The 103,981-nt window shown below is 74.0% G+C and carries 65 protein-coding genes and 4 pseudogenes (1 of these 69 cut by a window edge); 35 read left to right on the forward strand and 34 right to left on the reverse strand.

What is annotated here, in order from left to right:
• The 3 genes in view from ACZ4SV_RS29420 to ACZ4SV_RS29430 are tightly spaced (at most 60 nt apart) and all read left to right on the forward strand, a layout consistent with a single transcriptional unit that may run on beyond the window.
• Window positions 1–295, forward strand: partial view of a carbohydrate ABC transporter permease gene (locus ACZ4SV_RS29420; RefSeq protein WP_365882459.1) — the 3' portion only. It extends 530 nt beyond the left edge of the window; only the last 295 of its 825 coding nucleotides appear in the window; its start codon lies off the left edge, out of view; the stop codon is at window positions 293–295.
• Window positions 292–1,281 carry a zinc-dependent alcohol dehydrogenase family protein gene (locus ACZ4SV_RS29425; protein WP_365882461.1) on the forward strand — a complete coding sequence of 330 codons (990 nt, stop codon included), beginning with the start codon at window positions 292–294 and terminating at the stop codon, window positions 1,279–1,281. The genes ACZ4SV_RS29420 and ACZ4SV_RS29425 overlap by 4 nt, the downstream gene beginning before the upstream one ends.
• Before the next feature lie 60 nt (window positions 1,282–1,341).
• Complete coding sequence (locus ACZ4SV_RS29430; protein WP_468007795.1) at window positions 1,342–2,547, forward strand: TerD family protein; 1,206 nt, start codon at window positions 1,342–1,344, stop codon at window positions 2,545–2,547.
• Window positions 2,548–2,664: 117 nt separating this feature from the next.
• On the opposite strand, the gene ACZ4SV_RS29435 is transcribed toward ACZ4SV_RS29430, so the two are convergent.
• Together ACZ4SV_RS29435 and ACZ4SV_RS29440 are read right to left on the reverse strand one after the other, a co-directional pair.
• On the reverse strand, window positions 2,665–4,122 hold the full coding sequence (locus tag ACZ4SV_RS29435) for an alkaline phosphatase PhoX (protein ID WP_468007797.1): 1,458 nt from the start codon (window positions 4,120–4,122) through the stop codon (window positions 2,665–2,667).
• 236 nt (window positions 4,123–4,358) lie between these two features.
• Window positions 4,359–5,783, reverse strand: coding sequence for a hypothetical protein (locus ACZ4SV_RS29440; RefSeq protein WP_468007799.1), 1,425 nt, complete (start codon window positions 5,781–5,783; stop codon window positions 4,359–4,361).
• Window positions 5,784–6,050: 267 nt separating this feature from the next.
• Here ACZ4SV_RS29440 and ACZ4SV_RS29445 point away from each other — a divergent pair, with 267 nt between their 5' ends.
• Window positions 6,051–7,877 carry an endonuclease/exonuclease/phosphatase family protein gene (locus ACZ4SV_RS29445; protein WP_468007800.1) on the forward strand — a complete coding sequence of 609 codons (1,827 nt, stop codon included), beginning with the start codon at window positions 6,051–6,053 and terminating at the stop codon, window positions 7,875–7,877.
• A 107-nt stretch (window positions 7,878–7,984) separates the two neighbouring features.
• Here the strand turns inward: ACZ4SV_RS29445 and ACZ4SV_RS29450 are convergent, their stop codons facing one another.
• The 9 genes from ACZ4SV_RS29450 to ACZ4SV_RS29490 are packed head-to-tail and all read right to left on the reverse strand — an operon-like array spanning window position 7,985 to window position 19,311.
• Window positions 7,985–9,418, reverse strand: coding sequence for an FAD-dependent monooxygenase (locus ACZ4SV_RS29450; protein WP_468007802.1), 1,434 nt, complete (start codon window positions 9,416–9,418; stop codon window positions 7,985–7,987).
• A 28-nt stretch (window positions 9,419–9,446) separates the two neighbouring features.
• A complete protein-coding gene (locus ACZ4SV_RS29455; protein ID WP_468007804.1) occupies window positions 9,447–10,529 on the reverse strand; it encodes a methyltransferase in 1,083 nt (360 codons plus the stop codon).
• Window positions 10,526–11,503, reverse strand: coding sequence for an NAD-dependent epimerase/dehydratase family protein (locus ACZ4SV_RS29460; protein WP_397941738.1), 978 nt, complete (start codon window positions 11,501–11,503; stop codon window positions 10,526–10,528). Before ACZ4SV_RS29460 ends, ACZ4SV_RS29455 begins: the two co-directional genes overlap by 4 nt.
• A gap of 4 nt (window positions 11,504–11,507) precedes the next feature.
• Window positions 11,508–14,288 (reverse strand): alpha/beta fold hydrolase, encoded by a 2,781-nt coding sequence (locus tag ACZ4SV_RS29465; protein ID WP_468007878.1) that lies wholly within the window; start codon window positions 14,286–14,288, stop codon window positions 11,508–11,510.
• A 57-nt stretch (window positions 14,289–14,345) separates the two neighbouring features.
• Entirely contained in the window at window positions 14,346–15,596 is a 1,251-nt protein-coding gene (locus ACZ4SV_RS29470; RefSeq protein ID WP_468007806.1) for an NAD(P)/FAD-dependent oxidoreductase, read from the reverse strand.
• Window positions 15,593–15,787 carry a ferredoxin gene (locus tag ACZ4SV_RS29475; RefSeq protein WP_365879325.1) on the reverse strand — a complete coding sequence of 65 codons (195 nt, stop codon included), beginning with the start codon at window positions 15,785–15,787 and terminating at the stop codon, window positions 15,593–15,595. Before ACZ4SV_RS29475 ends, ACZ4SV_RS29470 begins: the two co-directional genes overlap by 4 nt.
• Before the next feature lie 28 nt (window positions 15,788–15,815).
• Entirely contained in the window at window positions 15,816–16,634 is an 819-nt protein-coding gene (locus tag ACZ4SV_RS29480; protein ID WP_365879327.1) for an AfsR/SARP family transcriptional regulator, read from the reverse strand.
• 38 nt (window positions 16,635–16,672) lie between these two features.
• Window positions 16,673–18,271 carry an FAD-dependent monooxygenase gene (locus ACZ4SV_RS29485; RefSeq protein WP_468007809.1) on the reverse strand — a complete coding sequence of 533 codons (1,599 nt, stop codon included), beginning with the start codon at window positions 18,269–18,271 and terminating at the stop codon, window positions 16,673–16,675.
• A 59-nt stretch (window positions 18,272–18,330) separates the two neighbouring features.
• A complete protein-coding gene (locus tag ACZ4SV_RS29490; RefSeq protein WP_468007811.1) occupies window positions 18,331–19,311 on the reverse strand; it encodes a quinone oxidoreductase family protein in 981 nt (326 codons plus the stop codon).
• Between the two features lie 275 nt (window positions 19,312–19,586).
• Between ACZ4SV_RS29490 and ACZ4SV_RS29495 the strand changes: the two genes are divergently transcribed.
• From ACZ4SV_RS29495 to ACZ4SV_RS29540, 10 genes and pseudogenes are all read left to right on the forward strand, one after another.
• Window positions 19,587–20,261 carry a DUF2306 domain-containing protein gene (locus ACZ4SV_RS29495; RefSeq protein ID WP_397948261.1) on the forward strand — a complete coding sequence of 225 codons (675 nt, stop codon included), beginning with the start codon at window positions 19,587–19,589 and terminating at the stop codon, window positions 20,259–20,261.
• Window positions 20,262–20,332: 71 nt separating this feature from the next.
• Window positions 20,333–28,264, forward strand: coding sequence for a type I polyketide synthase (locus ACZ4SV_RS29500; protein ID WP_468007814.1), 7,932 nt, complete (start codon window positions 20,333–20,335; stop codon window positions 28,262–28,264).
• 51 nt (window positions 28,265–28,315) lie between these two features.
• Window positions 28,316–40,153, forward strand: coding sequence for an SDR family NAD(P)-dependent oxidoreductase (locus ACZ4SV_RS29505; RefSeq protein ID WP_468007816.1), 11,838 nt, complete (start codon window positions 28,316–28,318; stop codon window positions 40,151–40,153).
• Between the two features lie 58 nt (window positions 40,154–40,211).
• Window positions 40,212–44,105, forward strand: a pseudogene (locus tag ACZ4SV_RS29510) (type I polyketide synthase); the annotation flags it as partial.
• A gap of 435 nt (window positions 44,106–44,540) precedes the next feature.
• Window positions 44,541–44,924: pseudogene (locus tag ACZ4SV_RS29515) on the forward strand (phosphopantetheine-binding protein); the annotation flags it as partial.
• Window positions 44,921–50,611 (forward strand): type I polyketide synthase, encoded by a 5,691-nt coding sequence (locus ACZ4SV_RS29520; RefSeq protein WP_468007818.1) that lies wholly within the window; start codon window positions 44,921–44,923, stop codon window positions 50,609–50,611. The pseudogene ACZ4SV_RS29515 and the gene ACZ4SV_RS29520, both read left to right, overlap by 4 nt.
• A 52-nt stretch (window positions 50,612–50,663) precedes the next feature.
• Window positions 50,664–56,834 (forward strand): annotated as a pseudogene (locus tag ACZ4SV_RS29525) (type I polyketide synthase); the annotation flags it as partial.
• Window positions 56,835–56,896: 62 nt separating this feature from the next.
• On the forward strand, window positions 56,897–58,108 hold the full coding sequence (locus ACZ4SV_RS29530) for a cytochrome P450 (protein WP_397943876.1): 1,212 nt from the start codon (window positions 56,897–56,899) through the stop codon (window positions 58,106–58,108).
• Between the two features lie 86 nt (window positions 58,109–58,194).
• Entirely contained in the window at window positions 58,195–58,665 is a 471-nt protein-coding gene (locus ACZ4SV_RS29535; protein WP_365873501.1) for a nuclear transport factor 2 family protein, read from the forward strand.
• 92 nt (window positions 58,666–58,757) lie between these two features.
• A complete protein-coding gene (locus tag ACZ4SV_RS29540; RefSeq protein ID WP_365873499.1) occupies window positions 58,758–59,558 on the forward strand; it encodes an oxidoreductase in 801 nt (266 codons plus the stop codon).
• Between the two features lie 58 nt (window positions 59,559–59,616).
• Here the strand turns inward: ACZ4SV_RS29540 and ACZ4SV_RS29545 are convergent, their stop codons facing one another.
• The gene (locus ACZ4SV_RS29545; protein ID WP_468007821.1) at window positions 59,617–61,026 is read right to left on the reverse strand and encodes a helix-turn-helix transcriptional regulator; all 1,410 of its coding nucleotides are present in this window, start codon (window positions 61,024–61,026) and stop codon (window positions 59,617–59,619) included.
• Between the two features lie 605 nt (window positions 61,027–61,631).
• On the opposite strand from ACZ4SV_RS29545, the gene ACZ4SV_RS29550 reads away from it, so the two are divergent.
• Both ACZ4SV_RS29550 and ACZ4SV_RS29555 read left to right on the forward strand, forming a co-directional pair.
• Complete coding sequence (locus tag ACZ4SV_RS29550) at window positions 61,632–62,828, forward strand: IS701 family transposase (protein WP_397943881.1); 1,197 nt, start codon at window positions 61,632–61,634, stop codon at window positions 62,826–62,828.
• Window positions 62,829–62,921: 93 nt separating this feature from the next.
• On the forward strand, window positions 62,922–63,704 hold the full coding sequence (locus ACZ4SV_RS29555; RefSeq protein WP_365878617.1) for an oxidoreductase: 783 nt from the start codon (window positions 62,922–62,924) through the stop codon (window positions 63,702–63,704).
• Window positions 63,705–63,782: 78 nt separating this feature from the next.
• On the opposite strand, the gene ACZ4SV_RS29560 is transcribed toward ACZ4SV_RS29555, so the two are convergent.
• Genes ACZ4SV_RS29560 through ACZ4SV_RS29570 form a run of 3 tightly spaced genes read right to left on the reverse strand, consistent with a single transcriptional unit; the run spans window position 63,783 to window position 67,218 of the window.
• Entirely contained in the window at window positions 63,783–65,558 is a 1,776-nt protein-coding gene (locus tag ACZ4SV_RS29560; protein WP_468007823.1) for an acetyl/propionyl/methylcrotonyl-CoA carboxylase subunit alpha, read from the reverse strand.
• Window positions 65,559–65,563: 5 nt separating this feature from the next.
• Complete coding sequence (locus tag ACZ4SV_RS29565) at window positions 65,564–66,256, reverse strand: 4'-phosphopantetheinyl transferase family protein (protein ID WP_468007825.1); 693 nt, start codon at window positions 66,254–66,256, stop codon at window positions 65,564–65,566.
• Window positions 66,257–66,291: 35 nt separating this feature from the next.
• On the reverse strand, window positions 66,292–67,218 hold the full coding sequence (locus tag ACZ4SV_RS29570) for a ketoacyl-ACP synthase III family protein (protein ID WP_468007827.1): 927 nt from the start codon (window positions 67,216–67,218) through the stop codon (window positions 66,292–66,294).
• A 418-nt stretch (window positions 67,219–67,636) separates the two neighbouring features.
• Between ACZ4SV_RS29570 and ACZ4SV_RS29575 the strand changes: the two genes are divergently transcribed.
• The 4 genes from ACZ4SV_RS29575 to ACZ4SV_RS29590 all read left to right on the forward strand — a co-directional run bounded on the left by ACZ4SV_RS29575 (window position 67,637) and on the right by ACZ4SV_RS29590 (window position 71,177).
• Complete coding sequence (locus ACZ4SV_RS29575; RefSeq protein ID WP_365882253.1) at window positions 67,637–67,906, forward strand: acyl carrier protein; 270 nt, start codon at window positions 67,637–67,639, stop codon at window positions 67,904–67,906.
• 7 nt (window positions 67,907–67,913) lie between these two features.
• Window positions 67,914–69,125, forward strand: coding sequence for a beta-ketoacyl-[acyl-carrier-protein] synthase family protein (locus tag ACZ4SV_RS29580; RefSeq protein WP_468007830.1), 1,212 nt, complete (start codon window positions 67,914–67,916; stop codon window positions 69,123–69,125).
• Window positions 69,126–69,196: 71 nt separating this feature from the next.
• The gene (locus ACZ4SV_RS29585) at window positions 69,197–70,315 is read left to right on the forward strand and encodes a beta-ketoacyl synthase N-terminal-like domain-containing protein (RefSeq protein ID WP_468007832.1); all 1,119 of its coding nucleotides are present in this window, start codon (window positions 69,197–69,199) and stop codon (window positions 70,313–70,315) included.
• A 226-nt stretch (window positions 70,316–70,541) separates the two neighbouring features.
• A complete protein-coding gene (locus ACZ4SV_RS29590; RefSeq protein WP_397943890.1) occupies window positions 70,542–71,177 on the forward strand; it encodes a TetR family transcriptional regulator in 636 nt (211 codons plus the stop codon).
• A 21-nt stretch (window positions 71,178–71,198) separates the two neighbouring features.
• On the opposite strand, the gene ACZ4SV_RS29595 is transcribed toward ACZ4SV_RS29590, so the two are convergent.
• From ACZ4SV_RS29595 to ACZ4SV_RS29605, 3 genes are all read right to left on the reverse strand, one after another.
• Complete coding sequence (locus tag ACZ4SV_RS29595; RefSeq protein ID WP_468007835.1) at window positions 71,199–71,969, reverse strand: SDR family NAD(P)-dependent oxidoreductase; 771 nt, start codon at window positions 71,967–71,969, stop codon at window positions 71,199–71,201.
• 87 nt (window positions 71,970–72,056) lie between these two features.
• Window positions 72,057–72,929 carry an NAD(P)H-binding protein gene (locus tag ACZ4SV_RS29600; RefSeq protein ID WP_397981921.1) on the reverse strand — a complete coding sequence of 291 codons (873 nt, stop codon included), beginning with the start codon at window positions 72,927–72,929 and terminating at the stop codon, window positions 72,057–72,059.
• Complete coding sequence (locus tag ACZ4SV_RS29605; RefSeq protein WP_468007837.1) at window positions 72,926–73,555, reverse strand: ScbR family autoregulator-binding transcription factor; 630 nt, start codon at window positions 73,553–73,555, stop codon at window positions 72,926–72,928. Before ACZ4SV_RS29605 ends, ACZ4SV_RS29600 begins: the two co-directional genes overlap by 4 nt.
• A gap of 132 nt (window positions 73,556–73,687) precedes the next feature.
• On the opposite strand from ACZ4SV_RS29605, the gene ACZ4SV_RS29610 reads away from it, so the two are divergent.
• Window positions 73,688–74,620, forward strand: a complete 933-nt coding sequence (locus tag ACZ4SV_RS29610) for a ScbA/BarX family gamma-butyrolactone biosynthesis protein (protein ID WP_468007839.1) — start codon at window positions 73,688–73,690, stop codon at window positions 74,618–74,620.
• A 161-nt stretch (window positions 74,621–74,781) separates the two neighbouring features.
• Here the strand turns inward: ACZ4SV_RS29610 and ACZ4SV_RS29615 are convergent, their stop codons facing one another.
• Window positions 74,782–75,639: an SAM-dependent methyltransferase gene (locus ACZ4SV_RS29615; RefSeq protein WP_365875024.1), complete on the reverse strand. Its 858-nt coding sequence runs from the start codon at window positions 75,637–75,639 to the stop codon at window positions 74,782–74,784.
• A 266-nt stretch (window positions 75,640–75,905) separates the two neighbouring features.
• Entirely contained in the window at window positions 75,906–77,411 is a 1,506-nt protein-coding gene (locus ACZ4SV_RS29620) for an MFS transporter (protein WP_365875022.1), read from the reverse strand.
• Window positions 77,412–77,527: 116 nt separating this feature from the next.
• Here ACZ4SV_RS29620 and ACZ4SV_RS29625 point away from each other — a divergent pair, with 116 nt between their 5' ends.
• The 5 genes from ACZ4SV_RS29625 to ACZ4SV_RS29645 all read left to right on the forward strand — a co-directional run bounded on the left by ACZ4SV_RS29625 (window position 77,528) and on the right by ACZ4SV_RS29645 (window position 81,848).
• The gene (locus ACZ4SV_RS29625) at window positions 77,528–78,148 is read left to right on the forward strand and encodes a TetR/AcrR family transcriptional regulator (protein ID WP_365875020.1); all 621 of its coding nucleotides are present in this window, start codon (window positions 77,528–77,530) and stop codon (window positions 78,146–78,148) included.
• A 257-nt stretch (window positions 78,149–78,405) separates the two neighbouring features.
• Entirely contained in the window at window positions 78,406–79,428 is a 1,023-nt protein-coding gene (locus ACZ4SV_RS29630) for a ScbA/BarX family gamma-butyrolactone biosynthesis protein (protein ID WP_468007842.1), read from the forward strand.
• A 49-nt stretch (window positions 79,429–79,477) separates the two neighbouring features.
• Window positions 79,478–80,182 (forward strand): 3-oxoacyl-ACP reductase FabG, encoded by a 705-nt coding sequence (gene fabG / locus ACZ4SV_RS29635; protein ID WP_365875016.1) that lies wholly within the window; start codon window positions 79,478–79,480, stop codon window positions 80,180–80,182.
• A 35-nt stretch (window positions 80,183–80,217) separates the two neighbouring features.
• Window positions 80,218–80,883, forward strand: a complete 666-nt coding sequence (locus ACZ4SV_RS29640; RefSeq protein ID WP_468007844.1) for an HAD-IA family hydrolase — start codon at window positions 80,218–80,220, stop codon at window positions 80,881–80,883.
• Window positions 80,883–81,848, forward strand: a complete 966-nt coding sequence (locus ACZ4SV_RS29645; protein ID WP_468007846.1) for an alpha/beta fold hydrolase — start codon at window positions 80,883–80,885, stop codon at window positions 81,846–81,848. The genes ACZ4SV_RS29640 and ACZ4SV_RS29645 overlap by 1 nt, the downstream gene beginning before the upstream one ends.
• A gap of 175 nt (window positions 81,849–82,023) precedes the next feature.
• On the opposite strand, the gene dapD is transcribed toward ACZ4SV_RS29645, so the two are convergent.
• The 10 genes from dapD to ACZ4SV_RS29695 all read right to left on the reverse strand — a co-directional run bounded on the left by dapD (window position 82,024) and on the right by ACZ4SV_RS29695 (window position 90,264).
• Complete coding sequence (dapD, locus tag ACZ4SV_RS29650) at window positions 82,024–83,010, reverse strand: 2,3,4,5-tetrahydropyridine-2,6-dicarboxylate N-succinyltransferase (RefSeq protein ID WP_365875010.1); 987 nt, start codon at window positions 83,008–83,010, stop codon at window positions 82,024–82,026.
• A gap of 234 nt (window positions 83,011–83,244) precedes the next feature.
• Entirely contained in the window at window positions 83,245–83,568 is a 324-nt protein-coding gene (locus ACZ4SV_RS29655) for a DMT family transporter (protein ID WP_468007848.1), read from the reverse strand.
• Window positions 83,569–83,684: 116 nt separating this feature from the next.
• Window positions 83,685–84,017 carry a metal-sulfur cluster assembly factor gene (locus ACZ4SV_RS29660; protein WP_365875006.1) on the reverse strand — a complete coding sequence of 111 codons (333 nt, stop codon included), beginning with the start codon at window positions 84,015–84,017 and terminating at the stop codon, window positions 83,685–83,687.
• Window positions 84,014–84,478 (reverse strand): Fe-S cluster assembly sulfur transfer protein SufU, encoded by a 465-nt coding sequence (gene sufU / locus ACZ4SV_RS29665; RefSeq protein WP_365875004.1) that lies wholly within the window; start codon window positions 84,476–84,478, stop codon window positions 84,014–84,016. Before sufU ends, ACZ4SV_RS29660 begins: the two co-directional genes overlap by 4 nt.
• A 16-nt stretch (window positions 84,479–84,494) precedes the next feature.
• Window positions 84,495–85,751, reverse strand: coding sequence for a cysteine desulfurase (locus tag ACZ4SV_RS29670; protein ID WP_468007851.1), 1,257 nt, complete (start codon window positions 85,749–85,751; stop codon window positions 84,495–84,497).
• Entirely contained in the window at window positions 85,748–86,512 is a 765-nt protein-coding gene (gene sufC, locus ACZ4SV_RS29675) for a Fe-S cluster assembly ATPase SufC (RefSeq protein ID WP_468007853.1), read from the reverse strand. Before sufC ends, ACZ4SV_RS29670 begins: the two co-directional genes overlap by 4 nt.
• Before the next feature lie 7 nt (window positions 86,513–86,519).
• Complete coding sequence (locus ACZ4SV_RS29680; RefSeq protein ID WP_365874998.1) at window positions 86,520–86,840, reverse strand: non-heme iron oxygenase ferredoxin subunit; 321 nt, start codon at window positions 86,838–86,840, stop codon at window positions 86,520–86,522.
• Window positions 86,837–88,057 carry a Fe-S cluster assembly protein SufD gene (sufD, locus tag ACZ4SV_RS29685; protein ID WP_468007855.1) on the reverse strand — a complete coding sequence of 407 codons (1,221 nt, stop codon included), beginning with the start codon at window positions 88,055–88,057 and terminating at the stop codon, window positions 86,837–86,839. The genes ACZ4SV_RS29680 and sufD overlap by 4 nt, the downstream gene beginning before the upstream one ends.
• Before the next feature lie 54 nt (window positions 88,058–88,111).
• The gene (gene sufB / locus ACZ4SV_RS29690) at window positions 88,112–89,533 is read right to left on the reverse strand and encodes a Fe-S cluster assembly protein SufB (protein WP_365874994.1); all 1,422 of its coding nucleotides are present in this window, start codon (window positions 89,531–89,533) and stop codon (window positions 88,112–88,114) included.
• Window positions 89,530–90,264 (reverse strand): helix-turn-helix transcriptional regulator, encoded by a 735-nt coding sequence (locus tag ACZ4SV_RS29695; RefSeq protein WP_468007857.1) that lies wholly within the window; start codon window positions 90,262–90,264, stop codon window positions 89,530–89,532. Before ACZ4SV_RS29695 ends, sufB begins: the two co-directional genes overlap by 4 nt.
• Window positions 90,265–90,446: 182 nt before the next feature.
• On the opposite strand from ACZ4SV_RS29695, the gene ACZ4SV_RS29700 reads away from it, so the two are divergent.
• From ACZ4SV_RS29700 to ACZ4SV_RS29715, 4 genes are all read left to right on the forward strand, one after another.
• Entirely contained in the window at window positions 90,447–91,262 is an 816-nt protein-coding gene (locus tag ACZ4SV_RS29700; protein ID WP_468007859.1) for an AAC(3) family N-acetyltransferase, read from the forward strand.
• A gap of 114 nt (window positions 91,263–91,376) precedes the next feature.
• On the forward strand, window positions 91,377–92,300 hold the full coding sequence (locus tag ACZ4SV_RS29705; protein ID WP_468007861.1) for an ABC transporter ATP-binding protein: 924 nt from the start codon (window positions 91,377–91,379) through the stop codon (window positions 92,298–92,300).
• 50 nt (window positions 92,301–92,350) lie between these two features.
• Window positions 92,351–93,067: an ABC transporter permease gene (locus ACZ4SV_RS29710; RefSeq protein WP_468007881.1), complete on the forward strand. Its 717-nt coding sequence runs from the start codon at window positions 92,351–92,353 to the stop codon at window positions 93,065–93,067.
• 173 nt (window positions 93,068–93,240) lie between these two features.
• Window positions 93,241–94,251, forward strand: coding sequence for a COX15/CtaA family protein (locus ACZ4SV_RS29715; protein ID WP_397943922.1), 1,011 nt, complete (start codon window positions 93,241–93,243; stop codon window positions 94,249–94,251).
• 27 nt (window positions 94,252–94,278) lie between these two features.
• Here ACZ4SV_RS29715 and ACZ4SV_RS29720 read toward each other — a convergent pair whose 3' ends face one another.
• From ACZ4SV_RS29720 to ACZ4SV_RS29730, 3 genes are all read right to left on the reverse strand, one after another.
• Entirely contained in the window at window positions 94,279–95,022 is a 744-nt protein-coding gene (locus ACZ4SV_RS29720) for a nucleotidyltransferase (RefSeq protein WP_468007863.1), read from the reverse strand.
• Between the two features lie 179 nt (window positions 95,023–95,201).
• On the reverse strand, window positions 95,202–95,534 hold the full coding sequence (locus ACZ4SV_RS29725; protein WP_468007865.1) for a hypothetical protein: 333 nt from the start codon (window positions 95,532–95,534) through the stop codon (window positions 95,202–95,204).
• An 82-nt stretch (window positions 95,535–95,616) separates the two neighbouring features.
• On the reverse strand, window positions 95,617–96,618 hold the full coding sequence (locus tag ACZ4SV_RS29730) for a heme o synthase (protein WP_468007867.1): 1,002 nt from the start codon (window positions 96,616–96,618) through the stop codon (window positions 95,617–95,619).
• Window positions 96,619–96,983: 365 nt separating this feature from the next.
• On the opposite strand from ACZ4SV_RS29730, the gene tkt reads away from it, so the two are divergent.
• The 5 genes from tkt to pgl are packed head-to-tail and all read left to right on the forward strand — an operon-like array spanning window position 96,984 to window position 103,693.
• Window positions 96,984–99,071: a transketolase gene (gene tkt, locus ACZ4SV_RS29735; RefSeq protein WP_397943928.1), complete on the forward strand. Its 2,088-nt coding sequence runs from the start codon at window positions 96,984–96,986 to the stop codon at window positions 99,069–99,071.
• Between the two features lie 33 nt (window positions 99,072–99,104).
• Window positions 99,105–100,223, forward strand: coding sequence for a transaldolase (gene tal, locus ACZ4SV_RS29740; protein ID WP_397973302.1), 1,119 nt, complete (start codon window positions 99,105–99,107; stop codon window positions 100,221–100,223).
• Between the two features lies 1 nt (window position 100,224).
• Window positions 100,225–101,763, forward strand: a complete 1,539-nt coding sequence (gene zwf / locus ACZ4SV_RS29745; protein ID WP_365874976.1) for a glucose-6-phosphate dehydrogenase — start codon at window positions 100,225–100,227, stop codon at window positions 101,761–101,763.
• Window positions 101,760–102,914: a glucose-6-phosphate dehydrogenase assembly protein OpcA gene (opcA, locus tag ACZ4SV_RS29750; protein ID WP_468007870.1), complete on the forward strand. Its 1,155-nt coding sequence runs from the start codon at window positions 101,760–101,762 to the stop codon at window positions 102,912–102,914. Before zwf ends, opcA begins: the two co-directional genes overlap by 4 nt.
• Window positions 102,911–103,693 (forward strand): 6-phosphogluconolactonase, encoded by a 783-nt coding sequence (gene pgl, locus ACZ4SV_RS29755; protein WP_468007872.1) that lies wholly within the window; start codon window positions 102,911–102,913, stop codon window positions 103,691–103,693. Before opcA ends, pgl begins: the two co-directional genes overlap by 4 nt.
• A gap of 114 nt (window positions 103,694–103,807) precedes the next feature.
• Here the strand turns inward: pgl and ACZ4SV_RS29760 are convergent.
• Window positions 103,808–103,981, reverse strand: a pseudogene (locus ACZ4SV_RS29760) (glucose-6-phosphate isomerase); the annotation flags it as partial.

A 103,981-nucleotide genomic window follows, 5' to 3' on the forward strand; every position in this document is an offset into this window, starting at 1 on the left:
CCGGCTGCCCACGGTCCTCGCCCGCGTGGTGGCCCCGATCGCCCTGCCCGGCATCGCCGCCACCGCCCTGATCTGCTGCATCTTCAGCTGGAACGAACTGCTCTTCGCCCGGGTGCTGACGGGCGTGGTCGCCGAGACCGCCCCCGTCTTCCTGACCGGCTTCATCACCAGCCAGGGCCTGTTCCTGGCGAAGGTGTGCGCCGCGTCGCTCGTCATCTCCCTGCCGGTGCTCGCCGCGGGGTTCGCCGCCCAGGACAAACTGGTCCAGGGCCTGTCGTTGGGAGCCGTGAAATGAAGGCCGCCGTCATCGAGGCCGTGGGCCGCGCCGTCGTCACCGAGGTCCCCGACCCGACGCCCGGACCCCGCGAGGTCGTCGTCGAGGTCGCCGCCTGCGGCCTGTGCGGCACGGACCTGCACATCCTCCAGGGCGAGTTCGCGCCCCGGCTGCCGATCATCCCCGGGCACGAGTTCGCGGGCACGGTCGTCGGCACCGGCACCCGGGTCACCGAGCTGGCGGTCGGCGACCGGGTGGCCGTGGACCCCTCGCTCCACTGCCACGAGTGCCGCCACTGCCGTACCGGGCACGGCAACCTGTGCGAGCGGTGGGCCGCGATCGGTGTGACGGACCCGGGCGGCGCGGCCCGGTACGCCGTCGCCCCGGTGGCGAACTGCGTACGGCTGCCCGAGCACGTGCGCACCGAGGACGCGGCCCTGGTGGAGCCGCTGTCCTGCGCGGTGCGCGGCTACGACGTGCTGCGCTCCCGGCTGGGCGCGCACGTCCTGGTCTACGGCTCCGGGACCATGGGGCTGATGATGCTGGAGCTGGCCAAGCGGACCGGCGCGGCGAGCGTGGAGGTGGTCGACGTGAACCCGGACCGCCTGGAGACCGCCCGCCGGCTCGGCGTCTCGGGCGCCGCGGGCAGCGCGGACGAACTGGACCGGCCGCAGGGCTGGGATGTGGTCGTGGACGCGACCGGCAACGCGGCGGCGATCCAGGACGGCCTGGGCCGGGTGGCGAAGGCGGGCACGTTCCTCCAGTTCGGCGTGGCGGACTACGCGGCGCGCGTGACCATCGACCCGTACCGCATCTACAACCAGGAGATCACGATCACCGGTTCCATGGCCGTGCTGCACAGCTTCGAGCGGGCGGCGGAGCTGTTCGCGAGCGGCGTGCTGGACCCGGAGGTGTTCATCAGCGACCGGATCGAGCTGGCGCGCTATCCGCAGGCGCTGGAGCAGTTCGCGGCGGGCGTGGGGCGCAAGATCGTGGTGGTGCCGTAACCCGTTCGGCTGGTAAGGGAACGGTAAAGCGGTGTCGTTCGTTCTCCCGGCATGACAGCTATGACCCCTGGTTCGAACATCGCTCTCCCGGTCGCGCGCGTGACGGTGGACGTCTCCGCCCCGGTGCGGCTCGATGTGTCGGGCCTGCTGCTCACCGGCGACGGCAAGGTGCGGTCCGACGGCGATTTCATCTTCTACAACCAGCCGAACGGCCCCGGCGTGACCTACCGCTCGGGCGGCGGCACGGCTCCGGACGCGGTCACGGTGGACACCGCCGCCGTGCCGCCGGAGATCGAGAAGATCGTCGTCACGGCCAGCCCGGACGCGGCCGGCCAGACCTTCCAGGGCATCGAGCCGACGGCCACGGTCCGGGACGCGGACGGCGGCGCCGTGCTGGCGACGTTCACGCCGCCGCGGCTCGGCACGGAGACCGCGCTGGTGATCGTGGAGATCTACCGCCGCGGCGGCCAGTGGAAGGCGCGGGCCGTCGGTCAGGGGTACGCCGACGGTCTCGCGGGCATCGCGACCGACTTCGGCGTGACGGTGGAGGAGCCGGCCCCGGCCCCGGCCGTCTCCCCCACGGCCCCGGCCGCTCCCCCGGCCCCGCCGCAGCCGGCCGCCGTGCCGCAGCCGGCCGCCGTGCCGCCGCGGCCGGCGACCCCGCCGCCCGCCCCGGCGCCCGGGGCCGGGAAGATCAACCTGGACAAGGGCCGGGTGAGCCTCCAGAAGAACCAGACCGTGTCCCTGGTCAAGGGCGGCCGGCCGCTGCTGACGCAGGTCCGGATGGGCCTCGGCTGGGAACCGGCGTTCCGCGGCAAGGACATCGACCTGGACGCCTCGGTGATCGCCTACGGCCCGCGGCGCAACCACCTCGACAGTTGCTACTTCGGCAAGCTGGCGATCCTGAACGGCGCGGTGCAGCACTCCGGTGACAACCTGACCGGTGAGGGCGGAGGCGACGACGAGGCCATCATGGTCGACCTCGGCCGGCTGCCCCAGGAGGTCACCGGCCTGGTCTTCACGGTGAACTCCTTCTCCGGGCAGAAGTTCACCGAGGTCGCCAAGGCGTACTGCCGTCTGCTCGACGCGGCGACGGGCGAGGAACTGGTCCGCTTCGACCTCACCGGCGCGCAGCCCCAGACCGGCGTCCTGATGGCCAAGCTGGTCCGCCAGTTCTCCGGCGAGTGGGACATGACGGCCCTGGGCGACTTCGTGAAGGCCCGCACGGTACGGAACATGGTGGATCCGGGGGCGAAGGCGCTGTAGCCCGGCAGGCACGGCCGTCACACCGGCGCCGGGGACCCGCCGTCGGCGTGACGGCCGTCCCCGGCCGGGGCTTGGCCGGGCCGGGGACGAGGTGTGCTCAGCGCCGCGGGCGGGGGGTCACCGCTTGTGCCGCTTCCAGGGGCCGGTGATCGCCAGCATGATGCCGGGGGTCTGGATGTTCGCGAACAGGGTCCGGCCGTCGGGCGAGAAGGTGACGCCGGTGAACTCGCTGTACTCCGGCTCCGCGGCGGTGCCGATGTTCAGCTCGTTGCGGGCGATCGGGTAGGTCCGGCCGCTCTCGGTGGCGCCGAACAGGTGCTGGACGCCCTCGCCGTCCTCGGCGATGACCAGGCCGCCGTACGGCGAGACGGTGATGTTGTCGGGGCCGTCGAAGGCGCCGTCCACGGCCGGGTCCGGGTTGACGCCGAACAGCACCTTCAGGGTGAGGGTGCGGCGCTTGGGGTCGTAGAACCACACCTGGCCGTCGTGCTGGACCGGGCTCTCCTGGCGGGCGAAGGAGGAGACGACGTAGACACCGCCGTCGCCCCACCACATGCCTTCCAGCTTGCGGGCCCGGGTGATCTGGCCGTCCGTGAACTGCTTGCGGACGGAGACGGTCCGGGCGTCGCGGTCGGGGACGTCCACCCAGTCCACGCCGTACACCGTGCCGGTCTTCGTGGCGCGGGACAGGTCGTCCACGAACCGGCCGCCGGAGTCGAAGCACCTGAAGGCCTGGAGCACGCCCGCGTCGTCGGCGAGGGTGCGCAGCTTGCCGCGGCCGTGGCGGAAGTCCTCCGGCGGGGTCCAGCGGTAGAACAGGCCGTTGGGGCCGGAGGCGTCCTCGGTGAGGTAGGCGTGGCCGTGCCGGGGGTCGATGACGACGGCCTCGTGGGCGTAGCGGCCGAACGCCTTGACGGGCTTCGGCTCCCGGTTGGCCCGGCGGTCGGCCGGGTCGACCTCGAAGACATAGCCGTGGTCCTTGGTGAAGCCGTTCTTCCCGGCCTTGTCCTCGGTCTCCTCGCAGGTCAGCCAGGTGCCCCACGGGGTGCTGCCGCCCGCGCAGTTGGTGGCGGTGCCGGCGATGCCCACCCACTCGGCGACCTCGCCGCCGCGGCGGACCTCGACCACCGTGCAGCCGCCGGCCGCCGCCGGGTCGTAGACGAGGCCCTCGGCGAGCGGCACCGGGTGCGGCCACTGGGCGCGGGCGCCGGCCAGCTCGTGGTTGTTGACGAGCAGGGTGGTGCCGCGCGGGCCGGCGAAGGCGGCGGTGCCGTCGTGGTTGGACGGGGTGAACTCGCCGGACTCCAGCGTGGTGCGGCCGCTGTAGGTGACGATCTCGTAGCGGAAGCCGGCGGGCAGGGCGAGTATGCCGTCCGGGTCGGGGACCAGCGGGCCGTAGCCGACGCCGTGGTGGTGGTGGTCCCCGTGGTCCCCGTGCGCGGCCCCGGCGCTCTCGGTCTCCGTGGCGGCCAGGGCGTTCGGCGCGGTGGCGAGGGCGCCGACGCTGCCCGCCAGCGCGACCCCGGCGCCGGTGAGCGCGGATGTCCTGGCGAAGTCCCTGCGGCTGAGCGTCATGGTGTCTCCTGTGACGGCGTTGCGGTGTCGTGGAGGGTGGGGGGCCTCGGTTCGGCGCACACGCTCCCGTCCGGCCGTGAACGGGAGTTGAACACCGGGCCACCACGGCGGCGCCTGTTCCATGAATCCGTATACGGCTCACCATGCGGCCGTATACGGCGGACCCCCGGCCGTCCTGCGCCGGGAGTCCGACCGTCCTGCGCCGGGAGTCCGGCCGTCCCGCGTGGGCGGCCCGCTCAGCCGCCGTGCTGGGAGCGGGCCTTGAAGGCCGCCTTCCGGGCCTCCTTGGCCACCTTCTTGTCCGGGTGCAGCCGTCCCATCGCGTCCAGCACCTCGGCGGTCGCCGGGTGGTCCACCCGCCAGGCCGCCGCGAAGAACCCGCCGTGCTGGGCGGCCAGCCCCTCCACCAGGGCGCGCAGCTCCTCGGAGTTGCCCTCGGCCGCCAGTTGCGCGGCCAGCGTGTCGACGGTCAGCCAGAACACCATCTCCTGCGAGGGCGGCGGCACGTCCGCGGCCCCGTGCTCGCTCAGCCAGACCCGGGCGAGGCCGCCCAGCTCCGGGTCGTCCAGCACCTCGCGCAGCGCGGGTTCGGCCTCGGCGCCGACCAGGGTCAGCGCCTGCTGGCAGCGCAGCCTGCGCAGCGGGGCGCCGGCGTCCGCGCCGCGGGCGGCGGCCAGCAGCTCCCGGGCCGCGGCGAGCGGTTCGCGGCGGCCGAGCCACTGCTCGGTCTCGGCGCGGGCGGCGTCCCGGCCGAACCGGGCGGTGCCGTCGAGCAGCACGTCCGCGGCCTCGTCGGCCAGGTCGCCGGCGGCCGGCGCGGTGAACCCGGCCTCCAGCAGCCGCGCCCGCAGCCCGTACACACCGAGCGGGGTGAGCCGGACCATGCCGTAGCGGGAGACGTCGGTGTCGTCCACGGACGGCGCCGGCTCCTCGTCGGCGTCGGCCAGCAGGGCCTCGTCCACCGGCTGGTAGGCCACGAGCCCGGCCGGCTCCAGCGCGCGGAACTGCTCGTCCAGCCGGATCATCGCGTCGGAGACCCGCTCCAGGACGTCGTTGGTGGGCTCGCCCATGCCGTCGGGCACGAGCATCGACGCGGCCAGCGCGGGCAGCGGGACGGGGGCCTCGCCGGGGCCGTCCTCACCCACGGTCAGCAGATAGAGGTTGCCGAGGACGCCGTCGAGGAACTCCGCCTCGGCCTGCGGGTCCCAGTCGAGTGACGAGAAATCGACCCTGCCGTCGTCGTCCACCGCGTCCGCGAGATCGTCCAGGCCGGGGACGGCCGCGTCCGCGACGACGGTCTCCAGTACGGCCAGCCACACCCCGAGCACGTCCCGCGGGGAGCCGGTGAGCCGCGCGAGCCCCGCGCCGGGCCGGACGGTGCCGGCCGCCTCGTCCTCGATCTCGACCAGGCCGGCGTCCACGGCGATCCGCCACGCCTCGGCGGCGTACGCGGCGGCGTCGTCCCCGGTGAGTCCCAGCAGGCCGGCGGCGGCCGGCAGCTGCTCCTCGGCCAGGGCGCCGTCGGCGTCCACGCGGGTGCCGGGGCCGGCCCAGCGGGCGAGGCGGGCCGCCCGGGAGAGCAACGGCGTGGACAGTGCGGCACGCGCCAGCTCCGCTTCGGGGTGCAGCCGCGCGGGCGGCAGGGGGGAGCTGTCTGACATCGGGTGGTTCTCCTCGGACCGTGAACGGGCTCAGCCGCTCAGCCTAGACGGATATCCACCCATGCCGCCCGGTTCATCTCCCCGTCGGGGGCCGTACATGGCCGAAACCTTGACAACTCCCCCGGCCAGGCAGGAGATTGACGCGCGTAGAAGCCGGGGGGACAGGTGTTCACCCGACGCTGCGCGTGTCACACAGGGCCACCAGCACCCCACGTCTCCCACACCGCCCGCACCCCGGCGCCCATGCCCGTCCCCGGAGGGAATCCCTTGCCGAGCAGGTCTTCCGCGCGTCTCGGCGCGCTCACCGTCGCCGCCGTCTGCAGCGCGGTCTCCGCCGTCGTCCTCACCTCTCCCGCGCACGCCGACTCGGTGCGCGTGCACGACATCCAGGGCACCACCCGGATATCGCCGTTCGCCGGGCAGAAGGTGACGGACGTGTCCGGCATCGTCACGGCCACGCGCTCCTACGGCTCCTCCCGGGGCTTCTGGCTCCAGGACCCGGCCCCCGACGACGACCCGGCCACCAGCGAGGGCGTGTTCGTCTTCACCAGCTCCGCGCCGAAGGTGGCGGCCGGTGACGCGGTGACGGTGAGCGGCACGGTCACCGAGTTCGTCCCGGGCGGCGCCTCGTCCGGCAACCAGTCGCTGACCGAGATCACCAAGCCGCAGGTCACCACCGTCTCCACGGGCAACGCGGTGCCGGCGCCGGTCGTGATCGACGAGGACGCGGTGCCGGACGCGTACGCCCCGCAGGGCGACCCGGCCGCCGCCGGCTCCGTCAACGGCCTCGCCCTGGACCCGTCGGCGTACGCGCTGGACTACTACGAGTCCCTGGAGGGCATGAACGTCCAGGTCGCCGACGCCCGCGTGGTCACCGCGACCGACCCGTACAGCGAGCTGTGGGTCACGGTGAAGCCGTGGGAGCACCGCAGCCGCCGCGGCGGCACGGTGTACGGCTCCTACGACGCGCAGAACACCGGCCGGCTCCAGATCCAGTCGCTGGGCCCGGCCGCCGGCTTCCCGCAGGCGGACGTCGGCGACACCCTGGCGGGCGCCACCACCGGCCCGCTGGACTTCAACCAGTTCGGCGGCTACACCCTGGCCGCGAGCAGCCTCGGCACGCTGGACGGCGGCGGCCTGGAGCGCGAGACCACGCGCCGGCAGTCGGAGCGCGAACTGGCGGTGGCGACGTACAACGTCGAGAACCTCGACCCGTCGGACACCACCTTCGACCGGCACGCCGCCGCGATCGTGGACCGCCTGCAGTCGCCGGACATCGTGTCCCTGGAGGAGATCCAGGACGACAACGGCGCGGTGAACGACGGCACGGTCGACGCGAGCCGGACGGTGGCGAAGCTGATCGACGCGATCGTCGCGGCGGGCGGCCCGAGGTACGACTGGCGCTCGGTCGACCCGGTCGACGGCCAGGACGGCGGCGAGCCCGGCGGCAACATCCGCCAGGTGTTCCTGTTCAACCCGGACCGGGTGTCCTTCACGGACCGGCCGGGCGGCGGCTCCACCACCGCGGCCGGTGTCGTCAAGGCGCACGGCAAGGCGCGGCTGACGGTCTCGCCGGGCCGGATCGACCCGGCGAACGCGGCGTGGAACAACAGCCGCAAGCCGCTCGCGGGCGAGTTCGTCTTCCGCGGCAAGACCGTCTTCGTGATCGCCAACCACCTCAACTCCAAGGGCGGCGACCAGGGCCTGACCGCCCAGTACCAGCCGCCGGTGCGCAGCTCGGAGGTCCAGCGGCACGCCCAGGCGACCGTGGTGAACGCGTTCGTCAAGGACATCCTGGCCGCCCAGAAGAACGCGGAGGTGATCGCGCTCGGCGACATGAACGACTTCGAGTTCTCCGGCACCGCGCGCATCCTGGAGGGCGACGGCGAGCTGTGGTCGGCGATCAAGTCGCTGCCGCGCGGCGAGCGTTACACCTACGACTACCAGGGCAACCAGCAGGTCCTGGACCAGATCCTGATCAGCCCGGCGATCCGCCGCGGCGGCGACTTCGCGTACGACAGCGTGCACATCAACGCGGAGTTCCACGACCAGATCAGCGACCACGACCCGCAGGTGCTGCGGTTCCGCCCGTGACGCGACGGGTCCGACCCGCGGGACGGGACCGGGCACCCGCCGAGCGGTGATCACCGCTCGGCGGGTGCCCGGGTGCCGGGTGCCACTTGTGCCTGGTGGTGCGCGGCTCAGCCGGCCCGCACCGGCCAGCGCTCCAGTTCGGCGCGGAGTCCGGCGGGATCGGGCCGGCCGGCGGCCCAGGCAATGTGGCCGTCCGGGCGGACCAGCAGGGTGTGGCGCAGGTCTCCGGTGGGCGCCGCGACCCGCAGCCAGGCGTCCTCCGGTACCGGCCGGTCCCGGGTGACCAGCACGAAGGCGCCGTCGCGCAGCACCTCGTACAGCCGCCGTCCGTCCGCGAGCCGCAGATCGGGCACCCGGCGTCCGGTGAGCGGGTGGCTGCCGGGCGGCGCCGGGTAGGAGACGCCGATGCCCGACAGCCGGCTCTCCCCCAGTGCCGTGAGCGAACTCAGCCGCGAGACCGCGGGCAGCGCCAGGTCCCGCAGCCGGCGCACGGTCCGGCCGCGCGGGGCGCTCAGCACACCCCGGGTGATGGCACCGGAGATCCGCAGCGTCTGCCGGCCGACCGGATGGCGCTCGCGCTCATAGGAGTCGAGCAGCGGCTCCCCGGCCCGGCCCCGGACCACGGCGGCCAGTTTCCAGCCCAGGTTGGCGGCGTCCTGCAGCCCGGTGTTCATGCCCATGCCGCCGGCGGGCGAGTGCACGTGCGCGGCGTCGCCGGCCAGCAGCACCCGGCCCGCGCGGTAGCGCACCGCCTGCCGCTCGTCGCTGTGGAAGCGGGAGATCCAGCGCGGCTCGTGCATGCCGTGGTCGGAGCCGAGCACCCGGCGCAGCAGCCCGGCCAGCTCCGCCGCCTCCACCGGGGCGTCGTCGGGGCGGTCGTCCCCGGCGATCCAGCCGATCGCCCGGTACCAGCCGTCGCCGAACGGCACCAGCGAGGCGAAGCCGTACCGGTTGGCGTTGGTGGTCACCGCCTCGGTGGGCAGGTCCGCGAGCCGGACGTCGGCCAGCATCACCGAGCGCAGGACCGACCGGCCGGGGAAGCCGATGCCGCTCAGCCGCCGGACCGCGCTGCGCACGCCGTCGCAGCCGACCAGGTACGCGGCGCGGAAGGTGCCCGCCCCGGCCGTCTCGGCCTCGACGCCGTCGGCCCGCCGGCGCAGTCCCACCACCTCGGCGCCCCGCACGATGCGCACGCCGGCCGCCAGCGCCCGGCGCTCCAGCAGCCGCTCGGTGTTGTACTGCGGGGTGATCAGCACGAAGGGGTAGCGGGTGCGCAGCCGGTGCAGATGCAGTTCCAGCTTGCCGAAGACGCCGACGACGGGTGCCGTGCGGCCGAGGCCGGCCAGTTCGTCGCCGAGGCCGCGGGCGTCGAGCACCTCCAGGCTGCGGGCGTGCACCGCGAAGGCGCGGGTCAGGTTGGCGTCGGCGTGCGGGCGCCGTTCCAGCAGGGTGACCCGCACGCCGGCGGCGGCCAGGTCCCCGGCCAGCAGCAGGCCGGTGGGGCCCGCTCCGACGACCAGGACGTCCACGGCCTCGGTCATGGCGGTCCGTCCCTCTCTCACCGGGCCCTCACCGGGTCCCCGCGGCCGGCGCGGGCACCGTGGCCTCGATCATGTGCTGGTAGGAGTCGACCGGCCGGGCCTGCCGGACGGTGAGGCCGGACCGCGTCACCAGCTCGCACAGTCCGCGGAGGGTGTGCTTGCGTCCGCCGACGGTGAGGAGCATCCGCAGGTCCATCGCGGTGCTGAAGGCCTGGCCCGGCCCGTCGTCGACGAGGTTCTCCACGATGATCACCCGGGCCCCGGGGCGGGCCGTCCGCAGGACGGTGCCGAGGACCACGGCGGCGTCCTCGTCGTTCATGCCGAGCACGTTCTTGAACACGTACGCGTCGACGCCGTCCGGCACCTCCTCCCGGCAGTCGCCGGGCAGCAGCCGGGTCCGGCCGGCGAGCGGACCGCCCTCGCGCAGCCGGGCGTCGGCGCCGGCCAGCACGTCCGGCCGGTCGAAGAGGATGCCCCGCAGGCCGGGGTGGTGTTCGAGCAGCGAGGCCAGCAGGAAGCCCTGGCCGCCGCCGATGTCCGCGACCACGCGCGCCCCGTCCAGCGGCAGGGCGGCCGCGACGGCCCGGGCGGACTGCCGGCTCGCCTGGGTCATGGCCCGGTCGAACACCGCCGCGGACTGCGGCCAGGCGGTGTGCACCTGCTCGAAGAACTCCTGGCCGTACAGGTCGACGAAGACGTCCTCGCCGGTGCGGACCGACTCGTCGAGCCGGCCCCACAGCTCCCAGGTCCACGGTTCGGTCATCCACAGCACGAGCTGGTCGAGGCTGTCCGGGGTGCCGGTGCGCAGCAGCCGTGAGACGTCCGTGTGGGCGAACCGGCCCGCGGCGTCCTCGGTGAGGACCTGGTGGCAGGTGAGCGCGCGCAGCAGGCGGCGCAGCGCGTCCGGGTCGGCGCCGACCGCGGCGGCCAGGTCCCCGGCGGTGGCCGGGGCGGTGCCGAGGGCGTCGGCGAGGCCGAGTTTCACGGCGGCGCGCAGGGAGGCGGCGCAACTGGTGCTGAGGGCACGCTCCAGCAGGCCCAGCACCTGGGGTTCGGCCGGTGTCCCGGGGGGTGCGGGGGTCTCGCCGGTGGGGGCGGGCACGGTGGTCATGGAGCCGGGACCTCTCTTTGCGGGCCGGTGTCGGCTCTTTGCGGGCCGGTGTCGACCGAGCCGGGGAAGTGCGCGTCCAGCACCTGCCGGACGCCGTCGCGCCAGGACCACGCGCAGTCGCCCGCGAGGTCCCGGCGGCGGGTGGGGTCGAAGGCGACGACGGCGCGGGTGACGTCGGCGGGTGCGAAGGCGACCGGCACCCCGGTGAGGCGGGAGACGTACGTCATCAGGTCCCGCACGCCGACGGTCTCGTCCCCGCCCCAGTTGACCACGGTGGCGGGGGCCGCCGCCGCGGCCCACAGCCGGGGCACGTGCCGCGCGATGTCGTCGGTGTGGATCGGGGAGCAGTAGTGCTGGTCCTCGCGGGGCACGGCGATGGGCTGTCCGGCGAGCATCTGCCGGTAGTGGATGACCGGGAGCCCGCCGTGTCCGTGCGGTCCGTAGGCCACGTTGAGCCGGGCGATGGTGGTGGGCAGGCCCAGGGTGACGGCGAGCGCGCGGACGGCGCCCTCGGTGGCCAGCTTGCCCACCGGGTAGGCGGGCAGCCAGGCGGACGCGGCGGCCAGCGGGTCGGACTCGGTGTGCCGGTGGTCCGGGGCCTGGGGTGCGTAGACGGCGCTGGTGGAGACGTAGAGGAAGGCTTCGGCGGTGCGGCAGTGGGTCATCAGGCGGCCGGTGGCGACGGAGTTGACCGTCACCGTCTCCTCGAAGTCCCCGTCGCCGCGTTCGACGGCGGCGTGCAGCACATGGGTGAAGTCGTCGGGGAGGCCGTCCAGGGTGTCGGTGGCCATGTCCCAGTGCCAGGTCCGGATGGACCGGTCCCGGAGCCGGTGCTCCAGGGCCGGGTCGCCGAACCGGCCGGCGCACCAGACCTCGTTGCGGGCCGCGAGCGTCTCGGCGACGGTACGGGCCACCAGGCCGGTGGCCCCGGTGATCAGGATCTTCCGCCCGGTGAGCGCGGTGGTGCCGGCCATGGCCTCAGTCCTCCAGGGCGCGGGCCAGCTCGGCGCGCAGCAGGGACTGGAAGACGGCCACGTGCCGGGGGCCCATGAGGGTGTAGTGCTCGCCGGGCACGTCGATGTACCGGGGTTCCTCGCGGGTGAAGTCGGCCCACCGCTTCAGTTCGCCGTCCAGCCAGTCCTGTTTGGTGCCGCGCAGCGGTACGGCGTAGAAGACGCTCAGGGGTGCGGCGACCTCGCCGGTGGGCTGGTAGGTACGGCCGAGACCGGTGAGGCTGTCGGCGAGTTCCGCCCACGCGGTGAACCGCTCCGCATCCAGGTCGAGTTCGGCGAGCCGGTCCGGCGGGGCGAGGGCGAGCAGCCGGCCGAGCTGTTCCGGCCGGTCCAGCGGGCGCAGCTCGGCGGGCAGGGTGGCCGCCTGCTGCTTGGTTATCAGGTCCAGGAACATCGCCAGGTTGACCGCGGTCTCGGTGAAGTCGAGTTCGTCCATGCGGTACTTGATGTGCGGGGGGAGGTTGAAGCTGCCGAGGAAGTCCACGCGTTCGCCGTCCGCCTCCAGCAGCTTGGCCACCTCGAAGGCCACCGCCGCGCCGAAGGAGTAGCCGGCGAGGGCGTAGGGGCCGTGCGGCTGTGTGGCCCGGATGGCGTCGGCGTAGGTGCGGGCCATCTCGGCGAAGCTCGCGAAGGGTTTCTCGCCGGGGTTGAAGCCGCGGGCCCGCAGGGCGTAGAAGGGCCGCTCGTGCGCGAAGTACTTGGCGAGGTTGACGAAGACGAGCACTTCGCCGACGCCCGGGTGGACGCAGAACAGGGGTGTCCTGTCGCCGCCGGTCTGGAGCGGGACGACCGGGTCGTAGGGCGCGGGCCGCTCGCCCTGGCCGGCGTCGATGCGCGCGGCCAGGGCGCGGACGCTGGGCGAGGTGAGGAGGGCGAGGACGGGCAGCCGCGTACCGGGGAAGTGCCGGGCGATCAGGCGCTTGAGGCGCAGGATGTCCAGCGAGGTCCCGCCGAGGTCGAAGAAGCCGGCGGTGGCGCTGATCGTGTCCGGCGGCTCCTCGACCAGTTCGCCGTAGAGCGCGGTCAGGGTCCGCTCGGTCTCGCCCACCGGGGCGGTGTAGCCGCCCAGTTGCCGGGTGACCAGCTCCCGGACGGCTGTCAGGTGGTCCGCGTAGTCGCCGGCCTCCAGCCGCCGGCGCATCAGGGAGCGCTGGATCTTGCCGAGGCTCGTCTTCGGGAAGGCGTCCTGGGGCAGCGGGAGCAGCACCGCCGGGCGGAAGCCCCAGTGCAGTACGGCGCTGTTCCGGACGGCGATGAGCAGGCGGTGCAGGGCCGCCTCGTCGGCGGCGGTACCGGGGGTGACGGCGAACGCGACGGCGAGCTGTTCGGTGTCGCCGCCCGGCGGGCGGGTCGGGAACGCGGCGACGTAGGACCGGGCGATGCCGTCCAGGCCGTCGAGCACCGACTCCAGGTCGTGGCTGTAGTAGTTGACGCCGTTGACGATGATGCTGTCCTTGCTGCGCCCGGCCAGGGTCAGCCGCCCGTGGTCGAGCCGGCCGAGGTCGCCGGTGCGGAACCAGCCGTCGTCCGTGAAGGCCGCCTGGGTGGCCTCCTTGTCGTTCCAGTACCCGTCGGTGATCATCGGGCCGGTGAGCTGGACCTCGCCGGTCTCGCCGTCGGCCAGGGGCGTGTCGTCGTCCGCGGCGATCCTGATCCGCAGTCCGTCGACCGGCCGGCCGACCGCCGCGAACTCGGCCGTCCGGTCGGCGTCCGGGAACTCCCGGTTGTAGATGCTGCCGGCGCAGGTCTCGGTCATGCCGAAGGCGGGCCACAGGGCGCCGCGGCGCAGCCCGTACGGAGCCAGCCGGTCGAGGAACCCGGTGCCCGTGGCCACCGGGTTGGCCTCGCCGCCGGAGACGATGTGCCGCAGCCGGGACAGGTCCAGGGCGGGCGGGGCGGGCAGCCGGTCGAGCGCCTTGTTGAGGAGGCCGAGCAGGAAGTTCGGGGTGAACGTCATCGTCACCCGGTGGGCGTCGATCAGCTCCAGGAAGCGCAGCGGGTCGGCCAGCACCGCCTCCGGTGCGACCTGCACCTGGACGGCTCCCACCGACAGCGGCAGCAGATGCGCCTCCAGCAGCGCGGCGACGTGGTCGTACGAGATCCAGTTGAGGGTCACGTCGTCCGCGCCGAGCGACTGCGTGCCGGCCTTGGCGGCCATGGAGGCCAGCAGGTTGCCGTGGGTGAGCCGGACCGCCTTGGCGGCGCCGGTGGAACCGGAGGTGAGCACCAGCAGCGCGACGTCGTCGGGGCCGGTGGCGGCCGGTGCGGCCGCGGGGGCGGCCGCGCCGTCCGTGGCGCGGGCCAGTTCGTCGAGGGTGGTCACGGCCAGCCCGTCGACCGCGGGGAGTTCCTCGCGCACGCGCCGGTCGGTGACCACCAGCGGACCGCCGAGCAGGGTGTCGACGTGGGCCAGTTGGGCGGCCCAGCGCTGCGGGTCGGTGCGCAGCGGCACCAGCGGGCAGACGGTGACGCCGCCGAGCAGGCAGGCCCAGAAGGCCGGGAGGAAGTCCTCGGGCCGTTCCAGGAGCAGCGCCACGACCCGGTCCCGGCCGACGCCGTTCTCCCGCAGGGCGCCCAGCAGGCGCAGGGCGTCGGCGAGGAGGCCCGGGTAGGTCTGGAGGGTGTACTCGGCGGGGTGCTCCGCGGAGCCGTAGCGCACTCCGTGGTCCGGGAACCGGGCCGCGGCCCGCAGCAGCAGACCGCTCAGGCCGGCGCCCGCCTCGGGTGTCGTCCGGCTCGTCGTCATCATGCCTCTTCTCAGGTGTTCGGTGGCGTCTCGTGCGCGGGAGGGGCCGGAGAGGTCCTAGCCGAGGGCGGCCAGTACGTCGTCGGCCCGGTCCCGGATGCCGTCCCACGGCTGGGGGCGGGCGACGAGGCCGCGCGCCTCGCGCAGGACGCGGGGCGGTATCCCGGTGCCGAGGACGCCGCGCAGCAGGCCCTGGCGGAAGTAGAAGGCGACGACGCGGGGGCGGTCGGGGTCGCCGAGGTCGGCGTACCGCAGTTCCACCCGGTCCGCGCCGTGCAGCAGGCCGTACGCCTGGAGCTTCAGCGCGTACTGGTCGGACCAGAAGTAGGGCACCGGCGCGTACTCGCCGCGCTGCTCGGGTGTGCCGTCCAGCTCGGCCAGCAGGTTGTGCGCGGCCACGGCGCCCTGCTCGGTGGCGTTGATGCGGTGCTCGGTGCGCACCCGTTCGCCCTGGACGGGGTGGTGCCAGTGCGCGACGTCGCCGGCGGCGTACACGCGGGGCGCCGCCGCGCTGTACGCGTCGCAGTGGATGCCGCGGTCGACGGTGAGTCCGCTGTCCGCGAGCCATTCGGTGTTCGGCGTGGAGCCGATCGCCACGACGACGGTGTCCGCCGGGACCGTCTCCCCGGAGGCGAGCTCGACCCCCGTCACCGCGCCCCGGGCGCCGGCGAGTCCCGTCACGGTCTGCCCGGTGCGCAGGGTGACGCCCTTGCCGCGGTGGACCCGGGCGAGCAGGGTGCCGACCTCCGCGCCGAAGATCCGTTCCATCGGCACCGGTTCGTCGGTGACGACGGTCACCCGGTGGGCGCCGCCCTTGGCGAGGGACGCGGCGACCTCCATGCCGAGCGGGCCGGAGCCGATGACGGCGACCGTGCCGCCGGCCCGCAGGCTGGCGCGCAGGGCGGCCAGGTCGTCCAGCGTGCGCAGCGTGTGCACACCGGACAGCTCCCCGGTGCCGGGCAGGGTGCGGGGCCGCACGCCGGTGGCGATGACCAGCCCGTCGTAGCCGAGCACCACGCCGTCGTCGAGGGTGACCCGGCGGGCCCCGGCGTCGAGTCCGGTGGCGCGGACTCCGAGGCGCAGGTCGAGGGCGCACTCTTCGAGCGAGGCGGTGTCCCGCATGGCGGTGCGGTCCTCGTCCCACTCGCCGGTCAGCACCTGCTTGGACAGCGGCGGGCGCTCGTAGGGCAGGTGCTTCTCGTCGCCGACGACGACGAGGCGTCCGTCGTAGCCCTTCCGGCGCAGGGTCTCCGCCGTCGCGATGCCCGCGGCGGACGCGCCGACCACGACGATCGTCCGAGGGCTCACCGCACCACCCGGAGAGCCGCGCCGGGGCACGCCGTGACGGCCCGCAGCACCGCGTCGTGCAGGACGGCGGGCGGCTCCTCGTCCAGGATCACCACGACACCGTCGTCCTCGTCCTGGTCGAACACGTCCGGGGCCAGCACGGCGCACTGGCCCGCGGCACAGCACTTGTCGTAGTCCGCGACAACCTTCATCTTTCCTGTCACCTTCGCCTTTCACGTGTCATGCGATGGTCGAGAACGCCTGGGTCATGAACGAGCCGGAGCGGGCCGGGCCGTCCGCCGCGGGCGCGAGGATCATCCGCCGCATCTCCTGGAGGAACGGCGCGGGCTCCAGGCCCAGTTCGGTGTCCAGCGCCTGGCTGATCCGGCCGTAGGCCTGGAGTGCCTCGGTGCGGCGGCCGCTGCGGTGGAGGCTTTCGATCAGGCATCCGTACAGCCACTCGTCCAGCGGCTGGGCGGCCACCAGCGCGCGCAGCTCGCCGACGAGTTCGCGGTGGTTGCCGAGCTGGAGATCGGCGACGATCCGCTGGTGCAGCGCGTCCTGCCGCTGGTCCTCCAGCCGGGCGACCTCCTGTTCGAGCACCCGGCCGTGCGCCACGTCGGCCAGTGCCGGCCCGCGCCAGAGCGCCAGCGCCGCGCGCAGTTCCCGGGCCGCCGCCGCGTAGTCCCGCTCCTTCAGCAGCGCGCCGCCGCGCCGGGCGGACACCCGGAACTCCGCCACGTCGGTGCTGTCCTCCCGCGGCTCCAGGACGTAGCCGGAGCTGCTGGTGCGGATCACCGCGCCGTACTCGCCGGCGCCGCGCTCCGCGAGGAAGCGGCGCACGTGGTAGATGTGCGTGCGCACCGTGGGCACGGCGCTGTCGACCGTCTTCTCGCCCCACAGCTCGTCCATGATCTGATGCAGCGTCACGATCGTGCCGGGGTGCAGCAGGAAGAGACAGAGCAGCTTCCGCACTTTCGGTCCCCGGGGCACCGCGATCCGGTCCTGCGGCAGCCGAGGCTCCACCCCGAACGGACCGAGCATGGTGAACAGAGCCACCCCGCTCTCCTTCCCTGTGTCTCCTCGCGGTCCGGCGGTCAGCGCGGGCCGCGCCGCCGGGTGGCGCGCACCAGTGCGCCGTTCTTCAGCTCGAAGACCGCGCCGAGGGTGGCGTCGGGCCTGACCTCGACGGCGCACGGCCGGTCGATGCCGAAGGTCCGGTGGATGTCGGCGCCCGGATCGTTGATCTCGTCGATGCCGGCGTCCTGGGCGGCGGACGCGGGGATGCGGGCGCTGAGGAGTACGGCCTTCTGGTAGGCGGAGCCCTGCCCGCCGCCCTCGGCGAGCAGCCGCCGGGCGGCCCGCCGGGTGCTCTCCAGCCGCTCCGGGACCCGGTTGTCGGCCGCGAACAGCAGCAGCACCGGCCGGTCGAGCGCCACCTTGTCGTGCAGCCAGGTCCGGTCGGGCCGGCCCTCCAGCGGCACGTCGGGCAGCCGCATGCCGCTGGCCAGTCTCCCGGTCCGGGAGCCGTCGCCGGGGTAGGCCAGGGTGAGCTGGGCCTGGCGCGGCGCGACGAACCGGTCGAGGAGGCCGGCGCGGGCGGCGCCGTCCAGGGCGAGGTCGCGCAGGTTCCTGCGCCAGCCGTCCAGGGTCCACATCCGGGTCTGCCGGTCGCTGTCGGCGACCACCGCGGCGGCCGTGTGCCGCCGCTGTCGGTCCCATTCCTCCAGGGCGGCGGGGGCGAGCTGCTGCCGCTGGATGGCCGCCAGCCGCCAGGCGAGCGAACTGGCGTCCTCCAGGCCGGTGTTCAGTCCCTGGGCGCCGGCGGGGCTGTGGATGTGGGCGGCGTCGCCGGCGAGCAGGACGCGGCCCACCCGGAACCGGTCCGCCATGCGCCGGTGGACGCGGAAGATCCCGGTCTGCAGCTCGCCCACCGCCCGGATCGGCACGGTGCACCGGGTCCGGGCCAGCCGCTGCGCGGTCTCGGCGAGCTGTCCTTCGGGCACTTCCTCGCGCAGGCCGAGGAAGACGCGGGCCTTGCCGTCGGGCAGGCTGGTGACGACCAGGATGCCGGAGGGGTCCATGAAGTAGTGCGTCTCGTTCTGCGGCAGGCTGGTCTCCCACACGCCGTCCGCCACCAGGAACCGCGCCGGGTAGGTGGCGCCCTCGAAGCCCACGCCGAGGCACTGGCGGACGGTGCTGTGCGCGCCGTCGCAGCCGACGAGGTAGCGCGCCGTCGCCTCGGTCTCCTGCCCGTCGGTGCGCAGCACGGCCCGTACGCCGTCGGCGTCCTGGGTGACCCGGACGAACTCCGTGCCGTACTCGACCTTGCCGCCCGCGTCCGCGAAGCCCTGCCGCAGCACGTCCTCGGTGGCGCTCTGCGGCAGGGTGACCGGATAGCGGTACCGGCTTCCGTCCAGGCTGCCGAAGCCGATCCGGATGATCCGTCCGCCGATGTAGTACTTCAGCGCGCCGACCGTCAGCGACCGGTCGAGCAGCGGGTCGACGAGCCCCATGCGGTGGAAGCTCTCCAGGGCCCGCGGCCACAGCGCCAGGGACTTGGAGTGCGGGTGGTGGGTGGGGTCCCGGTCGACGACGCGTACGGAGATGCCCCGGCGCAGCAGGTCGACGCCCAGGGCGAGGCCGACCGGTCCCGCCCCGACGATGAGCACCTCGGTCTCGGACTGCTCCAGCATGCTGTTCCCTTCCCCGTCAGCGGGATGTGTTCCTGGTGTGGTCACGGCGGGTGGTCTCCTCAGGGCACGAGCACGACACGGCCCCGGCTGGCGCGTGACTCGACCAGGTCGTGGGCCCGGGCGGCCTCGGCCAGGGGCACGCGCGCCGCGACGACGGGGCGTACGGATCCGTCGGCGACCAGGCCGAGGAGCCGCCGGGTGCCGGACTCGGCGAGGTCGGGGCGGTGGCGCAGCAGGGTGGCCATGCTGAAGCCGGTCACGTACTTCATGCCGAGCACGTCCAGGAACGGCAGGACGGGACGCGCGGTCGGGCTGCCGGAGGCGCCGTAGAAGACGAGCCGGCCGTACGGGGCCAGCAGGGCGACGTCGTCGTGCAGCAGGTCGCCGCCGACGCCGTCGAGGATGACGTCCACGCCCGGCCCGTCCACGGCTTCGCGCACCCGCTCGGCCCAGTCGGGGCGGCCGTAGTCCACGCAGACGTCGGCTCCCAGGGACCGGGCGAACTCCAGCTTCTCGGCCGAACTCGCGGTGGCGATCACGGGTTTCGCGCCGAGTGCCTTGGCGATCTGCAGGGCCATGTGGCCCACGGCGCCGGCCGCCCCGTGCACCAGCACGCTCTCCCCGGCCCGCAGCCGCCCGGTGTCGACGATCTGCATCGCGACCCGTCCGGTGGAGCCCAGGACCGTGGCCCCGGCCGGGTCCAGGCCGTCCGGCAGGGGCATGATCCGGTCCACCGGGGCGATGACGTGGTCGGCGTAGGCGTTCTGCGCCTTCCACACCACCACGCGGGTGCCGAGATGTCCGTCGGGCACCTCGGCGCCGGCCGCCTCGACCACGCCGACGACGTCCGCGGCGGGGCAGGCCGGCAGCACCGGTGCGGACACGGGGTGCTCGCCGCGCCGCCGCTGCACATCGGCCTGGTCGACGCCGATCGCCTCCACGCGGACCAGTACGTCGCCGGGCCCGGGACGCGGGACGTCCGCCTCCTCGATTCGGAGAACACTCGACGGCCCGAATTCGTGGTACCGAACGATGCGCATGGGCTGGCGGTCCCCTTAGGAATTCAGTCGGGCAAGATCGGAATTGGCAAAAAACATACCCCGCGGTGACGCGCCGTAGAAAGTCAACAAAAGAAGCACGTGAAATCGGCGAACCGGAGTGCCGCGTACCACCAAAGAGGCACACCGGATACCACATAGGTGGGGATTATCGGCCCGTACGCCGCCGTACGCCGCCGCATTTCTTAGTCTCCGAGGGAGCCTTCAGGTTAGCGGCGAGGAAAGGTGATGCTGTGGACAGCGTCCGGGAAGTTCCCGTGGAAGCAGAGCGCCCGCTCCAAGCGGCGCCGGTGTCGAAGCCCGGCGGGCGTGAACTGACGTGGGTGGCCTGCCTCGCGGTCTACTGCGTGGGATTCGCCGCGTTCGGCGTCTCCCGGTACCTCACCTTCGACCCGTCCAACAGCAGGCTGGGCATACGCACCGACCTGCCCTGGCACTACCCGCTGTTCGTCGTCCACATCTACACCGCCGTCATCGCCATCGTGCTGGCCTGGCTCCAGGTCTGGCCCTGGTTCCGGGCCCAGCGGCCGCGGGCGCACCGCATCGTCGGCCGCGTCTACTTCTTCGCCGGCGTCTTCCCGTCCGCGGCGCTGGCCCTGCCCGACTCGCTGCTGACGACCAGCGGACCGGACGTGTCCACCGCGCTGCTCGCCATGGACGCCTGCTGGATCATCACCGGTGTCGCCGGTTACCTGACCGCCCGGCAGCGAAAGTACGCCGACCACCGCAAGTGGATGCTGCGGAACGTCGCGATGACCACCTCCACGGTCACGCTGCGTCCGCTCAACCTCATTCTGGTGGCCGTCGGCCTGAACTACGAACAGGCCTACGCGTCGGCTACCTGGGGTGCGGTTCTCGGCCATCTCCTGTTCGTCGAATGGTACCTGCTGCGACCGAAGCGGAAGCGGCGCCCCGTCCCGAATCCCCGCTGACGAACGCCCTGTTTCCTCGTTCCTTCCCCGCCCATTCTCCGAGACGGGCAACGGCCTCCTGGGGGACACGTATGCGTACCGCCCGAACGATTCCGGACGACCGCGCCGGCACACCGAGCGAGCCGATCGCCGTCGTCGGCCTGGCCTGCCGGTTCCCCGGCGCGGACCGTCCGGCGGCCTTCTGGGACCTGCTCCGCGACGGCGGCAGCGCCCTCGCGCCGCCCGCGCCGGAACGCCGGCTCGCCGCCCGGCCCGGCGGCTTCCTGGACGACGTCGCCGGGTTCGATCCCGAGTTCTTCGACATCTCGCCGCGCGAGGCGGCCGCCATGGACCCGCAGCAGCGGCTGGCGCTGGAGCTGGGCTGGGAGGCGTTCGAGGACGCCGGCATCGTCGCGGGCGACCTCAGGGGCCGGCGGGCCGGCGTGTTCGTGGGCGCCATGTGGGACGACTACGCCACGCTGCTGCACCGGGCGGGCCCGGCCGCCGCCACCCAGCACAGCATGACGGGCCTGCACCGCGGCGCCATCGCCAACCGGGTGTCGTACACCTTCGACCTGCGCGGCCCCAGCATGGTGATCGACACCGGGCAGTCGTCCTCGCTGGTGGCGGTGCACACCGCCTGCGAGAGCCTGCGCCGGGGCGAGTCGGTGCTCGCCCTCGCCGGCGGGGTCAGCCTCATGCTGGCACCCGAGAGCACCGTGTACTCCGAGAAGTTCGGCGCGCTGTCCCCGGACGGGCAGTGCTTCACGCTCGACGCGCGCGCCAACGGCTACGTGCGCGGGGAGGGCGCCGGTTTCCTCGTCCTCAAGCCGCTCTCGGCGGCCCTGGCCGACCACGACCGCGTGTACTGCGTCATCGAGGCCGGCGCGGTGAACAGCGGCGGGGCGAGCGAGGGCCTGACGGTGCCGCGGGCCGGCGCGCAGGAGGCGGTGCTGCGCGAGGCGTACGGCAGGGCCGGTGTCGACCCGGCCGACGTGCAGTACGTCGAGCTGCACGGCACCGGGACCAGGAAGGGCGACCCGGTCGAGGCCGCCGCGCTCGGCGCGGTGTTCGGCGGCGGGTCCGGCGGGCGTCCCCCGCTGTACGTCGGTTCGGTGAAGACCAACATCGGGCACCTGGAGGCCGCGGCGGGTGTCGCCGGACTCATCAAGACGGTCCTGAGCATCCGGCACCGTCGCATCCCGCCGTCCCGCAACTTCTCCGAACCGCACCCCGACATCCCGCTGGACGCGTGGCACCTGCGGGTGCCGACGGAGCCGGCACCGTGGCCGCGCGAGGACGCGCCGCTGCTGGCGGGCGTCAGCTCGTTCGGCATGGGCGGCACCAACTGCCACGTGGTGCTGTCGGACCGGCACCCGGTGGCCCCGGCGGACGAGGCGGCGGCCGGCGGCGGCGCGGTGATGTACGACGGAGCCGCTGAAGCGGCGGCCACCGGTGAGGACGCGGCGGAGGCCGCCGGGCGCGAGGCGCAGGAGGCGGTCCCCGGGGCCGCCGCGCCGGTGCCGTGGGTGGTGACGGCGCGCTCCCCCGGCGCGCTGCGCGCCCAGGCGGCGCGGCTGCGCGAGCACGTCGCCGCCCGGCCCGGCCTCGGCGCCGAGGCCGTCGGCTACACGCTCAGCGCCCACCGCACCGCGCACGAGGAACGCGCGGTGGTGCTCGGCCGCACGCCGGAGGACCACCTCGCCGGGCTGGACGCGCTGGCCCGCGGTGTGCCGGCCGCCGGCCTGGTGCGGGGCACCGCCCGCGACGGCGGCCGGACGGCGTTCCTGTTCTCCGGACAGGGCAGCCAGCGGCCTCGGATGGGCTACGAACTGCACGCCTCCTTACCGGAGTTCGCCGCCGCGCTGGACGAGATCTGTACGGCGTTCGACCCGCATCTGCCGCACCGCCTCAAGGACCTGCTGTTCGCCGGGCCCGGCACCGCCGAGGCCGCGCTGCTGGACGAGACCGAGTACACCCAGGCCGCGCTGTTCGCCGTGGAGAGCGCCCTGTACCGCCTGCTGCGGGCGTCCGGGGTGGAGCCGGACTACCTGCTGGGGCACTCGATCGGCGAACTCACCGCGGCGTACGCCTCCGGGGTGCTCGGCCTGGCGGACGCCTGCGCCCTGGTCGCGGCGCGCGGCCGGCTGATGCAGCGGGCCACCGCGGGCGGCGCCATGGCCGCCGTCGAGGCCGGCGAGGAGGAGGTCGGCGCCGTACTGGCCGCGCACGGCGACCGGGTGTCCCTCGCCGCGCTCAACGGACCGCGCACCACGGTGGTCTCCGGGGACCGGGCGGCGGTGGCGGAGGTCACCGCGCACTTCCGGGCCGCCGGCCGCAGGACCAAGGAGCTGCGGGTCAGCCACGCGTTCCACTCCGCGCACATGGACGGCGTCCTGGAGGAGTTCCGCGCGGTGGCGGCCGGGCTGACCTACGGCACACCGAAGATCCCCGTGGTCTCCAACGTCACCGGCCGCCTCGCGACAGCGGCGGAGCTGGCGTCCGCCGACTACTGGACCCGGCACATCCGCGCCTGCGTGCGCTACGCCGACGGTGTCCGGCTGCTGCACGCCGAGGGAGTCACCGGCTACTGGGAGCTGGGTCCGGGCGGGCTGGCCGCGATGACCCGCGAGAGCCTCGCCGACACCGGCACCGCGCCCGGCGGCGCGGTCGTCCCGGTGCTGCGGGACGGCCGGCCGGAGGAGCTGACCGTCGCCACCGCGCTCGCCGAGGCGTACGTGCGCGGAGCCGCGGTGGACTGGGGGGTGCTCACCGGGTGGACGCCCGCGCGGGTCGAGCTGCCCACCTACGCCTTCCAGCGCCGTCCCTTCTGGTTCGAGGAGCCCGGCGACCGGGCGCGCGAGGACACCGCCGCGGCGGCTGGCTCCGCCACCGGTGAGACGGCCGGCACCGCGACCGGTCCCGTGACCGGCGCCGCGCCCGAGCCCCGCCCGGCCCCGGAGTCCGCCCCCGGTCCCGCCCGCGAGCCCGGTGCCGAGCCGCTGGAACTGGTGCGGACCTGTGTGGCGACCGTGCTCGGGTACCTGTCCACGGACACCGTGGACACCCGCCGGACGTTCAAGGAGCTGGGCTTCGACTCGCTCACCGCGGTGGAGTTCCGCGACCGGGTCGCCGAGGCGACCGGGCTGACCGGGCTGCCGCCCACGCTGATCTACAACTTCCCCACCCCGGCCGGTCTGGCCGGCTTCCTCCAGAGCCGGCTGTCGGGCGAGCAGTCCGCCGCCGAGGCCCCCGCGGCGGCCGTACCGGCCCGGTACGACGAGCCGATCGCGATCGTCGGCATGAGCTGCCGCTTCCCCGGCGGCGTCCGCTCGCCCGAGGACCTGTGGCGCCTGGTGGCCGACGGCAGGACCGGACTGTCGGCGTTCCCGGACGACCGCGAGTGGCCCGACGTCGAGCTGCGCGACCCGGAGAACCCGGACGTGCGCTACGCCAGGACCGGCGGCTTCCTGCACGACGCCGCCGCCTTCGACGCCCCGTTCTTCGGCATCAGCCCGCGCGAGGCGCTCGCGATGGACCCGCAGCAGCGGCTGGTGCTGGAGACCTCCTGGGAGGCCCTGGAGCGGGCCGGCATCGACCCCGGCGGTCTGCGCGGCCGTCAGGTGGGCGTGTTCACCGGCGCCACCGCCCAGGACTACGGGCCCCGCCTCGGCGACCCGGACCACGGCACGCACGGCTATCTGCTCACGGGCAGCACCCCCAGCGTCGTCTCGGGCCGCGTCGCCTACGCCCTCGGGCTCGAAGGCCCCGCCCTCACCGTGGACACCGCCTGCTCCTCCTCGCTGGCGGCGCTGCACCTGGCCGCCCGCTCGCTGTCGGCGGGCGAGTGCGCGCTGGCGCTGGCCGGCGGGGTGACGGTGATGGCGACGCCCGGCATGTTCGTGGAGTTCGCGCAGCAGCGCGGTCTGGCGCCCGACGGGCGGTGCAAGCCGTTCGCCCGGTCCGCCGACGGCACCGGCTGGAGCGAGGGCGTCGGCATGGTGGTCCTGGAGCGCCTGTCGGACGCCCGGCGCCACGGCCACCGCGTGCTGGCGGTGCTGCGCGGCTCGGCCGTCAACCAGGACGGCGCCAGCAACGGGCTCACCGCGCCCAACGGCCCCTCGCAGGAGCGGGTGATCCGCCAGGCCCTCGCCGACGCGGGGCTGGCCGCGGGCGACGTGGACGTGGTGGAGGCGCACGGCACCGGCACGAAGCTGGGCGACCCGATCGAGGCGCAGGCGCTGCTGGCCACCTACGGGCAGGGCCGCGACACCGGGCGGCCGCTGCGGCTGGGCTCGGTGAAGTCGAACATCGGCCACACCCAGGCGGCGGCGGGAGTGGCCGCCGTGATCAAGATGGTCATGGCGCTGCGCCACGACAGCCTGCCCGCCAGCCTGAACATCGACGAGCCGACCCCGTACGTCGACTGGTCCGCGGGCGCGGTGGAGCTGCTGACCGAGCCGCTGCCGTGGCCCCGCGGCGAGCGGACGCGCCGTGCGGGCGTCTCCTCGTTCGGGATCAGCGGGACGAACGTCCACGCCATCCTGGAGGAGGCCCCGGCCGAGGACGGGCCGGCCGCGCCGGACCCGGCCGCCGCGCCGCCCGCCGTGGTGCCGTGGCCGCTGTCGGCGCGGTCGCCCGAGGCGCTGCGCGGCCAGGCCGCCGCGCTGCGCTCGTACCTCGCGGACCGGCCCGGCCTGTCCCCCGTCGACGTGGGCCACTCGCTGGCCACCACCCGTGCCGCGCTGGAGCACCGCGCCGTCGTGGTCGGCGGGAGCCGGGAGGAACTGACGGCCGGGCTGGACGCCCTGCTGGCCGGCGACACCGCGGACGCGGTGGTGCGGGCGGTCGCCGCGGCCGACGCGGAGCGGGTGTTCGTCTTCCCCGGGCAGGGCGCACAGTGGGCCCGGATGGCGGTCGAACTGCTCGACACCGCGCCGGTGTTCGCCGCGCGCATGCGGGAGTGCGCCGCCGCGCTGGACGCCGTGACCGACTGGTCGCTGCTCGACGTGCTGCGCGGCGAGCCGGGCGCGCCGACCCTGGAACGGGTCGACGTCGTCCAGCCGGTGCTGTTCGCGATGATGGTGTCGCTGGCCCGGCTGTGGGAGTCGTACGGGGTGCGGCCGACGGCCGTGGTGGGGCACAGCCAGGGCGAGATCGCCGCGGCCTGCGTGGCCGGCGCGCTCTCGCTGGAGGACGCCGCGCGGATCGTGGCGCTGCGCAGCCGGGCGCTGGTGGCGCTGTCGGGCCGGGGCGGGATGGTCTCGGTGGCGCTGCCGGACGCGGAGGCGCGGCGGCTGCCGTGCTGGGACGGACGCCTGGACGTGGCCGTCGTCAACGGCCCGTCGTCGGTGGTGGTCTCCGGTGAGCCGGCGGCCCTGGACGACCTGCTGGCCGTGTGCGCCGAGCGCGGGGTCCGGGCGAAGCGGATCCCGGTCAGCTACGCGGCGCACTCCGCGCAGGTGGAGGCGATCCGGGAAGAGCTGATGGAGGCGCTGCGCGAGGTCACGCCGCGCACCGCCGGCATCCCCTTCTACTCCACGGTGACCGGGGACGTCCTGGACACCACCACGCTCGACGCCGCGTACTGGTACCGCAACCTGCGCGAGACGGTCCGCTTCGAGCGGACCATGGGCACGGTGCTCGCCAAGGGGCACACGCTCGTCCTGGAGATCAGCCCGCACCCGGTGCTGCGCGGCGACATCGAGGAGGCCATCGCCTCGCGGGGCGCCCGGGGCGCGGTCGTGGGCTCGCTGCGCCGGGACGACGGCGGTCTGCGGCGCTTCGTGACCTCGGTGGCCGAGGCGCACGCGCACGGGGCGCCGGTGGACTGGTCCGGGGTCTTCGCCGGGACCGGCGCGGCCCGGGTGGAGCTGCCCACCTACGCCTTCCAGCACGAGCGGTACTGGCTGGCGCCGCCCGCGCCCGCCGCCGCACCGGGCGGCGCGGACGAGACGCACTCCGCGTTCTGGGACATCGTGGCGCGCGGCGACGCCGACGGGCTCGCGGCGGAGCTGGAGCTGCCGGACGAGGCCGCGCTGCGGGCCGTGCTGCCGGCGCTGTCGGCGTGGCACGAGCGGCAGCGGGCGGCCGCGTCGGCCGATTCCTGGCGGTACCGGATCACCTGGCGGCCCGCGCCGCACACCCCGGCCGGGTCGCCGGCGGGCGGCTGGCTGGTGCTGCTGGACCCGGCGACCCGTGAATCGCCGCTGGCCGCCGCCGTTCTCGGCGCGCTCGGCGACAGCGCGCGGGTGGTGCCGGTGGATCACTACGGCGCGGACGGCGGAGCCGACGGGAACAGTGAGCTGGCGGCCGTACTGCGGTCCCTGCCGGCCGGCGGCCCGGAGCCGTCGGGTGTGCTGCTGCTCGCGCCGCCGACGCCCCTCGGGGCGGCGGTCCCGTCCCGCTCCGGTGACTGGCCCGGTCTGCTGGGCGTGCTGCGGGCGCTGGGCGAGGCCGGGGTGACGGCGCCGCTGTGGTGTGTCACCCAGGGTGCCGTGGCGGTCGGCGGCGAGGAGCTGGCCGCCCCCGTGCAGGCGCAGCTATGGGGTCTGGGGCGGGTCGCCGCCGTGGAGTTCCCGCAGCGGTGGGGCGGCCTGGTCGACCTGCCGGCGGACCTGGACCCGGCGGCGGCCGGCCCGCTCGCCGCGGTGCTGGCCGATCCCGGGGGCGAGAGCCAGGTGGCGCTGCGGACCGAGGGCGTCTTCGTGCGCCGGCTGGTGCGCGCGCCCCGGCAGACCCGGCCCGGCGGCGACGAGCCGCGGTTCGGCGGCACCGTCCTCGTCACCGGCGGCACCGGCGCGCTCGGCCGGCACACCGCGGCCTGGCTGGCGGACCGGGGCGCCGAGCACCTCGTGCTGGTCAGCCGCAGCGGCCCGGCGGCACCCGGGGCCGACGCCCTTCAGGCCCTGCTGTCCGAGCGGGGCGTGCGGGTCAGCACGCTGGCGTGCGACGTGTCCGACCGGGCGGCGCTCGCCGCGCTGCTGGACGGTCTCGACGCCGCCGGCGACCGGATCAGGGCGGTCGTGCACACCGCGGGAGTCATCGAGAACACCCCGCTGGGCGAGCTGACGCCCGAGCGGTTCGCCGAGGTGCTGCGGGCCAAGGCCGACGCGGCGCTGCACCTGCACGACCTGACCCGGGACCGGGAGCTGGACGCGTTCGTGCTGTTCTCCTCGGTGTCGGGGATGTGGGGCAGCACCGGCAACGGCGGGTACGCGGCGGCCAACGCCTTCCTGGACGCGCTGGCGCTCCACCGGCGCGGCCTGGGGCTGCCGGCGACCTCGGTGATCTGGGGTCCGTGGGACGGCGACGGCATGATGACCCGGGGCGGCATGGCGGAGGCCGTCGTCCGGCGGGGTCTGCGGCTGCTGGCCCCGGAGCCGGCGACCGCCGCGCTGGGCCGGTGCCTGCTCGGCGACGACCCGACGCCGGTGGTCGCGGACGTGGACTGGGAGGCGCTGGCCGGCGCGTTCGGCGCGACCCGGACGACGGCGCTCTTCGCCGACCTGCCCGAGGCCCGCGCGGCCCTCGGGGAGGCGCGGCCGGCCGCCGAGGAGCCCACGCAGACGCTGGCCGGGCGGCTCGCCCCGCTGAGCCCCCTCCAGCGCCGGGAGACGGTCTCGCTGATCGTCCGGACGCAGGTGGCGCGGGTCCTCGGGTACGCCGGGCCGGACGCCGTCAGCGAGGAGAAGCCGTTCAAGGACCTGGGCGTCGACTCCGTGATCTCGGTGGAGCTGCGCAACCGGCTCCAGGCCGACACCGGGCTGCGGCTGCCGGTCACCGTGGTCTTCGACCACCCCACGGTGGCGCAGCTCGCCGACCTCCTGCTGGCCGCGGCCGGCACCGGGGACGACAGCGCGTCCGACGACGCCTCCGGTGCCGGGGACGACGCCTCCGTGTCCCGGGACGCGCCCGGGTCCGACCGGGAGCGCGACCGGACCCGGCGCATCCAGCACGCGCAAGAGCGGATCAACGACATGGACGCCGACGACCTGGTGCGCCTCGCGCTCGGCGAACGGTAGCCACCGCCGGACATCCAGCTCGTTCCGACGCAACAGAAACTGTGAGGGGACATGGCCACGTCGCCGGAGAAACTCGTCGATGCGCTGCGCGCGTCCGTGAAGGAGACGGAGCGGCTGCGACAGGAGAACGAAGAGCTGATCGCTGCGGCGCGGGAGCCGATCGCCATCGTGGGGATGGGCTGCCGCCTGCCCGGCGGCGTGGCGACGCCCGACGACTTCTGGCGGCTCGTCGCGGCCGGCGAGGACGCGGTCTCGGACCTGCCGGCCGACCGGGGCTGGGACCTGGACGCCCTGTTCGACCCGGACCCGGACACCCCGGGCACGGTGTACACCCGCCAGGGCGGGTTCCTCACCGACGTCGCCGGGTTCGACGCGGAGTTCTTCGGGATCAGCCCGCGCGAGGCGGTGGCCATGGACCCGCAGCAGCGGCTGCTGCTGCAGACGGCGTGGGAGACCGTGGAGCGCGCCGGGATCGACCCGGCGTCCCTGCACGGCAGCCGTACCGGCGTCTACGTGGGAGCCGCGTTCCAGGACTACGCGACCCGGGTCCGGACGGCAGAACTCGGCGAGTACGAAGGCTATTTCCTCACCGCGGGAGCGGCGAGCGTGCTCTCCGGCCGCATCGCGTACACGCTGGGTCTTGAGGGCCCGGCGGTCACCTTCGACACCGCGTGTTCGGCGTCGCTGGTGGCGATCCACTCCGCCTGCCAGGCGCTGCGCCGCGACGAGTGCACCCTCGCGCTCGCCGGTGGTGTCACCCTGATGACCACGCCGTCGCAGCTCATGGGCTTCAGCCGGCAGCGCGGGCTGTCCCAGGACGGCCGCTGCCGGTCCTTCGCGGCGTCGGCCGACGGCACCGGCCTGGCCGAGGGCGTCGGCGTCCTGCTGCTGGAGCGGCTGTCCGACGCCCGCCGGCTCGGCCACCGGGTGCTGGCCGTCGTACGCGGCAGCGCGACGAACCAGGACGGGGCGAGCAACGGCCTCGCCGCGCCGAACGGTCCCGCGCAGCAGCGGGTCATCCAGCAGGCACTGGCGGACGCCGGCCTGGCCGCGGACGACGTCGACGCGGTCGAGGCGCACGGCACCGGCACGAAGCTGGGCGACCCGATCGAGGCGCAGGCGCTGCTGGCCACCTACGGCAGGCGGCGCACGCAGCCGCTGTGGCTGGGCTCGGTGAAGTCCAACATCGGCCACACCCAGGCCGCGGCCGGGGTCGCGGGGGTCATCAAGCTGGTCCTGGCGATGCGGCACGGCCTGCTGCCGCGGACCCTGCACGTCGACGCCCCGACCCCGCACGTGGACTGGTCCGCGGGGAACATCGAGCTGCTGACCGAGGCCGTACCGTGGCCGGCGGCGGACCGCCCGCGCCGGGCCGGGGTGTCCTCGTTCGGGATCAGCGGCACCAACGCCCACCTGATCCTCGAAGAGCCGCCCGCCGCCGGCGACGAGACCCCCGAGGCCGGCGACGAGACCCCGGCGGCCGGGGCCGGCACGCCGCCGCGCACGGTGCCGTGGCTGCTCTCCGCCCGCACCCCGCAGGCGCTGCGGGAGCAGGCCGGGCGGCTGCTGTCCTGGCTCGCCGAGCGCGAGCCGGCGGCGGCCGACGTCGGGTACTCCCTGGCCACCACCCGCTCGGCGTTCCCGCACCGGGCCGCGATCGTCGCGGACGACGGCGAGGCGTTCACCCGGGCGCTGGCCGCCCTGGCCGAGGACCGCGCCGACCCGCGGGTGACCCTCGGCACCGCCGGCCGCGGCAAACTGGGCTTCCTGTTCACCGGGCAGGGCAGCCAGCGGGTGGGCATGGGCCGCGCGCTGTACGCGGCCTCGCCCGTGTTCGCCGAGGCGTTCGACGAGGTGTGCGCCGCCCTGGACCCGCACCTGGACCGGCCGCTGCGCGAGGTGGTGTTCGCCGACACGGACGACGGGACGCTGGACCGCACCGCGTACACGCAGCCCGCGCTGTTCGCGGTGGAGGTGGCGCTCTTCCGGCTGCTGACCCGCTGGGGCGTGCGCCCGGACCGGCTCGCGGGCCACTCCGTCGGCGAGGTGAGCGCCGCGCACGCCGCGGGCGTGCTGTCGCTGGCGGACGCCGCGACGCTGGTGGCCGCGCGCGGCCGGCTGATGCAGGCCCTGCCCGAGGGCGGCGCCATGGTGGCGGTGCAGGCCGGCGAGGACGAGGTGCGGCCCCTGCTGGCGGAGCGCGCGGACCGGGCGGACCTCGCCGCGGTGAACGGGCCGTCCGCGGTGGTCGTGGCCGGCGCCGAGGACGCGGTGGACGAGATCGCCGGCCACTTCGCGCGCCAGGGCCGCAAGACCCGGCGGCTGACCGTCAGCCACGCCTTCCACTCGCCGCTGATCGACCCGATGCTGGCGGACTTCCGCGCGGTGGTCGCGCGGCTGACGTTCTCCGCTCCGCACCTGCCCGTCGTCTCCACCCTGACCGGCCGCGAGGTGACGGCCGAGGAGATCCGCGACCCCGAGTACTGGGTGCGGCACGCCCGGGGCACGGTGCGGTTCGCGGACGCCGTACGGGCCATGGAGGCCGCCGGTGTCCGCACGTTCCTGGAGCTGGGCCCCGGCGGTGTGCTCGCGGCGACGGGGCAGGACAGCGTCACCGCCGAGGACGCCGCGCTGAGCGCGACCCTGCGTTCCGACCGGGCCGAGGAGCTGTCCGTCACCGACGCCCTGGCCTGGCTGCACACGCGCGGTGTCGCGGTGGACTGGACGGCGTTCTACGCCGGGACCGGGGCGCGCCCGGTCGAACTGCCCGTCTACCCCTTCCAGACCACGCGCTACTGGCTGACCCCGCCCGCCGCCGCGGCGGCCGTGGGCAGCGCCGGGCTCGGCACGGCCGGCCATCCGCTGCTCGGTGCCGTGGTGGCGCCGGCCGACGCCGACGAACTGCTCTTCACCGGCCGGCTGTCGGCCGAGGCGCACGGCTGGGTGCTGGACCACAGCGTGTTCGGCCGGGCGCTGCTGCCGGGCACCGCGTTCCTGGACCTGGCGCTGCACGCGGGCGAGCGGATCGGCCTCGGCCTGCTGGCGGAGCTGACCCTGCACGCGCCGCTGCCGCTGCCCGAGCGGGGCGGGGTGCTGCTCCAGGTGCGCGTGGGCGCGGCCGACGACTCCGGGCGGCGCCCGCTGAGCGTGCACGCGCGCCCGGACGGCGGGGACGACGACGAGCCGTGGACGGCGCACGCCACCGGTCTGCTCGCGCCGGACGAGTCGCCCGTGGCCACCGAGGAGTTCGGCGTGTGGCCGCCGGCCGGCACCGAGCCGGTCGACACCGAGGCGCTGTACGCCGTGATGGCCGAGACCGGCCTCGACTACGGTCCCCTGTTCCAGGGGCTGCGCGCGGCCTGGCGGCGGGGCGCGGAGCTGTTCGTGGAGGCCGCGCTGCCGGACGGCGCGGACACCGCGGACTTCGGGCTCCACCCGGCGCTGCTGGACAGCGCCCTGCACGGGGTCGCGCTGAACGTCACGGGCGGCGCCTGGGACCAGGCCCGGCTGCCGTTCTCCTGGCGGGGCGTGCGCCGGCACGCCGCGGGCGCCGCGGAGCTGCGGGCCCGGCTGGCCCCCGCGGGCACGGACGCGGTGTCCGTGCTCGCCGCCGACGGCACCGGCCGTACCGTGCTGTCCGCCGAGGCGCTCGTGCTGCGTCCGGCCGCGCCCGGCGGGGACGCCGCCGCCCGCGACCGCCTGTTCGAGCTGCGCTGGGAGCCGGCGCGGCAGCCCGCCGCCGGCGAAGCCGCGCCGGACTGGGCGGTGGTGGGACCCGACACGCCCGGCATCGCGGCGTACCTGGGCGAGGGCACGGTGTCCCGGTACCCGGACCTGGCCGCGCTGTCCCGGGCGGCGGACGAGGGCGCCGCCCCCGCCGTGGTGCTGCTGCCGCTCACCGCCACCGGTCCGGCGGCCGACCGCGCCGACGCCGTGCGCGCGGCGGCCCACCAGGCGCTCGACCTCGCCCGCGGCTGGCTCGCCCGGGAGAACGCGGCGGACTCCCGGCTGGTCGTGGTGACCCACCGGGCCGTCGCCGCCGGTGACGAGCGGATCGCCGATCTGCCGCACAGCGCCGTGTGGGGACTGCTGCGCACCGCCCAGTCGGAGCACCCCGGCCGGTTCGCGCTGATCGACCTCGACGGCGACCCGCGGTCGTACGCGGCCCTGGCCGCCGCCGTCCGCTCCGGTGAGCCGCAGCTCGCCGTCCGGCAGGGCGAGCCGCTGGCCCCGCTGCTGGCCCGGCCGCACGCCGGGCAGGCCCTCGCGGTGCCGCGGGAGCCGGCCTGGCGGCTGGACTCCGAGCGGCGCGGCACGCTGGAGGGGCTGGCCCTCACGCCGTACCCGCGGGCCGGCGAGCCGCTGGCCGAGGGCGAGATACGGGTGGGCGTGCGCGCCGCGGGCCTGAACTTCCGCGACGCGCTCAACGCCCTGGGCATGTACCCCGGCGAGGCCGGAGCGCTCGGCGTCGAGGGCGCGGGCGTTGTCCTGGAGACCGGCCCCGGCGTCCGCGGTCTCACGCCCGGGGACCGGGTCATGGGCATGATCTTCGGCGGCATCGGTCCGGTCGCCGTGACCGATCACCGCATGGTCGCCCGGGTCCCGGACGGCTGGTCCTTCACCGAGGCCGCGGCCGTGCCGGCGGTCTTCCTCACCGCCTACTACGCGCTGGTCGACCTGGGCGGCCTGCGGCCCGGCGAATCGGTGCTGGTGCACGCGGGAGCCGGCGGCGTCGGCATGGCCGCCGTGCAACTGGCCCGGCACCTCGGCGCCGAGGTGTACGCGACGGCGAGCCCCGCGAAGTGGGACGCGCTGCGCGCCCTGGGTCTCGACGACCGCCACATCGCCTCCTCCCGGTCCCTGGAGTTCGAGGAGAAGTTCCGGGAGGCGGGCGGCGGCCGGGGCGTGGACGTGGTGCTGAACTCCCTGGCCGGGGAGTACGTGGACGCGTCCTTGCGGCTGCTGGCACCCGGCGGCCGGTTCCTGGAGATGGGCAAGACCGACGTCCGGGACGCCGAAGCGGTCGCCGCCGCGCACGACGGGGCCCGCTACCGGGCCTTCGACCTGGTCGACGCCGGGGCCGGACGCATCCGGGAGATGCTGGACGCGCTGCTCGCGCTGTTCGGCGAGGGAGCCCTGCGGCTGCCGCCGGTGACCTCCTGGGACGTGCGCCACGCCGTCGAGGCGCTGCGCTTCCTCAGCCAGGCACGGCACATCGGCAAGGTGGTGCTCACCGTGCCGGCCCCGCTCGACCCGGACGGCACCGTGCTGATCACGGGCGGCACCGGCGCGCTCGGTTCGGCGGTCGCCCGCCGGCTGGTGGAGCGCCACGGGGCACGCCGGCTGCTGCTGGTCAGCCGCCGGGGCGCCGCGGCACCGGGCGCGGCCGAGCTGGCGGCCGACCTGGAGGCCCGGGGCGCCACCGTGACCGTGACGGACTGCGACGTCTCCGACCGGGCCGCGCTGGAACGCCTGCTGGCCGCCGTGCCCGCCGCCCATCCGCTGACCGCGGTGGTGCACACGGCGGGCGTCCTGGACGACGGTGTCCTCACCTCGCTCACCCCCGAACGGCTGGACACCGTCCTGCGGGCCAAGGCCGACGCGGCGCTGCTGCTGGACGACCTCACCCGCTCCGCCGACCTGGCGGCCTTCGTGCTCTTCTCCTCCACCTCCGGTCTCCTCGGCGGGGCCGGCCAGGCGAACTACGCGGCGGCCAACGCCCTGCTGGACGCCCTGGCCCACCACCGCCGGGCGGCCGGCCGCCCGGCGGTGTCGCTGGCCTGGGGACCGTGGGGCCACTCCGAGAGCATGCTCGGCGGCCTCGCCGAGGTGGACCTGGTCCGGCTGGGCCGCACCGGGCTGGTCCCGCTCACCGAGGCGGAGGGGCTGGACCTGTTCGACGCCGCCCTCGGCACCGCGGAGGCCGTCCTGGTGCCGGCCCGGACCGACCCGGCGGCGCTGCGCCGCGGCACGCCCGAGGACGTGCCGTACCTGCTGCGCGGGCTGGCCGGCAAGCCCCGGCCCCGGGCCGGCCGCGCCGCGGGCGGCCCGGCCGCCGGCGCGCCGCTGCGCGACCGGCTGGCCCCGCTGCCGCCGGCGCAGGCCGAACGGCTCCTGCTGGACCTGGTGCGCGAGCAGGCGGCGACCGTCCTGGGACACGCCGACGGCGCCACGGTGGCCGCCGACCGCACCTTCAAGGAGCTGGGCTTCGACTCGCTGACCGCGGTGGAGCTGCGCAACCGCCTCGGCCAGGCCGCCGCGGCGCAGTTGTCCTCCACGGTCGTCTTCGACTACCCGACGCCGGCCGAACTCGCCCGCCACCTGCGCACGGAGGTGCTGGGCGCCGCCGCCGAGGCGGCGCCGGCCGTCGCCGCGCCGCGCGGGCCGGTGGACGACGACCCGATCGCGATCGTCTCGATGAGCTGCCGCTATCCCGGGGGCGTGGCGACCCCGGAGGATCTGTGGCGGCTGGTGGCCGAGGAGGCCGACACGGTCGGACCGTTCCCGGCCGACCGCGGCTGGGACACCGACAGCCTGTACGACCCGGACGGCACCCGGCCCGGCACCACGTACGTGCGGGTGGGCGGCTTCCTCGACGACGCCGCGCGGTTCGACGCGGCCCTGTTCGGGATCAGCCCCCGCGAGGCGCTGGCCATGGACCCCCAGCAGCGGCTGCTCCTGGAGACCTCCTGGGAGGCGCTGGAGCGGGCCGGCATCGACCCGACCTCGCTCAAGGGCGACCAGGTCGGCGTGTTCGTCGGCGCCGCGTCCCAGGGCTACCCCTCGGACCCGCGGCAGGCCCCGGACGACCTCGGCGGCTATCTGCTGACCGGCAGCACGGCGAGCGTCATGTCCGGCCGTATCGCCTACGCCTACGGGGTGGAGGGCCCGGCGGTGACGATCGACACCGCCTGCTCCTCGTCGCTGGTGGCGCTGCACCTGGCGGTGCAGTCCCTGCGGCGCGGCGAGTGCTCCCTCGCCCTGGCCGGTGCCGCCGCCGTGATGGCCGTGCCCGACATCTTCCTGGAGTTCAGCCGCCAGCGCGGCCTGTCCCCCGACGGCCGGTGCAAGGCGTTCGCCGCCGCGGCGGACGGCACCGGCTGGGGCGAGGGCGTCGGCACGCTGCTGCTGGAGCGGCTCTCCGACGCCCGGCGCAACGGCCACCCGGTGCTCGCCCTCGTCCGCGGTACGGCGGTCAACTCCGACGGCGCCAGCAACGGGCTGACCGCGCCGAACGGGCCGTCGCAGCAGCGGGTGATCCGGCAGGCGCTGACCGACGCGCGGCTGACCCCCGCCGACGTCGACGCCGTGGAGGCGCACGGCACCGGCACCCGGCTCGGCGACCCGATCGAGGCGCAGGCCCTGGCGGCGGTGTACGGCCGGGAGCGGGACGCCGGCCGGCCGCTGTGGCTGGGTTCGGTGAAGTCCAACATCGGGCACACCCAGGCCGCCGCGGGCATGGCCGGACTGATCAAGATGGTGGCGGCGATGCGGCACGGCGTGCTGCCCCGCACCCTGCACGTCGACCGGCCGACGCCCGAGGTGGACTGGACGGGAAGCGGCCTGGCGCTGCTCACCGAGACCAGGCCCTGGCCGGACAGCGGCCGGGCCCGGCGGGCCGCCGTCTCCTCGTTCGGCATCAGCGGCACCAACGCCCACGTCATCGTGGAGCAGGCCGAGGCCGCCGCCGTCCCGGACGAGGACGACACCGCCGCCTCGCCCGGCGCTCCGGAGCCGGCCGTCGTGCCGTGGGTGCTGTCCGGGAAGACCGAGGAGGCGCTGCGCGCGCAGGCCCGGCGGCTGCTGGACCACCTCGCCGACCGGCCCGGCGCCGACCCGGCCCGGATCGGCCACGCCCTGGCCACGGCCCGCGCCACCCTCGACCACCGGGCCGTCGTCATCGGCGGCGGACTCGGGGAACTGCGGGACGCGCTGGGCGCGCTGGCCGAGGGCCGGGACGCCGACGGCGTGGTCCGGGACACCGCCCGCGCCCGGGAGAGGACGGTCTTCGTCTTCTCCGGCCAGGGCTCGCAGTGGCCGGGCATGGCCGCGGAACTGTACGCCGCCAGCGAGGTGTTCGCGGAGCGGATCCGCGAGTGCGAGGCGGCTCTCGCGCCGTACGTCGACTGGTCGCTGACGGAGGTGCTGCACGGCGCCGGGCAGGCGCCGTCGCTGGAGCGGGTGGACGTGGTCCAGCCGGCGCTGTTCGCGGTCATGGTCTCCCTGGCCCGGCTGTGGGAGTCCTTCGGGGTGCGGCCGGGTGCCGTGATGGGGCACAGCCAGGGCGAGATCGCCGCGGCCTGTGTCGCGGGCGCGCTCAGCCTGGACGACGCCGCTCGGGCGGTGGCGCTGCGCAGCAAGGCGCTGGGCGCGCTGTCCGGCAAGGGCGGCATGGTGTCCGTGGCCCTCGGCGAGGCCGAGGCGTCGGCGCTGGTGGAGCGCTGGACCGGACGGGTCTCCGTGGCCTCGGTGAACGGCGCCTCCTCCACCGTCGTCTCCGGTGACCCGGACGCCCTCCAGGAGCTGGTGGCACAGTGCGCGCAGGACGGGGTGCGGACCCGGACGCTGCCCGTCGACTACGCCTCGCACTCGCCGCACGTGGAGGAGGTGCGGGACGACATCCTGCGGGAGCTGGCGCCGATCGCGCCCCGGCCCGCCGAGGTCCCGTTCTACTCCACGGTCACCGGCGGCAGGATCGACACCGCCGGCCTGGACGCCGCGTACTGGTACCGCAATCTGCGGCAGACCGTGCTGCTGGAGCCGGTGACCCGGCTGCTGCTGGACGACGGGTACGACGTGTTCGTCGAGGCCAGCCCGCACCCCGTGCTGGGCATGGCGATCCAGGAGACCATGGACGCCGCCGGCGCGGCCGGCACGACCGTGGGCTCGCTGCGCCGCGACGACGGCGGCCCCCGGCGCTTCCTCGCCTCGCTCGCCCAACTGCACACCTGCGGCGGCCAGGTGGACTGGGCGCGGGCCTTCCCGCCGTCCGCCGCGCGGGAGACCCGGCTGCCGACGTACCCGTTCGGCGGGGACCGGTACTGGCTGCGGCGCGGCGACGGGCCGGGCGACCTGGCCGCCGCCGGCCTCGGCACGGCGCACCATCCGCTGCTCGGCGCCGTCGTCACGCTGCCCGACTCCACCGGCACCGTCCTGGCCGGACGGCTGTCGGCCGGCGCCCAGCCCTGGCTGGCCGACCACGCGGTGCTGGGCACCGTGGTCTTCCCGGGCACGGGCCTGGTCGAACTCGCCCTGCGGGCCTGCCAGGAGAGCGGCCACGACCTGGTCGAGGAACTGACCCTGGTGGAGCCCCTGGTCCTGGACGAGGGGAGCGCGGTGCAGCTCCGGGTGACGGTGACCGGACCCGACGGCACCGGCCGCGGAACGGTCGAGGTGCACTCCCGCGCCGAGGACGCGCCCGCGGACACCCCGTGGCTGCGGCACGCCGTCGGGGTGCTCGCGGCCGGCGGACCGGAACCGGCGGACCCGTTGCCGGCGTGGCCGCCGGCGGACGCCGAACCCGTGCCGCTGGAGGCGGGCTACGCCGTCCTGGCCGCCACCGGTCTCGACTACGGCCCCGCCTTCCAGGGGCTGAGCGCGGTCTGGCGTTCCGGAGCGGACGTCCTCGCCGAGGTACGGCTGCCCGGCACCGCGCAGGCCGGGACGTTCGGTGTGCATCCGGCGCTGTTCGACGCCGCCCTGCACGGCGTGGTCCTCGGCGGACTGCTGCCCGACGCGGCCGAACCGCGGCTGCCCTACGCCTGGAAGGGCGTCCGGCTGCACCGGACCGGGGCGGAGGCGCTGCGCGTCCGGCTGACGCCCGCGGGACCGGACACGGTCCGCGTGACGGCCGTCGACCCGGACGGACGGCCGGTGCTGTCGGTGGAGTCCCTGCTGCTGCGTCCGCTGCCCGCCGACCGCCTCGGCAGCGCCCGTGGCGCCCGGCACCGTTCGCTGTTCCGCGTGACCGGCGAACCGCTGGCCCTGCCGGCGGCCACCGAAGCGGCCGCGGGTGCCTGGACCGTCCTCGCCGGACCCGGCGCGGACGGCGAGCCCGGCCGCGGCCTGGCCGCCGTCCTGGAGTCCGGCGGCCGGCAGGTGGACACCCGCACCGGCCTGGACGCCCTGGCCGCCGCGGTCACCGAGGGCGCGCCGCTGCCCGAGGCCGTCGTCGTGGCGGCCCCGGCGACCGCGCCGGCCGGTGACCTCGCCGCCGCCGCGCACACCGCGACGCACGCGGCCCTCGCCCTGGTGCGGGCCTGGCTCGCCGACGACCGGTTCGAGGGCGCGCGGCTGGTCTTCGTCACCCACCGCGCGATGCCGCTCGGCGACGGCGACGAGCGGCCCGATCTGGGCCAGGCGCCGCTGTGGGGCCTGGTGCGGGCGGCGCAGTCGGAGCACCCGGGCCGGTTCGCCCTGGTGGACACGGACGGCACCGCCGCCTCCGGGCAGGTGCTGGCCGCCGCGCTGGCGTCCGGCGAACCCCAACTCGTCGTCCGCGACGGCGTGGTGTCCGCGGTGCGCCTGGCCCGCGCCGCCGACACCGGCACGCAGGAACCGGCGGTGTCGTTCGCACCGGGCGGCACCGTGCTGGTCACCGGCGGCACCAGCGGCCTCGGCGCACTGGTCGCCCGGCACCTGGTGACCGCGCACGGCGTCACCCGGCTGCTGCTGACCAGCCGCAGCGGGGAGCGCGCCGAGGGCGTGCCCGAACTCGTCGCGGAACTGGGCGCGGCGGGCGCCGAGGTCACGGTGGCGGCCTGCGACGTCGCCGACCGGGCGGCGCTGGCCGCGGTCCTCGGCGCCGTACCCGCCGCGCATCCGCTGACCGGCGTGGTGCACGCGGCCGGCGTCCTGGACGACGGCGTGGTCACCTCGCTGACCCCGGAGCGGATCGACGGGGTGCTGCGGCCCAAGGTGGACGGCGCGCTGCACCTGCACGAACTCACCCGGGACGCGGACCTGTCGGCGTTCGTCCTGTTCTCCTCGGCCGCCGGTGTGCTGGGCACCCCGGGCCAGGGCGGATACGCGGCCGCCAACGCCTTCCTCGACGCGCTCGCCCACGAGCGGCGGGCCACGGGGCTGGCCGGCACCTCGCTGGCCTGGGGCATGTGGGAGCAGCGCAGTGGTCTCACCCGGGCGCTGACCGACGCCGACCTGCGGCGCATGGCCCGGTCCGGGGTCGGGCCGCTGCCCACCGAGGAGGGCCTCGCCCTGTTCGACGCGGCGCTGGGCACCGGGGACGCCACGCTGGTGCCGCTGCGGCTCGACCTGGCGTCGCTGCTCGCGGCGGGCCGGCCCGAGCTGGTCCCGGCACCGCTGCGCTCGCTGGTACGGGCGGGGCGGCGCGCGGCCGCGGCCGCGGGCGACGGCCCGGGCGGGACGTTCCTGGCCGAGGTGAACGCGCTCCCGGCCGGCGAGCGGTACCCGGCGGTCCTGCGCCTGGTCCGCCGGGAGGCGGCGACGGTGCTCGGCCTCGCCTCGCCCGAGGAGGTCGCCGACACCCGCGGGTTCCTGGAGATGGGCTTCGACTCGCTGACGGCGGTGGAACTGCGCACCCGGCTGCGGGCCGCCACCGGCCTGCCGCTGCCCGCGACGCTCGTCTTCGACCAGGCGACCCCCGCCAACACCGCCCGCTTCATCCGCGACCGGCTGTTCCCGGAGAGCCGCGAACTCACCGAGTCCGAGGCCCAGGAGCACACCCTGCGCCAGGTCCTCGCCTCGGTCCCGCTGGCGCGGTTCAAGCAGGCCGGTCTCCTGGCGGACCTGCTGCGGCTCGCCGGACAGGACCCCGCCGCGGACCCCGCGCCGGCGTCCGCGGAGGCCGGCATCGACGCCATGGACGTCGACGACCTCGTGCGCACCGCTTTCGGCGGCGACACGTTCTGATCTCGGATTCGGTTACGGAGGATTCATGGCCACATCGCCGGAAGCGGTGGTCGAAGCGCTGCGGGCTTCGCTGAAGGAGAACGAGCGGCTCCGCGGCGCGGTCCAGGCCACGGTCGAGCCGATCGCCATCGTCGGGATGGCCTGCCGTTACCCGTCCGGGGTGCGCTCCCCGGAGCAGCTGTGGGACGCGGTGCTGGAGGGCCGCGACGCGGTGTCCGGGTTCCCCGCCGACCGCGGCTGGGACCTGGCGTCCCTGTTCTCGTCCGACCCGGACGAGCCGGGAACCTCCTACGTCCGCGAGGGCGGGTTCCTGTACGACGCCACCGAGTTCGACGCCGCCTTCTTCGGGATCTCCCCGCGTGAGGCGCTCGCCATGGATCCGCAGCAGCGGCTGCTGCTGGAGACCTCCTGGGAGGCCGGGGAGCACGCCGGGATCGATCCGCGCTCCCTGCGCGGAACCGGGACCGGGGTGTTCGCCGGGATCATGTACCACGACTACGGCTCCCGGCCCGGCCTGGACGCCGACGGGGTGGAGGGCTACCTGGGCACCGGCAGCGCCGGCAGCGTGGCCTCCGGGCGCGTGGCGTACGCCCTGGGCCTGGAGGGTCCGGCGATCACCGTGGACACGGCGTGCTCCTCGTCCCTGGTGGCGCTGCACCTGGCCATGCAGGCGCTGCGCCGCGGCGACTGCTCGCTGGCCTTCGCGGGCGGGGCGACGGTGATGTCGACGCCCGCCACCTTCGTGGAGTTCAGCCGGCAGCGCGGCCTCGCCCAGGACGGCCGGTGCAAGTCGTTCGCCGACTCGGCGGACGGCGCCGGGTGGAGCGAGGGCGTGGGCGTGCTGCTGCTGGAGCGGCTGTCCGACGCGCGCCGCAACAACCGCCGGATCCTGGCGGTGCTGCGCGGCAGCGCGGTGAACCAGGACGGGGCGAGCAGCGGTCTGACGGCGCCCAGCGGGCCGGCGCAGGAGCGGGTGATCCGGCAGGCGCTCCAGGACGCCGGGCTGTCGGCGGCCGAGGTCGACGTGGTCGAGGGGCACGGCACGGGCACGCCGCTGGGCGACCCGATCGAGGCGCAGGCGATCCTCGCGACGTACGGCCAGGGCCGCCCGGCGGAGCGCCCGGTGTGGCTGGGCTCGGTGAAGTCCAACCTGGGCCACACCCAGGCCGCGTCCGGTGTCGCCGGGGTCATCAAGATGGTGCAGGCGCTGCGGCACCGTACGCTGCCGCGGACCCTGCACGCCGAGCGGGCCAGCACGAAGGTCGACTGGTCGGCCGGTGCCGTGGAGCTGCTGACCGGCGACCGGCCGTGGCCGGACGAGGGACGGCCCCGGCGCGCGGCCGTGTCCTCCTTCGGGATCAGCGGCACCAACGCGCACGTGGTGCTGGAGGAGGCGCCCGCGGCCGGCCCGGACGACGGCGCCGGCGACCCGGCCGGCACCGGGGCGACGGCCGGCACCGAGGGCGGCTCCGTCGCGCCGTACCTCGTGTCGGGGCGCGGCGCGGAGGCGCTCGCCGGCCAGGCCCGGCGGCTGCACGCGTATCTGACGGAGGGTCCGGCGCCCCGGCTGCCCGACGTGGCGTACTCGCTGGCGACGACCCGCTCGGTGTTCGAGCACCGCGCGGTGGTCGTGGCGGCGGACGGGGACGAGCTGGCCGACGGGCTGCTGCGCCTCTCCCGGGGCGAGCGGCCCGCCACGGGCGCCCGCGGCGAGGCGGCGGACGGCGCCCTGGCGGTGCTGTTCACCGGCCAGGGCGCGCAGTGGCCGGGGATGGGCCGGGAGCTGTACGAGCGCTACCCGGCGTACGCGCGGGCCTTCGACGAGGTCTGCGCCGAGCTGGACCCGCACCTGGACAGGCCGCTGCGGGACGTGGTCTTCGGGCGGCCCGGCACCGAGGGGCTGCTGGACCGGACCGGCTGGACCCAGCCCGCCCTGTTCGCGGTCGAGGTCGCGCTGTACCGGCTGGTGGAGTCCTGGGGGGTGCGCCCGCGGTACGTGTCCGGGCACTCCGTCGGCGAGCTGGCGGCGGCGCACGTGGCCGGGGTGTTCTCGCTGGCCGACGCGGCGGCCGTGGTGGCGGCCCGGGGCCGGCTGATGCAGCGGCTGGAGCCGGGCGGCGCCATGTTCGCGATCGAGGCGACCGAGGAGGAGGTCGCCCCGCTGCTGACGGACGGCGCCGGCCTGGCTGCGGTGAACGGGCCGTCCTCCGTGGTGGTCGCCGGGCACGAGGAGGCCGCGGCGGCGGTGGCCGCCCGCTTCTCCGCCGAGGGCCGGCGCACCCGCCGGCTGCGGGTGAGCCACGCGTTCCACTCGCCGCTGATGGACCCGATGCTGGCGGAGTTCGCCGCCGTGGTGGGCCGGGTCCGTCTCGACGCGCCGCGCCTGGCCGTCGTGTCGGCGTCGACCGGCGGCCTGGTGACGGCCGAGGAGCTGTGCGCGCCGGACTACTGGGTGCGCCAGGCCCGCCGGACCGTGCGGTTCCACGACGCGGTGCGGACCCTGGAGGAGCAGGGGGCCGGCACCTTCCTGGAACTCGGCCCCGACGCGGTGCTCACGGCGCTCGGCCCGAGCTGTGCGGCCTCGCCCGACACCGTGTTCACCGCCGTGGCCCGCCGCGACGAGCCCGGGTCCCGCACCCTGCTGGCCGCCCTCGCCGAGGTACACGTCCGGGGTGTCCCGGTCGACTGGGCGGCCGTGGTCGCCGGCGGGCGGGCGGTGCCGCTGCCGACCTACGCCTTCCAGCGGGAGCGGTACTGGCTCCAGCCGGCCGGTACCGGGGAGTCCGACCGGCTCAACGCCCGGGTCGACGAGCACCGCTACCGCGTGGAGTGGGCGCGGCTGTCCGGGTCCGGCGCCGCCGCCGGTCCGGCGCAGGACTGGCTGGTCGTCTCCGGCGAGGGCGCGGGCGGCCCGGTGGACGAGGTCCTCGCGGCCTGCCGCCGGGCGGGACACCGGGTCCGCCACCTCGTGACCGGCGAGGGCACCGGCCGGGAGGAGCTGGCCCGCCTGCTGGGCGACGCCGCCGGTGCCGAGCCGCCGGCCCGGGTGGTGTCGCTCCTCGCCCTGGACGAGCGGCCCGTGACGGACGGCTCGCCGCTGCCGCGCGGGCTGGCCCTGACCACCGTCCTCCTCCAGGCGCTGGAGGACGCGAAGGTGGACGCTCCGGTGTGGGTCCTCACCCAGGGCGCCGTCTCCACCGGTGCCGACGACCCGGTACGGCGTCCCGTGCAGGCGGCCGTCTGGGGCCTCGGGCGGGTCGCGGCGCTGGAGCGGCCGGACCACTGGGGCGGCCTGGTCGACCTGCCGGACACCCTGTCCGAGGAGACGCTGTCCCGGCTGCCCGCGGTGCTCGCCGACGCCGGCGGCGAGGATCAGCTCGCCCTGCGCGCGGACGGACCGCGCGGCTGCCGGCTGGTCCGCTCGCCCCTGCACGGAACACCGGTGCGGCGGACCTGGAAACCGTCCGGCAGCGCCCTGGTGACCGGCGGGACCGGAGCGCTCGGCGCGCACGTGGCGCGCTGGCTCGCCGCCCAGGGGACGGAGCACCTGGTGCTGCTCAGCCGGCGGGGCCCCGCCGCGCCGGGAGCACAGGAGCTGGCGGCGGAACTGCGCGCGCTGGGCGCCGAGGTGACGATCGCCGCCTGCGACATCACCGACCGGGCCGAGCTGGAGGGCGTCCTCGCGGCGCTGCCCGCCGGGCAGCCGGTGGACACGGTGGTGCACGCGGCGGGCACGATCGGCGCCGAGACCGCGCTGACCGAGTACGCGCCCGCGCAGATCGCGGAGGTGCTCGCCGCCAAGCTGGCCGGCGCCCGCACCCTCGACGCCGTCTTCGACGGCGGTCCCGGCCGGTCACCGCAGGCGTTCGTGCTGTTCTCCTCCGGCGCGGGACTGTGGGGCAACACCGGGCAGGCGGCGTACGCGGCGGGCAACGCCTTCCTGGACGCCCTGGCCGGCGCCCGCCGCGGCCGGGGTCTGCCGGCGACGTCCGTGGCCTGGGGCGCGTGGGGCGGCGCGGGCATGGCGGGCGCCGAGGGCGCCGAGTCCGTGCTGAGCCGGCGCGGGGTGCCGCTGATGGCACCCGAGACGGCGCTCGCGGGGCTGCGGGCGGCGCTGGACCGGGACGAGACCGCCACCGCCTTCGCCGCGATCGACTGGTCCCGGTTCGCCCCCGCCTACAGCCTCGCCCGGACCCGGGCGCTGCTGAACGACCTGCCCGACGCCCAGCGGGCCCTGCGCGGCGACCCGGGCCCCGGGCACGCCGAGGACCTGCGGCAGCGACTCGCCGGGCTGGACCCGGACGGCCGCCGGCAGGTGCTGCTGGACCTGGTGCGCACCGAGGCGGCCGGCGCGCTGGGGCACACCTCGCCCGACCGCGTGCACGCCACGAAGGCGTTCCAGGAGGCCGGTTTCGACTCGATGGCCTCGGTCGCGCTGCGCAACCGGCTGATCGAGGCCACCGGTCTCCGGCTGCCCACCACGGTGGTCTTCGACCACGCCAACCCGGCCGCGCTGGCCCGGTTCCTGGACGCGTCCCTGGCGCCGGACGACGCGGAGGGGGCGGACGCGCTCGGCCGGCTGGAGCAACTGGAGGAGCTGGTCGGAGCGCTGGAGCCGGACGACCGGGACCGGGTCGTCGGCCGGCTGCGGACGCTGCTGTGGAAGTGGGAGCGGCCACGGTCCGAGGCGACCGCGGAAGCCGACGTGCTGACGGCGGCCACCGACGAGGAGATGTTCGACATCGTCAACAAGGAGCTGGGGATCTCGTGACCGCCGCCGACGACAAACTCCGCCAGTATCTGAAGCTGGTCACCAACGAACTGCGCCAGACCAAGGAGCGGCTGCACGACGCCGAGGAACGGCGGCACGAACCGATCGCCATCGTCGGCATGGGCTGTCGCTACCCCGGGGGCGTGGACTCGCCGGAGGGGCTGTGGCGGCTGGTCGCCGAGGGCACCGACGCCGTATCGGACCTGCCGGCGGACCGCACCTGGGACCTGGACGCCCTCTACGACCCGGAGCCCGGCCGCCCCGGCAAGACCCCGGTGCGCTCGGGCGCGTTCCTGGACGACGTGGCCGGGTTCGACGCGGAGTTCTTCGGGATCAGCCCGCGTGAGGCGCTGGCGATGGACCCGCAGCAGCGGCTGTGGCTGGAGATCGTCTGGGAGTCCCTGGAGCGCGCCGGCCTCGACCCGCTGGCGCTGCGGGAGAGCCGCACGGGTGTGTTCGTGGGGCTGACGCACCAGGGGTACGCCTTCGCGCCGCGGACGGACGGCCCCGACGAGGTGGCCGGCTACCGGCTGACCGGCAGTACGGCGGCCGTGGCCGCCGGCCGCACCTCGTACATCCTCGGGCTGACCGGCCCCGCCGTGACCGTGGACACCGCCTGCTCGTCCTCACTGGTGGCGATCCACCAGGCCGCCCACGCCCTGCGCTCGGGCGAGTGCTCGCTCGCGCTGGCCGGCGGCGTCACCGTGATGGCCACGCCCAACGCGTTCGTGGAGTTCTCCCGGCACGGCGGACTGGCCCCGGACGGGCGGTGCAAGCCGTTCGCGGCAGCCGCCGACGGCACCGGCTGGGGCGAAGGCGCCGGCGTCCTCGTCCTGGAACGCCTCAGCGACGCCCACCGCAACAACCACCCCGTCCTCGCCGTCATCCGCGGCTCCGCCATCAACCAAGACGGCGCCAGCAGCGGACTCACCGCACCCAACGGACCCGCACAACAACGCGTCATCGAACAAGCCCTCACCAACGCCCGCCTCACCCCCGCCGACATCGACGCCGTCGAAGCACACGGCACCGGCACCACCCTCGGCGACCCCATCGAAGCCCAAGCCCTCCTCGCCACCTACGGCCAACACCACCCCACCCACCGCCCCCTCTACCTCGGCTCCATCAAATCCAACATCGGCCACACCCAAGCCGCCTCAGGCATCGCCGGCCTCATCAAAATGGTCATGGCCATCCACCACGCCCACCTCCCCCGCACCCTCCACATCGACCAGCCCACCCCCCACGCCGACTGGACCCACGGCAACATCACCCTCCTCACAAACGACCAACCCTGGCCCACCACCCACCAACCCCGCCGCGCCGCCATCTCCTCCTTCGGCGTCAGCGGCACCAACGCCCACCTCATCCTCGAACAAGCACCACCCACCCCCACCCCCGCCGAAAACGCCGAAGGCACCGAAGCCACCGAAGCCACCGAAGCCACCGAGGACGCAGCGCCGGCGCCGGCCGCGGTGCCCTGGCCGGTCTCCGGTACGACGCCGCAGGCCGTCCAGGCGCAGGCCGCGCGCCTGCTGGCGTACGCGCGCTCCCACCCGGACGTGTCCGCCACGGACATCGGGCACTCGCTGGTGACGACCCGGTCCGCCTTCCCGCACCGGGCCGTCGTGGTGGCGCCCGGCCGGGACGGACTCACGGCGGGACTCGCGGCGCTGGCCCGCGGCGAGCAGTCCCCGGCCGTCGTCACCGGCCGCATCCCCGACGAGCGGCTCTCCTCCGGCGTACGCCCGAAGACGGTGTTCGTCTTCCCGGGCCAGGGCGCCCAGTTCGCCGGCATGGCCGCCGAACTGCTGGAGACCTCGCCCGAGTTCCGCCGGTCGCTTCAGGAGTGCGCCGCCGCGCTCGCCCCGTACGTGGACTGGTCCCTGCTCGACGTGGTGCGCGGCACCGCGGAGCCGGACTGGCTGGAGCGGGTGGACATCGTGCAGCCCGCCCTGTTCTCCGTGATGGTGGCGCTGAGCGCGCTGTGGCGGGCGGCCGGTGTGGTGCCGGACGCCGTCGTGGGCCACTCGCAGGGCGAGATCGCCGCGGCCTGTGTGGCGGGCGCCCTGTCCCTGCCGGACGCGGCGCGCGTGGTGGCCGTACGGAGCCGGGCGCTGCGGGCGCTGGCCGGCCACGGCGGCATGGCCACCGTGGCCCTGGACGAGGCCGGCGCCACCCGGCTGCTGGCCCGCTGGCAGGGCCGGCTGTCGGTGGCGGCCGTCAACAGCCCGTCCTCGGTGGTGGTGTCCGGCGAGACCGGTGCCCTGGACGAACTGCTGGAGCACTGCGCCGCGGAACAGATCCGCGCCCGCCGCATCCCCGTGGACTACGCCTCCCACTCCGCCCAGGTCGAGGAGGTGCGCGACACCCTGCTCAGCGAGCTGCGGGACATCACACCGCGCCGGCCGCACACCGCGTTCCGCTCGACCGTCACCGGCGAGCTGGTGGAGGACGCCTCCCTCGGGGCGGAGTACTGGTACGAGAACCTGCGCCGCCCGGTGCGGCTCGCGGAGGTCACCGAGGCGCTGGCACGGCAGGGCCACGACGTCTTCGTGGAGGTCAGTCCGCACCCGGTGCTGGTGGTGCCGATGCAGGAGACGATGGAGCACGCCGACGCGGCCGGCGCCCTCGTCACCGGTTCGCTGCGCCGCGACGACGCGGGCCTCGCGGGCTTCCTGAAGGCGGCGGCCACGCTGTGGACGCAGGGCGTCCCGGTCGGCTGGGACCCGGTGTTCCAGGGCCGCGCGGTGCGCCGGGCGGAGCTGCCGACCTACGCGTTCCAGCGACAGAGCTACTGGCTCGACGACCGGCCCACGGGCGCGGGCGGCGTGGCCGGCGGACTGGAGGGCGACAGCCATCCCCTGGTCGACGCGGTCGTCCCGGCGGCGACGGGCGACACGCTGGTGCTGAGCGGGCTGCTGTCGGTGCGCACCCATCCGTGGCTGGCCGACCACACGGTGCACGGCACCATCCTGCTGCCCGGCACCGCGTTCCTCGAACTGGCGCTGCGGGCCGGCGAGCTGACCGGGCACCGGCAGGTGCGGGAACTGACCGTGCAGGCGCCGCTCGCACTGCCGGCGGACGGCACCGTGACGCTCCAGGTCGTGGCCCGGCGGCAGGACGACACGGACGGCTGGGCCGTCAGCGTGCACGCCCGGGACGAGGACGACGTGCCCTGGACCACCCATGCGACCGGACTGCTTGCCCCGGACGGCGAACCGGCGGCGCCGGAAGCGCACGACTGGCCGCCGCCGGGTGCGACCCCGGTCGACGTGGCCGGCCACTACGACCGGCTGGCCGTCCGGGGATACGACTACGGGCCCTCCTTCCGGGCGCTGCGCGCCGCCTGGCGGACCGACGGGGCGGTCTTCGCCGAGGTGGCGCCGGACCCGGAACAGCCGGCCGGCGACACGCCGTTCGGTCTGCACCCGGCCCTGTGGGACGCGGCCCTGCACGCCGTGTCCCTGCTGCCCGGCGACCGGCGGGAGCCGGCCCCGGCCGACGGGGCCCCGGAGCCGGACGGGCAGCGTCCCACGCTGCTGCCGTTCTCCTGGAGCGACGTCCGCCTGCACACCGCCGGCGCGACGGCCCTGCGGGTACGGCTGACCGCCACCGGCCCGGACAGCGTGTCCGTCGCCCTGGCCGACCCGTCGGGGAACCCGGTGGCCACGGTCGGCTCCCTGGCCCTGCGGCCGGTCGATCCCGCCCGCCTCGGCTCCGCCCTGCCGGCCCGGGCCGGCGGTCTGCTGCGGCTCGGCTGGCCCGCGGCCGCCGCGCGGGGCCAGGCGCCCACCGGACACTGGGCGCTGCTGGGGCCCGCCCCGGACCTGCCGGCGGAGACGCCGGACCTGCTGGTGGAGACGGCCCACCACGCCGGCCTGGACGCGCTGGCCGCGAGCCTGGACGCGGGGGCGCCCCGCCCGGACGCGATCGTCGCGTTCTGCCCGCCCGGCACCACGGGGGACGGCCCGGACGCCGTGCGCCGGGCCGCCGACTGGACGCTGACGCTCCTGCGGACGTTCCTCGGCGACGACCGGTACGCCGCGGCCCGGCTGGTGTTCGTCACCCGGGAGGCCGTGGCGGTGCAGCCGTCGGACGTGCCGGACGTCGCGGCCGCCGCCGTCTGGGGGCTGGTGCGCTCGGCGCAGACGGAGCACCCCGACCGGATCGTGCTGGTGGACGTCGATCCCGCCCGGCCCCGCGCCGAACAGCTCGCCGCGGCCCTGGCCACCGGCGAACCCCAGTGCGCGGTGCGCGCGGGCAAGGTCGTCGTCCCCCGTCTGCACAGCGGGCACGGCGAGGCGTCGCGGGCCGGCGTGCCGGCGCTCGGTGACGGCACGGTGCTGATCACCGGCGGCACCGGCACCCTCGGGGCCGCCGTGGCCCGGCACCTGGTGGCCGCGCACGGGGTGCGGCACCTGCTGCTGGTGAGCCGCCGGGGCGCCGCCGCCCCGGGCGCGGCGGAACTGGTGGCGGAGCTGACGGAGCAGGGCGCCGCGGTGCGGGCGGTCGCCTGCGACGTGGCGGACCGCGACGCGCTGGCGCGACTGCTGGCGAACCCAGCGGACGGCACAGACGGCACGGACGGCGCGGACGGCACCGAGGGCGTCCCGGTGACGGCGGTGATCCACACGGCCGGGGTGCTCGACGACGCGGTGGTGACCGCCGTGACCCCGGAGCAGTTGGAGCGGGTCGTCCGCCCGAAGGTCGACGCGGCGCTGCACCTGGACGCGCTCACCCGCGACCTGGACCTGAAGGCGTTCGTGCTGTTCTCGTCGGCCTCCGGCATCCTCGGCACCGCCGGGCAGGCGGTCTACGCCGCGGCGAACGCGGCCCTGGACGCCCTGGCGCGGCGCCGCCGGGCGGCCGGCCTGCCCGGTACGTCGCTGGCCTGGGGCTTCTGGGAGCGGCGCAGCGGGATGACCGGCCACCTGTCCGACGTGGACCTCGCCCGCATCGCGCGCTCCGGGACGCGTCCGCTCTCCCTCGACCAGGGCCTCGCGCTCTTCGACCGGGCGCTGGAGTCCGAGGAGGCGGTGCTCGTGCCGCTGCTGCTGGACTCCGCGGTCCTGCGGGAGCAGTCGGCGGCCGGCGTGGTCGGGCCGGTGCTGCGGGACCTCGTCACCGGCCCGCGCGCGGGCACGGCCGGCGGTTCCGGCGCCGGAGCGAAGCCGGCCGCCCTGACCGGCCTCGACACCCTGCCGGAGGCCGAACGCGCCCGGGTGCTGCTGGACCTGGTCCGCGCCACGGCCGCCTCGGTGCTGGGGCACGCCTCCCCGGACGCGGTACCGGACGGCCGCGGCTTCGTGGACCTGGGCTTCGACTCGCTGGCCGCGGTCGAACTGCGCAACCGGCTCGCCGCCGCCACCGGGCTGCGGCTGCCGACCACCCTCGTCTTCGACCATCCCACTCCGCTCGCCGTCGCCGGCCGGCTCGGCGAGCTGCTGGCCCCGCGCGAGGAGGCGGTGACGGCCTCGGTCTTCACCGACCTGGACCGCCTGGCCACCGCGCTGCGCGGGGCGTCGCCGGACGAGGAGACGCGGCGGCGGGCGGTGGAGCGGCTGACGGATCTGCTGGCCGAACTGTCCGCGGCGGAGCCGGCGGACCTCGGGCCCGCGCTCGACGAGGCGACCGACGAAGAACTGTTCGACCTGGTGGACAACGGCTTCGGCACGGCCGACTGACACACCGTCGGACCTGCTGACGAAAAGGGGTGTGGAACGCGTGGCGGACGAGACGAAGCTGCGGGCTTATCTGAAACGGGCGATCGAGGAGGGGAAGCGGACCCGGGCACGGCTGGAGGAGGTCGAGGCGCGGCTGCGGGAGCCGATCGCCGTGGTGGGCATGGCCTGCCGGTTCCCCGGCGGCGTCACCGGCCCCGAGGAGCTGTGGGAGCTGGTCGCCGAGGGCCGGGACGCGCTGGCGGAGCCGCCCGCCGACCGCGGCTGGGACCTCGGCCGGCTGGCGGCCGAGGAGACCGGCCGGCCCCGGGTGGGCGGTTTCCTGTACGACGCCGCGGACTTCGAACCGGAGTTCTTCGGGATCAGCCCGCGTGAGGCGCTGGCGATGGACCCGCAGCAGCGGCTGCTCCTGGAGGTCTCCTGGGAGGCGTTCGAGCGGGCCCGCCTGTCCCCGGAGTCGCTGCGCGGCAGTGCGACGGGGGTCTTCGTCGGCGTGATGTACAGCGACTACGGCAGCCGGGTCGTGCGCGCGCCCAAGGAGGTGGAGGGCTATCTCGGCAACGGCAGCGCGGGCAGCGTGGCCTCGGGCCGGCTCGCCTACACCTTCGGGCTGGAGGGGCCCGCGGTCACGGTGGACACCGCCTGCTCCTCGTCCCTGGTGGCGATCCACCAGGCCGCCCACGCGCTCCGTTCGGGCGAGTGCTCCCTCGCGCTGGCCGGCGGGGTCACCGTCATGTCGACGCCGGGCGTGTTCGTGGAGTTCGCGCGGCAGGGCGGGCTCGCCGCGGACGGGCGGTGCAAGCCGTTCGCGGCAGCCGCCGACGGCACCGGCTGGGGCGAAGGCGCCGGCGTCCTCGTCCTGGAACGCCTCAGCGACGCCCACCGCAACAACCACCCCGTCCTCGCCGTCATCCGCGGCTCCGCCATCAACCAAGACGGCGCCAGCAGCGGACTCACCGCACCCAACGGACCCGCACAACAACGCGTCATCGAACAAGCCCTCACCAACGCCCGCCTCACCCCCGCCGACATCGACGCCGTCGAAGCACACGGCACCGGCACCACCCTCGGCGACCCCATCGAAGCCCAAGCCCTCCTCGCCACCTACGGCCAACACCACCCCACCCACCGCCCCCTCTACCTCGGCTCCATCAAATCCAACATCGGCCACACCCAAGCCGCCTCAGGCATCGCCGGCCTCATCAAAATGGTCATGGCCATCCACCACGCCCACCTCCCCCGCACCCTCCACATCGACCAGCCCACCCCCCACGCCGACTGGACCCACGGCAACATCACCCTCCTCACAAACGACCAACCCTGGCCCACCACCCACCAACCCCGCCGCGCCGCCATCTCCTCCTTCGGCGTCAGCGGCACCAACGCCCACCTCATCCTCGAACAAGCACCACCCACCCCCACCCCCGCCGAAGACACCGACGGCACCCACGGCACCGGCGACGACCGCGACGTCGTCCTGCCGCTGCCGGTGTCCGCCCGGACCGAAGAGGCGCTGCGCGACCGGGCCCGCGGGCTGCTGGCCCACCTCGCGGAGCATCCCGGCGAGCGGACGCGCGACCTCGCCTGGTCGCTGACCCGGCGGGCCGCGCTGGACCACCGCGCGGTCGTGGTGGCCCGCGAACCGGACGAGGTGCGGCGGGCCCTGGAGGCGCTGGCGGACGGCAGGACCGCGCCGGAGCTCGTGCGGGGCGTGCGCGGGACGGGCCGCACGGCCTTCCTGTTCACCGGGCAGGGCAGCCAGCGGGCGGCGATGGGCCGCGAGCTGTACGACGCGTTCCCGGTGTTCGCCGACGCCTTCGACACCGTCTGCAAGCACCTCGACGTCCATCTGGACCAGCCGCTCAAGGACGTCGTCTTCGCCGCGGAGCGGCCGGACGGCCTGCTGGACCGCACCGCGTACGCGCAGCCCGCCCTGTTCGCCTTCGAGGTGGCGCTGTTCCGGCTGCTGGAGCACTGGGGAATGCGCCCGGACTTCGTGGCCGGCCACTCCATCGGGGAACTGGCCGCGGCGCACGCGGTGGACGTGCTGTCGCTGCCGGACGCCGCCCTGCTGGTGGCGACGCGCGGCCGGCTGATGCAGCGGCTGCCGGCCGGCGGCGCGATGGTGGCCGTACAGGCGGACGAGGCGGAAGTGCTGCCGGTGCTCGCCGGGCTCGGCGGCACGGTCGGCGTCGCCGCGGTCAACGGACCGGCCGCGGTGGTGCTCAGCGGGGACGAGGCCGCCGTGACCGAGGCGGCCGGGATCTTCGCCGCCCGGGGCCGCAAGACCCGGCGGCTCCAGGTCAGCCACGCCTTCCACTCCGCGCACATGGACGGCATGCTGGAGGAGTTCCGGCGCGTGGCGCGGGACCTGGAGTTCCGGGCGCCGCGCATCCCGCTGGTGTCCACCCTGACCGGCGGCCTCGTGACCGCGGCGGACCTGGGCTCCGCCGACTACTGGGTGCGGCACGCCCGGGAGGCCGTCCGGTTCCACGACGCCGTGCGCACCCTGGACGGCCAGGGCGTCGGCACGTTCCTGGAGGTGGGCCCGGACGGTGTGCTGACCGCCATGGTCCGCACCTGCCTGCCGGACGCGGCGGACACCGTGGCCGTCGCGTGCGCGCGGGCCGGGCGGCCGGAGGAGCGGTCGCTGGTCACCGCGGTGTCCCGGGCCTACGCGGCCGGCGTGGCGGTGGACTGGGACGCGTACTTCGACGGCACCGGCGCCCGGCCGGTGGACCTGCCGACGTATCCGTTCCAGCGCCGGCGTTTCTGGCTCGACGCGGACGACGGCGCGCACGTGCCGGACCGGACCCGCCCGGCGGGGGCGCGGGAGACCGGGCACCCGGTGCTCGGCGCCGGCGTCGAGCTGCCGGCCCGGGACGGCGTGCTGTTCACCGGCCGGCTGTCCCTGGCGGACCACCCCTGGCTCGCCGACCACTCGGTGCTGGGCACCACGGTCCTGCCCGGCACCGCGCTGGTGGACATGGCGCTGGCGGCGGGCCGCGAGGCCGGGCAGGGCACCGGCGGCGGCGTCGAGGAACTCACGCTGGAGGCGCCGCTGGTGGTGCCCGAAGGCGACGAGATCGAGGTGCAGCTGCTGCTCGGCGCGCCCGACGCCGCCGGACGCCGTCCGGTGAGCGTGCACGGCCGGTCGCGGGACGCGGGCGCCGGTGCGCCGTGGACCCGCCACGCCACCGGGCTGCTCGGCACCCCGGCCGCCCCGGAGCCCGTGGCCGGCCCCGCGTGGCCGCCCGCCGGCGCCACCCCGGTCGACGTGTCCGGGCTCTACGACGAACTGGCGTCCGCCGGGCTGGGCTACGGCCCGGTCTTCCGGGGCCTCAGCGCGGCCTGGCGGCACGGTGACGAGGTCTTCGCGGAGGTGGCGCTGCCTACCGCGGACTCCGGCGGGGCCGCCGCCGGGTTCGGTGTGCACCCGGCCCTGCTGGACGCCGCCCTGCACGGCATCGGCGCCGGCGCGCTGCTGCCGGCCGACGCCGGGGCGCAGGTCCCGTTCGCCTGGACCGGGGTGAGCCTGCACCGCGCCGGCGCCCGCGTCCTGCGCGTCACCCTGGCACCGGCGGGCCCCTCGGCCGTGTCGGTGACCGCCACCGACGACCGGGGACGGCCCGTGCTCTCGGTGCGCTCGCTCACCCTGCGCCCGATCTCCCGCTCCCAGCTCCCCACGGCCGACGCGCGGCTGCGCGACGCGCTGTTCACGGTGGACTGGCAGCGGACGGAACCGGCGGGCCCGGCACCGCGCTGCGTGGTCCTCGGCGACAGCACCCTGCCGGCCGGCCTGGAGGCCGGCGGGGCACGGCCGGCCGTCTTCGCCGGGCTCACGGAGTTCGGCGCCGCCCTGGACGCGGGCACCCCGCCGCCGGACGTGGTGGTGTTCCCGTGCCCGGCGTCCACCGGGACGGGACGCGCACTCCTCCACGACGTCCTGGCGCTGACCCGGTCCTGGGCGGCCGACCCCCGCTTCGCCTCGCTGCGGCTGGCGGTCGTCACCGGGCGGGCCGTCGCCACCGGCCACGCGGACGGCGAACTCGCTCTGGCGCAGGCGCCGGTGTGGGGCCTCGTCCGGTCCGCGCAGACGGAGCACCCGGAGCGCTTCCTGCTGCTCGACACGGACGGCACCGAGGCGTCCGCGCGGGCACTGGCGTCCGCCCTCGGGACGTACGCGCCGCAACTCGCCCTGCGCGAGGGCCGGCTGTACGCCCCGCGGCTGACGCGGGCCGCCGTGCCGGCCGCCCCGGAGCGGCTCGCTCTCGACACGGACGGCACCGTGCTGGTGACCGGGGGCACCGGCGGACTGGGCGCGCGGGTCGCCCGGCACCTGGTCACCCGGCACGGCGTGCGCCGGCTGGTCCTGGCCAGTCGCCGCGGCCCGGACGCCGAGGGCGCCGCAGGGCTGGCGGAGGAACTGACCGGTCTCGGCGCGGAGGTCACCCTCGCGGCGTGCGACGTCGCCGACCGCGACGCCCTGGCGGCCCTGCTCGCGGAGCTGCCGCCCGGCCGGCCGCTGACCGCCGTCGTGCACGCGGCGGGCGTCCTCGACGACGGCGTGCTCGGCTCGCTCACCCCGGAACGCCTGGACACGGTCCTGCGGGCCAAGGCCGAGTCCGCGCTCCATCTGCACGAGCTGACCCGGGAGCTGCCGCTGACCGGCTTCGTCCTGTTCTCCTCGGCGGCGGGAGTGCTGGGCGCCGCCGGGCAGGCCAACTACGCGGCGGCCAACGCGTTCCTGGACGCGCTGGCGCACCACCGGGCCGCCCAGGGGCTGCCCGCCACCTCGCTGGCCTGGGGTCCGTGGGCCGAGGACGCCGGGATGACCGCCTCCCTCGATCCCGCCGCGCGCTCCCGGCTCTCCCGTACCGGGGTGCTCCCGCTCTCCGCCGAGGACGGGCTGAGCCTGCTCGACTCGGCCTGGGCGGCGGGCGCGCCGGCGCTGGTACCGATGCGGCTCGACACGGCGGTGCTGCGCGGCGCGGTGGCACGCGGTGCCGTACCGGCGCTGCTGCGCGGCCTCGTCGCCCCGCTCGCCGCACCGCGCGCGGACGAGGAGACGGCCGCCGGCACGCCGCAGCCGTCCCTGGCCGGACTCGACGGCGCCGCGCGCGTCGCGGCGCTGCGCGAGCTGATCCGCACCCACGCCGCCGAGGTGCTCGGCTACGGCCCCACGGAACGGTTCGACGACAGCAAGCCGTTCCTGGAGTCCGGGTTCGACTCGCTGACGGCCGTGGAGCTGCGGGGCGCGCTGAACCGGGCCACCGGTCTGACGCTGCCGGCGACCGTGGTCTTCGACAGCGCCACCCCGGCCGTACTCGCCGCCCGGATCGGGCAGTTGCTGGACGCCGCCGGCCCGGCGCGCGGCGCGGCCGTGTCCGACACCGTCGACGTCCTGTACCGGGCCGCCTGCGCGCAGGGCCGGATCGGGGAGGGCAACGAGTTCCTGATGGCCGCCTCCCGGCTGCGGCCGGCCTTCGACGCCGGGCGGACGGACGTCGCGGGCACCCCGGTGCGGCTGGCGGAGGGCCCCGACCGGCCGGCGCTGATCTGCTTCCCCAGCATCGGCGCCTCGTCGAGCCCCTTGCAGTACGCGCGCATCGCGGCGGCCCTGGACGGCCGGCGGGAGCTGCGGGTGCTGCCGGCGCCCGGCTTCACCGAGGGCGAGCCGGTGCCCGCGGATCTCGACGCCCTGGTGGCGGTGCAGGCGCGCGCGGTGCTCGACTGCGCCCAGGGCGGCGCCTTCGCCCTGGCCGGGTACTCCTCCGGCGGCTGGCTCGCCAACGCCGTCGCCGCGCACCTGGAGCGCGAGGGCCACGGACCGGCCGCCGTGGTGCTCCTGGACACCTATTTCCTCGACAGCCGGCTGCCGCTGATCCAGCCCGCGCTGACCCAGGCCATGTTCGACCGCGAGGAGGTCTTCGGCCGTATCGACCATGTGCGCTGGACGGCGATGGGCGCCTACCTGCGGCTGTTCGCCGACTACGCCCCGTCCGCCACCCGCGCCCCCACCGTCCTGGTCCAGGCCACGGCGTCCCTGCCGGCCGCCGAGGGCCAGGAACCGCTGCCCGACCTCACCGACCGCGACCTGCCGTTCCCGATGGCCGTCGAGCAGGTGCCCGGCGACCACTTCACCATCGTCGAGGACGACGCCGCCGGGGTCGCGCGCTCGGTCCACACCTGGCTGACCCGCCTGGCCGGAGGCGCCGGCTCGTGACCGGCCGCCGGCCCCCGTATCCCGCCGCCCCGTCGGCACACCCGAACCGAGAGGAACCCGAAATGAGCGACGCGCTCGCCGCCCAGGAACTGCCCGAGTACCCGATGCGCCGGGGCTGCCCCTACCACCCGCCCACGGAGTACGCCGGCCTCGACGAGAAGGGCCCGCTGTCCCAGGTACGGCTGTACGACGGGCGGACGGCCTGGCTGGTGACCCGGCACGAGGAGAACCGCGACATGTTCGCGGACGCCGCGCTGTTCTCCTCCGACCACGACAACCCGGCCTTCCCCATCCTCGCCGAACGCGAGAAGAACTTCCCCGAGTTCACCCAGGAGCTGTTCGGCCTGGACGGGGAGCGCCACCGGTCGCGCCGGCGCATGCTGCTGCCGCGCTTCACCGCCAAGCAGGTGGAGCGGATGCGGCCGATGATCCAGGAGGTGGCCGACGACCTCATCGACGAACTGCTGCGCCACGAGACCCCGGTCGACCTGGTCGCGGTCCTGGGCCGGCCCCTGCCGTCGCGGGTCATCTGCAAACTGCTCGGCATCTCCTACGAGGAGCACGAACTCTTCGAGCGGCACGCCCAGGGCATCATGCAGGCGCCCGACCTGGAGCAGGCCATCCTCGCCGGCCGGGAACTGCTCGACTACCTCGTCCAGGTGGTCGAGGCCAAGCAGGAGCACCTGGCGGACGACATGCTCAGCACGCTCATCACCGAGCGGCTGCAGACCGGCGAACTCACCGGCATCGAGGTCTCGAAGCTGATGGTCGCCCTGCTCATCGGCGGCCAGGAGACCACCACGAGCATGATCGGCCTGGGCACGCTCACCCTGCTGGAGCACCCCGACCAGCTCGCCCTGCTGCGGGAGGACCCGTCGCTGCTGCCCGGCGCGGTGGAGGAGCTGATGCGTTTCCTGTCCATCGCCGACCTGACCACGCTGCGGGTGGCCACCGCCGACGTCACGGTCGCCGGGCAGACGATCAAGAAGGGTGACGGTGTCATCCTGTCGACCGCCGCGGCCAACCGGGACGGCAGCGTCTTCGAGAACCCGGACACCTTCGACATCCGCCGCTCCACCCAGGGCCACCTGGCGTTCGGCCACGGCCCGCACCGGTGCCTGGGCGAGAACCTCGCCCGGGCCGAGCTGGAGATCCTCTTCGGGACGCTCTTCAAGCGGATCCCCACGCTCAGGCTGGCCGTGCCCCTGGACGAGGTGTCGATGAAGGTCGGCATGACGCTGGAGGGCCTGCACGCGCTGCCCGTGACCTGGTGACCCGCTCCGGGCCGGAAGGGCCCGGAGAACACCAGGCCATCGAAGACCCCGACGATCCCGAAGACCCCGAAGACAAGGAAGCTCGCATGGACGACCGTTCCGCGGTCATCGAGACCTGCGACCGTATGGGCTGGCACACGGACCGGCACGAGTGGGCCGAGGTCACGGCCCTGTTCACCGACAAGGTCCTGGTGGACTACACCAGCCTCCTGGGCGGGTCGCCGGCCACCACGCCCGCGCGTGACCTGGTGGACTCCTGGGCCGCGGTGATCGGCGGCTACGACGCCTCCCAGCACCTGATGACCAATCACCTGGTCACCGTGGAGGGCGACACGGCCCGGTGCACCGCCTCCTACCAGGCGACCCACCGGCTGGACAACCCGCTGGGCTCGCCGCTGTGGCGGATCGGCGGGCTGTACCGGTTCCACCTGGTGCGCTCCGCCACCGGCTGGAAGATCGACGAGATCGCGATGACGGTGCTCTGGGCGGAGGGCAACCAGGGCATCGCGGAGATCGCCGCGCAACGGCAGACGGCCGCGCGCGGCACGGCCGGCTGACCGCCGGCCCCCGGCCCGCCCCGTTCCCCGTACCCGTCCCGTCCCCGTCCGCGCCCCCGTGCGCGGCGACCACCTGTTGAGGAAGTCCCACCATGTCCGACAGCACCAGCACATCGACCGGCCTGCGGGGAAAGCGCGCCGTGGTCACGGGCGGCACGCGCGGCATCGGCCTGGCCATCGTCCGGCGCCTGGCCGCCCAGGGCGCCACCGTGGTGACCTCGGCCCGCAAGGAGACCGACGACCTGCCCGACTCCGTACGGCTGGTGACGGCCGACCTGAGCACCCAGGAGGGCGTCGCGCATCTGGCCGGCACGGCGCTCGACCTGCTCGGGGGCGTGGACATCCTGGTCAACAACGCCGGGGGCGCGAGCGGCGGCGGCATGCCGAACTTCGAGGGCTACGCGTCCCTGTCCGACGAGGCCTACCTGGAGGCGTTCCTGACCAACTGTCTGGCCGCGGTGCGTCTGGACCGGGCGCTGCTGCCCTCGATGGTCGAGCAGCGCGGCGGCGTCATCATCGAGATAGCCTCGACCGTCGCGCGCCGGCCCGCCGGGCCGCTGCTGCACTACGGTGCGGCGAAGGCCGCGCTCGTCAACTACGCCAAGGGCCTGGCGACCGAGGTGGCGCCTTACGGCGTACGCGTCAACAGCGTGCTGCCGGGTCTGGTCAGGACGCCCGCCATGGACCTGGTCGCCCGGCACATCACGGGTACGACGGGCCAGGACGGCGATGCCGCCGTCCATCTGATGGTCCAGGCGGAGGGCGCTCCGATGGCCGGGGTGACCGAGCCGGAGGACGTCGCCGACCTGGTGGCCTTCCTGGTGTCCGACCGGGCCGCCCGGATCACGGGCGCCAGCCATGTGATCGACGGCGGTGCCCTGCCGCAGGTGTGAACGCGCCGTGTCCCGCGCGGCGTGGGCCGCGCGGGACACGTCCGGGGGCGGTGGGGACTCAGGTACGGAACCTGGGTCCCGCGGATATCAGCGGGCCCACCTTGTTCACGGCGTCGATGCGCGACGTCGCGTCCAGCTTCCGGAAGATGTTGCGCATGTGCCTCTTGACGGTGCCCTCGGTGATGGAGAGGTGGCGTCCGACCTGGCGGTTGCTCATCGCCTGGGCCACGCACTGGAGGACTTCCAGTTCCCGCATCGTCAGTTCGCTGGCCTTCAGCCGGTCGTCGGCCGTCTCGGCCGTCCTCCCGACGGAGGAGCCGGCGGAGCCAGGGGAGCCAGGGGAGACGGACAGAGCGGAGGGGATGGAGGGGACGAAGGGCGCGGACGGGGCGGTGAGGGCGAGGCCGTCACCGCGCGGGGTGCGGACGCCGGACGCGGCCGCGCGGTGCGCGCCGACCAGTTCCTCGCTCTCCTCGCGCGGTTCCGGACGGGCGGCGAGGGGTTCGCCGACGGCGATGTGCTGCGCCCTCGCCTCCTGGAGGAGCGCCTGCCGCATGGACCAGGGCACGGATTCGGCCACCACCCTGCGCAGCAGCGCCCCGGGGAAGACCAGTTTGCCCTCGCTGTCCACCAGCAGCCCGGCCTCCAGCGCCTCGTCCAGCAGCGGCAGGAGCGTCGCGGTGGACTTGCCGAGGAACGCCGCGAGGGAGGAGAGCTGGGCCGGCCGCAGCGCGGTGTTCAGCACCGCCGCGACCCGCAGCATGTGCCGGCTGGCCGGCGAGAGGGAGGACAGGTAGCCCCGGACGACGATCTGGATCCGCTCCGGCAGCGCCGGCGACCGCAGTTGGGCGGTGCCGTCGAACACCTCGATGCCGCCCTCCTCCAGCAGGCCCCGGACCAGTTCCGTCACCATGAGCGGGTTGCCGCCCGCCGACTCCACGATGCCGAGCAGTTCCGGCGAGGGCCGCGCCCCGGACAGCTCGGCGCACAGCAGCATCGCGTCCCGCTTGGAGAGCTGCCCCAGTTGCATCCGCATCACGCGCACGCTGTGGCCCGGGTTGGTCCGGTGCAGGCGGTCGCTCACACGTCCGGGCCGTACCGCGAGGGCCAGCAGGCAGTCGCGGCCGGTCAGTTGCGCCAGGGCGTGGCACAGGTCGGTGATCACCGCGGGGTCGGCGGTCTCGACACCGTCGACGACGATCAGCTTGGGTGCCGCCAGCGGCAGGGAGTGGTCGTCCGCGAAGACGGCCGACGCGGCGAGTTCCGCCGGGGACTCGACGCAGAAGCCCTGGCCGCGGGCGAGCCGCGCCAGCTCCGTGAGCATGGTCGTCTTGCCCACGCCCGCCCGGCCCTCGACGACCAGGAGACTGTTGCCCTCGCCCGCCGCCACCGAGGCGAGCAGGGCCGACATCGACTTGCGATCGGACTCCCTGCCGAGCATGCGAATCCCCCGTTCGATAACGTCCATCGGACCGACCTCCGTCCTTGCTGTGGTGCTCCGGGCTGCCCTTGATGAGTGGTCGGCGGTGCCGGGGGCAGCCGTGGTACCCGGCACGCGCGTGCATCGCGGTTGCGACGGTGTACGGACCGGCCGGCTCACCCGGCCGACGCGGCGGCCGTGCCGCGGTGGACAGAGACGTACGAGGCCGGTCCGGCCCCGGTGGCACCCGCGCAGAACAGAAAGCCCGAACTGAAGATCCAGTAGACGGCCGCAGCGTGCTCGCCGGGGCCCGTTCCCCCTCTTGCCGTCCGAAGAACAGCCCCTCCTCCTGATCGCTGCGTAATGCTTGCCGCCGGAAGTGGACGGGGCAAGCGATCGTTGGCATTTGGTCAACTCGCCCGCGCCGGCCCCGGTGACGACGGCCACTTCCGGCGACGGACCGCACGTCGGCGGCCGGTTGCCCGCGACCCGCTCCAGCCCTGGCCCGGCGGCCTGTACGGGGCGCGAGGGCGCCCGGAGGCGTAAGCGGAGTGACCTGGGCCTCACTCACAGTCGCAAAAGAAAAAATATTGCTATGTTTATTGGGCCGCCAGCGCCGTCGGCCGACTGAACAGGTTCCGAGGAGGTCAGCCATGAGCACACCAGCCACAGCCGTCCTCGCCACACCGACCCGAACAGGCCGTACAGGCCGAACAGGCCTTACCGACCTGACCGATCTCGCCGCCTACAGCGAGCGGGTCTTCGGGCACCTTCCCCGATGCGACCAGCGCCGGTGGGCGACCGTCTATCTACGCGGTCTGCTGTCCACGCCGGGACGCAAGTCGGGACGCCGTATGGCCCGTGTCCTGGGCCTGCCCTCCAGCGCCTCCCAGTCCTTGCAGCAGTTCATCACCTCCAGCCCCTGGGACTGGGAGGCCCCGCGCGGAGAACTCTCGCGTATCGCCGCCGGCCTGATGCCCGGCGCCGTCTGGACGACCGCCACGGTGCTGCTGCGCAGGGGCGGCACCCAGTCCGTGGGCCTGCACCAGCGCCTGGTGCCCGAGAGCGGCCGGCACATCAACTGCCAGGTGGGTATCGGCCTGTTCCTCACGGACGGCCGGCGGAGCATCCCTGTTCACTGGCAACTGGTGCTGAACGACGCCTGGTGCGACGATCCGGAGCGGCGCCGGCGTGCCAAGATCCCGCACGAGGTGACGCCGCGGCCCGCCTGGGCCCTCACCCTGGACATGCTCCACCAGTCCGTGGCGGACCAGGTCGCCGTCTCGGCCCCGCTCGTCTACAGCCTCGACCACAGCCGCGACCCGTCCCGGCTCGCCGCCCACCTCAACCAGACCGGCCGGGACTTCGTGATCGAGGTGCCGCCGCACCAGCCGTTCACCGCGATCCTGCCGGGCGCCGACGCCCACGAACCGGCGCGGATGCGCACCAGCACCGCGGCCGGCCTGCTGGAGGGCTGTGCCCGTACGGCGCCGTCCCTGCGCGGCGACGGCACGCGTCTGTGCACGGTCGCCGTGCGGTTCCACTCGCCGCGGGCCTCCTCGCCGGCGGCCCGGCGGACCCTGAGGCTGGTGGCCGAGATACCCGCCGCCCGGCGGCAGCCGTCCCGCTTCTGGGTGACCTCGCTGCGCGACACGCGGCCCCAGGTCTCCCACGCGCTCGCGCTCCGCTCGGAACTGACGCACGCGACCGTGCAGCGCCTGCAGAACGACTTGGGGCTGCTGGACTTCGAAGGACGTTCCTTCCCCGGCTGGCACCACCACATGACGCTGGCCTCCGCCGCCTACCTCTACCGCTGCCTGGCCTCGGGCGAGCAGCAGCGCCGCCGCTGACGGCGCGGCAGGTCCCGCCCGGCGGGGCCGGGTCCGCGCCGGAGCGGCGCGGGCACGCAGACATCCGTATCCGCACTGACGAACGGGAGCATGATGGATCTCGGCCTCGCGTCCAAGAGGGCCGTCGTCACCGGGGCCAGCCGGGGCATCGGACTGGCCACCGTCCGGCTGCTGGCCGGCGAGGGCGTCCGTGTCGTGGGCGCCGCCCGCACGATCACGCCCGAGCTGACGGAGACCGGAGCGGTCACCGTCGCGGCCGACCTGAGCACCGCCGAGGGCGTCACCACGCTCGTCGACCGTGCCGTGGCCGAACTGGGCGGCATCGACCTGCTGGTGAACAACGTCGGGGCCGGCGACGACATGCGCCCGGCCGGTTTCCTCGACACGGACGACTCCGAGTGGCAGCACACCCTCGACATCAACCTGCTCACCGCGGTCCGCGTCAGCCGGGCCGTGCTGCCCCTCCTGATGCGGCAGGGCGGCGCCATGGTCAACATCTCCTCCCTCGCCTCCCGGATGCCCGCCGCGAGCCCCGTCGCCTACAGCGCCGCCAAGGCCGCGCTCACCGCGCTGGGGAAGTCCCTGGCCGAGGAGTTCGGGTCGCACGGGGTGCGCGTCAACACGGTCTCCCCGGGCGTCGTCCGCACCTCCGTGTGGCAGGCCCCGGACGGGTTCGGCGGCAAGGTGGCCGCAGCGGCCGGCACCGACCTGGACGAGTACCTCGAACGGATGCCGGAGACCCTCCAGATCACCACGGGCCGCCTGCTGGAGCCCGAGGAGGTCGCCACCCTGGTCACCTTCCTCCTCTCCGACGCCGCAGGCAACATCACCGGCGCCGACTACGTCATCGACGGCGGCACGATGAAGAGCGCCTGACGGCCGACGCCTGCGCTCCCGGACACCCGGGCCCCGGCTGTACGGCAGACGGGCCCGGGACGCGTGCCGGCCCGCGTGTCAGGCCTTGATCTCGCAGATGGCCGCGCCCGAGGTGACGGATGCGCCCACCGTCGCCGCCAGATCCTTGATGGTGCCGGTTTTGTGGGCGTTGAGGGGTTGTTCCATCTTCATGGCTTCGAGGACGACGACGAGGTCGCCTTCCTGGACTTCCTGGCCTTCCTCGACGGCGATCTTGACGATGGTGCCCTGCATCGGGGAGGCGAGGGTGTCGCCGGAGGCGGCCGGGCCGGACTTCTTGGCCGCGCGGCGCTTGGGCTTGGCGCCGGCCGCGAGACCGGTCCGGGCCAGGGACATGCCCAGGGAGGCGGGCAGGGAGACTTCCAGGCGTTTGCCGCCGACCTCGACCACGACCGTCTCGCGGCCGCCGGCCTCGTCCTCCGCGCCGGCCTCGGCCGGCGCGGCGAAGGGCTTGATCTCGTTGACGAACTCGGTCTCGATCCAGCGGGTGTGGACCGTGAACGGGTCGCTGGAGCCGGTCAGCTCGGGGGCGAAGGCGGGGTCGGTGACCACGGCGCGGTGGAAGGGGATCGCGGTGGCCATGCCCTCGACCTGGAACTCGTTCAGGGCGCGGGCGGCGCGCTGGAGGGCTTCCTTGCGGGTGCGGCCGGTGACGATGAGTTTGGCGAGGAGGGAGTCCCAGGCGGGGCCGATCACGCTGCCGGCTTCCACGCCGGCGTCGAGGCGGACGCCGGGGCCGGAGGGGGCGTCGAAGCGGGTGACGGTGCCGGGGGCGGGCAGGAAGCCGCGGCCGGGGTCCTCGCCGTTGATACGGAACTCGAAGGAGTGGCCGCGCAGGACCGGGTCGTCGTAGCCGAGTTCCTCGCCGTCGGCGATACGGAACATCTCCCGCACCAGGTCGATGCCGGCGACTTCCTCGGTGACGGGGTGTTCGACCTGGAGGCGGGTGTTGACCTCCAGGAAGGAGATGGTGCCGTCCTGGCCGACGAGGAACTCACAGGTGCCCGCGCCTTCGTAGCGGGCCTCCTTCAAGATGGCCTTCGACGCCCGGTACAGCTCCGCCACCTGCTCCGGGGACAGGAACGGGGCGGGGGCCTCCTCCACCAGTTTCTGGTGGCGGCGCTGCAGGGAGCAGTCGCGGGTGGAGACCACGACGACGTTGCCGTGCTTGTCGGCCAGGCACTGCGTCTCCACATGCCGGGGCCGGTCGAGGTAGCGCTCGACGAAGCACTCGCCGCGGCCGAACGCGGCGACCGCCTCGCGCACCGCCGAGTCATACAGCTCGGGGACCTCGTCCAGGGTACGGGCCACCTTCAGGCCCCGGCCGCCACCGCCGAACGCGGCCTTGATCGCGATGGGCAGGCCATGCTCCCGCGCGAACGCGACGACCTCCTCCGCACCGGAGACCGGGTCGGGCGTGCCCGCCACGAGGGGGGCGCCGGCGCGCTGGGCGATGTGCCGGGCGGCGACCTTGTCCCCCAGGTCGCGGATGGCCTGCGGGGGCGGGCCGATCCAGATCAGGCCCGCGTCCAGGACGGCCTGGGCGAACTCGGCGTTCTCCGACAGGAAGCCGTACCCCGGATGCACGGCGTCCGCACCCGACTCGCGGGCGGCGTTCAGGATCTTGTCGATGACGAGATAGCTGGTGGCCGGGGTGTCACCGCCCAGGGCGAACGCCTCATCCGCCGCGCGGACATGCGATGCGTCCCGGTCCGGGTCGGCGTAGACGGCCACGCTCGCGATCCCCGCGTCCCGGCAGGCCCGGGCCACGCGGACAGCGATTTCGCCACGATTGGCGATGAGCACCTTGCGCATGTCTGTCACCCATCCTCTTGCAGCTGACCGGAGCGGCGCATCGAGACCGCGGCGACCAGCAGGCCGTCCCGTGCCATCCAGCGTCCGCTCCAGCGATCCGAGAGCGCGTCGCGGCCCCGCCCGGGCGAAGCCGACGTCCGCGCGTGGAACTCCCCGCTCAGGGGATTCACCTCGACCACGATCTCACCGAGTCCCAGCGACTGCCCGGTGACCGAGAACCAGGCCTTGAACAGGCTCTCCTTGGCGGTGAAGACCAGCCTCGCCCAGCTCACCTGCGGATACGCCGACTCGAACTCCGCCACCCAGGCGCGCTCCTGGGCGGTCGCGATGAGGTCCAGCATCTCGCGGTAGCGCAGCGGCCTGTTCACCTCCGCGTCGATGCCGATCGCGGCCACCTGGTCCGCCCGCGCGACGGCGGCCGCGTGGTACCCGGAGCAGTGCGTCATGCTGCCGACGACTCCGGCGGGCCACAGCGGTTCCCCGGCGGCACCCCGCAGGATCGGCGCGGCACCGACGCCCAGCCGGCGCAGGCCCTGCCGCGCGCAGTCGCGCACCGCGGCGAACTTCAGTCTCCGCTCACGCGACAGGGAAGAGGCCGCGGACCGCTCTTCGGGAAGAAGTCCCGTGTCGTCCGTGGCATGAAATACGTCGACGCCCACGATGGGATCGTCGAGCAGTTCTTCGATGATGTCCGCCACCCCCGTATTACGGTCGAATGCGCCCTGTCCATTCCTCAGAGTGCGGCGGACGCGCCGGCCGCCTCCACCAGCAGACAGGACCAGGTGAATCCCGCTCCCGCGCTGTAGACCAGAGCCAGCTCACCGGGCGCGAGGAGTTCCGCGTGTAACACATCGGCAATATTCGCGACGGCGTCACCGGAACCGAGGTGCCCGGTCTCCTGCCCGAAATTCTCGATCTTGGCCGGTACACAGGCCGACAGCACGGGAATCCAGTTCTCGGTGAGCAGCTTCGCACCGAACCGGGGCAATACGGCGTACCGCAGCCGCGGATCGTCCGGGCGCACCCCGGCGTCCCGCAGCGCGGCGCCCGTCACCTCCCGGATGGAGCGCTCGTTGACCGCGGCGAAGTTCCGGTCGCCGTGCTCGCGCAGGTAGGCGCGTTTGGTGGCGCGCATGTCCACGCGCTCGCGGTAGGCGTGCGGGGCCGTCCCGAAGGGGTCGGCGCCCCGGTGCATGCTCTCCAGCTCCGGGGCCGCGACCGTGGCCGCCGCGAGCAGCCGCAACGGGTCGTCCGGTCCGGCCGGACTGCGCAGCAGCACCGCGGTCGCCCCGTCGCCGTAGGCCACGCCGTAATCGCCCGACCAGCGGTCGAACCCGGGCTCGATGAAGCGGTCCGCCGTGGTGACCAGGCCCCGCTTCGGCCGGCCGGCGCCGGACGGGTCCGGCGTGCCGAGGTACGCCGCCATCAGTTCGACGGCCGCGGCGCCGCCGTTGCACACCTGCTGGAGGCCGAAGGGCATGGCGCGGCGGGCGCCGATCTCGTGGGCGATGTAGTGCGCGGGCGACCACAGGTCGTGCCCCTGGTAGTACATCCAGGCATGGCAGAGCGCGTCGAGCCCGCCGGCGTCGGCGTCCGCGGTCCCGAGGGCGTCGCGCGCGGCGAGCACCGCCATCTCGGGCGCCGCCACGGTGCGGGCCACGGGGAGCGCTCCGTGGCCCAGGCTCCGGGCGTCCCGCGCGCGCAGCCCGCGGCTTTCGACCGCGTCGGCCGCGTGAGAACGCTCCGCGGGCAGCCATACAGCGGCGGAAGTTATTCCTATTGACCCGGCGGGTTTCATTCCTGCACCAGTCTCCCCATAGCTGATAGAAATCAACTTCCGGCATTCTGCACGGCCCGGATAAAAGCTGGCTGGAAACCACATAAAAGAGGGGCGGATGCCGGGCCCTCCGGCAATTGGTGGCATCCTGCGTACCCTCTGCGATACACGCCGTGTCACTTTGGTGACGCTTGCCGCCAAACCGAAAACCCGGTTTCGTGGTCGTGGCCGCCAGTGGGCGACGACCACCTGGCCCGGGAATCGGCTCGGGTGAGATCAATTCGACCGGAGGATGAAGAAGATGAGCGACGCTCTTCAGGACGACCTGCGTGAGAAGGCCCGGCAGATCGTGGCCGACGTCCTGGAAGTGGACCCGGCCGAGCTGAGCGACACCAGCAGCTTCGCCGACGACTTCGACGCGGACTCGCTCCTCGTCATCGAGATGTACTCCCGGTTCGAGCGCGACCTGCACATCAAGGTGCCGCAGGAGGGCGTGGTCGAGCTGGACGACCTCACGGCGGTGTACGAGGTCCTCGGCCGGTACAGCACCGCGGGGGCCGTCAGTGCTTGATCAGGGCATGCGCCGGGTGGTCGTCACCGGCATCGGCGCGGTGAGCAGCCTGGGCATGGGCGCCCGGGACTTCATCGCCGGTATACGGGCCGGCCGCAGCGGCATCGGTCCGATCGGGCAGTTCGACGCCACCGGGTTCGAGCACGTGCTGGCCGGCGAGGTCCGCGACTTCAGCCCCGCGCAGTACCTGCGCCGGATCTCCCCCGGACAGTGGGGGCGCAGCAGCCAGTTCGCCGCCGCGGCGGCCCGGATGGCGGTCGAGGACGCGGGGGTCGGCACCGACGGGCTGCCGGCCCTGCGCACGGTGAGCTGCTTCGGCACCACGAACGGCGAGTCCCAGGTGCTGGAGGACCTGGGGGAACAGTGGGTCTCCCAGGGGCCGGCACACCTCGACACGCAGTTGATCGGCCAGGTCGACGCGGGCCGGATCTCCGCGGCGGTCAACGTCGAACTGGGGCTCACCGGCGAGGCGCTCACCCTGGGCACGGCCTGCGCGGCCGGCAACTACTCGGTGGGGTATGCCTTCGACCTGATCCGCACCGGTGAGGCGGACCTGGCGCTGTGCGGCGGGGCCGACGCGTCCAACCGGGCCACGCACGCCGGGTTCCACCGGCTCGGCGCGCTCGCGGCCGACGTGCCGAGGCCCTTCGACGAGCACCGCGACGGCATCGTCACCGCCGAAGGCGGCGCCGCCCTCCTGCTGGAGCCGCTCGACTCCGCGCTGCGACGGGGCGCGCGGATCTACGCGGAGGTCCTCGGGTACGGCCTGACGTGCGACGCGCACCACATGACGAACCCGCACGCGCCGTCCATCGCGGAATGCATCCGGCGTGCCCACCGCAACGCCGGGATCAAGCCGGAGGACGTGGACTACATCTGCGCCCACGGCACGGGCACCGAAGCGAACGACTCCACGGAGATCGCGGCCGTACGGGACGCCTTCGGCGGGCGGGTCCCGCCGATCAGCTCCATCAAGTCGGCGCTCGGGCACACCATGGGCGCGGCCGCCGCGTTCGGCGCCCTGGTGTCCTGCGCCGCCCTCCATGAAGGGTTCCTGCCCGCCAGCACCACCGTGCGCACCGTGGATCCCAAGCTGGGACCGGATGTCGACTGCGTGCCGGTGAAGCCGCGCAGCCAGCGGGTGCGCGTGGTGGAGAACCACGGGTTCGCCTTCGGCGGGAACAACGCCGTCACGATCTTCGGAGACATAGCCGCATGAGTTCCGTGTCAACGCACGACAGGCCCGCTCCGTCGCCGGCGGTCCAGGCCGCGCCGCCGTCCGTGACGCCCGTGGACATCGTCGGGTGCACCGTGTTCAGCGCGGCCGGCGAGGGCCTGGGCGCGCTCGCGGACGCGCTGCGCCGGGGCGTGCCCGCCGCGCAGGGTCCGGCCGACGAGGCCACGGCGGGCGACTTCCCGCCGGACCCGGCCGTCCTGTCCGTGCCCGGGTTCGCCCCGGCGGAGGTGCTGGGCCGCAAGGGGCTGAGCCGGCTGACCAGGACCGACCAGCTCGTGTCGGTGGCCTGTGCCAAGGCCCTCGGGGAGCCGGCGGAGCAGGCCGGCGGGATCGAGCCGGCGGACACCGGCATCGTGCTGGGCACCTCGGTCGGCAGCACCCGCCGGGTCGGCGACTTCATCCGGGACACCTTCGTCGAGGAGCGTCCCTACTTCGTCAACCCGTCCCATTTCCCGGGCATCCTGATGAACTCGGCCGCGGGCCGGGCGGCGATCCGGCTCGGGCTCACCGGGGTGAACGCGACGGTGTCCGGCGGTCCGCTGGCGGGTCTGCACGCCCTGCGCTACGCCCGCAACGCGCTGCTGGCCGGGCACGCCCGGCGGCTGCTCACCGGCGCCTTCGAGGAGCTGTCGCCGCAGCGCGCCTGGGCCTGGCACCGCTCGGCGGGGCTGGCCGCGGGCGTTCCGCTCGGCGAGGGCGGCGCGGTGCACGTCCTGCAGACCGCCGGCGCCTCCGCGCAGGAGCCGGAAGGCTCCCGTCCGCTGGCCCGGCTGCTGGCCTGCGAGGTGGGTTTCGCCGATCCCGCCCAGGGCCTCTCCGGCGTCTCCCGGCGGCTGGCCGACTGCGTGCGGACCGCGCTGGCCCGCAGCGGGGTCGCGCCGCACGACGTGGCGGTGGCGGTGCCCGGCGCGGCCGGGCGGCGCGGCTGGGCGCGGGTGGAGGAGAACGCCCTGCGCGAGGTCTTCGCCGGCCCCGCGACGCCGTACCGGCTGGCGGTCCAGCCGGTCCTGGGCGAGACGGACAGCGCCGCCGGCGCGCTCCAGCTGGCCGCGGTCCTGGCCCGCTGGCAGAACGGCGGGACGGACACCGGGCGGGAGCGTGCCGCCGTGCTCACGGCGGTCGGCCCCGAGGGCAGCGTGGGCTGCGCCGTCGTGGTCCGACCGGCCGGGTGAGCGCCGTAGCAGGGTGCCGGCCGTACGGACCCCCGGTCGGCGTGCCGGCGGGTCCGTACGGCCGGCTTCCGTCGTGGGTGCGTCCGCACATGTCCGAAACATTAAAGTAACTTTTTTTGTTTTTCGGCAGTTGTTTGGGCGGGATCGCGGCTAACCTACCCGGTGCTGAGGGCTTGCCCCTCTTCAGGTGTCGCGACGGAGCCGACGATGTCGACCAGGAAGGGACATGGCGAAGCAGGAGAGAGCCATCTGGACACGGCGTACCTTGCTGCGGGCGGCCGCCGGGGAGTTCGACCGCCATGGGTACACCGGCTCGTCACTCGCGCAGATCGCGCGGGCAGCGGACATCTCCATGGGCGCGCTGACCTTCCACTTCGCCTCGAAACGGGAGCTGGCCGACTCCGTCGTGGCGGAGGGCAACGCGGCGACCCGGGCGCTCGTCGACCGCCTGGCCCGCTACGACGGTCCCCCGGTGCAGTACGTGGCCTCGCTGACGCTCGCCCTGATCGACCTGCTGGAGCGGGACCCCGCGGTGCGGGCCGCCGCGCGGCTGGCCCGCGAGGACGACAGCTGCCCGCACCAGTGGCACGCCCTGTGGGCCCCGGTCGTCTGGGAGCGCCTGCGGCAGGCGCCCGGCGAGGTGCCGGCCGGCACGGACGTGTGGGCCCTGGCCGACCTGGCGGTCCACCTGGTCTCCGGGATCGAGGCGACCCTGCGCCACCCTCCCTGCACCGACGAGCGGCGCGACAGCGTCAAGCGTCTGGCGCGCATCTGGCGGCAGGTCGTACCCGGGATCACGCTGCCCGTGGACGCCGCCGACGACCTCTCGGACAGCGTTCCCGACGCGGCCTGCGCCGAGTGAGCGCCGGCGCGCGCCCGGCGCTCACACCGCGCTGCATCCGCCGTCCACCGGGACACCGGCCCCGGTGACGAAGGACGCCTGGTCGCTGCAGAGCCAGGCCGCCGCCCGCGCCACCTCCACCGGTTCGGCCAGGCGGCGCTGGATGGCCCGGGCGACGGAGGCCTCCTCCAGCCCCGGAATCCGCTCCATCGCCGTCTCCAGCAGCTCGGTGCGCGTACTGCCGACCATCAGGGCGTTGACCCGGACGCCCCGGTCGCCGTACTCCGCGGCGGCGGCCTTCGTCAGCCCCAGCACCGCGTGTTTGGCCGCGACGTAGGGCGCGATGGCACCGGTCGCGAAGGCCCCGGCGGTGCTGCACGTGTTGACGACGGCGCCGTGCCCCTGGCTCAGCATCACCGGGATCTGGTGCTTGAGGCAGTTCCACACGCCCTGCACGTTCACGTCCATGATCTGCCGGAAGACCGCGTCGTCCGTCTCGTGGAGCGGGGTGCCGACCGAGCCCCAGCCGGCGTTGTTGAACGCCGCGTCCAGCCGGCCGAACTCCTCGACGGTCCGCCCGACGGCCCGTCGGACGTCGTCCGGTACGGTCACGTCCCCCACGGCCACCAGGGCGCGGCCGCCCGCTGCGGTGATGTCACCGGCGAGCGCGCGCAGCCGCTCCTCGCGGCGTGCCATCAGCGTCACCGCGGCGCCCTCCTGCGCGAACAGCCGCGCCGCCGCCGCGCCGATGCCGCTGGAGGCTCCCGTGATCATCACGGTCTTGTCCCGAAGCAATCCCTGGGTCGCCGCCATGGCCGCCCCTCCCCTGTCGCCCTGTGCTCTCGTGCCCGCACGGGGCCGTCCCCGTCCGGTGTGCCGCGGCGCGCGCGGCGGGTCCGGTCACGCGAAGTCGGCGGCGTGGTCGGCGGCCCACTGCCGGTAGGTGGCCGGTTTCCGGCCCAGCAGCTCCTCGAGGTCGCTCCCGCCGTGCCGGGCGCCCGGGCCGCCGCGCCGTTCGGCCACGTCCAGCAGTGCCCGCGCGAGCGGTTCCGGCAGCCGTTCACGCCAGCGCGCCAGGGCCTGGCCGGCCGTCAGTTCCTCGAAGCGCAAGGGGCGTCGCAGCACCTCGGACAGGTGCCGGGTCTGCTCGCGCGGCGTCAGCTCCTCGGGGCCGGACAGCGCGTACGTCCGGGACGCGTGACCGGGCTCGGTGAGCGCCCGGACCGCCACCTCGGCCACGTCGCGCGGGTCGACACACGCCGTGGCCGCGTCCCCGCCCAGGCTCCTGACGACCGACTCCGCGCGGATCGAGGGCGCCCAGGCCAGCGTGTTGCTCATGGGCGAACGCATCCGCAGGACCGTCCACTCCAGGCCGGACTCGCGCAGCAGTGCCTCGCTGTCACGGTTCCAGCTCGCGATCAGGTCGGTGGCGTCCGGGTCGGCCACGGCGGTCCAGGACAGCTTCACCGCCCGGCGCACCCCCTGTTCCCGGGCGGCGGCCAGGATGCCGGCGTCGTCCTCGGGGCGCAGGGGGTTGGCGGTGACCACGAAGACGGCGTCCGCCCCGGCCAGCACCTCCGCGAGCCGGGAGCGGTCCCGGTAGTCCCCCGTGACGACGCCGTCCGGCAGGCCCAGGCGGGCCGCCTTGGCCTCGTCCCGGACCAGCAGCCGGGCCCGGCCCGGTGCGCCGAGGCGCCGGGCGACGTGCCGGCCGACCGCTCCCGTCGCGCCGGTCACCACGATCCTCGGGCCGTCGTCCGCCCACTGCCTCATGCCTTCACTCCTCGTTCTCTGCCGAACCGCATCCGGGCGGCCGCACTGGGCACGGCGACCGCGGGCAGCACGCACCGCCACAGTTCCTCGACGCGGTTCGGCAGGTCGCTGCGGGAGGTCTCCAGCTGGGCGTGCATCTGCGCCCCGGTGCAGGCGCTGACGATCAGCCGGGAGTACGCCTCCACGTCCACGCCCTGCTTCAGCTCCCGCCGGCTCTGCGCGTCCCGGAAGTCCCGCAGCAGGATGGACATCCACTGCTGGTGGGAGTTCTCGCTCTTGGGGATGAAGTGCTCCTGGTCCATGACCAGCCGGGCGCCGGCCTGGAGCAGGGGGTCGTCGAGCAGTTGGTAGGCCCAGGTCAGCGTGACGTCGATGGCGTGCTGGAGGCCGTAGGAGTCCTGCGGGGGCACCACCAGGTCCGGCTGGCCCTTGACGATCTCGCCGGCCAGCTCCTCCTTGGACTTGAAGTGGAAGTAGACGGCGCCCAGGGTCAGTCCGGCCCGCTCGGCGATCCGCGAGACGCTGGCACCGGCGAAACCGCACTCCGCGAACACCTCGGCCGCCGCGTACATGAGGGTGGCACGGGTACGCGCGGCCCTCTCCTGCTTCACCTCTCGCACCGCCATGCGCACCCCGTCGTTCAAAAGTCGTTCAAAACTAGTCAAGAAAAATACTATTCTTTATCTTAGTGCAGACGGAGGGGTGCTCCTATGCCCTTGCGGCCTAGTCACCACCCGACCAAGGGGGAGAGAAAGCGCATGACCCTCACCAATGCCCAACCCCGGGACGCCGCCGACGCGGCAGGCACCGGGAGCCTGGTACGCAAGTCCGTCGAGGAAGAGGCCCTGGTCACCGGCTGGCGCCCGCTCACCGAGGCGTCCCAGTTAGTCACCGCGCGCTGGCCGCGTGAGCACGGCTTCTACGTCGAGGGGGGACGGTACAGCTCGCTGCTGCTGACGGAGAGTCTGCGCCAGGCGCTCGCCCTGCTGACCCACACCGTCCACGACATACCGCTCACGCACCGCCTGGGCTGGGAGCAGATACGGTCCACGGTCGATCCCGGGGCGCTGTCCACCGGGTCGGGTGCCGGCGAGGTCGAACTGCTCATCACCCACCCGCAGGTCAGACGGCGCCGGCTGGGTTCCGTCCACCTCACCTCCCAGGTGGAGGCCACGCTCGCGGGCCGCCCGATAGGCACCGCTTCCCTGCGCTACAGCGCCCACCCGCCGGCGATCTACGACCGGCTGCGCGGCGAACACGCCGACGCGGCCCGCGCCTTCGCCCGCGCCCTGCCGCTCACGCCTCCCGTTCCGGCCGCCCTCGTGGGCCGCGGCGACGCCGGCAACGTGGTCCTGTCCCCCACCTCCGGGACGCACACCTGGCTGCTGCGGGTCGACACCTCGCACCGGGTGCTCTTCGACCACCCGCACGATCACATTCCCGGCATGGTGCTGCTGGAGGCCGCCAGCCAGGCCGCCCAACTGACCACGGCGGCGGGGGCGGTGGTCCCGGTGGTCCCGGTGGTCTTCGACACGACGTTCTACCGGTACGTCGAGTTCGACCAGCGCTGCCTGGTCACGGCCGAACCCGGCGTCCCGGAGGCCGACGGCCGCGTGTCCGTCGCGGTCAAGGCCCATCAGGGCGGGCACCTCGTCTTCGCCAGCACGGTGACGGTCCAGCCGCAGGTCTGAACAGCAGGCCGGGGCCGGACCCGGGACGGGCGCACCCCTGTCCCCGGTCCGGCCCCGGCCGTGGCCGCGGCGCCGCGACCGGGCCCGCCGGACAGGCGGACCGGGTCCGGGCCTGCCGCGCGGCCGCCCTCCGGGCAACGACGCGAATGATCAGTCAGGCCCTACCGCGCGGCGGCGGTCCGTGCGGCGATCAGTCCGTAGCCGACCTGCGGCAGCGCGCCGAACCGCTCGATGATGTCGGCGACTTCGGAGAGCTGCTGCCGGAACGCGCCGTCGTGGCCGTCGCCGGCCCGCCGGACGGTGTCCGCCGCGACGGCGTGGCTGCGGCGCACGTTCTCGCCGATGTCCAGCACCTCGGTCACCTCCAGGCCCGCGTCCCGCAGATGTCCGACGTAGTCGTCGGCGCTGCCGACCGGCGGGATCTGGAACAGTTCGCGGTTGGCCGCCACGATCTCGGCCTCGGCCTCGGTGAGTTCGCCCTCCACGTACGGGTTGGCCATCACGAGCATGCCGCCGGGCCGCAGCACCCGGGCGGCCTCGGCGATCGCCTTCGCCCGGTCGTCCATGTGCAGGAAGGACTCGATGGCGTAGACGGCGTCGAAGCGGCCGTCGGGGAAGGGCAGCGCCATGCCGTCGGCACACTCGAACGCCACCCGGCCCGGACCCTCCCCGACCTCGGGCCGGGCGAGGGCCAGCTCCACCTGCTGGGGGCTGATCGTGATACCGGTGACATGCACGTCGTAGGTGCCCGCCACATAGACCGCGGGGCGCCCGGTGCCGCAGCCGATGTCGAGGACGCGCATGCCGGGTGACAGGGCGAGGCGGTCGGCGACCATGCCGGTCAGGGCGTCGGTGGCCTCGGCGACCGAGCGGGTGTCGTCGTCCCCGTGCCAGTAGCCCAAGTGGATGTTTCCTCCCATCACTTCGGACAGCAGGGCGGACGAGTTGTCGTACATCCGCGCCACATCGTCCGGTGTGGGAGTCTGGTCCTCGTGTGACGCTCCCTGGTGATCCTGCATTCCGGCTCGTCCTTCCGCGTCGGATTCATGCCTCGGCCAGGCACCATCGAATGCCCCGGACGCTATGAAATACAGAGTTTTGCTGTCAACAGCGGGTGCTTACTCATTTGGTGACATTCCCGAGGCATTCCAGCCGCGGCGCATTCCCGGCAAGGTGTCCCACAGGCGCGGCAAAAACGCGCGCGGGAACGACGCTCCGCTCTTTCGCCCGCGCGGGCGGCGAAACGTCGTTCCCGGACAGCCGGGCCGGATCCTGTCCCGCGGGATCAGGCCACTTCGCTGGGCAGCTGGGCATCCTCGCGGGCCGGGGCCGTCGCGGCGGTGTTCCGGCGCGGCGGGACCAGGGCGGCGGCGATGGCCACCGCGCCGACGGCGCACACCGCGGCCGTCCCGTAGAGCGCGACGTGCAGCGCGTGGGTGAACCCGTCGGCCAGCACCCCGGAGGTGCCGCCGGACAGGTCGCCCGCGGCGACCTTCGCGGCCAGCTCCGGCGAGCCGACCCGGGTGCTGATCAGGCTGACCAGGACCGCGCCGTACACGGCGATGACGATGGCCTCGCTGCCGATGCGCATGGTGTTGAGGAACCCGGTGGCCATGCCGGCCTGCTCGGGCTCGACCAGGCTCATCGCCGCGCCGTCGCCCACGCCGAACGACACGCCGGCGCCCAGGCCGGTCATCAGCAGCGGGCCGGCGATCACGCCGAGGGAGCTGGAGGGGCCGATCACGGTGAGCCACGCGTTGCCGCCGGCGAACATCACCAGCGAGAACGTGATCAGCGCGCGGGGCGACACACCGCGGTTGACCAGGCTGCCGGCCAGCGGCGGGGCCAGCAGCACCGGCGCGGTCATCAGCAGCAGCACGGTTCCGGCGCGCTGGGCCGAGAAGCCGCTCGCGCCCACGAGATAGGTGGGCAGGTAGGTCAGCAGCGTCACGAAGCCGAAGGTCGACACCACGGGGACCATGCACAGCGCGAAGAACCGGCGGTTCTTCACCAGCGACAGGTCCAGCACCGGCGCGGCGGAGCGCGACTGCAGGTACACGAAGAACACCAGCAGCGCCACGCCGGCGACGAGCAGCCCGAGCACGCCGGGGCTCGCCCAGCCCCACTCCGGGCCCTGGACCGCGCCGAGGACGAGCAGGCCGAGGCCCGCGACGAACACCACGGCACCGGTGATGTCCAGCCGGGGGCGCTGCTCGGCCCGCGACTCGGCGACGAAGCCGACGCCGGCCAGCGCCACGACCACCAGCACGGCGTGCAGCCCGAACGTGGCACGCCAGCCGAGCGCGCCCACCAGCCAGCCGGACAGGGTGGGTCCGGCGGCGAGGCCGAGGCCGGCGGCGCTGCCGAGGGCGGCGAAGGCACGCGTGCGCGCGGGCCCGTCGAAGGTGGTGGCGAGGATCGCGCCACCGCTGGCGAACACGCCCGCCGCGCCGATGCCCGAGAAGGCGCGGGCGAGGTCGAGCAGGACGATGCCGGGCGCGGCGGCCGCGGCGACCGAGCCGACGGCGAACACCGTCGCGCCCGCCGCGAAGGCCCGGCGCCGGCCGATCAGGTCGGCGGCCGATCCGGTGACCAGCATGAACGAGGCGAACGTCAGGTTGTAGGCGTTCATCACCCACTGCAGGGGCGCACCCGCGGTGTGCAGGTCGTCACCGATGTCCGGCAGGGCGACGGCCGCTCCCGAGATGGACATCGGCACGGTGACGAAGGCCAGCAACACCACTGCCAGCGTGATCGCTGGGCGTGAGCGGCCCGTAGGAACGGTAGTCACGAGTTCAGGCTCCTTAGGAGGCGTTCAACAGCCGCGGTCGGCCACCAAGGCGACAGTGCCACCTAGTGGCACTAGCTGTCAAAGCGCAATCGCGGCCCGGTGGTAGGCTCGTGGACGTGAGTGATGATCTGCGCGACCTGCCACTGCGGGAACGGAAGAAGCTGCGCACGCGGCGGGCCCTGGCCGAGACCGCGCTGCGCCTGTTCACCGAGCAGGGGTACGACGCCACCACGCTCGACGACCTGTGCGACACGGTGGAGGTCTCCAAGCGCACCTTCTTCCGGACCTACCGGTCCAAGGAGGACGTCGCACTCGCCGCCGACAGCGACCTGTGGTCGGCGTACCTGGACTGCGTGGCCACCTCCCGGCTGGACGGTCCGCTGCTGGAGGCCCTCCGCACGGCCCTCGACACCACGCTGGGCGCCCTGGACCCGGACTGGGACCGCCGCTTCCTGGCCACCCGCGAGCTGTCGGAGGGCGTCCCCGCGCTCCAGTCGCACGGCCTCGGGTACTGCCAGGAGACGACGCGCGCCATCGTCGACACGGTGACCGAGCGGTCCGGCGCCGGCGTCGACGAGATCCGCCTCCGGCTCACCGTCGAGATCTTCGTGGCCGCCTGGCACACCGCCTCCCTGCACTGGACGGCCCAGGGCGGCCAGGGCGGCCGCGACGGTTTGATGAAACTGGTCGAGGAGACCTTCGCCCGGATCCCCGAAGCCCTCACCTGCCCCGCCTAGGGTTCGCACGCCCGCCCTACCCCTGCCCCGCCCCGCGATCTTCCGCCGGGCGGGGCACCGCTTTATGCACCCCTTTTCTCCCGGCACCGCCCGCATTTGTACCGCACGCCCCGGGAACCGGCCTCCCGCGTACCTCCTAGGAGGTAGCACCGCCTCGTTCTAAGTGGTATCGCCCTTGAGCTGCCGCACGCCGAAGCCTACGTTCTTGAATTAAGGCCGACGGGCGACGGGAATTACAGCAGAAGGAGGGCCTGGGCGTGACGGTCTCGGAAATTACTCCGGAACAGGAAAAGTCAGGAGTACCGGAAACTCTCGGTTTCCATCGGACCGTCGACCGGCGCTTGGTCCACCGGGCCTCGGTCGCCGAGGTCTTCGTCACCGGAATGGAACGGACCGGGGACCTCACCTTCCGGTCCGCGGCCCAGCTCCCGCTGTCCCACGCGTACTTCAACGATCACACCGGGGCTCCCGCGGTCTACGACCCGCTGCTGCTGCTGGAGATCTGCCGGCAGGCGTCCATCTACGGCGCGCACGCGCAGCTGGACATCCCGCTCCAGACCACCTTCATGGTCAACGACTGGTCGATCACCCTGCGGCACGCCGACGCCCTGCTCGTCGGCCCGAAGCCCGGCGAGCTGATCCTCGGCGAGGTCATGACGCCGACGTACGACCGCAGGAACCGCATCACCGCGCTGCGCTTCGACATCACGCTGCACCTCGGGGAGCAGCCGGTGGGAGAGGCCCACATCCGGGTGAGTTCCGCGCCCACCGCGCAGTACGCGTCGCTGCGGTACATGCAGCGCGGCAGCACCCCGCCCATGACCTCCGCGTTCCGCTCGCCCGGGCACCGGCGGGACGCCGAACCGCCGGCCGGGGTGGGCCGCGGCAACCCGGCGAACGTCGTGCTCCGCGAGACCGCGTTCGACGCGCGGCAGGGGACGCTGACCGCCGTCCTGGCACCCGACTACGGCAACAGCGGGCTCTTCGACCACGATTACGACCACATCCCGGCCATGGTGCTGATGGAGGCCGCGCGCCAGTCCGCGCTGCTGCTGACCACGCACTCCGCGGCCGGCGGCGCGGCCCAGGGCCCCGGCTCGATCACCGCGTTCGAGGCCTCCTTCTCGCGTTTCGCCGAACTGGACGCGCCGGTACGGGTCGTCGCGGCCTTCGAGGCCCGGCAGGAGGCGCCGCACCGGATCTCGGTGGCCTTCGAGCAGTCGGACACGACCGTGGCCGCCATCCGTACCGAGGTCCGCCCGCCCGCGCCCGCCGGCTGACGTCCCCGGCGGCGGCGCGTCCCCATCTTTCATACAGCGAGGAGCCGAAATGAGCAGGACAGTCCTGGTAACGGGCGGAAACCGCGGCATCGGACTGGAGATCGCCCGGGTGCTGGCGAGTTCCGGTGACAAGGTCGCCGTGACCTACCGCAGCGGTGAGCCTCCCGCCGAGTTCTTCGGTGTGCGGTGCGATGTCACCGACCGCGAGGACTCGGAGCGCGCGCTCGCCGAGGTCGCCCAGCAGTTCGGCCCCGTGGAGGTACTGGTCGCCAACGCCGGCATCACCAAGGACGCGCTGGCGCCGATGATGTCCGACGACGACTTCCGGGGCGTCCTGGAGACGAACCTGGTCGGCGCGTTCCGCTGTGCCCGGCTCGTGGCGCCCGACATGATCCGTTCCCGCTGGGGACGCATCGTCTTCATGTCCTCGGTGATGGGATTCCTCGGCTCCCCCGGCCAGGTCAACTACGCGTCCTCCAAGGCCGGACTGCTCGGTCTGACCCGCTCGCTCGCCTGGGAACTCGGCTCGCGGAACATCACGGTCAACATGGTGACCCCGGGTCTGATCGACACCGACATGATCAAGGGTGTGAAGGAGAAGCGCCGCGACGGGCTGCTGGCCCAGACCGCGCTGCGGCGCGTGGGGACGCCGACGGAGGTGGCCGAGGTCGTCCGGTTCCTCGCCAGCGACGCGGCCTCGTATGTGACCGGGGCCTCGATTCCCGTGGGCGGCGGTCTGGCGATGGGGCAGTGACGGTGTCACCGCTCCACGATCATCAGGGGGTAGACATGCAGGGATCCGCCGGCTCTCCGGTCCGTGCCGTCTGGACGGACTACGGAGGCGTTCTGGAGGTTCCGTCCACCAAGGTGACGGTGGCCAACTTCTGCGCGAAGGCCGGCCTCGCCCCGGCGCAGCTGCTCGGGGCCATGGAGAAGGTCGCCGACTCCTACGGGGTGGACCTGCTGGCGCCGCTGGACACCCCGCTCGTCACCCAGGAGGAGTGGTCGGCGCAGGTCGAGGACGTCCTGCGGGCCGACGAAGGGGTGGAGGCGGACCTGTCGGACTTCCCGGCGCGCTGGTTCGAGGGCCGTTCCGCCAACGAGCCGTGGGTCGCGCACCTGCGGTGGCTCGTCTCCCGCCGTGTCTTCGTCGGGCTGATGTCCAACATGGTGCCGGCCTGGGACGAGCACTGGCGCCGGGTCGTCTCGCCCGACGGGCTCTTCAAGGAGCTGGTCATGTCCTTCGAGGTCGGCAGCCGGAAACCGGAGACGGGCATCTTCCGGGTGGCCGAGGAGCGCACCGGGTTCCAGCCGCACGAGTGCGTTCTCGTCGACGACATCGAGAAGAACTGCGCGGGGGCGCGGGAGGCCGGCTGGCACGCCATCCACTTCACGGACCCGGCCCGGGCGATCAGCGAACTGAACGCGCTGCTCGGCGTGGACGGTCCGGAGTAATGGCCACCGGGATCACCCTGGACGCGCTGGGCGTCCCCCTGTCCGGGCTGCTCGCCGAACCGCCGTCCGGGCCGCCCCGGGCGGTGGTCGTGGCACTGCACGGCGGCGGCATCCGGGCCGGCTACTTCGACGGCCACGCCGAGCCCGGACACTCGCTGCTGGACCTGGGCGCGCGGCTCGGTTTCACCGTCCTCGCGCTGGACCGGCCCGGCTACGGCGCGTCGGCGCCGTTCCTGCCGCAGGGGGCGCAGACCCAGGAGCAGGCCACGCTGCTGCGTGCCGCGCTGGCGGATTTCGCCCGCACGCACCAGACCGGGCAGGGCTTCTTCGTGGTGGCGCACTCCAGCGGCGGCAAGACCGGGCTCGCCATGGCCGCCCAGGACCTGGACGACCGCGTCATCGGTCTGGACGTCTCGGGCCTGGGCAGCACACCGGCGGCGGACGGCACGCTCCCCCGGGACCCGGCCGGCCGCATCGACTGGTACCGGCACTGGGGCGATCCCTCCCTCTACCCCGCCGAGACGTTCCGCCGGTGCCGTGCGCTGCTGGCCCCGATCCCCGTCCAGGAGATCCAGGAAGTGCCGGTCTGGCCCGAGACGTACGCCTGTCTCGCCGCCTCGGTGACGGTGCCGGTCCGCTTCACCTTCGCCGAGCACGAACCGTGGTGGCGGTCCGACGCGCAGGCCGTGGCCGACCTGACCGGGCCGCTGGCCGCGGCGCGGGTGCGGGTGGACCACCTGCCGGACGCGGGCCACAACATCAGCCTCGGCTGGGCGGCGCGGACCTATCACCTGCGGGCCCTGGCCTTCCTGGAGGAGTGCATGCTCGCCCGCCGGACCGCCCCGGCCCCGGCCCCCGTCCCGGCCCGCACGCCGCCGAGCGGCGAGGGCGTCCCGGCCGCCGCCTCCTGGCAGTTCCTCAAGAGGGTCATGTTCCCCCTCGCCCTGGCGCCCGACGCGACCTGACGCCTCCCGCACGCCCCGGCCGCCCCCGGCCGGACGGCGTCCCCCAAGCCGCCCCGGCCAGTACTCCCCCGGCTGGCCGGGGCTTCCTCCCGTACCGCCCGGCCGGCCGGCGGCACACGGAAGCGCCCCGCACGCCCGAGGACGGGCTGCGGGGCGCTCCGGCGGTGAAGCGGCGTCAGTTGTGGCTGTGCAGGATGTCGTTCAGACCGCCCCAGACCGCGTTGTTCGGGCGGGCCTCGACGGTGCCGGTGACCGAGTTGCGGCGGAAGAGGATGTGCGAGGCGCCGCTGAGTTCGCGGGCCTTGACGATCTGGCCGTCGGGCATGGTGACGCGGGTGCCCGCGGTGATGTACAGGCCGGCCTCGACCACGCACTCGTCGCCGAGCGCGATGCCGACGCCCGCCTCGGCGCCGATCAGGCAGCGCTCGCCGACGGAGATGACGACGTTGCCGCCGCCGGACAGGGTGCCCATGGTGGAGGCGCCGCCGCCGATGTCCGAGCCGTCGCCGATCACGACGCCCGCGGAGATCCGGCCCTCGACCATGGAGGTGCCGAGCGTGCCGGCGTTGAAGTTGACGAAGCCCTCGTGCATGACCGTGGTGCCCGCGGCGAGGTGCGCGCCGAGGCGGACGCGGTCGGCGTCGGCGATGCGCACGCCCTTCGGGGCGACGTAGTCGGTCATGCGCGGGAACTTGTCGACCGAGGTGACCTGGAGGTGCAGGCCCTCGGCGCGGGCGTTCAGGCGCACCTTCTCGACGTCGTCCACGGCGACCGGACCGAGCGAGGTCCAGGCGACGTTGGCGAGGTGGCCGAAGATGCCGTCCAGGTTCTGCCCGTGCGGCTTGACCAGGCGGTGCGAGAGCAGGTGCAGCCGCAGGTAGACGTCGTGCGCGTCGGCCGGCTTGTCGTCCAGCGAGGCGATGACCGTGCGGACCGCGACCACCTCGACACCCCGGCGGGCGTCCGGACCGGTCGCCGCGGTGGCGCCGCCGCCCAGCAGCTGCGCCGCCCGCTCGGCGGAGAGCCGCTCGGTGCCGGCCGGGCCCGGCTCCTCGACCAGCTCGGGGGCCGGGAACCAGGTGTCGAGAACGGTGCCGTCGGAGGCGATGGTGGCGAGGCCGGCGGCGACGGCGCCGGTGGTACGGGTAGCAGACTCGGTCATGGGGGAAAACCTAACGTGGGCGGGGTACCGAGAGCGAACCGCGTCTCATCTGCCGGGCGCGGTTCAGGGGATCGGCCGAGCCGGCCCGGCGAGCGGGCCCGCGGGTGGCCGGCCGGTACGGCGAGCCGCCGCGGCGCCTGCGGACACCGGACGCGCTCCCGCACCGTGCCGCCGCTCCCCGAGGCTCCGGGCGGGGCCGGCGGGGCCGCCACGCTCCGCACCGACGGCCCGGCGTCAGTGCGATGTCCCGCCCAGGTTCAGCACCGCCACTCCCCCGATGATCAGCACGATCCCGGCGACCTTGGCCGGGGACAGCCCCTCCCCGAACAGCAGCAGCCCGAGCACGGCGACGGCCGCGGTCCCGACGCCGGACCAGATGGCGTACGCGGTGCCGATCTGCACGCTCTTCAGCGTCTGCGCGAGCAGGGCGAACGAGACGACGTACCCCACGATGGTCACGAGCGAGGGCCAGAGCCGGCTGAACCCCTCGCTGTACTTCATCGCCGTCGTAGCGGTGACCTCGGCCGCGATGGCACCGGCGAGCAGCAGGTAACCCATGCGCAGCAGCGTACGCGCGGGCCGGGCGGTCCGTACCGTGCCGTACCGGCCTGTCCGCCGGGACGGAGAAGGGGGCCGCGGCGCATGGCCACGGCCCCCTTTTTCGCGGTGTTCCGTCAGACGTTGAAGCCGAGCGCCCGCAGCTGTTCGCGGCCGTCGTCCGTGATCTTGTCGGGGCCCCACGGCGGCATCCAGACCCAGTTGATGCGCAATTCGCTGACCAGGCCGTCCGTGGCGGACTTCGCCTGGTCCTCGATCACGTCCGTCAGCGGGCAGGCCGCGGAGGTGAGGGTCATGTCGATGGTCGCGATGTTGGACTCGTCGACGTGGATGCCGTAGATCAGCCCGAGGTTGACGACGTCGATGCCCAGTTCGGGGTCGACCACGTCCATCAGGGCCTCGCGGAGTTCCTCCTCCGAGACCGGCTTCATCTCAACGGTGTCGGTCATGCCGTCTTCCTTTCCGCGTCGGCGCCCAGCGCCTGGGCCGTCGCGTCCTTCCACGCCATCCAGCTCAGGAGGGCACACTTGACCCGCGCGGGGTACTTGGAGACACCGGCGAACGCGACCGCGTCCTCCAGGACGTCCTCCATCGCGTCGTCCGGCTCGATCCTGCCCTTGGACTGCATCAGCTCCAGGAAGGTCTCCTGGATCTTCCGCGCGTCGGCGAGGTCCTTGCCGACCAGCAGCTCGTTCAGCACCGAAGCGCTCGCCTGGCTGATCGAGCAGCCCTGGCCCTCGTAGGAGACGTCCTCGATCGTCGTGCCGGTGTACTTCACGCGCAGGGTGATCTCGTCGCCGCACGTCGGGTTCACATGGTGCACCTCGGCGTCGCCGTCCCGCAGACCACGACCGTGCGGGTTCTTGTAGTGGTCCAGGATGACGTCCTGGTACATCGAGTCCAGCTTCACCTTTTCAGCACGCCTCTCAGCCGAAGAAGTTCCGTACGTGCTCCAGGCCGTCGACCAGAGCGTCGATCTCGGCCGGCGAGGAGTACAGATAGAACGACGCTCGCGTGGTCGCGGGAATTCCGTAGCGGAGGCAGACCGGCCGGGCGCAGTGGTGGCCGACGCGGACCGCGATGCCCTGTTCGTCCAAGACCTGGCCCACGTCGTGCGGGTGGATGTCCCCGAGGGTGAAGGAGATCGCCGCGCCCCGGTCCTCGGCCGTGGTCGGGCCGATGATCCTCAGGTCCGGGACCTCCGTCAGCCGCCGCACCGCGTACTCCGTCAGCGCGTGCTCATGGGCGAGGATCTTGTCCATGCCGATCGAGTTCAGGTAGTCGATCGCCGCGCCGAGGCCGACCGCCTGCGCGATCGGCGGCGTGCCCGCCTCGAACTTGTGCGGTGCCGGGGCGTAGGTGGAGGAGTGCATCGAGACGGTCTCGATCATCTCGCCGCCGCCGAGGAACGGGGGCAGGTCCTCCAGCAGCTCCTGGCGGCCCCACAGGACGCCGATGCCGGTCGGGCCGCACATCTTGTGGCCGGTGAAGGCCACGAAGTCGGCCTGGAGGGCCTGCACGTCCAGCGGCATGTGCGGCGCCGCCTGGGAGGCGTCGACGCAGACCAGGGCGCCGACCTCCTGGGCGCGGCGCACGATCGCCTCGACCGGGTTGACGGTGCCGAGAATGTTGGACACCAGCACGAAGGAGACGATCTTCGTCTTCTCCGTGATGACCTCGTCGATGTTCGACAGGTCCAGGCGGCCGTCGTCGGTGAGGCCGAACCACTTCAGCTTCGCGCCCGTGCGCTGCGCCAGCAGCTGCCACGGCACGATGTTGGAGTGGTGCTCCATCTCCGTGATGACGATCTCGGTCTCGTGGTCCACCCGGTAGGGCTCGTCGGCCCAGCCCAGCATGTTCGCCACGAGGTTCAGCGCCTCGGAGGCGTTCTTGGTGAAGACCACCTCGTCGCGGCTGGGGGCGTTGACGAACGCGGCGACCTTGTCCCGCGCGCCCTCGTACAGCGCCGTGGCCTCCTCGGCGAGCACATGCACACCGCGGTGGACGTTGGCGTTGTGGCGCTCGTAGTACTCGTTCAGGGCGTCCAGCACCTGGCGCGGCTTCTGGCTGGTCGCCGCGTTGTCCAGGTACACCAGCTTCCTGCCGTCGTGGACGACTCGGTCCAGGACGGGGAAGTCCTTGCGGATCGCCTCGGTGTCGAGGAGGCCCGGCAGCTGTGTCACGCGGATGCGCCACCCTTCACGTATGCCTCGTAGCCCTCGTTCTCCAGCTTGTCCGCCAGCTCGGGGCCGCCGGACTCGACGATGCGGCCGCCGGCGAACACGTGGACGTGGTCGGGCTTGATGTAGCGCAGAATGCGCGTGTAGTGCGTGATCAGCAGGGTGCCGACCTCGCCGGTCTCGCGGACGCGGTTGACGCCCTCCGACACGATCCGCAGGGCGTCGACGTCCAGGCCGGAGTCGGTCTCGTCCAGGACCGCGATCTTCGGCCGGAGCAGCTCGAGCTGGAGGATCTCGTGGCGCTTCTTCTCACCGCCGGAGAAGCCCTCGTTCACGTTGCGCTCGGCGAAGGACGGGTCCATGTTGAGGCGCTCCATGGCCTCCCGGACCTCCTTCACCCAGGTGCGCAGCTTGGGGGCCTCGCCGCGGATGGCGGTGGCGGAGGTGCGCAGGAAGTTGGAGACCGAGACGCCGGGGACCTCGACCGGGTACTGCATCGCCAGGAACAGGCCGGCGCGGGCCCGCTCGTCGACGCTCATCTCCAGGACGTCCTCGCCGTCCAGGGTGACGCTGCCGCCGGTGATGGTGTACTTCGGGTGCCCCGCCAGGGAGTAGGCGAGGGTCGACTTGCCCGAGCCGTTGGGGCCCATGATGGCGTGCGTCTCGCCCTGCTTCACGGTGAGGTCGACGCCCTTGAGGATCTCCTTCGTGGCGTTGTCGGCCTCGACGGTGACGTGCAGGTCTCGGATTTCAAGCGTTGCCATGGGTGCCTCAGGACTCCTGGGTGAGGGAGACGAGAACGTCGTCCCCTTCGATCTTTACGGGGTATACGGGGACGGGGCGCGTCGCGGGGAGGCCGGACGGCTTGCCGGTGCGCAGGTCGAAGGCGGAGCCGTGCAGCCAGCACTCGATCTGGCAGTCCTCCACCTCGCCCTCGGAGAGGGAGACGTTCGCGTGCGAGCAGATGTCGTGGATCGCGAACACCTCGCCCCCGGTCTTCACGACCGAGACCGGCGTGCCGTCGAGTTCCACCCGCTTCGGGGTGTCCTCGGCCAGCTCGCTCAGCCCGCAGACGCGTACATAGGCCGTCATGCGACCGACGCCTCCAGCTCCTCGGCGATCTTGGCGAGCAGGCGCTCCTCGATGTCGGCGACGCCGATCTGCTGGATCAGCTCGGCGAAGAAGCCGCGGACCACCAGCCGGCGGGCCTCGTGCTCCGGGATGCCGCGGGCCATCAGGTAGAAGAGCTGCTCGTCGTCGAAGCGGCCGGTGGCGGAGGCGTGACCGGCACCGACGATCTCGCCGGTCTCGATCTCCAGGTTCGGCACCGAGTCGACGCGCGCACCGTCCGTGAGGACCAGGTTGCGGTTCATCTCGTAGGTGTCGGTGCCCTCGGCGCTGGCCTCGATGAGCACGTCGCCGATCCAGACGGCGTGCGCCTGCTCGCCCTGGAGCGCGCCCTTGTAGACGACGTTCGACTTGCAGTGCGGGGTGTTGTGGGTGACCAGCAGGCGGTGCTCCTGGTGCTGCCCGGCGTCGGTGAAGTACAGGCCGTACAGCTCGGCCTCGCCGCCGGGGCCGGCGTACTCCACGCGCGGGTGCAGGCGCACCACGTCGCCGCCGAAGGTGACGACCACGGACTTGAAGGAGGCGTCCCGGCCGATCAGCGCGTTGTGCTGGGCGACGTGGACGGCCTTGTCGTCCCAGTCCTGGACGGAGACGACGGTCAGCTTGGCGCCGTCGCCGAGGACGTAGTCGATGTTGGCGGCGAGCACCGCGTCACCGGTGTGGTCGACGACCACGACGGCCTCGGCGAAGGCGCCCAGCTCGATCACCTGGTGGCCGAAGGCGGTGCCGCCCTGGCCGTGCACCGTGATACGGACCGGCTCGGTGAGGACGGTGTCCTTCGGGACGGTCACGACCGAGGCCTGCTCGAAGGCGGAGTACGCCTGCGCGGCGACGCGGTCCACCGGGGTGCCCGCCCTGCCGAGCCGCGCGTCGTCGCGGCCGACGGTCTCGACGGTGACGCCCTCGGGGGCCTGTACGTCGACCTTCACTCCGTCACCGGTCGCGACGGCGGTGCCGTCGTGCAGTCCGCGCAGCCGCTCCAGCGGGGTGAACCGCCACTCCTCCTCGCGGCCGTGCGGGACCGGGAAGTCCGTCACGTCGAAGGACGGGGGCGCGCTCATGCGCGAGACGACGGTCGACTCCGCGGCGACCGCGATCGAGCCGGCGGTGGTGGAACCCACCGGTGGGGGTCCCCCCGCGCTGGCGGAACCGGGCGTGGGGGAGTTCTGGGCCTCAGCCATGGCTGTCGTAGTGCTCTCTTTCCTGAGTAAGACGTCTGCCGGTGATGGCGGCGGTCAGCCGACCGCGCCTTCCATCTGCAGCTCGATCAGCCGGTTGAGCTCCAGCGCGTACTCCATCGGCAGTTCCTTGGCGATCGGCTCGACGAAGCCGCGCACGATCATCGCCATCGCCTCGTCCTCGGAGAGACCGCGGCTCATCAGGTAGAAGAGCTGGTCCTCGGAGACCTTGGAGACGGTGGCCTCGTGGCCCATGGACACGTCGTCCTCGCGGACGTCGACGTACGGGTACGTGTCCGAGCGGGAGATCGTGTCGACCAGCAGCGCGTCGCACAGCACGTTGGACTTCGACCCGGAGGCGCCCTCGCCGATCTCGATCAGACCGCGGTAGGAGGTGCGGCCGCCGCCGCGCGCCACCGACTTGGAGACGATGTTGGACGACGTGTTCGGCGCCATGTGGACCATCTTGGCGCCCGCGTCCTGGTGCTGGCCCTCGCCGGCGAAGGCGATGGACAGGGTCTCGCCCTTGGCGTGCTCGCCCATCAGGTAGACGGCCGGGTACTTCATCGTCACCTTGGAGCCGATGTTGCCGTCGACCCACTCCATGGTCGCGCCCTCGTAGGCGACGGCGCGCTTGGTGACCAGGTTGTAGACGTTGTTCGACCAGTTCTGGATGGTCGTGTAACGGCAGCGGGCGTTCTTCTTGACGATGATCTCGACGACCGCGGAGTGCAGCGAGTCCGACTTGTAGATCGGCGCCGTGCAGCCCTCGACGTAGTGCACGTAGGCACCCTCGTCCACGATGATCAGGGTCCGCTCGAACTGGCCCATGTTCTCCGTGTTGATGCGGAAGTAGGCCTGGAGCGGGATCTCCACGTGCACGCCCTTCGGCACGTAGATGAAGGAGCCGCCGGACCACACCGCGCTGTTCAGCGACGCGAACTTGTTGTCGCCGACCGGGATGACCGTGCCGAAGTACTCCTTGAAGAGCTCCGGGTGCTCCTTCAGGGCGGTGTCGGTGTCGAGGAAGATGACGCCCTGCTCCTCCAGGTCCTCGCGGATCTGGTGGTAGACGACCTCCGACTCGTACTGGGCGGCGACACCGGCGACCAGGCGCTGCTTCTCGGCCTCCGGGATGCCCAGCTTGTCGTAGGTGTTCTTGATGTCCTCGGGCAGGTCCTCCCAGGACTCCGCCTGCTTCTCCGTGGAGCGCACGAAGTACTTGATGTTGTCGAAGTCGATGCCCGAGAGGTCGGAGCCCCAGTTCGGCATCGGCTTCTTCTCGAAGAGCTTCAGGCCCTTCAGGCGCAGCTTGGTCATCCACTCCGGCTCCGCCTTCTTCGCGGAGATGTCGCGGACGACGTCCTCGCTCAGGCCGCGCCTGGCGGAGGCACCGGCCACGTCGGAGTCGGCCCAGCCGTATTCGTACTTGCCCAGGCCCTCGAGCTCAGGGTGGGCAGTCTCCGTGGGGAGAGTCATGCGGGGTTCCTCCCGGCCGTGCTTGCAGGTGCGTCAGTGGAAATCTTGGGGATGAACGTCGTGCAGACGCCGTCGCCGTGCGCGATGGTCGCCAGTCGCTGGACGTGGGTGCCCAGCAGCTCCGCGAAGATCTCCGTCTCCGCCTCGCACAGCTGCGGGAACTGTTCCGCGACATGGGCGACCGGGCAGTGGTGCTGGCAGAGCTGCTCGCCGACCGGTGCGCTGCGCGCCGTAGCAGCGTACCCGTCCGCGCTCAGGGCCCTGGCCAGCGCTTCGGCGCGTTTGTCGGGGCTCACGGACTCGACCGCCCGGCGGTACGCGCCGGCCTGGGCGGCGACCCGGGCGCGGGCGAAGGCGGCGACCGCCTCGGAGCCGCCCTCCCGCTCGGCGATCCAGCGCAGGGCGTCCGCGGCCAGCTTGTCGTACGACTGGTCGAAGGCGTCCCGGCCGCAGTCGGTGAGCGCGAAGACCTTGGCGGGGCGGCCGCGCGTGCGCGTGCCGTACACCCGCTGCTCGCGCGCCTCCACGACGTCGTCGGCCACCAGCGCGTCCAGGTGACGCCGGACGGCCGCCTGGGTCAGGCCCAGCCGGCCCGCGAGTTCGGCGACGGTCGACGGCCCGTGGTCCAGGATGGAGCGCGCGACCCGGTTGCGCGTCGAACGCTCACCGGTCGCTAGCTCCTCCTGGCCGGCCCCCGTGGGGGTGTCCCGAGCCTCGCCGACGTTTTTCACAACGCCATTGTTGCGTAATTCCGCGGAACCTGACAAGCGACGTCCGGATCACCGCGCGGTGCCCTGCGTCACTTAGGCATACCTAATCCGACCTGCGCAAACGATCTTCCGGCCGGTCCCTCCGGGCCGCGCCGGAACAATCCGGTGGCGCCGGGCAGCCCCGTCCGGAAGACTCCGTGACCATGTCCGCACCCCCTCCCACCGGGCCACTCGTCACGCGCGACGGCATCGCCGCCGGCCTGCGCCTGCTGGGGGTGGCGAGCGGCGAGACCCTGCTGGTGCACTCCTCGCTCAGCTCCCTCGGCTGGGTGAACGGAGGCGCCGTCGCGGTCGTCCGGGGACTCCTCGACGCGCTCGGCCCGGACGGCACGCTCGTCGTTCCCACCCAGACCGGCGAGCAGTCCGACCCGGCGCTGTGGGAGGACCCGCCGGTGCCCGAGGAGTGGTGGGACCGGATCCGCGCGACCATGCCGCCGTACGACCCGCTCGTGACCCCGTCCCGTGGCGTCGGGGTCATCCCCGAGACCGTGCGGACCTGGCCCGGCGCCCGGCGCAGCGCGCACCCGCAGACCTCCTTCGCCGCGCTCGGCCCCCGCGCGCGGGAGATCACCGACGGCCACGCCCCGGACTGCCGGCTCGGCGAGCGCAGCCCGCTGGCCCGGCTGGAGAGACTGGGCGCCCGGGTGCTGCTGCTGGGCGCGGACTACACCTCCTGCACCGCCTTCCACCTGGCCGAGTACCGGATACCCGGCCCGCTCGTGGAGGTGGGCCGGCCCGCGCCCGGCGGCGGCTGGGAGACGGTGGCCGAGGTCTCGGTCACCTCGGACCGGTTCGACGAGCTGGGGCACGACTTCGAACGGGACCGGCCCGTCGTGCGCGGCCGGGTGGGCGCGGCCGAGGCCCGGCTGTTCCCGCTGGCGGACGCCGTGGCCTACGCCGAACGGTGGCTGCCGCTGCACCGGCCGCGCCCGGAGGAGCACCCGCAGCCGCCCGTCTGACCGCGGGTCCGGCAGCCGCCCGTCCGGACCACGGGTGCCTGTCCGCTGCTCCCGGCCACGGCTTCCGGCACCCGCCCGTCCGGAGCACCCGCCGTCTCCCTAGACTCTGGACCTATGCGAAGTGAGCCCGTGGTCCAGGTCCAGGCCCTGGTGAAGCGGTACGGCACGAAGACCGCGGTGGACGGCCTCGACCTGGTGGCCCGGCCGGGCGTGACCGCCGTACTCGGCCCCAACGGGGCGGGGAAGACGACCACGGTCGAGACCTGCGAGGGGTACCGGAAGCCGGATTCCGGCACGGTGCGCGTCCTGGGCCTCGACCCGGTGCGGAACTCCGCCGAGCTGCGGCCCCGCATCGGCGTGATGCTCCAGTCCGGCGGCGTCTACTCCGGCGCCCGCGCCGGCGAGATGCTGCGGCACGTGGCGAAACTGCACGCGCACCCGCTCGACGTCGACGCCCTCGTCGAGCGGCTCGGCCTCGGCTCCTGCGGCCGGACCGGCTACCGGCGGCTGTCCGGCGGGCAACAGCAGCGGCTCGCGCTCGCCATGGCCGTCGTGGGCCGGCCGGAACTGGTGTTCCTGGACGAGCCGACCGCCGGTCTCGACCCGCAGGCCCGCCGGGCCACCTGGGACCTGGTGCGGGACCTGCGCGCCGACGGCGTCTCGGTGATCCTCACCACGCACCACATGGACGAGGCCGAGCAGCTCGCCGACGACGTGGCGATCATCGACGGCGGCCGGGTCATCGCGCAGGGCTCCCCGGAGCAGCTCTGCAAGGGCGGCGCCGAGAACACCCTGCGCTTCTCCGGCCGCCCCGGCCTCGACGTCGGCTCCCTGCTCAAGGCGCTGCCGGCCGGCTGCACGGCCGCCGAGCTGATGCCGGGCGCCTACCGGGTGGCCGGCCGGGTCGACCCCCAGCTACTGGCCACCGTCACCTCCTGGTGCGCCCAGCACGGGGTGATGCCCGACCGGATCTCGGTGGAGCGGCACACCCTGGAAGACGTCTTCTTGGAGCTGACCGGCAAGGAGCTGCGCTCGTGACCACCGCGGGTACCTACACGCCCAGGCCCGGAGCCGCCCCGCTCCCCCGCATGATCGCGGCGCAGGCGGCCCTGGAGACGAAGATGCTGCTGCGCAACGGCGAGCAACTGCTGCTGACGGTCGTCATCCCCACCCTGCTGCTGGTGCTCTTCAGCGCGGTCGACATCGTGGACACCGGCGCGGGCCGGGCGGTCGACTTCCTCGCCCCCGGCGTGCTGGCCCTGGCCGTGATGTCGACGGCGTTCACCGGCCAGGCCATCGCCACCGGCTTCGAGCGCCGCTACGGCGTGCTGAAGCGGCTCGCCTCCTCGCCGCTGCCCCGCTGGGGCCTGATGACCGCGAAGACGGCGTCCGTGCTGGTCACGGAGGTCCTCCAGGTCCTGCTGCTGACCGTCATCGCCTACGCGCTGGGCTGGTCCCCGCACGGCAACCCGGCCGCGGTCGTGCTGCTGCTCGTCGTCGGGACCGCCGCGTTCTCCGGGCTCGGCCTGCTGATGGCGGGCACCCTGAAGGCGGAGGCGACGCTGGCCGCCGCCAACCTGGTGTTCCTGCTGCTGCTCGTGGGCGGCGGGGTGATCGTGCCGCTGGAGAAGTTCGGCCCGGCGGGCGAGCGGCTGCTGGGCCTGCTGCCCATCTCCGCCCTCTCGGACGGCCTGCGGGACGTCCTCCAGCACGGCGCCGGCCTGCCCTGGGGCGACCTGGGCGTCCTCGCCGTCTGGGCGGTCGCCGGCCTCGCCGCGGCGGGGAAGTTCTTCCGCTGGGAGTGACCCCCCTAGGCTGCATGGCCATCACCCCCGGGACCGCGTGGCAATCACCCCTGTGGCCGCGCGGGAATCACCCCCGTGGCCGCATGGCCATCACCCTCCTGGCCGCGTGCGAGTGACTCCTGCGGGCCCGGAAGAGTGACCCTCGTGAACGCGTGCACAAGCGGCGGCCTACCATGGTGGGCGTGCCTAAGCTGAACCGCGCCGACGCCGAAGCCGCCCTGCGCAACCCTCTCGCCTTCATCGCCGACCGGTGGACCCCGGACCCCCGGACCATCCGGCGGGCGGCGCTCGCCGCGCTCGTGATGTCGGTGGTCATCGTCGTCACCGGCGGCGCCGTCCGCCTGACCGGCTCGGGCCTCGGCTGCCCGACCTGGCCCACCTGCACCGAGGACTCGCTGACCACCACCCGGGCCATGGGCTTCCACGGGGTCGTCGAGTTCGGCAACCGCATGCTGACGTACGTGCTGTGCGCGGCCGTCGGCTGGGCGATCATCGCCGCGCGCGCCGCGAAGCCGGGCCGGCGCACCCTCGTCCGGCTCGGCTGGGCCCAGTTCTGGGTGGTCATGGGCAACGCGGTGCTGGGCGGCATCGTCGTCCTGGTCGGCCTCAACCCGTACACGGTCGCCGCGCACTTCCTGCTCTCCACGGCCCTGATCGCCCTCGCCACGGTGATGTGGCAGCGCGCCCGCGAGGGCGACGCGGCGCCGCGTCCGCTGGTGGGCGCCGCGGTGCGGCAGCTCGTGTGGTTCCTGGTGGCCGCCTCCGTGCTGCTCATCGCGGCCGGCACGGTGGTGACCGGGGCCGGGCCGCACGCCGGTGACTCCAGCGAGGTCGAGCGCATCCCGATCGACTGGGAGACGGTCGCCAAGCTGCACGCGGTGCTCGCCTGGATCGTGGTGACGCTGACCTTCGCGCTGTGGTTCGTGCTCAAGGCGGTGGACGCGCCGAAGGGCCCGCTGGCCCGCACCCGGGAGCTGTTCCTCGTCCTGCTCGCGCAGGGCGTGATCGGTTACGTCCAGTACTTCACCCACCTCCCCGAAGCGCTGGTGGCCGCGCACATGCTCGGCTCCACGGTGATGTGGATCTGGGTGCTGCGGGTGCTGCTGTCGCTGCGCGAGCGCCCCGAGGCCACCGTGGACCTGCCCGCGCCCGCCGTCGAGGTGCCGGCCGGCGCGCGGTCGTAGCTCAGCCGGCCGGCGCGCGGTCCTAGGTCAGCCGGCCTCCGCGACCAGGGCGTCGATCGCGGGGCCCAGGAACGCCCGGGTCGCCTCGGCGCGCCGGGCGCGCCAGCCGTCGTCGGCCAGGGCCGGGGCCGGGTCGTCGTACCGCCGGCGGGTGATGTCCTCGACGACGTCGGCGGGCGCACCGAGCGCCGGCAGCCGGTCCAGCGCCTCGCGTTTGCTGATCAGCCGGCCCTCGCGCAGGGTCACGGCGGCCCGGGCGTAGGTGAGCAGACCCAGGTCGACCCAGACGTCCTGCCGCCACAGCGGGGCCTTGTCCACGGCCGGCCGCCAGAAGTCGCGCTGGTCGCGTACGACGAAGTCGTGAAGCTGTCGCTCGGGTACCGGCGGGAGCAGTCCGGCCGGTGCCTCACCGTGCAGCACCCGCCCGAACTCGTGCAGCTCACGGCGGGTGACCGGGGTGACCGGGCGGCGCAGCACACGGCCGTGCGCCCAGGTGGGGTGCGGGCGGCCGGGATCGTCCAGGGTGGCCGGGGCGAGGTAGCTGCAGTGCAGCTTCGCCGCGAGGGGCCGCCCGCGCAGCCGCCTGTGCAGCCGGACCAGCCGCGCCGCGGTCCACGGGGTCAGGGGCCCGGGCAGCACCGCGATCAGGTCCAGGTCGCTGCGGCCCTCCTGGTAGTCGCCGCCGGCCAGTGAGCCGTGCGCCCAGACCGCGCGGGGCCGCAGCGGCAGCAGGGCCGCCTGGAACTCGTCGAGCAGGGAAGCGGTCGTCATCCGCCCAGTCTGGACGGCTCCCCAGGGCGCGTACACCCGGCGCACGCCGTACGCCGCGGCCCGCCGGGCACCCGCCGTACCGAGGCTCCCGAGGACCGCCGCAGACCGCCGAGCGGTGCCGTCACGGCCGCCCGGCCGCGCTCACCCGGCCGGGCGGTGCGCCGTCAGGGCCGCGCGTCTCAGCGCTCCTGCGAGCCGCCGACCTGGATGCCGGCCATCCGCTTCCACTCGTACGGCCCCGTCGTCACCTTCGCCGCGAACTCGCCGTCGAAGGACTCGTGGACCGTGATGCCGGACTTGGCCACCGCCTGCTCGGCGATGGCGTGACTGGGCGCGACCAGGTCGCCCCAGCCGCCGTCCTCGCCGACGAGGACGATGCGGGCGCCGCGTTCGCCGACGTACGCCACCTGGCCCTCGGCGCCGCCGTGCGCCTTCGCGAAGGCGCTGATCTGCTGGGCGAGCCGGGACACCTTGCGCTCGGCCCGCGCGTCAACCTGCTGCGTGTCTGCCATGCCCAGGATGCTACTCACCGGTAGATCGACTGGCGAGTGCGGGCCGCTGTGACGTAGGACGTACGCCCGGCGGGCCCGCGGGTCAGCGCAGGAACGGGTCGACCGCGACCGCCACGAACAGCAGCGACACGTAGGTGATCGACCAGTGGAAGAGCCGCATCTCCTTCAGCTTCGTGCCGGTGGACTCGGCCTTGGCCCGGTTCTGCAGCGCGTGCGCCTCCCACAGCCACCAGCCGCCCGCCGCGAGGGCGACGGCCGTGTAGAACCAGCCGGTGTAGCCGAGCGGGGTCAGCAGCAGCGAGACGGCGACCATCACCCAGCTGTAGATGACGATCTGCTTGGCGACGACCTTGTTGGAGGCGACGACCGGCAGCATCGGCACGCCGACGCGCGCGTAGTCCTCCTTGACCTTCATGGACAGCGGCCAGTAGTGCGGCGGCGTCCAGAAGAACATGACGAGGAAGAGGATGACCGGCGCCCACGACATGGAGTCCGTGACGGACGACCAGCCGATGAGGACCGGCAGGCAGCCCGCGATGCCGCCCCACACGATGTTCTGCGCCGTACGGCGCTTGAGGATCATCGTGTAGACGACGACGTAGAAGAGGAGCGCTCCGAGTGACAGCCAGGCGCTCAGCCAGTTGACGGTGAGCCCGAACAGCAGCGTCGAGACCACGGCCAGGGTGATGCCGAAGGCCAGGCATTCGCGCGGGCTGACCATGCCGGTCACCAGCGGACGCTGGGCCGTGCGGTCCATCAGGGCGTCGATGTCCCGGTCGATGTACATGTTCAGCGCGTTGGCGCCGCCCGCCGACAGATAGCCGCCGAGGCAGGTGAGCAGCACCAGCCCGAGGTCGGGCACGCCCTGTTCGGCGAGGAACATCACCGGAACGGTGGTGATGAGGAGCAGCTCGATGATCCGCGGCTTGGTCAGCGCCACGAACGCCTTGACACGAGCCCCGAACGGCCGGTGAACCGGGCCCTGGCTCGCACCGGGCACACCCTCCCCCAGAGCCTTGAAGGCCTGGGAGGTGTCCCCAGGACGGGATTCGACGGCCGTCACGCACACCCCTGACAGAGACATCCCAGCGAGCCACCCGTGTGAAGTCGCGGTAAAGGCTCGCGCGTACCACGCCACTTTAGACGTTGCCCATACCCCGCCCTTCGCGGGGGTGGGTACGTGTTTGGCGCACACCCCATAAGAGGGGGTCCGGTACTCGATTGAGCGCTCAGATGACCGGCTCCGTATTCATGTGCCACATGCCGTTCACCGGCCCGTCGGGAGGCGGATCTCGGGGAGTCCCGGCAGTCTGTAAACAATCGAAAAAACGCACGTCCTCACGGGGGTAGGCTCGACAGCGGCCGGTGGGCGCCACGCCTTCCGGCGGCCGGGTGGGCACACGCCCCGACGACCGGCGACCGACATGTGGAGAGGAGCCCTGACCCAGGGTGAGCACCAAGCCGACCACCACAGACCTTGAGTGGACCGAGCTGGACCAGCGGGCCGTGGACACCGCCCGTGTCCTGGCCGCAGACGCCGTACAGAAGGTCGGCAACGGCCATCCCGGTACGGCGATGAGCCTGGCCCCCGCCGCCTACACCCTCTTCCAGAAGGTGATGCGGCACGACCCGGCCGACCCGGAGTGGGTCGGCCGCGACCGCTTCGTGCTGTCCGCCGGCCACTCGTCCCTGACCCTCTACACCCAGCTGTACCTGGCCGGTTTCGGCCTCGAGCTGGATGATCTGAAGGCGTTCCGGACGTGGGGTTCCAAGACCCCGGGCCACCCCGAGTACGGGCACACCAAGGGTGTCGAGACCACCACGGGCCCGCTGGGCCAGGGTGTCGCCAACGCGGTGGGCATGGCGATGGCCGCCCGCTACGAGCGCGGTCTGTTCGACCCGGAGGCGCCCGCGGGCGAGTCCCCCTTCGACCACTTCGTGTACTGCATCGCCGGTGACGGCTGCCTCCAGGAGGGCATCTCCGCCGAGGCGTCCTCGCTGGCCGGCCACCAGAAGCTGGGCAACCTGATCCTGCTGTGGGACGACAACCACATCTCGATCGAGGGCGACACGGAGACGGCCGTCTCCGAGGACACCGTCAAGCGGTACGAGGCCTACGGCTGGCACGTGCAGCGCGTGGAGGCCAAGGAGGACGGCGACCTGGACCCGGCGGCGATCTACGCCGCGATCCAGGAGGCCAAGGCCGTCACCGACCGGCCCTCCTTCATCGCGATGCGCTCGATCATCGCCTGGCCGGCCCCGAACGCGCAGAACACCGAGGCCGCGCACGGCTCGGCGCTGGGCGAGGAGGAGGTCGCGGCCACCAAGCGCGTCCTCGGCTTCGACCCCGAGCGGTCCTTCGAGGTCGCCGACGAGGTCATCAGCCACACCCGCAAGGCGCGCGAGCGCGGCGCCCAGGCGAAGGCCGAGTGGGAGAAGTCCCTCCAGGAGTGGCGGCAGGCCAACCCGGAGCACGCCGCCGAGTTCGACCGGATCGCCCAGGGCGAGCTGCCCACCGGCTGGGAGGAGAAGGTCCCGGTCTTCGAGCCCGGCAAGGGCCTCGCCACGCGTGCCGCGTCCGGCAAGGTGCTCCAGGCGCTCGGCGCGGTGATCCCCGAGCTGTGGGGCGGCTCCGCCGACCTCGCCGGGTCGAACAACACGACCATCGACAAGGACAGCTCCTTCCTGCCCGCGGGCAACCCGCTGCCGGAGGCCAACCCGTACGGCCGCACCATCCACTTCGGCATCCGCGAGCACTCCATGGGCGCCGAGCTGAACGGCATCGCGCTGCACGGCAACACGCGGGTCTACGGCGGCACCTTCCTGGTGTTCTCCGACTACATGCGCAACGCCGTGCGTCTGTCGGCCCTGATGCACCTGCCGGTGACGTTCGTGTGGACGCACGACTCCATCGGCCTCGGCGAGGACGGCCCCACCCACCAGCCGGTCGAGCACCTGGCCTCGCTGCGCGCCATCCCCGGTCTGAACATCGTCCGCCCGGCGGACGCCAACGAGACCGCGATCGCCTGGCGGGAGATCCTCAAGCGCTACACCAAGGAGTTCGGCAAGGGCCAGCCGCACGGCCTGGCGCTCACCCGGCAGGGCGTGCCGACGTACGAGCCCAACGAGGACGCGGCCAAGGGCGGCTACGTGCTGTTCGAGGCCGAGGGCGGCGAGCCCGAGGTCATCCTCATCGCCACCGGTTCCGAGGTGCACGTGGCCGTGGAGGCGCGTGAGCAGCTCCAGGCCGAGGGCGTGCCCACGCGGGTCGTCTCGATGCCGTCCGTGGAGTGGTTCGAGCAGCAGGACCAGGGGTACCGGGACTCCGTGCTGCCGCCGTCCGTCAAGGCCCGGGTCTCCGTCGAGGCGGGCATCGGGCTGACCTGGCACAAGTACGTGGGGGACGCCGGCCGCATCGTTTCCCTGGAGCACTTCGGTGCCTCCGCCGATGCCAAGGTGCTCTTCCGCGAGTTCGGCTTCACCGCCGAGAACGTGGCCGCGAAGGCGCGGGAATCCCTCGCCGACGCCCGACGCTGACGCTCATATACGACACGTAGGAGATGTAATTCCATGACAGACGCACTCAAGCGCCTCTCCGAGGAGGGCGTCGCGATCTGGCTGGACGACCTGTCGCGCAAGCGGATCACGTCCGGCAACCTCGCCGAGCTGATCGACCAGCAGCACGTCGTGGGCGTCACGACCAACCCGACGATCTTCCAGAAGGCGATCTCCCAGGGCGACGGTTACGACCAGCAGCTGTCGGACCTCGCCGCCCGCAAGGTCACGGTCGAAGAGGCCATCCGCATGATCACCACGGCGGACGTCCGGGACGCCGCCGACATCCTGCGCCCGGTCTTCGACGCCACCGACGGCCAGGACGGCCGGGTCTCCATCGAGGTCGACCCGCGCCTGGCGCACCACACGAAGGCGACCGTCGCCGAGGCCAGGCAGCTGGCCTGGCTGGTCGACCGCCCCAACACCCTGATCAAGATCCCGGCCACCGAGGCGGGTCTGCCGGCGATCGCCGAGACGATCGGCCTCGGCATCAGCGTCAACGTCACGCTGATCTTCTCGCTGGAGCGCTACCGCAAGGTCATGGACGCCTACCTGACGGGTCTGGAGAAGGCCCGCGAGAAGGGTCTCGACCTGTCGAAGATCCACTCGGTGGCGTCCTTCTTCGTGTCCCGCGTGGACACCGAGATCGACAAGCGCCTCGACGGGATCGGCACCGACGAGGCCAAGGGGCTGCGCGGCAAGGCCGCCCTGGCCAACGCGCGCCTCGCCTACCAGGCGTACGAGGAGGTCTTCTCCTCCGACCGCTGGCAGGCGCTGGAGAGCGCGGGCGCCAACAAGCAGCGTCCGCTGTGGGCGTCGACCGGCGTGAAGGACCCGGCGTACCAGGACACCCTGTACGTCACCGAGCTGGTCGCGCCGAACACCGTCAACACCATGCCGGAGGCCACGCTGGAGGCCACCGACGACCACGGCGAGATCAGCGGCGACACCATCACCGGCACCTACGAGCAGGCGCGTGCCGACCTGGACGCCCTGGAGAAGCTGGGCATCTCGTACGACGACGTCGTACAGGTCCTGGAGGACGAGGGCGTCGACAAGTTCGAGGCGTCCTGGAACGACCTCCTCAAGTCGACCCAGGCGGAGCTTGAGCGCCTGGCCCCCTCGGAGGGCTGAGTTGTCATCCGTTTCCGGCTCCGGAGCGAATCCGCTCCGTGACCCGGCCGACCGACGGCTCCCGCGCATCGCGGGGCCGTCGGGTCTGGTCATCTTCGGTGTCACGGGCGACCTGTCCCGTAAGAAACTGATGCCCGCGGTGTACGACCTCGCCAACCGGGGTCTGCTGCCGCCGGGCTTCTCGCTGGTGGGCTTCGCCCGCCGCGACTGGGAGCACGAGGACTTCGCCGAGGTCGTCCACGACGCGGTGAAGGAGCACGCCCGCACGCCCTTCCGTGAGGAGGTCTGGCAGCAGCTCCTCCAGGGGATGCGCTTCGTCCAGGGCACCTTCGACGACGACGAGGCGTTCGAGCGGCTGCGCGCCACCATCGAGGAGCTGGACAAGGCACAGGGCACGGGCGGCAACTTCGCCTTCTACCTGTCGGTGCCGCCGCGCTCCTTCCCGGTGGTCATCCAGCAGCTGAAGAAGCACGGCCTGGCCGACCAGGCCGGCGGTTCCTGGCGCCGCGCGGTCATCGAGAAGCCGTTCGGGCACGACCTGAAGTCGGCCGAGGAACTGAACAAGGTCGTGCACGAGGTGTTCGCGCCGGACCAGGTGTTCCGGATCGACCACTACCTCGGCAAGGAGACCGTCCAGAACATCCTGGCCCTGCGCTTCGCCAACACGATGTTCGAGCCGATCTGGAACCGGTCCTTCGTGGACCACGTGCAGATCACCATGGCCGAGGACATCGGCATCGGCGGCCGGGCCGGCTACTACGACGGCATCGGCGCCGCCCGGGACGTCATCCAGAACCACCTGCTCCAGCTCATGGCGCTCACCGCCATGGAGGAGCCCGCCTCCTTCGACGCGGACGCGCTGGCCGCGGAGAAGGAGAAGGTGCTCGGCGCCGTACGGCTGCCGAAGAACCTGGGCCACAGCACCGTGCGCGGGCAGTACGCGGCGGGCTGGCAGGGCGGCGAGAAGGTCATCGGCTACCTCGAGGAAGAGGGCATCGACACCCAGTCGAAGACCGACACCTACGCCGCGGTGAAGCTGGAGATCGACAACCGCCGCTGGGCGGGCGTGCCGTTCTACCTGCGCACCGGCAAGCGGCTCGGCCGCCGGGTGACGGAGATCGCGGTCGTCTTCCAGCGGGCCCCGCACTCCCCGTTCGACACCACGGCGACCGAGGAACTGGGCCAGAACGCGATCGTCATCCGCGTCCAGCCGGACGAGGGCGTCACGGTCCGCTTCGGCTCCAAGGTCCCGGGCACCTCCATGGAGATCCGGGACGTCTCGATGGACTTCGCCTACGGCGAGTCGTTCACCGAGTCGAGCCCGGAGGCGTACGAGCGGCTGATCCTGGACGTGCTGCTGGGCGACGCCAACCTCTTCCCGCGCACGGAGGAGGTCGAGCTGTCCTGGAAGATCCTCGACCCGATCGAGGAGTACTGGGACACCCACGGCAGGCCCGCGCAGTACGAGTCGGGCACGTGGGGACCCGCGGAGGCGGACGAGATGCTCGCACGAGACGGACGGAGCTGGCGCCGGCCATGAAGATCGACCTGACCGGCACCACCGCCGGAAAGATCAACAAGGCGCTCGTGCGAGGCCGCCGCGCCATCGGCACGCCCGCCGTCGGCATGGTCCTCACCCTCGTCATCGTCACCGACGAGGAGAACGCCTACGACGCCCTGAAGGCCGCCAACGACGCCTCGCGCGAGCACCCCTCGCGCACCCTGGTGGTCGTCAAGCGGGTCTCGCGTTCGCCGCGCGCCCGCACGTCCTCGCGGCTGGACGCCGAGGTGCGGGTGGGCGCGGAGGCGGGCACCGGCGAGACGGTCATCCTGCGGCTGTACGGCGAGGTCGTCGACCACGCCGACTCGGTGGTCCTGCCGCTGCTGCTGCCGGACGCCCCGGTCGTGGTGTGGTGGCCGGTGAACGCGCCGCTCGACCCGGCGAAGGACCCGCTGGGCGCGCTCGCGCAGCGCCGGGTCACCGACACCTACACCGCCGAGCACCCGGTGCGGGAGCTGTCCGCCCGCGCCGCGGCCTACACGCCCGGCGACACCGACCTGTCCTGGACCCGGATCACCCCGTGGCGTTCGATGCTCGCGGCGGCCCTGGACCAGATCGACTGCGAGGTGACCGCCGTCGAGGTGGAGGGCGAGGAGTACAACCCGAGCTGCGAGCTGCTGGCGATGTGGCTCGCGGACCGGCTGGCGGTTCCCGTCAAGCGCTCCCTGTCCTCGGGCCCCGGTCTCACGGCCGTCCGCATGGACACCAGCCGCGGTCCGGTCGTGCTGGACCGCGCGGACGGCTCGCTGGCCAACCTCGCCATCGACGGGCAGCCGGCCCGCGCGGTGGCGCTGAAGCGGCGGGACACCGCCGAGCTGATCGCGGAGGAGCTGCGCCGGCTGGACCCGGACGACACCTACGCGTCGGCGCTGCGCTACGGCGTGGAGCGGCTGCACACGGTCCCGCGACAGGCTTCCGAGGACCCGGCCGGACCGGCCGCCGAGCCGTCAGACCCGGCCGAGCCGGAGACGGCCCAGTCGGAAGCGGCCAAGCCGGGATCGGCTCAGCCGGGCTCGGCCGAGCCCGCCGCCGAGCCGGAACCGGCCGCGAAGGCGGCCAAGGCGCCCGCGAAGAAGGCGGCGGCCAAGACCGCGAAGAAGGCACCGGCGAGGAAGGCGGCGGCGAAGTGAGCACTCCCCAGCTGGTCGTCCACCACGACAAGGAGCTGATGGCGCAGGCCGCCGCGGCCCGTCTGATCACGAAGATCGTGGACGCGCAGACCTCCCGGGGCAGCGCGTCCGTGGTCCTCACCGGCGGCCGCAACGGCAACGGGCTGCTGGCCGCGCTGGCGGCGGCGCCCGCCCGGGACGCCGTCGACTGGGCCCGCCTGGACCTGTGGTGGGGCGACGAGCGCTTCCTGCCCGAGGGCGACCCCGAGCGCAATGTCACGCAGGCCCGCGAGGCCCTGCTGGACTCGGTCCCGCTCGACCCGGAGCGCGTGCACGCCATGCCCGCCTCCGACGGCCCGCACGGCTCGGACGTCGAGGCCGCGGCCGAGGCGTACGCGGCGGAGCTGGCGAAGGCGGCCGGTCCGGAGAACCACGGCCCGGTGCCCGCCTTCGACGTCCTGCTGCTGGGCGTCGGCCCGGACACCCATGTGGCCTCGCTCTTCCCGGAGCTGCCGGCCGTACGGGAGACCGAGCGCACGGTGGTCGGCGTGCACGGCGCGCCCAAGCCGCCGCCGACCCGGATCTCCCTCACCCTGCCGGCGATCCGCGCGGCCCGCGAGGTCTGGCTCCTCGCGGCCGGCGAGGACAAGGCGGAGGCCGTGGCCATCGCCCTGTCCGGCGCGGGTGAGATCCAGGCGCCGGCGGCGGGTGCGCGGGGCCGCGCCCGCACCCTGTGGCTTCTGGACACGGCGGCGGCCTCCCAGCTACCCCGCTCGCTGTATCCGCCGGCGTCGCCCTGAGCACCGGCCGGGCCTGAGGCGGCGGGAACCTTCCGGTTCCCGCCGCCTCTTGCTTTACCGGGGCGCCGGTGGGCCGGGCCGGCCGGTGGGCGCCGCCGACTCCGGGCGCGCGGGTCAGTTACGGCCGCGCAGCTCCCGGTACCTGGCGACGAGGGCTTTGGTGGACGGGTCCAGGCCGGGGACGTCGGTGCCGTGGGTGAGGGCGGGTTCGACGCGTTTGGCGAGGACCTTGCCCAGTTCCACGCCCCACTGGTCGAAGGAGTCGATGTTCCATACCGCGCCCTGGAC

Source organism: Streptomyces sp. NPDC027672, from assembly GCF_055566335.1.

Excerpts from the sequence above, each read along its gene's own strand:
- ACZ4SV_RS29555 (WP_365878617.1), top strand. The coding sequence starts at position 62,922 with ATGGATCTCGGCCTCGCGTCCAAGAGGGCCGTCGTCACCGGGGCCAGC.
- ACZ4SV_RS29450 (WP_468007802.1), bottom strand. The coding sequence starts at position 9,418 with ATGACCGAGGCCGTGGACGTCCTGGTCGTCGGAGCGGGCCCCACCGGC.
- ACZ4SV_RS29710 (WP_468007881.1), top strand. The coding sequence starts at position 92,351 with ATGATCGCGGCGCAGGCGGCCCTGGAGACGAAGATGCTGCTGCGCAAC.
- ACZ4SV_RS29440 (WP_468007799.1), bottom strand. The coding sequence starts at position 5,783 with ATGTCAGACAGCTCCCCCCTGCCGCCCGCGCGGCTGCACCCCGAAGCG.
- ACZ4SV_RS29725 (WP_468007865.1), bottom strand. The coding sequence starts at position 95,534 with ATGGCAGACACGCAGCAGGTTGACGCGCGGGCCGAGCGCAAGGTGTCC.
- ACZ4SV_RS29575 (WP_365882253.1), top strand. The coding sequence starts at position 67,637 with ATGAGCGACGCTCTTCAGGACGACCTGCGTGAGAAGGCCCGGCAGATC.
- ACZ4SV_RS29465 (WP_468007878.1), bottom strand. The coding sequence starts at position 14,288 with ATGACGACGAGCCGGACGACACCCGAGGCGGGCGCCGGCCTGAGCGGT.
- ACZ4SV_RS29455 (WP_468007804.1), bottom strand. The coding sequence starts at position 10,529 with ATGACCACCGTGCCCGCCCCCACCGGCGAGACCCCCGCACCCCCCGGG.
- ACZ4SV_RS29645 (WP_468007846.1), top strand. The coding sequence starts at position 80,883 with ATGGCCACCGGGATCACCCTGGACGCGCTGGGCGTCCCCCTGTCCGGG.
- ACZ4SV_RS29730 (WP_468007867.1), bottom strand. The coding sequence starts at position 96,618 with ATGTCTCTGTCAGGGGTGTGCGTGACGGCCGTCGAATCCCGTCCTGGG.
- ACZ4SV_RS29715 (WP_397943922.1), top strand. The coding sequence starts at position 93,241 with ATGGTGGGCGTGCCTAAGCTGAACCGCGCCGACGCCGAAGCCGCCCTG.
- ACZ4SV_RS29500 (WP_468007814.1), top strand. The coding sequence starts at position 20,333 with ATGCGTACCGCCCGAACGATTCCGGACGACCGCGCCGGCACACCGAGC.
- ACZ4SV_RS29640 (WP_468007844.1), top strand. The coding sequence starts at position 80,218 with ATGCAGGGATCCGCCGGCTCTCCGGTCCGTGCCGTCTGGACGGACTAC.
- ACZ4SV_RS29660 (WP_365875006.1), bottom strand. The coding sequence starts at position 84,017 with ATGACCGACACCGTTGAGATGAAGCCGGTCTCGGAGGAGGAACTCCGC.
- ACZ4SV_RS29655 (WP_468007848.1), bottom strand. The coding sequence starts at position 83,568 with ATGGGTTACCTGCTGCTCGCCGGTGCCATCGCGGCCGAGGTCACCGCT.
- ACZ4SV_RS29425 (WP_365882461.1), top strand. The coding sequence starts at position 292 with ATGAAGGCCGCCGTCATCGAGGCCGTGGGCCGCGCCGTCGTCACCGAG.
- ACZ4SV_RS29560 (WP_468007823.1), bottom strand. The coding sequence starts at position 65,558 with ATGCGCAAGGTGCTCATCGCCAATCGTGGCGAAATCGCTGTCCGCGTG.
- ACZ4SV_RS29705 (WP_468007861.1), top strand. The coding sequence starts at position 91,377 with ATGCGAAGTGAGCCCGTGGTCCAGGTCCAGGCCCTGGTGAAGCGGTAC.
- ACZ4SV_RS29535 (WP_365873501.1), top strand. The coding sequence starts at position 58,195 with ATGGACGACCGTTCCGCGGTCATCGAGACCTGCGACCGTATGGGCTGG.
- sufB (WP_365874994.1), bottom strand. The coding sequence starts at position 89,533 with ATGACTCTCCCCACGGAGACTGCCCACCCTGAGCTCGAGGGCCTGGGC.
- ACZ4SV_RS29550 (WP_397943881.1), top strand. The coding sequence starts at position 61,632 with ATGAGCACACCAGCCACAGCCGTCCTCGCCACACCGACCCGAACAGGC.
- ACZ4SV_RS29595 (WP_468007835.1), bottom strand. The coding sequence starts at position 71,969 with ATGGCGGCGACCCAGGGATTGCTTCGGGACAAGACCGTGATGATCACG.
- ACZ4SV_RS29600 (WP_397981921.1), bottom strand. The coding sequence starts at position 72,929 with ATGAGGCAGTGGGCGGACGACGGCCCGAGGATCGTGGTGACCGGCGCG.
- ACZ4SV_RS29580 (WP_468007830.1), top strand. The coding sequence starts at position 67,914 with ATGCGCCGGGTGGTCGTCACCGGCATCGGCGCGGTGAGCAGCCTGGGC.
- sufD (WP_468007855.1), bottom strand. The coding sequence starts at position 88,057 with ATGGCTGAGGCCCAGAACTCCCCCACGCCCGGTTCCGCCAGCGCGGGG.
- ACZ4SV_RS29505 (WP_468007816.1), top strand. The coding sequence starts at position 28,316 with ATGGCCACGTCGCCGGAGAAACTCGTCGATGCGCTGCGCGCGTCCGTG.
- ACZ4SV_RS29540 (WP_365873499.1), top strand. The coding sequence starts at position 58,758 with ATGTCCGACAGCACCAGCACATCGACCGGCCTGCGGGGAAAGCGCGCC.
- ACZ4SV_RS29720 (WP_468007863.1), bottom strand. The coding sequence starts at position 95,022 with ATGACGACCGCTTCCCTGCTCGACGAGTTCCAGGCGGCCCTGCTGCCG.
- ACZ4SV_RS29530 (WP_397943876.1), top strand. The coding sequence starts at position 56,897 with ATGAGCGACGCGCTCGCCGCCCAGGAACTGCCCGAGTACCCGATGCGC.
- dapD (WP_365875010.1), bottom strand. The coding sequence starts at position 83,010 with ATGACCGAGTCTGCTACCCGTACCACCGGCGCCGTCGCCGCCGGCCTC.
- ACZ4SV_RS29680 (WP_365874998.1), bottom strand. The coding sequence starts at position 86,840 with ATGACGGCCTATGTACGCGTCTGCGGGCTGAGCGAGCTGGCCGAGGAC.
- ACZ4SV_RS29610 (WP_468007839.1), top strand. The coding sequence starts at position 73,688 with ATGACCCTCACCAATGCCCAACCCCGGGACGCCGCCGACGCGGCAGGC.
- opcA (WP_468007870.1), top strand. The coding sequence starts at position 101,760 with ATGAAGATCGACCTGACCGGCACCACCGCCGGAAAGATCAACAAGGCG.
- ACZ4SV_RS29545 (WP_468007821.1), bottom strand. The coding sequence starts at position 61,026 with ATGGACGTTATCGAACGGGGGATTCGCATGCTCGGCAGGGAGTCCGAT.
- fabG (WP_365875016.1), top strand. The coding sequence starts at position 79,478 with ATGAGCAGGACAGTCCTGGTAACGGGCGGAAACCGCGGCATCGGACTG.
- sufC (WP_468007853.1), bottom strand. The coding sequence starts at position 86,512 with ATGGCAACGCTTGAAATCCGAGACCTGCACGTCACCGTCGAGGCCGAC.
- ACZ4SV_RS29435 (WP_468007797.1), bottom strand. The coding sequence starts at position 4,122 with ATGACGCTCAGCCGCAGGGACTTCGCCAGGACATCCGCGCTCACCGGC.
- tal (WP_397973302.1), top strand. The coding sequence starts at position 99,105 with ATGACAGACGCACTCAAGCGCCTCTCCGAGGAGGGCGTCGCGATCTGG.
- ACZ4SV_RS29475 (WP_365879325.1), bottom strand. The coding sequence starts at position 15,787 with ATGAAGGTTGTCGCGGACTACGACAAGTGCTGTGCCGCGGGCCAGTGC.
- ACZ4SV_RS29590 (WP_397943890.1), top strand. The coding sequence starts at position 70,542 with ATGGCGAAGCAGGAGAGAGCCATCTGGACACGGCGTACCTTGCTGCGG.
- ACZ4SV_RS29460 (WP_397941738.1), bottom strand. The coding sequence starts at position 11,503 with ATGGCCGGCACCACCGCGCTCACCGGGCGGAAGATCCTGATCACCGGG.
- ACZ4SV_RS29490 (WP_468007811.1), bottom strand. The coding sequence starts at position 19,311 with ATGCGCATCGTTCGGTACCACGAATTCGGGCCGTCGAGTGTTCTCCGA.
- ACZ4SV_RS29605 (WP_468007837.1), bottom strand. The coding sequence starts at position 73,555 with ATGGCGGTGCGAGAGGTGAAGCAGGAGAGGGCCGCGCGTACCCGTGCC.
- ACZ4SV_RS29430 (WP_468007795.1), top strand. The coding sequence starts at position 1,342 with ATGACCCCTGGTTCGAACATCGCTCTCCCGGTCGCGCGCGTGACGGTG.
- ACZ4SV_RS29615 (WP_365875024.1), bottom strand. The coding sequence starts at position 75,639 with ATGCAGGATCACCAGGGAGCGTCACACGAGGACCAGACTCCCACACCG.
- ACZ4SV_RS29485 (WP_468007809.1), bottom strand. The coding sequence starts at position 18,271 with ATGCTGGAGCAGTCCGAGACCGAGGTGCTCATCGTCGGGGCGGGACCG.
- ACZ4SV_RS29700 (WP_468007859.1), top strand. The coding sequence starts at position 90,447 with ATGTCCGCACCCCCTCCCACCGGGCCACTCGTCACGCGCGACGGCATC.